General features: G+C 61.1%; 99 protein-coding genes (1 of these 99 running past the window's edge). 29 read left to right on the forward strand and 70 right to left on the reverse strand.

From position 1 onward, the window contains the following. Positions 1-194: 194 nt before the first annotated feature. The 14 genes from repB to C5750_RS16655 form a co-directional block, all read right to left on the reverse strand. Positions 195-1160: a plasmid partitioning protein RepB gene (gene repB / locus C5750_RS16590; protein WP_105735048.1), complete on the reverse strand. Its 966-nt coding sequence runs from the start codon at positions 1158-1160 to the stop codon at positions 195-197. A gap of 82 nt (positions 1161-1242) precedes the next feature. Then, complete coding sequence (gene repA, locus C5750_RS16595) at positions 1243-2442, reverse strand: plasmid partitioning protein RepA (protein ID WP_105735049.1); 1200 nt, start codon at positions 2440-2442, stop codon at positions 1243-1245. Between the two features lie 359 nt (positions 2443-2801). Then, positions 2802-4502, reverse strand: coding sequence for a GGDEF domain-containing protein (locus C5750_RS16600; protein WP_130502112.1), 1701 nt, complete (start codon positions 4500-4502; stop codon positions 2802-2804). 455 nt (positions 4503-4957) lie between these two features. Further along, positions 4958-5077, reverse strand: coding sequence for a cytochrome bd-I oxidase subunit CydX (gene cydX / locus C5750_RS16605; protein WP_105735051.1), 120 nt, complete (start codon positions 5075-5077; stop codon positions 4958-4960). Between the two features lie 20 nt (positions 5078-5097). Next, complete coding sequence (gene cydB / locus C5750_RS16610; RefSeq protein WP_105735052.1) at positions 5098-6252, reverse strand: cytochrome d ubiquinol oxidase subunit II; 1155 nt, start codon at positions 6250-6252, stop codon at positions 5098-5100. A gap of 6 nt (positions 6253-6258) precedes the next feature. Continuing rightward, entirely contained in the window at positions 6259-7836 is a 1578-nt protein-coding gene (locus C5750_RS16615; RefSeq protein WP_105735053.1) for a cytochrome ubiquinol oxidase subunit I, read from the reverse strand. Positions 7837-7916: 80 nt separating this feature from the next. Beyond that, on the reverse strand, positions 7917-9608 hold the full coding sequence (locus C5750_RS16620) for an amino acid ABC transporter ATP-binding/permease protein (RefSeq protein WP_425350475.1): 1692 nt from the start codon (positions 9606-9608) through the stop codon (positions 7917-7919). Further along, positions 9605-11377, reverse strand: coding sequence for a thiol reductant ABC exporter subunit CydD (gene cydD / locus C5750_RS16625; RefSeq protein WP_105735055.1), 1773 nt, complete (start codon positions 11375-11377; stop codon positions 9605-9607). The genes C5750_RS16620 and cydD overlap by 4 nt, the downstream gene beginning before the upstream one ends. Before the next feature lie 5 nt (positions 11378-11382). Then, on the reverse strand, positions 11383-11955 hold the full coding sequence (locus C5750_RS16630; RefSeq protein ID WP_105735056.1) for a GbsR/MarR family transcriptional regulator: 573 nt from the start codon (positions 11953-11955) through the stop codon (positions 11383-11385). Between the two features lie 206 nt (positions 11956-12161). After that, a complete protein-coding gene (gene efeO, locus C5750_RS16635; protein WP_105735057.1) occupies positions 12162-12989 on the reverse strand; it encodes an iron uptake system protein EfeO in 828 nt (275 codons plus the stop codon). 11 nt (positions 12990-13000) lie between these two features. Next, positions 13001-14314 (reverse strand): iron uptake transporter deferrochelatase/peroxidase subunit, encoded by a 1314-nt coding sequence (gene efeB / locus C5750_RS16640; protein ID WP_105735058.1) that lies wholly within the window; start codon positions 14312-14314, stop codon positions 13001-13003. 15 nt (positions 14315-14329) lie between these two features. Next, on the reverse strand, positions 14330-15520 hold the full coding sequence (gene efeO, locus C5750_RS16645) for an iron uptake system protein EfeO (RefSeq protein WP_105735059.1): 1191 nt from the start codon (positions 15518-15520) through the stop codon (positions 14330-14332). Between the two features lie 9 nt (positions 15521-15529). Then, entirely contained in the window at positions 15530-16369 is an 840-nt protein-coding gene (efeU, locus tag C5750_RS16650) for an iron uptake transporter permease EfeU (RefSeq protein ID WP_105735060.1), read from the reverse strand. A gap of 274 nt (positions 16370-16643) precedes the next feature. Next, positions 16644-20261 carry a hydantoinase B/oxoprolinase family protein gene (locus C5750_RS16655; protein WP_105735061.1) on the reverse strand — a complete coding sequence of 1206 codons (3618 nt, stop codon included), beginning with the start codon at positions 20259-20261 and terminating at the stop codon, positions 16644-16646. A gap of 120 nt (positions 20262-20381) precedes the next feature. Here C5750_RS16655 and C5750_RS16660 point away from each other — a divergent pair, with 120 nt between their 5' ends. The 6 genes from C5750_RS16660 to C5750_RS16685 are packed head-to-tail and all read left to right on the forward strand — an operon-like array spanning position 20382 to position 27976. Further along, on the forward strand, positions 20382-20969 hold the full coding sequence (locus C5750_RS16660; RefSeq protein ID WP_105735062.1) for a winged helix DNA-binding protein: 588 nt from the start codon (positions 20382-20384) through the stop codon (positions 20967-20969). 15 nt (positions 20970-20984) lie between these two features. Then, entirely contained in the window at positions 20985-22817 is a 1833-nt protein-coding gene (locus C5750_RS16665; protein WP_105735063.1) for an ABC transporter ATP-binding protein, read from the forward strand. Positions 22818-22853: 36 nt separating this feature from the next. Continuing rightward, positions 22854-24389: an ABC transporter substrate-binding protein gene (locus tag C5750_RS16670; RefSeq protein ID WP_105735064.1), complete on the forward strand. Its 1536-nt coding sequence runs from the start codon at positions 22854-22856 to the stop codon at positions 24387-24389. Positions 24390-24446: 57 nt separating this feature from the next. Continuing rightward, on the forward strand, positions 24447-25370 hold the full coding sequence (locus C5750_RS16675; RefSeq protein WP_105735065.1) for an ABC transporter permease: 924 nt from the start codon (positions 24447-24449) through the stop codon (positions 25368-25370). 4 nt (positions 25371-25374) lie between these two features. After that, complete coding sequence (locus C5750_RS16680) at positions 25375-26229, forward strand: ABC transporter permease (RefSeq protein ID WP_105735066.1); 855 nt, start codon at positions 25375-25377, stop codon at positions 26227-26229. 16 nt (positions 26230-26245) lie between these two features. Further along, complete coding sequence (locus C5750_RS16685; protein ID WP_105735067.1) at positions 26246-27976, forward strand: M14 family metallopeptidase; 1731 nt, start codon at positions 26246-26248, stop codon at positions 27974-27976. A 10-nt stretch (positions 27977-27986) separates the two neighbouring features. On the opposite strand, the gene C5750_RS16690 is transcribed toward C5750_RS16685, so the two are convergent. The 11 genes from C5750_RS16690 to pcaD form a co-directional block, all read right to left on the reverse strand. After that, a complete protein-coding gene (locus tag C5750_RS16690) occupies positions 27987-28796 on the reverse strand; it encodes an alpha/beta fold hydrolase (protein WP_105735068.1) in 810 nt (269 codons plus the stop codon). Between the two features lie 29 nt (positions 28797-28825). Continuing rightward, complete coding sequence (locus C5750_RS16695; RefSeq protein WP_105735069.1) at positions 28826-29545, reverse strand: ABC transporter ATP-binding protein; 720 nt, start codon at positions 29543-29545, stop codon at positions 28826-28828. Then, positions 29526-30290 (reverse strand): ABC transporter ATP-binding protein, encoded by a 765-nt coding sequence (locus C5750_RS16700; RefSeq protein WP_105735070.1) that lies wholly within the window; start codon positions 30288-30290, stop codon positions 29526-29528. The genes C5750_RS16695 and C5750_RS16700 overlap by 20 nt, the downstream gene beginning before the upstream one ends. Next, positions 30287-31294: a branched-chain amino acid ABC transporter permease gene (locus C5750_RS16705; RefSeq protein WP_105735071.1), complete on the reverse strand. Its 1008-nt coding sequence runs from the start codon at positions 31292-31294 to the stop codon at positions 30287-30289. Before C5750_RS16705 ends, C5750_RS16700 begins: the two co-directional genes overlap by 4 nt. Before the next feature lies 1 nt (position 31295). Next, entirely contained in the window at positions 31296-32159 is an 864-nt protein-coding gene (locus tag C5750_RS16710; RefSeq protein ID WP_105735072.1) for a branched-chain amino acid ABC transporter permease, read from the reverse strand. A 132-nt stretch (positions 32160-32291) separates the two neighbouring features. Further along, positions 32292-33464 carry an ABC transporter substrate-binding protein gene (locus tag C5750_RS16715; RefSeq protein ID WP_105735366.1) on the reverse strand — a complete coding sequence of 391 codons (1173 nt, stop codon included), beginning with the start codon at positions 33462-33464 and terminating at the stop codon, positions 32292-32294. A 130-nt stretch (positions 33465-33594) separates the two neighbouring features. Beyond that, positions 33595-34668 carry a 3-carboxy-cis,cis-muconate cycloisomerase gene (locus C5750_RS16720; RefSeq protein ID WP_105735073.1) on the reverse strand — a complete coding sequence of 358 codons (1074 nt, stop codon included), beginning with the start codon at positions 34666-34668 and terminating at the stop codon, positions 33595-33597. Between the two features lie 3 nt (positions 34669-34671). Then, the gene (gene pcaG, locus C5750_RS16725) at positions 34672-35286 is read right to left on the reverse strand and encodes a protocatechuate 3,4-dioxygenase subunit alpha (protein ID WP_105735074.1); all 615 of its coding nucleotides are present in this window, start codon (positions 35284-35286) and stop codon (positions 34672-34674) included. After that, complete coding sequence (gene pcaH, locus C5750_RS16730) at positions 35286-36026, reverse strand: protocatechuate 3,4-dioxygenase subunit beta (RefSeq protein ID WP_105735075.1); 741 nt, start codon at positions 36024-36026, stop codon at positions 35286-35288. Before pcaH ends, pcaG begins: the two co-directional genes overlap by 1 nt. 12 nt (positions 36027-36038) lie before the next feature. Beyond that, a complete protein-coding gene (gene pcaC / locus C5750_RS16735; RefSeq protein ID WP_105735076.1) occupies positions 36039-36443 on the reverse strand; it encodes a 4-carboxymuconolactone decarboxylase in 405 nt (134 codons plus the stop codon). Further along, positions 36440-37246: a 3-oxoadipate enol-lactonase gene (gene pcaD, locus C5750_RS16740; RefSeq protein ID WP_105735077.1), complete on the reverse strand. Its 807-nt coding sequence runs from the start codon at positions 37244-37246 to the stop codon at positions 36440-36442. The genes pcaC and pcaD overlap by 4 nt, the downstream gene beginning before the upstream one ends. Before the next feature lie 99 nt (positions 37247-37345). Between pcaD and pcaQ the strand changes: the two genes are divergently transcribed. Continuing rightward, on the forward strand, positions 37346-38293 hold the full coding sequence (gene pcaQ, locus C5750_RS16745) for a pca operon transcription factor PcaQ (RefSeq protein ID WP_105735078.1): 948 nt from the start codon (positions 37346-37348) through the stop codon (positions 38291-38293). Here pcaQ and C5750_RS16750 read toward each other — a convergent pair. Both C5750_RS16750 and pobA read right to left on the reverse strand, forming a co-directional pair. Continuing rightward, positions 38266-39039, reverse strand: coding sequence for an APH(3')-II family aminoglycoside O-phosphotransferase (locus C5750_RS16750; protein ID WP_105735079.1), 774 nt, complete (start codon positions 39037-39039; stop codon positions 38266-38268). The genes pcaQ and C5750_RS16750 overlap by 28 nt on opposite strands. Positions 39040-39135: 96 nt before the next feature. After that, positions 39136-40308 carry a 4-hydroxybenzoate 3-monooxygenase gene (gene pobA / locus C5750_RS16755; protein ID WP_105735367.1) on the reverse strand — a complete coding sequence of 391 codons (1173 nt, stop codon included), beginning with the start codon at positions 40306-40308 and terminating at the stop codon, positions 39136-39138. A gap of 112 nt (positions 40309-40420) precedes the next feature. On the opposite strand from pobA, the gene C5750_RS16760 reads away from it, so the two are divergent. Next, positions 40421-41299 carry a helix-turn-helix domain-containing protein gene (locus C5750_RS16760; protein WP_105735080.1) on the forward strand — a complete coding sequence of 293 codons (879 nt, stop codon included), beginning with the start codon at positions 40421-40423 and terminating at the stop codon, positions 41297-41299. Positions 41300-41311: 12 nt separating this feature from the next. On the opposite strand, the gene C5750_RS16765 is transcribed toward C5750_RS16760, so the two are convergent. Then, entirely contained in the window at positions 41312-42067 is a 756-nt protein-coding gene (locus tag C5750_RS16765; protein WP_105735081.1) for an IclR family transcriptional regulator, read from the reverse strand. Between the two features lie 177 nt (positions 42068-42244). Here C5750_RS16765 and C5750_RS16770 point away from each other — a divergent pair, with 177 nt between their 5' ends. The 3 genes from C5750_RS16770 to pcaF are packed head-to-tail and all read left to right on the forward strand — an operon-like array spanning position 42245 to position 45095. Then, positions 42245-43105: a CoA transferase subunit A gene (locus C5750_RS16770; protein ID WP_105735082.1), complete on the forward strand. Its 861-nt coding sequence runs from the start codon at positions 42245-42247 to the stop codon at positions 43103-43105. Between the two features lie 11 nt (positions 43106-43116). Further along, positions 43117-43890 (forward strand): CoA-transferase subunit beta, encoded by a 774-nt coding sequence (locus C5750_RS16775; protein WP_105735083.1) that lies wholly within the window; start codon positions 43117-43119, stop codon positions 43888-43890. Beyond that, entirely contained in the window at positions 43890-45095 is a 1206-nt protein-coding gene (pcaF, locus tag C5750_RS16780) for a 3-oxoadipyl-CoA thiolase (RefSeq protein WP_105735084.1), read from the forward strand. Before C5750_RS16775 ends, pcaF begins: the two co-directional genes overlap by 1 nt. Here the strand turns inward: pcaF and C5750_RS16785 are convergent, their stop codons facing one another. From C5750_RS16785 to C5750_RS16870, 18 genes are all read right to left on the reverse strand, one after another. Beyond that, on the reverse strand, positions 45096-46772 hold the full coding sequence (locus C5750_RS16785) for an ABC transporter ATP-binding protein (protein ID WP_245421144.1): 1677 nt from the start codon (positions 46770-46772) through the stop codon (positions 45096-45098). Then, a complete protein-coding gene (locus tag C5750_RS16790) occupies positions 46769-47713 on the reverse strand; it encodes an acetamidase/formamidase family protein (protein WP_105735086.1) in 945 nt (314 codons plus the stop codon). The genes C5750_RS16785 and C5750_RS16790 overlap by 4 nt, the downstream gene beginning before the upstream one ends. Positions 47714-47785: 72 nt before the next feature. Next, positions 47786-49405, reverse strand: coding sequence for an ABC transporter substrate-binding protein (locus C5750_RS16795; protein ID WP_105735087.1), 1620 nt, complete (start codon positions 49403-49405; stop codon positions 47786-47788). A 30-nt stretch (positions 49406-49435) separates the two neighbouring features. After that, positions 49436-50356, reverse strand: a complete 921-nt coding sequence (locus C5750_RS16800; protein WP_105735088.1) for an ABC transporter permease — start codon at positions 50354-50356, stop codon at positions 49436-49438. Position 50357: 1 nt separating this feature from the next. After that, positions 50358-51206, reverse strand: coding sequence for an ABC transporter permease (locus tag C5750_RS16805; protein ID WP_105735089.1), 849 nt, complete (start codon positions 51204-51206; stop codon positions 50358-50360). Continuing rightward, positions 51206-51787, reverse strand: coding sequence for an ANTAR domain-containing response regulator (locus C5750_RS16810; RefSeq protein WP_105735090.1), 582 nt, complete (start codon positions 51785-51787; stop codon positions 51206-51208). Before C5750_RS16810 ends, C5750_RS16805 begins: the two co-directional genes overlap by 1 nt. After that, positions 51784-52920, reverse strand: coding sequence for a transporter substrate-binding domain-containing protein (locus C5750_RS16815; RefSeq protein ID WP_105735091.1), 1137 nt, complete (start codon positions 52918-52920; stop codon positions 51784-51786). The genes C5750_RS16810 and C5750_RS16815 overlap by 4 nt, the downstream gene beginning before the upstream one ends. Positions 52921-53134: 214 nt before the next feature. After that, a complete protein-coding gene (gene galE, locus C5750_RS16820; protein WP_105735092.1) occupies positions 53135-54154 on the reverse strand; it encodes a UDP-glucose 4-epimerase GalE in 1020 nt (339 codons plus the stop codon). Between the two features lie 130 nt (positions 54155-54284). Further along, on the reverse strand, positions 54285-55472 hold the full coding sequence (locus C5750_RS16825; RefSeq protein WP_105735093.1) for a polysaccharide pyruvyl transferase family protein: 1188 nt from the start codon (positions 55470-55472) through the stop codon (positions 54285-54287). 38 nt (positions 55473-55510) lie between these two features. Beyond that, a complete protein-coding gene (locus C5750_RS16830; RefSeq protein WP_105735094.1) occupies positions 55511-56839 on the reverse strand; it encodes a glycosyltransferase family 4 protein in 1329 nt (442 codons plus the stop codon). Beyond that, a complete protein-coding gene (locus C5750_RS16835; protein WP_105735095.1) occupies positions 56836-59079 on the reverse strand; it encodes a hypothetical protein in 2244 nt (747 codons plus the stop codon). The genes C5750_RS16830 and C5750_RS16835 overlap by 4 nt, the downstream gene beginning before the upstream one ends. 11 nt (positions 59080-59090) lie before the next feature. Next, positions 59091-59879 (reverse strand): hypothetical protein, encoded by a 789-nt coding sequence (locus C5750_RS16840; protein WP_105735096.1) that lies wholly within the window; start codon positions 59877-59879, stop codon positions 59091-59093. Between the two features lie 21 nt (positions 59880-59900). After that, positions 59901-61163, reverse strand: a complete 1263-nt coding sequence (locus tag C5750_RS16845) for a glycosyltransferase family 4 protein (RefSeq protein WP_105735368.1) — start codon at positions 61161-61163, stop codon at positions 59901-59903. Then, complete coding sequence (locus C5750_RS16850; RefSeq protein WP_245421145.1) at positions 61160-62002, reverse strand: class I SAM-dependent methyltransferase; 843 nt, start codon at positions 62000-62002, stop codon at positions 61160-61162. The genes C5750_RS16845 and C5750_RS16850 overlap by 4 nt, the downstream gene beginning before the upstream one ends. Next, positions 61999-64260: a glycosyltransferase family 2 protein gene (locus C5750_RS16855; RefSeq protein WP_105735097.1), complete on the reverse strand. Its 2262-nt coding sequence runs from the start codon at positions 64258-64260 to the stop codon at positions 61999-62001. Before C5750_RS16855 ends, C5750_RS16850 begins: the two co-directional genes overlap by 4 nt. A 76-nt stretch (positions 64261-64336) precedes the next feature. Further along, entirely contained in the window at positions 64337-65050 is a 714-nt protein-coding gene (locus C5750_RS16860; RefSeq protein WP_105735098.1) for a calcium-binding protein, read from the reverse strand. 291 nt (positions 65051-65341) lie between these two features. Beyond that, positions 65342-66760 carry an HlyD family type I secretion periplasmic adaptor subunit gene (locus tag C5750_RS16865; protein WP_105735099.1) on the reverse strand — a complete coding sequence of 473 codons (1419 nt, stop codon included), beginning with the start codon at positions 66758-66760 and terminating at the stop codon, positions 65342-65344. After that, positions 66757-68526: a type I secretion system permease/ATPase gene (locus C5750_RS16870; RefSeq protein WP_105735100.1), complete on the reverse strand. Its 1770-nt coding sequence runs from the start codon at positions 68524-68526 to the stop codon at positions 66757-66759. Before C5750_RS16870 ends, C5750_RS16865 begins: the two co-directional genes overlap by 4 nt. Before the next feature lie 200 nt (positions 68527-68726). Here C5750_RS16870 and C5750_RS16875 point away from each other — a divergent pair, with 200 nt between their 5' ends. The 9 genes from C5750_RS16875 to C5750_RS16915 all read left to right on the forward strand — a co-directional run bounded on the left by C5750_RS16875 (position 68727) and on the right by C5750_RS16915 (position 81053). Next, positions 68727-69296 carry a MarR family transcriptional regulator gene (locus tag C5750_RS16875; protein WP_105735372.1) on the forward strand — a complete coding sequence of 190 codons (570 nt, stop codon included), beginning with the start codon at positions 68727-68729 and terminating at the stop codon, positions 69294-69296. Positions 69297-69337: 41 nt separating this feature from the next. Then, positions 69338-70558 (forward strand): glycosyltransferase family 4 protein, encoded by a 1221-nt coding sequence (locus C5750_RS16880; RefSeq protein ID WP_105735101.1) that lies wholly within the window; start codon positions 69338-69340, stop codon positions 70556-70558. 263 nt (positions 70559-70821) lie between these two features. Next, positions 70822-72327: a DUF6212 domain-containing protein gene (locus tag C5750_RS16885; RefSeq protein ID WP_245421147.1), complete on the forward strand. Its 1506-nt coding sequence runs from the start codon at positions 70822-70824 to the stop codon at positions 72325-72327. Further along, a complete protein-coding gene (locus C5750_RS16890; RefSeq protein ID WP_105735102.1) occupies positions 72317-75004 on the forward strand; it encodes a glycosyltransferase in 2688 nt (895 codons plus the stop codon). Before C5750_RS16885 ends, C5750_RS16890 begins: the two co-directional genes overlap by 11 nt. 28 nt (positions 75005-75032) lie before the next feature. Further along, a complete protein-coding gene (locus C5750_RS16895) occupies positions 75033-76208 on the forward strand; it encodes a polysaccharide pyruvyl transferase family protein (protein WP_105735376.1) in 1176 nt (391 codons plus the stop codon). A gap of 46 nt (positions 76209-76254) precedes the next feature. After that, positions 76255-77430, forward strand: coding sequence for a polysaccharide pyruvyl transferase family protein (locus tag C5750_RS16900; protein ID WP_105735103.1), 1176 nt, complete (start codon positions 76255-76257; stop codon positions 77428-77430). A gap of 62 nt (positions 77431-77492) precedes the next feature. After that, the gene (locus tag C5750_RS16905; protein WP_245421148.1) at positions 77493-78581 is read left to right on the forward strand and encodes a glycoside hydrolase; all 1089 of its coding nucleotides are present in this window, start codon (positions 77493-77495) and stop codon (positions 78579-78581) included. Beyond that, the gene (locus tag C5750_RS16910; protein WP_245421149.1) at positions 78578-79762 is read left to right on the forward strand and encodes an SGNH/GDSL hydrolase family protein; all 1185 of its coding nucleotides are present in this window, start codon (positions 78578-78580) and stop codon (positions 79760-79762) included. The genes C5750_RS16905 and C5750_RS16910 overlap by 4 nt, the downstream gene beginning before the upstream one ends. A 73-nt stretch (positions 79763-79835) precedes the next feature. Further along, on the forward strand, positions 79836-81053 hold the full coding sequence (locus tag C5750_RS16915) for an adenylate/guanylate cyclase domain-containing protein (protein ID WP_105735104.1): 1218 nt from the start codon (positions 79836-79838) through the stop codon (positions 81051-81053). Positions 81054-81115: 62 nt separating this feature from the next. Here the strand turns inward: C5750_RS16915 and C5750_RS26605 are convergent, their stop codons facing one another. The 5 genes from C5750_RS26605 to C5750_RS16935 all read right to left on the reverse strand — a co-directional run bounded on the left by C5750_RS26605 (position 81116) and on the right by C5750_RS16935 (position 84903). Continuing rightward, the gene (locus C5750_RS26605) at positions 81116-81259 is read right to left on the reverse strand and encodes a hypothetical protein (protein ID WP_158531308.1); all 144 of its coding nucleotides are present in this window, start codon (positions 81257-81259) and stop codon (positions 81116-81118) included. 155 nt (positions 81260-81414) lie between these two features. Further along, complete coding sequence (locus tag C5750_RS16920) at positions 81415-82251, reverse strand: oxidoreductase (protein ID WP_105735105.1); 837 nt, start codon at positions 82249-82251, stop codon at positions 81415-81417. A 176-nt stretch (positions 82252-82427) separates the two neighbouring features. Next, positions 82428-83210, reverse strand: coding sequence for an SDR family oxidoreductase (locus tag C5750_RS16925; RefSeq protein ID WP_105735106.1), 783 nt, complete (start codon positions 83208-83210; stop codon positions 82428-82430). A gap of 26 nt (positions 83211-83236) precedes the next feature. Further along, complete coding sequence (locus C5750_RS16930) at positions 83237-84430, reverse strand: aminotransferase class V-fold PLP-dependent enzyme (protein ID WP_105735107.1); 1194 nt, start codon at positions 84428-84430, stop codon at positions 83237-83239. Positions 84431-84432: 2 nt separating this feature from the next. Then, positions 84433-84903, reverse strand: coding sequence for a RidA family protein (locus C5750_RS16935; RefSeq protein WP_105735380.1), 471 nt, complete (start codon positions 84901-84903; stop codon positions 84433-84435). A 143-nt stretch (positions 84904-85046) separates the two neighbouring features. Between C5750_RS16935 and gcvA the strand changes: the two genes are divergently transcribed. Together gcvA and C5750_RS16945 are read left to right on the forward strand one after the other, a co-directional pair. Further along, the gene (gene gcvA / locus C5750_RS16940) at positions 85047-85976 is read left to right on the forward strand and encodes a transcriptional regulator GcvA (RefSeq protein WP_105735108.1); all 930 of its coding nucleotides are present in this window, start codon (positions 85047-85049) and stop codon (positions 85974-85976) included. After that, on the forward strand, positions 85966-86700 hold the full coding sequence (locus C5750_RS16945; protein WP_105735109.1) for a glutathione S-transferase: 735 nt from the start codon (positions 85966-85968) through the stop codon (positions 86698-86700). Before gcvA ends, C5750_RS16945 begins: the two co-directional genes overlap by 11 nt. Here the strand turns inward: C5750_RS16945 and C5750_RS16950 are convergent. From C5750_RS16950 to C5750_RS17005, 12 genes are all read right to left on the reverse strand, one after another. Further along, a complete protein-coding gene (locus C5750_RS16950) occupies positions 86685-87632 on the reverse strand; it encodes an NAD(P)-dependent oxidoreductase (protein WP_105735110.1) in 948 nt (315 codons plus the stop codon). The genes C5750_RS16945 and C5750_RS16950 overlap by 16 nt on opposite strands. Continuing rightward, positions 87604-90258, reverse strand: coding sequence for a nitrate reductase (locus tag C5750_RS16955; protein ID WP_105735111.1), 2655 nt, complete (start codon positions 90256-90258; stop codon positions 87604-87606). Before C5750_RS16955 ends, C5750_RS16950 begins: the two co-directional genes overlap by 29 nt. Positions 90259-90264: 6 nt before the next feature. Next, the gene (gene nirD, locus C5750_RS16960; protein ID WP_105735112.1) at positions 90265-90594 is read right to left on the reverse strand and encodes a nitrite reductase small subunit NirD; all 330 of its coding nucleotides are present in this window, start codon (positions 90592-90594) and stop codon (positions 90265-90267) included. A gap of 4 nt (positions 90595-90598) precedes the next feature. Beyond that, positions 90599-93064, reverse strand: a complete 2466-nt coding sequence (nirB, locus tag C5750_RS16965; protein ID WP_105735113.1) for a nitrite reductase large subunit NirB — start codon at positions 93062-93064, stop codon at positions 90599-90601. Between the two features lies 1 nt (position 93065). Continuing rightward, positions 93066-93863, reverse strand: a complete 798-nt coding sequence (locus C5750_RS16970) for an ABC transporter ATP-binding protein (RefSeq protein WP_105735114.1) — start codon at positions 93861-93863, stop codon at positions 93066-93068. 10 nt (positions 93864-93873) lie between these two features. Then, positions 93874-94764 (reverse strand): nitrate ABC transporter permease, encoded by an 891-nt coding sequence (gene ntrB, locus C5750_RS16975; RefSeq protein WP_105735382.1) that lies wholly within the window; start codon positions 94762-94764, stop codon positions 93874-93876. A gap of 10 nt (positions 94765-94774) precedes the next feature. Then, the gene (locus C5750_RS16980) at positions 94775-96073 is read right to left on the reverse strand and encodes a CmpA/NrtA family ABC transporter substrate-binding protein (protein WP_105735115.1); all 1299 of its coding nucleotides are present in this window, start codon (positions 96071-96073) and stop codon (positions 94775-94777) included. Positions 96074-96421: 348 nt separating this feature from the next. Beyond that, positions 96422-97657, reverse strand: a complete 1236-nt coding sequence (locus C5750_RS16985; protein WP_105735116.1) for a CmpA/NrtA family ABC transporter substrate-binding protein — start codon at positions 97655-97657, stop codon at positions 96422-96424. A gap of 30 nt (positions 97658-97687) precedes the next feature. After that, the gene (locus C5750_RS16990) at positions 97688-98275 is read right to left on the reverse strand and encodes an ANTAR domain-containing response regulator (protein WP_105735117.1); all 588 of its coding nucleotides are present in this window, start codon (positions 98273-98275) and stop codon (positions 97688-97690) included. 111 nt (positions 98276-98386) lie between these two features. Next, positions 98387-99475 (reverse strand): M24 family metallopeptidase, encoded by a 1089-nt coding sequence (locus C5750_RS16995; RefSeq protein ID WP_245421150.1) that lies wholly within the window; start codon positions 99473-99475, stop codon positions 98387-98389. Positions 99476-99549: 74 nt separating this feature from the next. Beyond that, positions 99550-101139 (reverse strand): ABC transporter substrate-binding protein, encoded by a 1590-nt coding sequence (locus tag C5750_RS17000; protein ID WP_105735119.1) that lies wholly within the window; start codon positions 101137-101139, stop codon positions 99550-99552. Between the two features lie 51 nt (positions 101140-101190). After that, positions 101191-101772, reverse strand: coding sequence for a helix-turn-helix domain-containing protein (locus C5750_RS17005; protein WP_105735120.1), 582 nt, complete (start codon positions 101770-101772; stop codon positions 101191-101193). A 183-nt stretch (positions 101773-101955) separates the two neighbouring features. Between C5750_RS17005 and C5750_RS17010 the strand changes: the two genes are divergently transcribed. The 5 genes from C5750_RS17010 to C5750_RS17030 are packed head-to-tail and all read left to right on the forward strand — an operon-like array spanning position 101956 to position 106053. Then, a complete protein-coding gene (locus C5750_RS17010) occupies positions 101956-103044 on the forward strand; it encodes an ABC transporter permease (protein ID WP_425350477.1) in 1089 nt (362 codons plus the stop codon). An 18-nt stretch (positions 103045-103062) separates the two neighbouring features. Further along, the gene (locus tag C5750_RS17015; protein WP_425350484.1) at positions 103063-103959 is read left to right on the forward strand and encodes an ABC transporter permease; all 897 of its coding nucleotides are present in this window, start codon (positions 103063-103065) and stop codon (positions 103957-103959) included. After that, the gene (locus tag C5750_RS17020) at positions 103956-104792 is read left to right on the forward strand and encodes an ABC transporter ATP-binding protein (protein ID WP_105735123.1); all 837 of its coding nucleotides are present in this window, start codon (positions 103956-103958) and stop codon (positions 104790-104792) included. Before C5750_RS17015 ends, C5750_RS17020 begins: the two co-directional genes overlap by 4 nt. Next, entirely contained in the window at positions 104789-105529 is a 741-nt protein-coding gene (locus C5750_RS17025) for an ABC transporter ATP-binding protein (protein ID WP_105735384.1), read from the forward strand. Before C5750_RS17020 ends, C5750_RS17025 begins: the two co-directional genes overlap by 4 nt. A 23-nt stretch (positions 105530-105552) precedes the next feature. Next, positions 105553-106053 carry a GAF domain-containing protein gene (locus C5750_RS17030; RefSeq protein ID WP_105735386.1) on the forward strand — a complete coding sequence of 167 codons (501 nt, stop codon included), beginning with the start codon at positions 105553-105555 and terminating at the stop codon, positions 106051-106053. 23 nt (positions 106054-106076) lie between these two features. Here the strand turns inward: C5750_RS17030 and C5750_RS17035 are convergent, their stop codons facing one another. From C5750_RS17035 to C5750_RS17065, 7 genes are read right to left on the reverse strand one after another with little or no spacing between them, the layout of a single operon-like run. Beyond that, entirely contained in the window at positions 106077-106475 is a 399-nt protein-coding gene (locus C5750_RS17035; protein ID WP_105735124.1) for a RidA family protein, read from the reverse strand. A 29-nt stretch (positions 106476-106504) separates the two neighbouring features. Further along, a complete protein-coding gene (locus C5750_RS17040; RefSeq protein ID WP_105735125.1) occupies positions 106505-108130 on the reverse strand; it encodes a benzoate-CoA ligase family protein in 1626 nt (541 codons plus the stop codon). Positions 108131-108135: 5 nt separating this feature from the next. Then, the gene (locus C5750_RS17045; protein WP_105735126.1) at positions 108136-109290 is read right to left on the reverse strand and encodes an acyl-CoA dehydrogenase family protein; all 1155 of its coding nucleotides are present in this window, start codon (positions 109288-109290) and stop codon (positions 108136-108138) included. Position 109291: 1 nt separating this feature from the next. After that, entirely contained in the window at positions 109292-110104 is an 813-nt protein-coding gene (locus C5750_RS17050) for an enoyl-CoA hydratase family protein (RefSeq protein ID WP_105735127.1), read from the reverse strand. After that, positions 110097-110600 (reverse strand): MarR family winged helix-turn-helix transcriptional regulator, encoded by a 504-nt coding sequence (locus C5750_RS17055; protein WP_105735128.1) that lies wholly within the window; start codon positions 110598-110600, stop codon positions 110097-110099. Before C5750_RS17055 ends, C5750_RS17050 begins: the two co-directional genes overlap by 8 nt. Beyond that, complete coding sequence (locus C5750_RS17060; protein WP_105735129.1) at positions 110597-111361, reverse strand: SDR family NAD(P)-dependent oxidoreductase; 765 nt, start codon at positions 111359-111361, stop codon at positions 110597-110599. Before C5750_RS17060 ends, C5750_RS17055 begins: the two co-directional genes overlap by 4 nt. Continuing rightward, complete coding sequence (locus tag C5750_RS17065; protein WP_105735130.1) at positions 111362-113659, reverse strand: bifunctional salicylyl-CoA 5-hydroxylase/oxidoreductase; 2298 nt, start codon at positions 113657-113659, stop codon at positions 111362-111364. Between the two features lie 137 nt (positions 113660-113796). On the opposite strand from C5750_RS17065, the gene C5750_RS17070 reads away from it, so the two are divergent. Both C5750_RS17070 and C5750_RS17075 read left to right on the forward strand, forming a co-directional pair. Beyond that, positions 113797-114561, forward strand: coding sequence for an enoyl-CoA hydratase-related protein (locus C5750_RS17070; protein ID WP_105735131.1), 765 nt, complete (start codon positions 113797-113799; stop codon positions 114559-114561). A gap of 1 nt (position 114562) precedes the next feature. Next, positions 114563-115343: the 5' portion of a 3-hydroxyacyl-CoA dehydrogenase NAD-binding domain-containing protein gene (locus tag C5750_RS17075; protein WP_158531307.1), read on the forward strand. The gene runs 638 nt beyond the window's last position; only the first 781 of its 1419 coding nucleotides appear in the window; the start codon lies at positions 114563-114565; its stop codon lies off the right edge, out of view.

Below are 115343 nucleotides of genomic sequence, written 5' to 3' on the forward strand. Positions count from 1 at the left end.
CCCGAAGGGCGTCGTGAATGCATTCCCCGACTGCATCGTCTTCTACCTTTCAATAGGCAAAAGAAATCCATCCGCCCAAACGACGCCAATTCTGCTTGACACTGATTCCCGGAAATGCGATTCTCGATCCTGCTAGAGATATGAGAGAAGCCTTCCAAGACAGAGATGTTTAGGTGGGCTTTTTTCTTGTGCGGTTAATCTCCTGTTTTTCCTACTGTTTCCGATTCCCTGAAGGCTCGATAGAGTTCGTCAAGGTTATCGGCAATATATGCACCGAAACGAGAAGCATTTTTGGCCTTCAATGCCAGTGTAAAGCTCTTTCCCGTATCTTTGATCTCTGCGTTGAGCGATTTATCCTTGGCCGCCCAGGTCTTTGTCCTTGAAGCGCCCGCTTTCGGCACCGGCCGCTTTGTATTGCTCAGGCAATCGAACAGGCGCGCAAACCGGTCATCGCTGTTCTCAACAGCAAAATCCGCAGAGCGAATGAACTCGGCCGCCCTCGCTTGATTGCCCGGCTGTTCCAGAAATTTGGAAAGCTGCCACCAGCGATCCCGCCCCGTTGCCTTGGCCGAACCAATGGCAAGAACGATAGTCTCTGGAATGTTAGATGAAACCGACTGCATCTTGGAGAAGGTGGTCGGATCGAGCGCCAACGCGGATTTGATGACGGCGTGGTCATAGCCAAGATCGCCAAGCCGCTTTGCAAACAGCGTCCGCTCGATAAAGGAGAGGTTTTGCCGCGCCGCGTTTTCCTGCCCCTGCGCAATGACGTGATCCTGATCCGCCATCGGCTTGACCACGGCGCGCACAAGCTTGCCGAGATGCCGTGCGGCCCTAACCCGGCGATGACCGAAGACGATCTGATAACGGCCGGATATCGAGGGATGCGGGCGAACGAGAACCGGCGAATCCTGCCCCCTCTCCGCAATGGCGGCCAGCAGTTCCTGAAAGGCCTGATCGTCGTCATCGATGCGATCGGAGACAAACGACCCGTCGATCAGTTCCGGATCAAGTTCAACCACACTGCCCTTGGCCAGCTCTTCGAACGAGCTCTTGATGGAGCGCGATGCACCTGTCACCACATAGGACAGCGCGTCATTGCGCTCCGTCTGTGCTGGCGCTGCGTTCATCACGCTGCTGAAAATATCCTTCCTGGCCATCTAATTGCGTCCATTCCCAGTCATGCGGTTGATTTCTCTTGAGAAAACCAATGTTTTTACGGCAGTAAATCGTGCGTTCATGTCACCGGCCCCACGCACGATGCACCAGCGAAGCGATCTCGGCATTAACAGCATCAAGCGACTCGATCGCCCGCTCATAGGTTGAGCGCGTGAAACTGTTCTTCTCCACCTCATAAAGCGTCTGTTTGGTCAGGCCGGCATCCGACACCGCCGTGGATTTCAGCATGGCATTGGCCAATATCTCTTCAGCCAGCATGGATTGCATGAAGCCCACCATCTGCGCCTGCGGAATATCCGTCGGTTCATAGCGGGTAATCAGATAGCGGAACCAATCAAGCTCCACCTTCGCTCCGGCCTGCTTCACGGTCTTCAGGATACCGCCCAGCATCAGCAGGAACTGCGACATGGACATCAGATCCAGCATCTGCGGATGCACGGTGATCAAAACCGCCGTGGCAGCGGACATTGCCGTCAGCGTGAGATAACCGAGCTGCGGCGGGCAATCGACGACGACCACGTCATAGCGGTCATCGACACTCTCAAGCGCGCTGGCGATACGGGTAAAGAACTGCCGGCCCTCGCGCGAAGCCTTGTCTTGCATCGCCAGCGGGGTATCGTACTCATATTCCTGCAGTTCCAGATTGGCCGGAATGATGTCGAGCCCAGGGAAATTGGTCGGCAGGATCACATCGGCAATCGGCTTGCGCTGATCGTCATAGCGGATGGATTCATACAGCGACAGATTCCGGTCCAGTTCAGGCTGGAAGCCGTGCAGGGCGGAGAGGGAAGCCTGCGGATCAAGATCGATCGCCAGAACCCGATGGCCCGTCAGCGCCAGATACTGCGCGAGATGCGCCGATGTCGTCGTCTTGCCGGAACCACCCTTGAAGTTGACGACCGCGATCACTTGCAGCTTGTCGCCGGGCTTGCGGTGCGGCACATATTTTTTAACCTCGGTCCGGCCGTTGCGGTCAAGATAATGGCGCAGCTCCAGCATCTGCTCCGCCGTATAGGAACGCCGTCCGGACGCCGCCTGCGCCGGTACGGGGCCCTTGCCTTCCAGATGCAGCCGCTTGAGATTGTTCTGCGTCACACCAAGATAGTGCGCCACTTCTGCCATGGAGAACTGCCGCAACGTCTTCTTGGCATTCGGCGGAAACTTTTCCATCCGAAGCTGATTCAGGCGGCGTGAAATCTCTGCACCCTGATCGAGGATCTTGTCATCAAACTCAAACTTGGGCAGAGGTAGAGCGAAATTCATCGGAGACAAAACCTCTAATAGCGCTTTTTCAAAGCAAATCTTCTGAGAAGCGCCATTAAGCTCCGATTCGAACGAACCATCAAGAAATTTTAGGTTAACAGAAACTTAACAACAGTTTTATCATGCAGTACATGCAGCGCCATGAATCCCGCTGCATATCCGGCAGCGCTGGGATAGCCAGCATCAGAACGCAAGTAACCCGCTGTTTTTCTTATAAAAACACCGAGAATTTACTGCAGTAAACATTCCCTGAGAGCGATAACCGAGGTGATCGGGGTAATCAGCCCTTCGGCCGGGCGCCGTTTCACCATGGAAACCCGCAGACTCATCCGCTGGTTCATCAGCAATCACGCCTGCAATCACGCATCATCAGCCTCGGCCTGATCATCGGCAGCGAATCGAACGCGATTTCTGCCTTCCGATTTGGCACGGTAGAGCGCCACATCCGCGGCCTTGATAAGTTTCGGCCATCCGGCAGAGCCCAAGGCGCCTCTGGCGACGCCAAAACTTGCGGTCATATTCAGGCAAACACCGTCGGACAGCTGAATCTCGTGCCGCTGCAAGGCGAGCCGGATCCGGCGGGCACGCATGACCACATCCGCAAGCTGGTCGCCTGTCGAGAGAATGGCAAACTCCTCGCCGCCGAACCGGGCGATGACATCCGCCGAGCGGACCATCGACCGCAACAGGGCCGACACATCCCTGAGCACATGGTCTCCGGCCTGATGACCATAGGTGTCGTTGACGAGCTTGAAATAATCGATGTCCAGGAGAATGAGACAGGCCGTCTCCGGCTGCTCGTTCTCCTTTGCTGCGCTCTGCCCGATCAGGTCGAGCGTGCGTCTGTTGAAGAGACCGGTCAAGCCGTCGGTTTCCGCCTGTTCTTTCAGTTTGTCGGTCAAAACAGCCCGCTCGTGCAGCTTGCCGCGCAAAACCTGGATCGCATCAAAAAGACGGCGCATTTCCCCCGCATAATATCGCCTGTCGCCAAGCTTGACCGGCACATCATGCGCAAGGCCGATGACCTCCTCCCGCGCCTGCAGGAGCGGCGACAGAACGGACCGGTGCACCATGTGAACCAGGCTCGCAAGAATGGCCAGTATCGCCGACGTTATGGCGATAACCAGGATCAAGGTGCTCAAGGCATGGTCGCGCGCGTGCATGAGTTCATCGATCTTGACGTTCAGGAACTCGCTGCGCAGGCTCTCGAGCGGTTGAAGCGTTTTGACAAAGCGGTCAGTGAACTGCTCCGCCGTCATGGAATATTGCCCGGAGACCCGGCCTTCCCCAACCAGGGCGTCGACCATGCCGAGGCCATCGCCGAAAAACACGCGCTCGATTTCCTCGCGCTTGCCGGCAAGGCGGGCATCGCTGCGGAAGAGGGCGTCTTGCCCGCCAATCAGGCGCCAGAGCTCGTTGAGCCGCCCGCGCGTCCGGCTGCTGTCAATCAGGTGCTTGCGTTCCAGTGGTTGATGGGTGGCGATCGGGGCCATGATCTGCGACGCGATGCGTCCGCCATATTCCCTCAGATCGCTCAACATGTGGCCCGTCATCACCGAGGCGGCAATCGCATCATCGGACCCGACAAGCTCGTTGACATTCCACGCCACGATTGCCTGGAAATTGTCGACAACGGCAAACATGCCTTCAATGGCCTGCTGGACATCGCCGGTGGTGCGCTGATCAAATGGGATCGCAGCGACCCGGTCGACATCCATCCTGGCGCGTTTCAGCTCAATGCCTGTCTGCTCGATCAAGGGGAGGGGCGTCGGGTGAGCCACGGCCTCGGGATCACGTGTCTGCGGGGTTGCAACTGCGGCCAGAGCGGCATCACTTGCCGCACGAAACTGGGCCAGCCGCTGGACGACGTCGCCTGCCGGCGCACCGTGGCTTCCCATGATCGTGTTCGATGGGCCGCGTTCCGCCGACAGGCGATTGGCCGCATCCAGCACAAGACGAAAGCGTTCCACCCGATCAAGATTAAGCCGCGCAAGCCGGTAATCCCCATAGGATGGCAATATGACACTCGCCGCGAGGATAGCGGTGCATGCCGCCGCCATGCCGATCCCGGTCCAAAGCTTCCTATACAGGCTGGCGCCCGCAAGGTCTTGCGGCGGATTCCGGGGCGGTTCGGCAGGGTTGAACACGGTGGGTACGGGACGTCTCCCAAAACGGGCCGGACGAAAAGAAGTCAATCAATATTATCCTATCGCAATAGCTCCCGCCAGTGGCTGAAGCGCCACCTGCAAGACTGTCCTTCGTCCCTTCTGAAGTCCGCGTTTTCTGACAAACGCATGGCCTTGTCGCTCAATCGTATGGCCGTTTTGAAGGAAGATATCAATAGGCAAATACACGCATAGGTTGAAGTATGACGCGCACCTTTGAGTTGTATCGATCCGTGAAGAAAAGCAATGAACCTACAAAAAAATACCGGGCGGCAAATGAGATACATTTGCCGCCCGGCGCTCCGGCGATAAAGCCATCCGGCCAATCAAGTCCTAACGGATATCCGTTGCTATTTCTTGCCGCCCGCCTTGCGGCTGGCATCGTCCTCGACCAGCTCGTACCACATGGCATTGAGAACGGCGAAAGCAGCAGCAAACGGCAATCCGAGCAGCCAGGCAAAATACCACATTCTTTTACTCCTTCTTCGTCCTAGTAAGCGTGACCGCTCTTGTTGCTGATCGTCTTGTCGTCCACTTTCCCCCACAGCACATGGTAGACCCAGCTTGTGTAGAGGACGATCAGCGGCACGAAAATAACCGTCACCACCAGCATGATGAACAGGGTGAGGTGGCTTGACGACGCATCCCAGACCGTCAGGCTCGATCGCGGATCAAGCGACGACGGCAGGATGAAGGGAAACATCGACAGGCCCACCGTCGAAATAATGCCGAAAATCGACAACGCGCTTGCCAGGATGGTGGTGATTTCCCGCTTGAGACGGAAACCCAGCATGGCAACGAGAGCGCCCAGGAAGCCGAGGAGGGGGGCAGCCAGCATCCACGCATGTGTGCTGAAATTGGCGAACCAGGCGCTCTTGTCCGATATGACGGTTTTCAGCAGCGGATTGGATGGTCCGGTCGGATCGATGACGCTGGAAATGCGATACCCGTTCATACCGGTCCAAAGGATAAGTCCCGCGACGGCAAACAGAAGCACGGTGACCGGCGCCGCGATCCCGCCAAACCTGCGGGCTCGCTCGGCGATGATCCCCGTCGTCTTCAATTGCAGCCACGCACTGCCGTGCATGACCAGCATGGCGACCGAAAGAAGCCCGCAGAGGAGCGCGAACGGATTGAGCAGCCCGAAGAAGGACCCTTCGTAGAAAACGCGCAGATCCCCGTCAAAACGGAAGGGAACACCCTGCAGCACATTGCCCAGCGCCACGCCGAAGATGAGTGACGGCACGAAGCCACCGACAAACAGGGCCCAGTCCCAGGCAGCCCGCCAGGCGGTGCTCTCACGCTTCGACCGGTATTTGAACGCGACAGGCCGGATGATCAGTGCTGCCAGGATAACGAACATGGCAAGATAGAAGCCGGAGAAGGAGACCGCGTAAAGCGGCGGCCAGGCGGCAAATATCGCACCGCCACCGACAATCAGCCAGACCTGGTTGCCTTCCCAGATCGGACCGATCGTATTGATGGCGATACGGCGCTCCATGTCGGTACGGGCCACAAAGGGCAACAACGTGCCGATGCCAAGATCAAAGCCGTCGGTAACGGCAAACCCGATCAGCAACACGCCAAGCAGCACCCACCAGATCAGCCTTAAAGTATCATAGTCGAGAAATTGATGCAGGATCATGATTGTTTACTCCGCAGGTACGATATGGGGGGAAATCAGGACGGCTTCTGGCTCATTATCCAGTTCCGGCCCCTTGCGAATGGCACGAAGCATCAGGCCCATCTCAATCATGAACAGGATTGTGTAGATCGTCACGAACCCGGCAATCGTGATCAGAAGCGACGTCGCGCCCAGATTGGAAACGGCGGCCGCCGTTGGCAGGACGCCTTCGATGATCCAGGGCTGGCGGCCGAATTCGGCGACAATCCATCCCATCTCCGCTGCGATCCAGGGGAGGGGGATCGCCAGGACTGCAATGCGCAACAGCCACGGATATGCATCGAGTTGCCGCCGGACCGACAGCACGAAGAACGTCCCGGTCAACAGGATGAAGAACATGCCGAGACCGACCATGATGCGGAATGACCAGAAAAGTGTCGGAACGTGCGGGACCGTATCCAGCGCGGCCTTTTCAATCTGGGCGTTGGTCGCCTGGCGCGGATCGTCGACATAGCGCTTGAGAAGCAGGGCATAACCGAGATCGGCGCCGTTGTTTTCAAACTTGGCCTGTGTCTCCGGTGCGATCGCACTGGTGCTGCCGGCCGCACGAATCTGTTGCAGCGCGTCATAAGCGACGATCCCCTGTTTGATCCGCACCTCCGCATGTTTGACCAGATCTTCAATTCCGGGAATTTCCGTGGTCAGCGACCGCGTGCCGATGAGCCCCATCACCCAGGGAATACGAACCGCATAATGGGTTTCGCGGCTCTGCTGGTCGGGAAACCCGAACGCCGTGAAGGCGGCAGGAGCGGGCTCGGTCTCCCACATGGCCTCAATCGAGGCGAGTTTCATTTTCTGGTGTTCCGTGGAGAGATAGCCGCTTTCATCGCCAAGCACGACGACAGAAAGCGCTGCGGCCAGTCCGAAGGATGCCGCCACCGTCATCGACCGCTTGGCCAGCGCCGTGTGACGCCCCTTCAGGATATACCAGGCGGAAACGCCGAGAACAAAGATGGAGGCCGTTACGTAACCGGCCGAAACCGTGTGAACGAATTTCGCCTGCGCGACAGGATTGAACAGAACCGCAAAGAAATCCGTAACTTCCATGCGCATCGTATGGGGATTGAAGGCTGACCCCACCGGATTTTGCATCCAGCCATTGGCGATCAATATCCACAAGGCGGAGAAGTTGGAGCCGATTGCAACCAGCCAGGTTGCCGTGAGGTGCCCGACTTTGGACAGCTTGTCCCAGCCGAAGAAGAACAACCCGACAAAGGTCGCTTCCAGAAAGAACGCCATGAGGCCTTCAATGGCCAGCGGCGCCCCAAAGATATCGCCGACATACTGGCTGTAGTAACTCCAGTTCATGCCGAACTGGAATTCCATGACAATGCCGGTGGCGACGCCGAGCGCAAAGTTGATACCGAACAATGTGCCCCAGAACTTGGTCATCTGGCGCCACACGACGCGGCCGGTCATGACGTAGACGGTCTCCATGATTGCAAGCAATACGGAGAGGCCAAGCGTCAATGGTACGAAGAGAAAGTGATAAAGCGCGGTTATCGCAAATTGCAGGCGCGAAAGCGCTACGATGTCGAGTTCCATCTGCTCATGCCGGGCTTACACCCGACCCCCTGTTGATCAGCGCCGCAAAGAGCGAGCGCCGAGTGATTGAGACTGCGTCCTCAGTCCGGCCGCAGTGCTGCAAGTGCGGCGTCGAATTCCGGTTCGCCGCGGTGTAAAGAGGCAACGATCTGCCCCTGTTTCATGATGAGGAGGCGGTCAGCCATTTCAGCTTCCCGCCGAATATGCGTGGCGATGAGGACGGCGTGGCCGGCCATCTCCTGTGTCAGCCGCTGCAGGACATCCCGGGCCGTCTCGCCGTCCAGTCCCTCGGTCGGTTCATCCAACAGCCAGAGCGTCGCGTTGCGCAGAAGCAGCCGGGCCAATGCAAGACGGCGCAACTGTCCGCCCGAAAGCCCCAATCCGCCTTCGCCAAGCCTTGTATCGAGCCCGGCCGTTAATTTTTCCACATGGCTTGCCAGCCCGGCTATCACAAGCACCTGCCAAAGGCGATCGTCCCCGGCGGCGGGGTCGGCAAGCCTGAGATTCTCGCGCAGACTATCCTGAAAGAGTTCCGTCCGCTGCGTCAGGCGTGCTGAAGGAACGTAGACGGCACAGCCGTTCACGGGCTGCAATTCACCGGCAATCAGGGCCAGCAATGTCGATTTGCCCGCACCGCTGGCGCCAACCAGCGCAACACGCTCGCCCTTTGCCAATGACAGCGAGATGTCCGTGAGGGCGGGAACCGCCGCGCCCCGGTGAACGGCGCTGACCTTTTCAAGCCTTGCCGCCACACCTGCCGGAGGAGGGGAGGGCAGGGCGGGGGAGGGCACAGCGGCAAGATTGCCGCCGATGCGCCGCGCCGCAAGAATGGTGCGGCCCAGTTCCAGTGCACCGCGCCGCAGCCCCGCAAAGGGTTCAAGCGCTGCCAGCGCCATGAGAATAGCCAGGGCCGCAACTGGCGCGCCGATCAGGCCGGCCTGTGCGAGAATGGCAACGGCCAGCAGCGTACCCGTGAGAAGCACGGCGGAGGCGATGCCGAAACCTGCAGTCACGGCCATTTCGACACGGTTGAGCCTGTCATCCGCATTCATCAGACGATCATCGGCGGATTGGACCGCAGCACATTGCGCCGCCACCCGGCTTGCCATGATGAGATCCGTCTGCCCCGCGACAAGATCGATCACACGCGAGCGCAGCGCTTCCATCGCATGGGCCCGGCGGCGCGCCGCATCCAGCGAAAAGCGCCCGGCCAGAAACGGTATCGCCAGCCCTGTTGCCAGAAGCCAGGCGGCAACGCCCAGGCCAAACAGCGGATGCATCAGCCCGAAGACCACGCTCACGGCCACCGCGGAGCACAGCGCCACGGCGCCCGGCACCATTATCCGCAGATAGAGCGAATCCAGGGCGTCAATGTCGGCCGTCAGCCGGAACAGCAGCTTTGACGGCCGGCGAAGCAGCAGATGGGCAGCCTCGGGTCTGGCCCATCCGCGAAACAAGGTCTCACGCAAACCGGCGAGAACACCGAGCGTGGCGTCATGGGTCGTCAACCGTTCGCCGTAGCGCGCAGCGGTACGGGCAAGCGCCAGAAAACGGATACCCGCCGATGGGGCAAAGACATCGAACGCAAAAGCTGTTGCCGACGACAATCCGGCAATGGCCGTGGCGGTGATGAACCAGCCCGACAGGCCAAGCAGGGCAATGCCCGCAAGCACCGTCGCCGCCGCCAAAACCGCACCGGCCAGCAGCATGAACCGCCGCTCCGCCAGGAAGAGCCGCAACACAGGCCGGAAATCGCGCCAGAATGACATCACGCATCACTCCCTGTGAAAACGGTCCGAAGATCGATGATGCGATCGGCCCGTGCGGCAAGAGCCGGATCATGCGTTGCGATGACCAATGTCCTGCCTTGCGCCAGCGCAAACAATCTGCTGGCAATATCATTTGCCGTCTCATCATCGAGATGTGCGGTCGGCTCGTCCGCGAGAATCAATTGCGCATGCGCGTTTGCGGCCGCACGCGCCAGGGCGAGACGCAGCGCCTCGCCACCGGAAAGACCCGCGCCGCCTTCGCCGATGGATGATTTTCCACGGGCATTGGCAACCGTGTCCAGGGCCGCATTGTGCAGCGCCGACGCCACCGCATCCGCATCGACTTCCGGCCGGCCCAGGGAAACATTCGCACCGACAGTCCCGGCAAAGATATGCGGTTTTTGGCCGACCCAGGCGATGCACCGGCGCTGTGCCGCAGCGCCGGTTGCCATGGATTTGCCGGCAACCATTATGTCGCCCCCGTCCAGCGGCGCCAGACCGGCAATCAGGGCCAGCAAGGTCGATTTTCCCGACCCGCTCGGTCCAAGCAGGGCCACGCTTTCACCCGGAGCGATATCGAGACTGAACTGTTCGAAAACCGGCCGCCGGTCCCCGGCATAACGGAACGTGACATCACGGATATGGACGGAGGGCGCTCCGAACTGCGCGGGGAATGCAGCCCGGTCATTATCGGGCTTGTCGCCGTCACGCGGCAGGTCCACGCCCTTGACGGCAAGTTTGCGCAGCGCTTCCAGCGATGCTTCGCCTGCCGCACGGTCATGCCAAACCACTGAAAGCTCGCGCAACGGCTCAAAGAATGCCGGGGCTAACAACAGGATGAACAGCCCTTCGCTCAAGGACAGCCTGCCGCGCCAGGTTCCAAAGTCGAGTTGCCCGAGAAGATGAAACCCGACATAGACCGCCACCATGGCAACGCCAAGCGCGGCAAAGAGCTCAAGGACCGCAGAGGACAGAAAGGCGATGCGCAGGACGGCCATCGTGCGCGACCGCAACGACTCCGCATCGGCTCTCAGGCGCTTTGCCGTCACATCCACCGCATCCAGCGCGCGAATTGTCGCCAGTCCGCGCAGCCGGTCGAGCAGAAACGCGTTCATTCCCCCGACTTCGACCAATTGCGCCTCGCTCGCCGCCTTGGCGCGCCAGCCGATCAGCGCCATGAACACAGGAATGAGCGGCGCGGCAACGAGCAGAACGATGGCAACAGCCCATGACAGGCTAAGCACGCACAGAAGAATGGCAACCGGCACCACTGTTGCCTTGAACCGGGCCGGACGGAACCGCGCGAGGTAAGGCACCACGGCTTCCGCCTGCTCGGCCAGGATGCTTGCCGCTTCCCCGGAGGCAATGCGGCCGGGATCAAGTGGCGAGCGACGGGCAAGGGCAAGAACGCCGTCCCGGCGCAGCCTGGCAAGCGTGGCGCGTGCACCGTGGAAAGCAAGCCGGTTGCCCGCAGCATCGATGAATGCGCGCAGTATACCGATTATAAGAACGCCGGACGCAAGCCAGAGGATGCCGGACAAACCGTTGCCCGCGGCGATCCGGCCGACAGCGATGCTGAGCAGGGCCGCCTGCGGCAGCCATAGGAGCGCGGCAACAGCCTGCACAAGGGCTGCCGGTCTCTGCCCGGGCAAATGGCTGGACGTTTCCACCCCCGCCTTATCCGGCTCCGCGGTTTTTGCGCGCGCCTGACCGTTTGCGGCCGGATCACCTGCCCGCAAAGCTACCGGGGAACTGAGTGCATCGACTGACATGACATCTATGCCTTGTCCGGACTGCGTTTGGAGCGGCCGAGCGAGACGATCTTGTCTTTCGCCTCGAGCAATCGCGTTACCTTGGCGCCAAGCGTCAACAGAGTTGCAAGGCGGTCAGTTTCGAGCTTCTTCACATCATCGTACCAAGTTGTGAGGCGCTCGATAAGCCCATGCATTTCCGCCATGCGTTCCTGGGCATGCCGCTCGGCATCGCTTGCCGGCTGCTGCATGAGTATTTCGCGCAAGACGGAGAGTGTCGGATCGACCTCGCGCTTCTTTCGCTCCTCCGCAAGCGTGCGCAAGATCTGCCAGACATCGTCCGGGGTTGTGAAGAAATCCCGCCGGTCATCCGGCAGGTGTTTCAGCAGGACAAGATTCCACGCCTGCAGCTCGCGCAGGCTCATCGACACATTGGATCTGGAAATGCCCAGCGATTCGACAATCTGATCGGCATTCAGCGGTTCGGGCGTGACATAGAGCAGGGCATAGATCTGTCCCACGGTGCGATTGATGCCCCACCGGCTGCCCATTTCGCCGAAATGCAACACGAAGGACTGAACGAGAGGAGGAAGATTCATCAGAGATTCCCGACACAACAGTTATTTCAGTAATTACTGAAATTACGATATTCGATAAATCAATGAGATGCAAGTGACCGCGGGCATCAACCTGGCATTGCAACGATGGCGGAAAGAATGCGCTGTCCGTTCAATGACTTGGCCAACAAAAAACCCGGCCGTTGCCGGCCGGGTTTTCCTATTTCCATCTGAACACAGTGACGCGGTCAGTTCAGTCCGAGCTTGCCGCGCAGGGTCGAAAGGTCTTCAGCCAGCGTGTTCACGGCAGCGGCAAGCACCGAGCGGTCATCGTCGGTCAGCTTGTCATAGAGTTCGTAGCCTTCCGCGGTCTTGTATTTCGACAGGGTTTTGTCGACCGTATCGAAATTGCCCGCAACCTTGGTGACGAATGCGCCGTCACTCTTTTCGATCAGCGGACGTGCCAGCTCGAAAATCTTGCGCGAACCGTCAAAGTTTGCCTTGAAATCCCACAGGTCCGTGTGGCTGTAGCGGTCTTCTTCACCGGAAATCTTGGTCGCCGCAACTTCTTCCATCAAGGCGGCAGCGCCGCCAAAGACCTTCTCGGGCGGGAAGGTCAGATCGGTGATGCGCTTGTGCAGTTCAACGACATCGGCCTGAAGCTTGTCGGCAAACTCCGCCAGGCCTTCCGTGCTGTTCTGGCTGAACAGGCCATATTCAAGACGATGGAAACCGGTGAACCCGGGATCCTTTTCCTTCTGCTCGTGGTCATCGGCACGCGAATCGATGGAACCATCGAGATCGCTGAAAAGTTCGGCCACCGGCTCGACGATTTCGTAGTTCATGCGGGTCGGGGCGTAGAGCTTCTTGGCCTTTTCAAGATCGCCGGCCTTGACGGCATCGGTAAAGGCCTTGGTCTCGCTGACCAGCTTCTCCAGGTTTTCACCGATGAAAATCTTGTACTCGGCAATGGGCCCGACGAGATCGAGAGGCGAGACCTCCGCATTGGCGGTGCGCGGCGCCGCAGCCGCGATGATCGCGACGATACTTGCGGCAAGATAGGCTCTGAATTTCATGGGTAGCTCCTTCAGGATTTGGTGTTAGTTGGCGTATGGCCGGCTGCTTCCAAGAGGGGTCGGCCGAGAAAATCGTCAGCGCCGGTGACACCCGGCAGGGTAAAGAAGAAACCGCCGCCAATGGGCTTGATGTATTCTTCCAGCGGCTCGCCATTCAGCTTGTTCTGAACGGCAATGAATCCCTTCTCCAGATCGGCCTGGTAGCAAATGAACAGCAGCCCCTGTTCGAGCTGACCGGATTTGCTCACGCCGTTGGAATAATTGAACGGGCGGCGCAGGATGAGATGCGCGTCGGCCGCCTTGCTGCGGTCATTCGCCAGCCGGATATGCGCATCGAGCGGCGTGACGGTTCCGTCCGGGTCTTTCGCATAATCGGGCACTTCCGTTTCGGTACGGCCGCCAAAGGGAGCACCGCTGGGCTTGAGCCGTCCGATGATGCGCTCCTGCTCGCCAAGCGGCGTACGATCCCACCGCTCGACGAAATTGCGGATGATCCGGACCGCCTGATAGCTGCCATTGCGCGCCCAGGCCGGTTCGTCGCCACCATCCTGAACCCAGACAATCCGCTGCATCAGACCGGCATCACCGGCGTCGGGATTGGCCGATCCGTCACGAAAGCCGAGAAAGTTGCGCGCACTCTGATGCGTCCCGTCGGGGCTGCGCGGCAGGACGGGAACCGACCCTTCCTGCTTCCAGCGCAAGACCATCAAATCCGGCAGGTTTTTCAGGATATCGCGCAAGGCGTGAATATTGGTGTCGGGTGTGTTCGACGATATCTGCAACGACAGGTCGCCGTGGCACAGCGACTGGTCCAGCGCGTCGTTCTTGAACGCCTTCATCCGTGACAGGCGGGCGGGTTTGTGGGGTGAAAGCCACTCCCGCTGCTCGAAGAACGACGCACCGAGCGAAACGGTGATTGTCAGATTGTCAGGCAGGACCACTGGGCCGAGGATGCCGCTGTCCGCGGGCGGCAGCTTGTCGTCGAGGGCAGGGGGCGTACCGCCCTTCATCAGAAACGCAATCCGCTCGGTGAGGCTTCTGAACAACCGTTCTACCTCTTCCGGCTTGCTCGCCAGCACCCGGAACGATGCCACCATGCCGGCGGCCGGGCGCGGTGTCACGATGCCGGACTGATATTGCCCGTGGAAGGGCTGCTGTTCCAGCATCTTGTCGCTCACGGGCGCGTCCGTCACCTGTTCGCCATGGCTGCTGGCAGCCTGAGATGCCGTGATGCCGGCCGCGAGCGCACTGCCTGCCGCACCCGCTCCAAGCAGGAGGCCGCGGCGGCTGGTCATGAAGGGCTTATTGTCTCTGTCCTTTGTCATGATTGCGTCCCCAGCCTATTCCAGCCCGACAGCGGCATTCAATTTGCCGATGGAATCGGCAAGGGCCTGCATCTGTGTGGCCAGCGCCGTCCTGTTGTCCGCGCTTACGCTGTCATAGGCCGGGAAACCATCCGCGCCGCGCAGTGATTTCAGTGTGCCGTCCACCGCAGCGAAGCGCGCTTCGATATCCGCAACAACCGCGGGAGAGCCCTGTGCAACCACGGGCTTCATCAGCGCGATCATGCGCGACACACCGGCAAGGTTGGCTTCAAAATCGGCAAGGTCGGTTCGCGCATAGTGATTTTCGCCTGCGGCGATCCTTGTGCTTGCAATCGTGCCGATCAGGCGGGCGGCGCTGGCGGCGATCTGGTCAGGCGGGATGCGCAATGACCGCACCCGATCCTTGAGCGCCGAAACGTCGGCCAGCAGTTTTGCCGAGACCGGCGCAAGGCCGTCGAGGCTCTTGACCGAATAAAGCCCGTACTCGATACGGTGAAAACCGGTAAAGCCGGGGTCCGCCTCACGCTTTTCCAGATAGTCGGCGACGGGGTCGATCGCATTGTGCAGATCGGCAAAGCGGTCTGCCATGGGCTCGATTTGCATGTAGGGCTGGCGGGCCTTCTGGTAGAGTTCCCGTGCCTTGTCGATATCACCGGCCTTAATGGCTTCGTCAAGCGCCTGGGCGCTCTTCACAAGCGCACTTGTCTGCGTTGCAAGAAAGACCTGGTATTCGGCCAGCGGCCCAACAAACGCCACCAGCGCCGGACGCGCTGCCGCCGCATCGGCTTCCGCCGATGGTGTTACGGTCAGCGTCCCGCGCGGATTGTTGAGAAGACCGCAGGTGATTTGATACGTGCCGGGATTGAGCTTGGCGGTCAGGGTCTGGGTAAAGCCCGGAACAATATTCTCCCGTTCCTCCACCACCATGACGCCGTCGAGAATTTCCCATTCAAGGGCCCGGTCCGACTTGTTCACGATATTGAACGTGGTCCGCCCCGCCGGAACGGTCAGGGCATTCGGATCACATTTTCCCTCACTGATCGTCACCGTAATTGCGCCCTCCGAGGCGCCGGTCTTGACCTTCGTCGAGGCATAGTAGAATGCGGCTCCGCCAGCAACGACAAGCAGGCCGGCACCCACGACGGCAAGCTTCATCAGCGCTTGTGAGGGCGGGCGGGGAGCGGACGGGTTCGTATTGTGGACCATGGGATGCTTTCAGTGGGTTGGCCGGGATGCAGCGGCAGCGCCTTGACGCTGCGCAGGCCGCAGAAAGAAGAACAGGCTGACGGCGAGGAATGCGACATAGGCGATGATTTCACCCAGCGTCGGCATATCCTGATAGCCGAACATGCCTGAAAGCAGCGTACCGAAGGCGCTGCTGACCGGCAGCACATTGCTCAAATCGAACACCACCGTCTGCAGGCTGTTCCAGACGCCCGCTTCATGCAGATGCCGCAGCGAGCCGGCAAGGATGCCCGCGGCCACCACAAGGATGAACAGGCCTGTCCAGTAGAAGAACCGCTTCAGGTTGAGACGAACACCACCGGCATAAATGCCGTAGCCAAGACCGATGGAGACCAGAATGCCCAGAAGCGCGCCGAGCGGCGCCTCGGAGTTCGCGCTCTGTTGAAAAATGGCCAGGAGGAAGAAGACGGATTCAAGCCCCTCGCGGGCCACCGCAAAGAAGACCATGGCAACCAGCGCTGCCCCTTGCCCGGACGTGTGGCCGAGCGCGTCGTCGATGGAGGTATGCAGTTCCGATTTGATGGAGCGGGCAGCCTTGCGCATCCAGAAAACCATGGATGACAGCACGATCACCGCGATGAACCCGACAAGGGCTTCGAAAAATTCCTGGGCTTTCTGTGGAAACTGCGCGCTGACCATCTGCAGGCCCGCGCCCACGAACAGGGACAGGGCAACGGCAAGCAGAATGCCCACCCACACCGCAGGCATCCAGGCGCCCCGGCCGGTCTGCTTCAAATAACTCGCAACAATACCGACAATCAGCGCGGCCTCAACGCCCTCGCGCAGCATAATCAAAAATGGAACAAGCATTAAAACCAATCCTCGGCGCCGCCAGCCCGATGTTGCGCAGCGCTGGGCAAGTCATAAACCGGGACGAAAAACGAAGCAATAACAATATATTAGAAGAATTCTAAGAAAGTGAGACGGCGAATTTCTGTAATCTTTTCCGTATGTTGAGTAGTTTAGTCCACTATTTTACGGCATGAAAATGCGCGCTTTGCAGCGCTTGCAAATACCACCGGTTGCAGAACATGAGGCCTTCAGGCAGGTTTTACCAAGAGGAAAGGCACACCTGCCGGAAAATTCATGCCTCGGGCTTGCCGTAGCCGCCGCCCGTCGGCGTGACGATGATGAAGGCTTCACCCGCCTCTAGCACGGTGTGCGCACAGCCCTGCAGCGCCTCGACAGCGCCATTGCTGCGGCGCACCGCATTGGAGCCCGTCTGCCCCGGCTCCCCGCCCTTCAGGCCGAACGGCGCGACACGGCGATGACCGGAAAGAATGGCGAAGTCGAGCTTTTCCTGTGCACGGATCGTCCGCTGCGTGCCATTTCCAGCGGACCATTTTCCCTTGCCGCCGGAACCGGCGCGGATGTGGAAATCTTCCAGAACCACCGGGAAACGCGTTTCCAGAATCTCCGGATCGGTCAGCCGGGAGTTGGTCATGTGGGTGTGGATGGCATCGGCACCGTTATATCCGGGGCCGGCCGGGGCACCGGAGCAGATCGTCTCGTAATACTGGTACTGGTCATTGCCGAAGGTCAGATTGTTCATCGTTCCCTGCGCGGTAGCCTGCGCGCCCACCGCACCGAACAGGCAGTTCGTGACGGCCTGGCTGACCTCGACATTGCCCGCAACAACCGCCGCCGGATATTCCGGCGAGAGCATCGTGCCATCGGGGACGATGATGTGGATCGGGCGCAGACACCCGGCATTCATCGGAATGTCGCTCTGCACCAGTGTGCGGAAGACATAGAGCACAGCAGCGCGTGTCACCGGACGCGGCGCGTTGAAATTGTCGGAACGCTGTTCCGATGTGCCGGTGAAATCCACCGTTACTTCGCGCGCAACCTTGTCGACCGAGATTTTGACGACGATGCTGCACCCCTGATCCATTTCATAGGTGAAGCTGCCATCCTGCAGCTGGTCGAGGACGCGGCGCACGCTCTCGGCGGCATTGTCCTGCACGTGACCCATATAGGCCTCGACGACATCCTCGCCGAAATGGCTGATCATCTTGCGCAGCTCCGCCACGCCCTTTTCATTGGCGGCAACCTGCGCCTTCAGGTCATTGACGTTCTGCAACAGCGTGCGCACGGGGTAGCGGGCACCGGTCAGCAGGGCTGCCAGCTCATCCTCGCAGAAGCGGCCGCGATCGAGCAGCTTGAAATTGTCGATGTAGACGCCTTCTTCTTCAATGTTCGTTGCCAGAGGCGACATGGAGCCCGGCGCGATGCCGCCGATATCCGCATGATGGCCACGGCTCGCCACCCAGAAACGGATCGTCGTACCGGCATCGTCGAACACAGGGGTGCAGACCGTCAGGTCCGGCAGGTGCGTACCGCCATTATAGGGAGCATTGATGAGGAAGACATCGCCGGGATGAATAACCGGATTTTCCCGGATTGCGGCGGCAACCGACGCGTCCATGGAGCCAAGATGCACCGGCATATGCGGCGCATTGGCGACAAGATTGCCTTCCGCATCGAAAACGGCGCAGGAGAAATCCAGCCGCTCCTTGATGTTGACGGAATAGGCGGTGTTCTGCAGCGTCACGCCCATCTGCTCGGCGATCGACATGAAGAGATTGTTGAAAATCTCCAGCATCACCGGATCGGCCTTGGTCCCGATGGCCGAACGGTCCGGCAGCGCCTTGATGCGCTTGAGAACAATATGGTTCTTGGCCGTCAGTTCCGCCTGCCAGCCGTCCTCGATAACGATGGTCTGGTTCGGCTCGATGATGATGGCCGGGCCGGTCAGGCGCTGGCCAGGCTGCATCGCATCGCGCAGCACCACGGCCGCCTCATGCGCGGACCCTTGCGAGTAAAAACGGTTGTGCCGCACCGCATCCGGTTCGCCGTTTGCAGTCGCATCGACAGCCGTTTCGGCTTGACCGGCACCGCCTCCGACTGTTTCCACTTCCACCGCGTCGATGACCAGCGCCTTGTTTTCGGCGACAAATCCAAAACGGCGCTTGTGCAGGATTTCAAATTCGCGCCGCAAACGGCCGATATCGTCATGCGCCGGAAAAGTCGCCTCGACGGCCAGCACGGTATCCGTACCGGCATAGCGAATATGGGCGCGCACAATGGTGGTGATCTCGCTGTCAGCGATGCCCTGCGCATTGAGCTCGGACAGGCATTCCCGCTGCAGTTCCGCAGCCAGACCGGCAAGCGGGACGGGGGCGGCCGGATCGAGCGGCACACCCAGCGCCTTCTGCCGGGTCGCCCGGATATCGGCAAGCCCCATGCCATAGGCCGACAGCAGGCCCGACATCGGATGAACGAGAATGCTCTTCATGCCCAGCGCATCGGCAACCAGACAGGCGTGCTGGCCGCCCGCGCCGCCAAAACAGCTGAGTGCATAGCGTGTCACATCATAGCCGCGCTGCACCGAGATTTTCTTGATCGCCTCGACCATATTGGCAACGGCAATGCGGATAAAGCCGTCGGCCACGTCTTCGGGGCTGCGGCCATCGCCGATCCGGCCCGCCAATTCGGCAAAGCGCGAGCGCACGGCATCGACATCCAGCGGCTGGTTCTGGTCCGGTCCGAAGATCGGCGGGAAGAATTCGGGCAGCAGCTTGCCGACCATGACGTTGGCGTCGGTCACGGCCAGCGGGCCGCCATTGCGGTAGCAGGCGGGACCGGGATTGGCACCGGCGGAATCCGGGCCGACGCGGAAACGCCCGGCATCGAAATGCAGGATGGACCCGCCACCGGCGGCCACCGTGTGGATAAGCATCATCGGCGCACGCACACGCACCCCCGCCACCTCCGTCTCGAAAGCGCGCTCATACTCGCCGTCGAAATGCGCAACGTCCGTCGATGTGCCGCCCATGTCGAAACCGATGACATTGGGAAAGCCCGCCTCTTCACCCGTCCGGGCCAGGCCGACAACGCCGCCGGCCGGGCCGGACAGGATGGCATCCTTGCCCTGGAACATATCGGCGGCAGTCAGACCGCCCGAGGACATCATGAACATGACGCGCGCGCCGGTGCGGGCAATATCCAGCTCCGCCGACACCTGCGCCACGTAGCGGCGCAGGACCGGCGAGAGATAGGCGTCGATGACAGTTGTATCGCCGCGCCCGACCAGCTTGATCAGCGGCGAAACCTCGTGGCTGACGGATACCTGGGTAAAACCCATCTCCCGGGCGATCGCGGCCATGGCAGCCTCGTGCGCCGGAAATTTGTAGGCATGCATGAACACGATGGCGAGCGCGTCATAGCCTTCATCCTTCAACGCTTTCAGGGCGGCGCGCGCCTGCACTTCGTCAAAGGCGGTTTCGACCGTGCCATCGGCGAGCACCCGCTCATTGACCTCGACAACCCGGTCGTAAAGTGCCTCCGCCTTGATGATCTCGGTGGCAAAGATGTTCTTGCGTTCCTGATAACCAATGCGCAGGGCATCGCGAAAGCCCCTGGTCGTCACGAGGGCAAGCCGTTCGCCCTTGCGCTCCAGCAGGGCATTGGTGGCAACGGTGGTGCCCATGCGCACTTCGCCGATGCGCCCGGCCGGAATGGCTTCGCCCGGCTTCAGCCCGAGATGCAGGCGGATGCCCTGTACGGCGGCGTCCTTGTAGGCCTCGGGATTCTCGGACAGTACCTTGCGGGCATGCAGCGTGCCGTGCGGATCGCGCCCGATGACATCGGTAAACGTGCCGCCCCGGTCGACCCAGAAATCCCAGCTTCCGATGCTCATCCCGCACTCCTCTTGATCGACTGCCACATTTGTAAGCATGCTCAATTAATAGACTATGGCGTCATTGACAATATGTCGATAAAATGATGATATAAATTCGTCAAGGCGGAGGCAAGCAGAATGACGACTGGTCCGAAAGACCACACCACGGCGGATCTCGAACAATTTGCAACGGCACTGCCGAAGCATCTCAAACCCGTCTCCTCCATTGGCCCCATTGTCTCGTCAGCCCATCTTGCCGAAGGCGGTTCGCCCGGCCTTTCCGAAGTCGAATACGGCATGATCCTCGCCTCCCATGCCTTTTCCCGCTGGATGGTGCGCTGCATGGCAGCCGCAGGACTGCCGGGACTTTCGGCTACGGAAATTCTCATTCTTCACTCCGTCCGGCATCGCGGCCGCGAGAAGAAACTCGCCGACATCTGCCTGGTTCTCGATATCGAAGACACGCATGTCGCCACCTATGCCATCCGCAAGCTGGAAGCGGCCGGACTTGTCACCACCGGCAAGGCTGCCAAGGAAAAGACGATCAAGATCACCAATAAGGGTGCCGATGCCTGCACGCGCTACGCCCAGATCCGCGAGCGGCTGTTTGTGGCATCGACGACCAATGCCCGGCCAGCCGAGGATACGCTGTCTGAAATCGCTGCCGTCCTGCGCTTTCTCTCCGGCGCCTATGATCAGGCAGCCCGCGCTGCCACCACACTTTAATACAAGGATTATTGCGTGACCGGTGAACCCTCTCCCCCGCTCCTGGCCGTGGACAATCTTTCCGTTGCCTTTGGTCCGTCGCGTGTTGTGGAGAATTTGAGCTTTTCGGTGCAAGCCGGGCGCACGCTCGCCATTGTCGGCGAATCCGGATCGGGCAAGTCCGTCACCTCGCTTTCCGTCATGCGGCTTGCCGACATGATGGGCGGCCAGTTCCCCACCGGCCAGGTGCTGTTCGAAAGCCGCCAGGGACGGATCGACCTGACCACCGCCACACAGAAAACCATGCGCGGCATTCGCGGCAAGGAGATCGCCATGATCTTCCAGGAGCCGATGACCTCGCTCAATCCGGTGTTCACCATCGGCGACCAGATCGCCGAAGTTCTGATCCTGCACGAGGGCATGTCCAAACAGGCGGCGCTGGCCGAGGCCAAAAGGCTTCTCGATATGGTGCGCCTGCCCGATGCTGCCAATCTGCTCGCCCGTTACCCGCACCAGCTGTCCGGCGGCATGCGTCAGCGCGTCATGATCGCTATGGCACTTGCCTGCCGTCCGAAACTGCTGATCGCCGATGAGCCGACAACTGCCCTCGATGTCACCATTCAGGCGCAGATTCTGACCATCATCCGCGAGTTGCAGACCGAACTCGGCATGGCGGTGATCTTCATCACCCACGACATGGGCGTTGTCGCCGAAATGGCCGACGACGTAGTGGTGATGTGGAAAGGCCGAAAGGTGGAAGAAGGCACGGTTGCCGACATTTTTGCCCGCCCGCAGCATCCCTATACCCAGACCCTGCTCGCCGCCGTACCGAAACTCGGCAGCATGACCGGAGAGGCTTTTCCCAAGCGCCTGCCGCTGACGGTCATGGACGGTGACACACCCCGCCTTGTCGGCGGCGAGCATGTTCAGGACACGGCCCGCTACGGCCTGCCGCCTGTCCTTTCCGTCCGCGACCTCGTCACGCGCTTCAACATCAAGAAGGGCATTTTCGGCGGCGTTACCCACCGGGTCCATGCGGTTGAGAAGGTCTCGTTCGACATCCATCCCGGCGAAACCCTTGCGCTTGTCGGTGAGTCCGGTTCCGGGAAATCCACCATCGGCCGGACGATCCAGCAGCTGCAGAAGGAAACATCAGGCACCATTCTGTTTGGCGGGCGTCCCGTTTCGTCGATGAATGGCACCGAACGGCAAAAGCTGCGGCAGGAAATCCAGTATATTTTCCAGGACCCGTTTGCCTCGCTCGATCCGCGCAAGACCGTCGGCTTCTCCATTGCCGAACCCATCCGCACCCACGCATTGATCGACGGAAGCAAGCCCATCCAGAAACGGGTCGATGAATTGCTGGAACGGGTCGGCCTGACCAGCGCCCATGCCAGCCGCTATCCGCACGAGTTTTCCGGCGGCCAGCGCCAGCGCGTCTGCATTGCCCGCGCGCTCGCGTCCAATCCGAAACTGATCATTGCCGACGAGGCACTGTCGGCGCTCGATGTTTCCATTCAGGCGCAAATCCTCAACCTGTTCATGGAATTGCAGGAACAGCAGGGCCTCTCCTATCTCTTCATCAGCCATGACATGGCTGTCGTTGAAAAGATGAGTCACCGGGTCGCCGTCCTTTATCTGGGCCAGGTCGTGGAGATCGGTACCCGCCAGCAGATTTTCGAAACACCGGCGCATCCCTATACACAGCGCCTTTTGTCGGCAGTCCCCGTGGCTGATCCGGCACGTGCCCGCAACCGCGCCATGCTGGAAGGTGAAATACCAAGCCCCATTCGCCGCGTCGGCGACGAACCGGCCATTTTCAAGCGAACCGAAATTGCACCCGGCCACTTTGTGGCGAGTGCCGCCTGAACCACAACGTCTATATATAATGAGGAGAACACCACAATGATAAGAACACGACGGGGAATACATGCAGCGTTTCTGGCGCTGGGTCTGGCAGGCACAGCCTTGCTCGCGGCGCCCGCATGGGCGGCGGGTACGCTGACCATTTCGTCACCGCAAGACCCGGGCAGCTGGGATCCGATCGATACGTTTCTCGTCAACTGGGCCTCGGTTGCCACCAATATCTATGACGGCCTGACCTATCGCGGCGCCGATTTGAAACTGGTGCCCGGCCTTGCCACCGCCTGGGAAGAACTCGACGACGGCAAGCGCATCCGCTTCACCCTGCGCGAAGGCGTGAAATTCCACGACGGCGAGCCCTTCAATGCGGAAGCGGTCAAATTCACCTTTGACCGTCTTCTCGGCGAAGAAGGCAAGAAGGGTCCGCAGCGTTCCAACTATGCTGCCATTGACAAGGTGGAAATCATCGACGCCAAGACCGTCGATTTCCACCTGAGGGCGCCGGACCCGGTGCTTCTGACCAAGCTCGCCGGCTACGGCGCCATGATCGTGCCGCCGAAATACATCCAGGAAAAGGGTGACGATTATTTCAACGCCCATCCCGTTGGCACAGGCCCGTTCAAGGTCACATCCTACGAGCCCAAGATCGGCATCAAGCTCGAAGCCTTTGCCGACCATTGGGGCGGCGCACCCAAACTCTCCAACCTCGAATACCGCTTTATCGCCGAACCCGCGACGGCCGTGGCCGAACTGCAGGCAGGCCGCGTCGATCTGGTCATTCCACCCACAATCCCGGTCGGCATGATCCCGACCATCCAGGCCGATCCGAAGCTGGAGGTGGTCAGCACCGCCGGACCGACCGTCTATGCCCTGCGCTTCAACACCAAGAGCGGCCCGACAGCCGACGAGCGGGTGCGCAAGGCGCTGATCCTTGGCGTTGATCGCGATGCGATTATCAAGACCATCCTTGGCGGCCAGGCGGCGCCCATTGCCAGCTTCCAGGGCGCTCTGTCCTTCGGCAACGATCCCGCCATGAAGCCGCTGCCCTACGATCCGGAAAAAGCCAAAGCCCTGTTGAAGGAAGCCGGCATTGCAACCGGCACCACGCTGCAGATCGACGTGCGCGGCAACGACTCCACGTTCAACGAGGTGTCGCAGGCCATCGCCAGCTATCTCCAGGTCATCGGGCTCAACGCCACGATCAAGCCCTACGAAACCAACGTCCTGCTCAACGACATCATCCCGGCGGGCAAGACCGGCGCGATGTTCGAACAGGCATGGGGCGGCTGGACGCTCGACTACGACAACACCGCCTATTCCATGTATCACTCGGGTGAAAAGTGGAACCCCTATGACAGCGATCCCAAGCTCGATGCGCTGCTGGAATCGCAGCGCTCCATTACCGACCGGGCAAAGCGCGAGGAAATCCTCCAGTCGATCGCCCACTACACGGCGGATCGGGCGCTGGAAATCCCGCTCTACAATTACAATGCGATTTTCGGCGTGAGCAAGCGCGTGAAGAATTTTACGCCTGTCCCCGACAGCCGCCTGCGGCTGACGGATGTCACGGTCGAGTAGCAAAACAGGCCCGTCGCCTTGCAAGGGGCGGCGGGCCAAGGATTGAAGGATAGAGACGTGGCTGGTTTTCTCATCAAACGCTTTCTGCAGGCGATCTTCGTCGTCATCGTCGTGACGCTCATCGTGGCATTCGCCATTCGCCTCACCGGCGATCCGGCGCTGATGCTGACGCAAGGCGCCGGCAGCGTCACCGAGGCGGACCTTGTCCGCATCCGCGAGGCGCTTGGTCTCAACCAGCCGTTTCTTGTCCAGTATTTCGGCTTCATCAAGGGGCTGTTCACGCTCGATTTCGGCCGCAGCTTCCTTGGCGGCACGAAGGTATCCACCCTGCTTGCCGCCGCCTTGCCCGCGACGCTGCTTCTTGCCTTCTCCTCCCTGATCGTCTCCATCGCCATTTCCATTCCGCTCGGCATCAAGGCAGCGACGGCGCGCGGCAAGTGGGCGGATCAGGCGATCCGCATTCTGTCGCTGGTCGGCCTGTCCTTCCCGAATTTCTGGCTGGCGCTGATGCTGGTGCTTTTGTTCGCCATCACGTTGAAATGGCTGCCGCCGAGCGGCATGAACGGTTTCGAGAGCTTCATCATGCCCGCCGTGACCATGGGCATCATCCTCACCGCCACCAATGTGCGCCTGGTGCGCACCGCCATGCTGGAAACCCTCAATTCACAATACATCATGGTTGCCCGGGCCAAGGGCCTCAGCGAGAATGTCGTGCTGTACAAGCATGCATTGCGCAATTGCGCCATTCCGCTCATCACCTATTTCGGCCTGCAGTTCGGCGGCCTGCTCGGCGGCATCGTGGTGGTCGAGCGCGTATTCAACTGGCCGGGTCTTGGCACACTCGCATTCGATGCCGTCGGCGCGCGCGACTATCCCGTGCTGCAGGCGGTCATCACGGTCCTTTCCCTGATGATCATCGGCGTCAATCTTCTCGTCGACATCGCCTATGGCCTTGTCGACCCGCGCATCCGGACGGAGTAAGCCCATGTCTGCCGTAGCCTCCACCCCTCGATTTGCGCGGTTCCGCAATCTGGAATTTATTCTCGGCGCGCTGCTCGCCGGCGGCATGTGCCTCGCCGTCATCTTCTCCAGCGCCATCTTCCCGGGCGGCGCCGAAAAGATCGACCTGATGGCGCGCTTGCTGCCGCCCTTCATGAAATGGGCACACCCCTTCGGCACCGACCCGCTCGGCCGGGACGTGCTGGCACGCGTGATCACCGGCGGCAAGATTTCGCTGCAGGTCGGCTTCATCTCCGTTGCCGGCGCCGTCATCATCGGCGTGGTGATGGGCCTGATCTCCGGTTATTACCGCGGTTTCTGGGACATGGTGGTGATGCGGTTTGCCGATGTGCAGCTCGCCATGCCGTTCATCCTCCTTGCCATCACTTTCATTGCCATTGCCGGCGGCGGCCTGACCAACATGATCATCCTGCTGATCGTCTCGCAATGGGTGCAGTATGCCCGGCTGGTGCGCGGCTCTGTGCTGTCGCTGCGGGACCGGGAATTCATCCTCTCGGCGCGCGCCATCGGCGTGAAAGACCACCGTATTCTGTTCCAGCATCTGCTGCCGAACCTGATCGGGCCGGTCATCGTGCTGATGACCCTGAACGTTGCCACCAATATCCTGCTGGAGAGCAGCCTGACCTTTCTCGGCCTTGGCGTCGACCCGTTGATCCCGAGCTGGGGCGGCATGCTTGCGGACGGGCGCACCTATCTGCAGAATGCCTGGTGGGTCAGCGTCTTTCCCGGCCTTGCCATTCTCCTGACCGTACTGGGCTTGAACCTTCTGGGCGATTGGCTGCGCGACAGCCTTGATCCCACCGGACGAACATCGCGCTAATCAACAGTGAATTGAAATGACACTTGTTTATGAAAGCGGCTTCAACCGCATCCTCGACCAGCTTCTCGCAACCTATGGCGAGGCGGCCGCCCGCGGCACGCGCTTCGAAGCCTGGCTGTTCGAAGATGCGCCAAGCCGGCGGGCCGCCGAGGAAAAGCTTGCAGCCATCGGCGTTGAGGCACGCTTGCGCAGCGCCTACAAACCGCTCCTGCATTTCTTTCTGGAAGAGGTCGATACCGGCGCCCTGAAAAGCATCACCATCGCCTATCCCGTGCACGAAAACTGCCCGCAGAACCGCTTTCTCCTGGAAACCTATCCGCTGGCAGCGCTCACCGGCACCGCCGAGCTGCGCTTTGAAACCGGCAGCAGCGCACCCTTCACCTATGACGTGACGCTCACCTACAAGGACGGCCGCAAGGCTGAGCACAAGGTTTTCGCCCCCAATCGGATCCACACGGATTTCATCGGCGAAACCCTTGTCTCGCCGACCGGCTGGTTAAGGCTGAACGGCGCCTTCGAGGGAACGCGCCTCGAAACCGATTACGAAGCCCTGTTCGCCAACGCCATGCGCGCCGTGATCGATCATGACTGGGGCAATACCGAGCCCTATTTCGGCGAGCTCAACATTCGCGCAACACTCCCCATGGCCGACCAGCCGCTGCCATCAGGCGATGAAGTCATCAGCCTGCGCGAGGCGCTGCACGAAGACTTCTATTTTTCGCTGCTGGAAGTATTCCAGAAAAAATCCGGCCGTCCGCTCGGCGACCGCGGGTTGCAGCCCGGCCAGATCATACCGGAGATCGTCCACGGCAAGGGCACCCCTGCGATCCGGATCGAAACCCGCACGCTCGATACATCCGAAGCATCCGGCGAGGCACAGCCTCTTGCGACGGCGCATGCGCCCGTCTTCGTCGCACAGATCCACACGGAACTTGCCGGCATCGGCGGTGAACCCTTCGAGGCACGCTCGCGCGCCGGGAGGGCAGTTCAGGCCCGCTACCACAGGGGCACCGATGCCGCCGTCATGATCAGTGGCGGCCAGCATCCGAATGAAACAACCGGCATCATCGGTGCGCTGCGCGCAGCGCAGGCACTGGCGGATCGTCCCGGCGCGCATTTCACCATTTCGCCGCTGGAAAATCCGGATGGCTATGCGGCGCATCATCGTTTGCGCACCGACAATCCGCGTCACATGCACCATGCCGCGCGCTATACGGCGCTGGGCGACGACCTGGAATACCGCACCGCCGCACAGCCCTATGAAAAAGCGATCCGCTTTGAGGCACAGCGCCTGAGCGGTGCGCGCCTGCATATCAACCTGCATGGCTACCCCGCCCACGAATGGACGCGGCCGCTTTCCGGTTACGTGCCGCGCGGCTTTGCCATGTGGACCTTGCCGAAGGGCTTCTTCCTCATCATGCGTTACCAGCACGGATGGGAGGAGCGGGCCGAGCGCTTCATCGATGCGGTGACCCGGCGCCTGGCCGCCGTGCCGGGGCTCGTCGCCTTCAACGGCACGCAGATCAGTCTCTATGAAACCCATGCCGGTGAAACCGGTTTCCGCATCATCAACGGTTTTCCCTGCATGATCTCGGTCGATGACAGGCATGACGTGCTGCTGACGCTGATCACGGAATACCCCGATGAAACGATATATGGCGACGCATTCATTGCCGGCCATACCGCGCAGATGGAAACGGTTCTTGCCGCCTATGATGCGTTTCAAATGATCGAATCCGTCGCCTGAAAAGGGACCGTCAGCGCCCGTCGATGCGGGTGAGGAAACCCAGCACCGCCTCGTTGAACAGCTCCGGCCTTTGCAGCGGGGCGAAATGGCTGACGCCGGGCAGGCTGATCAGTTCGGCTCCGGGAATGCTGCGGGCGAGATAGGCGGCGTGCTCGGGTTTGATGAATTCGTCATGCTCGCTTTGCACGATGGCAACGGGCACACGGATATCGCCGAGATCAGCGGCGGTATAATTGGGTTCCGTTTTCATCATCAGGCTCACCGCGCCGACAAAGGCGTCGAATTCATCCGGCGTTGCCGAAAGCGCGGCGTAATCCTTCCTGTGACGGGCAAAACACCGGTCGATCACCGGTGTCGGTACGAAGTCCCTGGTGCCGCTCGAGTCCATGTTGCAACCAAAGAAGAAAACACCCGTGACGCGATCCGGTTTCTGGCTGGCGAGCACCAGTGCAATGCAGGCGCCGTCGCTCCAGCCGGCGAAGGCAGCCTTTTCAAGCTGTAAGGTATCCATGACGGCGCGAACATCCGACGCCATGAGATGATAGGTATAGGGCCGCTCGTCCCGCGTGCTGCGGCCATGGCCGCGGCTGTCGATGAGAATGACCCGGCGGCCGGAATTGACCAGGGCCGGAAGCTGATACCCCCAGTTGCCGCTGTGGCCAAGGCCGCCATGCAGCAGGATCACCGGATGGCCGGTGCCGTAGGAGGCATACCAGATCCGGGCGCCATCATGCTCGACATAGCCTTCGCCGGTTGCCGCTGGCAAAGGCGCGGCACCATCCGCCTCGAATATCGTCAGATCGTCATCCCTGAATGTCATGGTCACCAATCCCCTCTCGGAACAAGGTTTCAATGGGCAAGGCTGGACACACCAAGCAGCTGATGAACCGTTTCATCGTCCTTGGACAATTGCTCCGACGAGCCGTCCCAGACGATGCGCCCGCGTTCGAGAATAATGACACGTTCGGCAAATTCCAAGGCGCTCTGGATGCGCTGCTCCACCAGGAGGATCGTCATTTCGCCGCTGGAAGCGAGGCGCGAAAACGCCGCCATCAGTTCCTCGCAGATAACCGGCGCCAGTCCCTCCAGCGGTTCGTCCAGAAGCAGGAGGGAAGGGCGGCCAAGGATGGTACGGGCCGTGGACAGCATCTGCTGTTCGCCGCCCGACAGTTTTGCGCCGGAATTGGTGCGGCGTTCGTACAGACGCGGAAACATGTCATAGGCTTCCTGCAGCGCACTGCGCGGCCGGCCTTTCAGGCCGACGAACAGATTTTCCTCCACCGTCAGCGATGGAAAAATCGCCCGCGACTGCGGAACGAAACCGAGCCCGCTCCAGGCGCGCGCGGCGCTGTCCATCGCCGTTACGTCACTGTTGCCGAGTTTGATGGTTCCGTCATAGCGCTTCGTCTGTCCGGCAAGCGTCGCAAACAATGTGGTTTTGCCGACACCGTTGCGCCCAAGCACGGCCACGCGTGACCCCGCCGCTGCCGTGAACGAGATGTTCTCGATCACCCGCGTCGGGCCATAGCCCGCGCACAGATTTTCCACTTCAAGCTGCGCTGCCGGCATGGGCATAGCTCCCCAGATAGGCTTCGCGCACCCGCGCATCTTTGGTCACATCGCGCGGCGAACCATCGAAGATGACCGCCCCGGCCGCCAGCACCACGACCCGTTTGGCAAAGCGGAAAACAAGATCCATGTCATGCTCGATCATCAGCACCGCAAGATCATCCGGCAATTGCGCAAGCGCATTTTCGATCAGGAATGTATCGCTGTGCGGCACGCCTGCCGCCGGCTCATCCAGCAGCAGGACTTTCGGACGCAGCGCCATCGCCAGGGCAATTTCAAGGAGGCGCTGCTGGCCATAGGCAATCGCGCCCACCGGCACCGATGCAAGCGCACCGAGACTGAGCGTATCAAGAATCCCGTTCATTTCACGCATGACTTGCGGCATGGCATGAAAATTCCCGGCCATGCGCCCGGATTTGCCCTCGCGCTGCAGGATGGCCAGCGCCACATGCTCCCCGGGCGTCATTTCCGGGAACAGCCGGGTGACCTGGAAGGATCGCACCAGCCCCGCACGCACGCGCCGCATCGGACTGAAACGGGAGATGTCCTCGCCATCCATCAGCACCCGGCCGGAACTCGCCTGCAGGTGCCCCGTCACCAGATTGACGAAGGTGGTTTTTCCCGCGCCGTTCGGACCGATCAGCGCCAGCCGGTCTCCCCGCGCCATGGACAGCGAAACATCCCGCGTGACATCCAGCCCGCCAAAGGATTTTTTCAGCCGTTCGACTGCAAAGACCGCACTCATGGGTTGCTCCTTGCAAAACGCCTGGCGAGATCGGCCGCGGTGCCATAGAGCCCCTTCGGCGCGAAGAGCACCACGGCAATCAGCAGAGCGCCGACAATGGTCAGCCAGTGGAACGGATTGGCGGCGGAGACCACATGTTCGAACCACATGAACACAACCGTGCCGGCAAGCGCGCCAAAGAGCGAGCCTGCGCCGCCCAGCACCAGCATGACCAGCGCTTCGGCCGAATTGGTGAAGCTCAGGCTGTCGAGCCCGACGACCTGCGTTGACACCGCATTGAGCGCACCGCCAATGCCGGCGACGACGCCCGATATCACATACATCCTGATCAGGCTCGCCTTGACCGAAGCGCCCATGGCGCTGACGCGCACCGGGTCCTGGCGGATGCCGCGGCACAGCATGCCGAAGGGCGAGCGCACGAGGATACGCAGGAGAACAAAGGCGGCGATGAGCAGGACGATACCGAAGATATAGGCCGTCCGCCCCCAAAGATCGAAGGCAAACAGCCCAAGCAGCGGATCGGGTGCAATGCCCGAGAGGCCATCGCTGCCGCCGGTATAGGCGGATGCCTTGTTGGCCGCTTCATGGAAAAGGTGAATGACGGCGATGGACAGGACCAGTTGGGCGAGGCCATGGCCGCGCAGGATGACAACGCCGGAGACAAGACCGGCGGCGGCCCCGGCGATGGCGCCGATGGCGATCATGCTCAGCGGTTCGGTGATGCCGAAGGTAACGGCAGCAATGCCTGCCGCATAGGCCCCCGCACCGAACAGTGCGGCATGACCGAGGGTCGCAACCCCGCAATAACCGGTGACGAGGTCAAGCGACAGCACCAGGAACATGATGGCGATGATACGGGTCAAAAGCGCCAGATTGTCCGGAAACAGGACGTAGCCGCCAATAGAAGCCAGGAGGATGACGGCAACGCCGATAAGATCACGCTGCCATGGCCTGCCCGTGCGGACAGCTGGAGCGGCAGACGTGGAGATGCCGGTGGCGCTCATGTCATTTCGCCCTTCCGAGAAGTCCGCGCGGAAATACCCAGACGATGGCGATAACCGCAAGATAGAAGAAGAACTCACCATATTCAGGCACGAGATAGCGTCCCGTCGTATCGATGGCGCCAAGCAGAAGGCAGGCTATGAGCGCGCCCGGAATGGAACCGGCACCGCCGACCGAGACGACAACGAGGAACGTCACCATGTAGCGCAGGGCATAATAGGGTTCGACGGGCAAAAGCTCCGCGCCGATCACGCCGCCGAAAGCTGCAAGCCCCACCGCGAGGGCAAAGCTTGCGGCATAGACAATCCGGGTACGCACGCCAAGCGAAGCGGCCATGGCCGTATTGTCGACGGAGGCGCGCAGCTTGACCCCGAACGACGTGCGCTCGATCAGAAACCACAGGCCGAGCGCCACGGCGACGCCGCAGCCAATGGCAAAGAGTTTGTGGGCGGCAATGGTGCGAAAACCGAGATTGACCGGTCCCTGCAGATCCGCGGGCAGGGGGATGGTCTTCAATGTCGGGCCAAAGACATAATTGGCAAGGCCGATGACGCAGAAGGTGATGCCGATGGTCATCAGCACCTGTGTCAGTTCCGGCGCGCCATAGATGCGGCGATAGAGGAAGCGCTCCAGCGGAATGGCGATGACGATCGTGCCGATGACAGCGAGAATGATGGCAAAACCGTAACCGAGGCCCAGATCGCGCGCCGCATAGGACGCGATATAGCCGCCGATCATGGCGAAGGCGCCATGGGCCAGGTTGACGACGCGCATCAGCCCCATGGTCACGGACAGGCCGATGGAGATGATGAAAAGCACCATTCCGTAGGCGAGCGCATCGACGCCTATGCTGAAGAAAACCTGCATCAGATCATCCCGGTCACGGAGGGAAGGCCATTACCCTCCTCTGTCCTGCCGGACATCTCCCCCACAAGGGGGAGATGGGCGGAAGCCCAGAGGGGGGTGCCTGAATCAGGTAAATTTCGCATTGGCTATCGCCTATTTGGCCGCAGCCAGACCGGGGTCGGGCTGCTTCTCAAACGTCTTGATTTCCTTGTTGTAATAGGCGCCGTCGCTGCCCTTGGCGACTTCGCGCAGATAGATGTTCTGCGTGATGTGCCGGGTTTCCGGATCGATCGACACCGGACCGCGCGGGCTTTCCCAGGCAAGGCCCTTCACCGCATCGACCGCCTTCTTGGCGTCCTGTTTGCCGCCGGTGGCTTCGATCATCTTGTAGATCACATGCATGCCGTCATAGGCGCCGACCGACGGGAACGAGAGTTCCGCCGGATTGCCGATGGCCTTGCGCGCCGCCTCGACAAAGGCCCTGTTCTCGGGCGAGTCATGCGCGATGGCATAGTGGAACGTGGTGAGGATACCGAGCGCCGCATCGCCAAGCGCCGGCAGATCGGATTCCTGCGTCAGGTCGCCCGGAGCGAGAAACTGCACGCCGGCTTCCTTCAGGCCATTCTCATTATAGGCTTTGACAAAACCCAGCGTCGTCGGACCCGATGGCAGGAAAGCAAAGACCGCCTGCGCCCCGGAATTGCGTACGCGCTGCATGACCGGGCTGAAATCATTGGTCGACAGCGGCATGCGGATGGATTCGACGACCTTGCCGCCCTCCTTCTCGAAGGTGGTCTTGAAGGCATTCTCCGCATCGACGCCCGGCCCGTAATCACTGACCACGGTAATGGCTTTCTCGATACCGCGCTCGCGGGCAATTTTGGCCATCGGTGCGGATGTCTGCCAGGTGGTGAACGACGTGCGCACCACATAGGGGCTCTTGGTGACAATGGCCGAGGTCGCGGCATTCATGACCACCAGCGGCACATTGGCCTGCTGCAGGAGCGGCGTGACGGCCATGGCATCGGGGGTGAAATAGAAGCCCGCGAGATACTGCACACCTTCCTTCACCACCAGCTCCTGCGCTAGCGCCTTCGATTGTGCGGGATCGGCCTGCGGCACGTCGCGGTACAGCACTTCGATCGTGTCATTGCCGATCTTGTTGCCATGGGTGGCGATATAGGCGTCAATGCCGGCCTTGAAGTTCTTGCCCTGAATGGCGAACGGACCCGAGAACGGGCCGACCACGCCGATCTTGATCACATCGGCATAGGCCGCACCGCCAAGCAGAACGGCTGCCGCTGCAGCCAGAATAAGCTTTTTCATCATTCCTCCCTTTGATCCCCTGCCGGCCAGATCATTCTCCTCATCTGGTCCGTTTGGAATGTTTCGTTCAATGTCTCATACCGGTTGGTAATGTAAAATGAAAACTATGCGCTATTGCATAATCTCCAAGTTATGATTGCGTCTGCGATCTGCCGTTTCCGAGCCCCGTTATGGAAGACAACAGGCTGCCCGCCGCCTGCAGCGATGCCGCTGAGGCCGAGACCATGGACGGCAGGATCAGCCACTCCAGTGTCCAGGCCGCGCCGGACCGCTCCTGCTCGTGCACCAGCGCCTGATGCATGCCGGAAAGCTGCACGGCGTTGTAGCGGGCAAGTGTGACAAGCAGTTCCGCCTGAACCGGATTCTGCTTGTGCGGCATGGCCGATGAACTTCCGCCGCCACTGAGGCTGATCGCACCGCCGGACTGCGCAAGCAAGGCAATATCCTGTCCGATTTTCCCCAGACTGCCGGTCACCAGCGAAAGGAAGCCGGCGAAGTCGGCAATACGGTCGCGCTGGCTATGCCATTGCGGCCCGTCATAAAGGCCTAGCGCCGCGGCAAGGCGCTGCCGAACAGCGTTCGCCTTATCGCCCAGCTTTTCCAGCGTGCCCGCTGCGCCTCCGAATTGAACGGCCGGAAAAGCCTGGGTGAGAAAGGCGAGCCTTTGCCGGTCGCGAAGCAAGGGTGCCCGCCACGCGTCGATGCGATCGCGAACAGCGATGGGAATGGCCGCCTGCATGCGCGTATGCCCCATCAGACTGTTTGAGCCAAAGGCAGCCTCAAGCCGATCCAACCCGGCGATCACATCGCCCAGTCCGCCGGCAAGATGGGCAATGGCGGGCTTCAGCCGGATCATCAGGCTGGTATCGATGACATCCTGGCTGGTGGCGCCGAAATGCAGGGCGTTCCGATGTTCCCCGGGAATTGTCGCACGCAATTGCCGCACCAGCTCCGGCACCACCACGCCATCGCGGGCGGTCGCGTCCTGCAAGGCCATCATGTCAGGCACGAAACACCGGCAGGCCGTGGCGATGGCTCGCGCGGCATCGGCGGAGATAAGCTCGTCATCCGCCTGTGCCTGCGCCAGTGCCGCCTCGAAGTCGAGCATTGCAGCGATATCGGCGCTGGCGGAAAACCAGTCCGCCGCCGCTTGCGCGCCGAGAAGGCCGGAGAGAAACGGATGATCGAAGGGCGAGATACTCATCGGTCAGATATCGAAGAAGACAGTTTCCTTCTCCCCCTGCAGATGGATATCGAAATGATAGGCCGATCCCTCCCGGCGGGCGAGAAGCGTCGGCACGCGGTTGCGGTGCTCGATGCGCTGCAGCACCGGGTCTTCGGCGTTTGCGGCCTCCTCATCAGCAAAATAGAGCCGGGTCTGCAGACCGATATTGATGCCGCGCGCCACGATCCACAGCGTCACATGCGGCGCCATCAGCCTGCCGTCCTTGTAGGGCACACGGCCGGGCCTGATCGTCTCAAACACATACTCACCGGTTTCCATATCCGTCGGGCAGCGGCCCCATCCGGTGAAATTCGCATCGGCGGTGCCGCGCATTTCCGATGGGCTGTTGTAGAGCCCCGCAGCATCCGCCTGCCAGATTTCCACCAGCGCATCGCGCAGCGGCGTTCCGGTTCCGTCAAAAATCCGGCCGCGCAGGGTGATGCGCTCGCCCAGGGTCTTGTCATTGACCATGGCAGCGCCAAGATCGGTGTCATAAACACCTGCGATTCCCGAGAAATTCGGCGTGCAGCCGATGTGCACATAGGGTCCGGCAGTCTGCGACGGCGTTTCCTTGAGAAAACCCAGAGACTGAACCATCAATTGCCCTCCATCCGGTTCTCGAACAGCGTGGAACGGCGCCCGCGCAGCACGATATCAAACTTGTAGGCGCGCGCGTCCATGGGAATGGTGTTCTGGCGGTCGAGCGCGGCGATCAATTGTTCGATGGCCGCCCTGTCGGGGATCGATTTGACGATCGGGCACTGCCAGATCATCGGATCACCCTCGAAATACATCTGCGTAATCAGCCGCTGGGCAAATCCGTGCCCGAAAACGGAAAAATGGATGTGGGCCGGCCGCCAGTCATTGACGCCGTTCGGCCAGGGATAGGCGCCGGGCTTGACCGTGCGGAAACGGTAATAGCCATCCTCGTCCGTGATGGTGCGGCCGCAGCCGCCAAAATTCGGATCGAGCGCCGCAAGATAGCCTTCGCGCTTGTGGCGGTAGCGTCCGCCGGCATTGGCCTGCCAGAATTCGAGCAGCGCACCCGCCACACCAACACCGCGCTCGTCGACCACGCGGCCATGCACGATGATGCGCTGGCCGATGGCGCTTTCACCCGGCTTGGCAAAATTGTGGATCAGATCCGCATCCAGTTTGCCGAGCAGCGCATGCCCGAACACCGGACCGGTGATTTCCGACAAAGTATTATCGAGCGACAACAGCGCCCGTTGCGGCGAGCGGACGACACTTGTCTTGTAATCCGGCGTATAGGCAGGGGGATGCCATTGCCTGTCGCGCTGGAAGAATGCTCCGGTTTCCAGTTTTCTATTGGACACTCTTGCCTCCCGTCACGCGGCCTGTTCGGCTTCCAGTTCTTTATAAACTTGTTTGGCCAGCTTGATGGCATGGTTTGCCGCCGGAACCCCCGCATAAATTGCGACATGCAGCAGGGCTTCGCAAATGTCGTCCTGTGTCGCACCCGTGTTGGCCGTCGCGCGGATATGCATGGTCAATTCATCGTCCTGGCCGAGCGCCGCCAAAAGCGCGATGGTGACAATCGAGCGTTCGCGCGTGGTCCAGCCGGGACGCGACCAGACATGCCCCCATGCCGCCTCGGTGATCAGTTCCTGAAACGGCTGATCGAAATCGGTTTTGGTCGCCTCCACCCGGTTGACATGCTCTTCGCCCAGCACGACGCGGCGCGTGGCCATGCCCTGTAGATAACGACGCGATGGGGCAGCCGTATCCGTCATGATTTCCCTCCAAGCTTGAATTCATCGACAAAGGCCCTGATCACGGCGACCAGCGCTTCCGGCTGTTCGACACAGGGAATATGGCCGGCATCCTTGATCACTTCATAGCGCGCACGCGGGATGAGCCGGGCCAGTTCGAGCACCAGATCGGGCGGTGTCGAGCCGTCCTGGTCGCCGACGACGCAGATGGCCGGCACCGCGATGCGCTTTGCCGCCTCGGTAAAATCCGCATCGCGCAGCGCTGCGCAGGTACCGCCATAGCCATCGGCGGGCTGGCGGATAAGCATGTTGCGATAGCCGGTCAGATCATTGGCCCGCTCCCGGTGGAAGGCCGGGGTAAACCAACGCTGCAGGATGGTGTCAGCAATGGATGCAATGCCATCTCTTTTCACCGCATCGATGCGCGCATTCCAGAATTCGGCCGTGCCGATCCTGTGCGCGGTATCGCACAGGATGAGGGCCTGCACCAGTTCTGGCCGCTTGGCATAAAGGCCCTGCGCCACAAGTCCGCCGACGGACAGGCCGCAAATGACGGCATCCTTGACCGAGAGATAGTCGAGCAAACCCGCGAGATCATCGACATGGTCATCGATAGTGTAGGGCGGCGTGCCCAGACCGGAAAGGCCATGTCCGCGCATGTCATAGGTGACGATGGCAAACTCTCCGGCCAGACGCACGATCACGTCCCGCCAGATGCGAAAATCCGTTCCAAGCGAATTGGCGAAAACCAGCACGGGCTTGCCTGCGGGCGCGCTGATCAACTGGTAATGCAGCGTGACGCCATTGATGTGAGCAAATTGCACCGAAATCCTCCCGGTCAGTTATGTCGATAATGGATTATGCATTTGGTTCAGTAAAATGATATCTTGCCGCATTCGCTTAACCCTGGGGTTATGAAATATATGATCGACGGCCGTATCAAGTTCCGCCACCTGCAGACTTTTCTCGAAGTTGCCCGCCAGAAAAGCGTGATGAAGGCGGCAGCGATCCTTCATATCAGCCAACCGGCCGTCACCAAAACCATTCGTGAAATGGAGGAGGTGCTCGGGGTTGCCATGTTCGAGCGCGACGGGCGCGGCATCCGCATCACCCGGTTCGGCGAGGTTTTCCTCCGCTATGCCGGAGCGGCGATCACAGCGCTGCGGCAGGGCATTGATTCCGTCAGCAACGAGCAGTCGGGCGAGGGGATTCCGGTGCGGGTGGGCGCCTTGCCGACGGTTTCCACCCGCATCATGCCGCAGGCCATCAGCCTGTTCCTGCAGGAGAAGACGCAGAGCCGGCTGAAAATCGTCACCGGAGAAAATGCGGTGCTGCTCGAACAATTGCGGCTCGGCGATCTTGACCTCGTGGTCGGGCGGCTGGCGGCGCCGGAGAAAATGACCGGCTTCTCCTTCGAACATCTCTATTCCGAACAGGTGGTGTTTGCGGTCAGTGCCCGCCATCCGCTGCTCAATGCCAGCGAGGATATTTTCAATCGCCTCGCCGAATTTCCGGTGCTGATGCCGACGCGGGCTTCCATCATCCGGCCCTTCGTCGACCGGTTTCTCATTGCCAATGGCGTGGCCAAGCTGCCGCATCAGATCGAGACGGTCTCAGACGCGTTTGGCCGGGCCTTCGTCCGCTCGCACCAGGCTGTGTGGATCATTTCGGCAGGGGTGGTTGCCGGAGATGTCGCCGACGGAACGCTGGCGCTGCTGCCCATCGACACGACCGAGACCAAGGGACCGGTTGGCCTCACCACCCGCGCGGACGTTACCCCGTCATTGCCGCTGATGATCCTGATGCAGACCATCCGCGAGGCCGCGGGGGAGATGAAACCGGATCAGAAAAACTCGTCGAGCAGCCGGTAATAGGCAAGCTTTGCCGGATCAGCCTGCACCAGACCGTAGCAATCCAAAAATGGTCGAACCCACTCTTCGCCGAAATTGTCTGCAATGCTGCGGCACGCCAGGGCAATATCCTGATAGCGGTCGGCAAGACCAAGCCGGGCGCAGTCGATATAGCCGGTAAAGATGCCATTTTCGGCCATGAAGTTCGGCAGGCAGCCATCGCCATGCGTTACGACGACATCCGCGGTGCCGGGCCTTTCCGCCACAAGCCGGCTGAAAAGTTCGGATGCCGTCTTTCCCAGCATATCGCTGTCGAAATCCGTCTCGTCCACCAGTCCGGCCTGCATGCGGGCCCGCGCCGCTTCAATGCGCATGTCGAGCCGGTGATCGAATGGACAGGTCGCGGGATCAAGCGCATGCAGCTGGCGCAGCGCCCCGGCAAGAATCCGGATGCGCGTTTCGATGGACAATGAATCGGCCGAGGCAAGATCTTTACCGGGAACCCCGCTCATCAACAGCCAGAAGCGGCTGGCATGGGCGCCCTCGAAGAGAACATCGGGGCAGAGCATATGGCGGGAGGACAGCCAGCGAAGCCGCGCCGCCTCATCGGGCAACTCACCATAGGGGCTAACGGCTTCGACCTTGATGAAGAGCTGCGGCAAACCTTCGCCTTGCAGCATGAAAACCTGCGCATCGGAACAGCCGAGCGCATCGCGGCTCCAGCTGTAGCCAGCAATGAGAGCCTGCAGTTGGGGCGGCACAGCCATTGCGTCAGGCGGATTTGGTGTCGCGGTCATGGGAATTCCGGGTTCAGGCGTGTTGTTCAGGCGCGCAGATGCGGGCGGTGGAACCGAAGCAATAACCTAAAACGGCAGTCCCACATAGTTCTCGGCAAGCGCGGTCGATGCGGCCCGGGAATGGGTGAGATAATCGAGTTCGGCCTCCTGTATTTTCTGGCCGAATGCGCCGGTATCGGGAAACCGGTGCATCAGCATCGTCATCGACCAGGAAAACCGCACGGCTTTCCACACACGCAAGAGCGCCCGGCGCGAATAGTCATCGAGGCCCGCTGTGATCCTGTCGGCATAATAGTCGCGCAGGCCTTCGAAGAGATAATGCACGTCGCTGGCTGCCAGATTGAGACCCTTTGCCCCCGTCGGCGGCACGATATGAGCGGCATCGCCAGCCAGGAACAGGCGGCCGAAGCGCATGGGTTCGGCCACGAACGAGCGAAGCGGCGCGATCGACTTCTCGAATGAAGGACCTGTTGTGACAACAGCCGCATCCTCGTCCGGCAGCCGCCGCCGCAACTCGTCCCAGAACCGGTCATCCGACCAATCCTCCACCCGGTCGTCCAGCGGGCATTGCACGTAATAGCGGCTGCGCGTCAGGGAGCGCATCGAGCACAGCGCAAAGCCGCGCGGATGATTGGCATAGATCAGTTCATGCGCCACCGGCGGCACTTCCGCCAGAACGCCCAGCCAGCCGAAGGGATAAGTGCGTTCGAACGTCCGGATCGCCTCCGCCGGGACGGACCGGCGGCTGACCCCATGGAATCCGTCGCACCCGGCAACGAAGTCGCAATCGATGCGGCCGGTTTTTCCGCCCCTTTCAAAGGTAACGAACGGCTTTTCCCCGTCGAAATCATGGAGGGCAACGTTCTGCGCCCCGTAAAATGCCGGTGCGCCGCTTGCCTCGCGCTGCTGCATCAGATCACGCGTCATTTCCGTCTGACCGTACACAGTCACCCGCTTGCCGCCCGTCAGGCCGAACAGGTCGATGCGATGATTGCGCCCGTCGAATGCCAGTGAAAAGCCGTCATGCGGCAGGCCTTCCGCATGCAGCCGGGCACTGGCGCCCGCCTCGTCGAGGAGCCGCACCGTGCCTTCTTCCAGCACTCCGGCGCGCACACGCCCCAGAATATAATCCTTGTCCGACCGGTCGAGGATGATGTTGTCAATACCGGCCCGGGTCAGAAGCTGGCCGAGCAGAAGTCCGGCAGGTCCCGACCCGATGATAGCCACGTGCGTGCGCATGATGCCTCCCAGCATGAAATAATTGCGCAAGGCTAGCGGCGCGATGCATCTGAACAATGGACTTCTCGGGCAAAAAACAGGACAATCTGAACATTGGGGACGGGAGGAACCGATGGGCGGCGCAGTACCAACCTATGATCTCTATGGCGAAAACCATCCGAAACGGCCGGATTTCTGGCTGCATTGGGAGACAATCGCTTCCAGAAGCCAATTGCACAATTGGGAGATCAAAACCCATCGCCATGCGGCGTTCTTTCAGATTTTGTACTTTCGTGGAGGAACCGGCGATGCGGTCTTCGGCGCGCACAGCCATCCCATACGCCCCCCGGTCATGATCACCGTGCCGCCGCAATGCGAGCATGGCTTCCGGTTTTCCCGGGATATGGACGGCATGGTCATCACCATGCTGGCCGCGCGCTTCGGGTCTTCCGGCCGCACCCTCTGCGACGCCGGCATGCCGCCGCGATTGATTTCACTCGTACCCGATCACGCCGATCCAGCGTTTCTGACGCATAGTCTCGAGCGCCTGTGCGCCGAACTCACATCGGGCGGCGCCTTTCACGACGACCTGGTGGAATCCTATCTCAAGTCAATCGTTCTTCTGGCCGCGCGCATGACCGCCCCGGAACTGCCACCCGGCAGCGCAGGCTCCGCCACGGAGGAGCGCCTGAAACTGCTGCACATCATGGTCAACCGGCATTTTCGCGAACATCACCCGGCGGAATTCTATGCGGGATACCTCGGTGTGTCGGCAACCCATCTCAACCGCCTCGTCAAGGCGGCGACGGGGCGCAGCACCAATGGCTTGCTGGCGCACCGCCTTGCCGATCAGGCAAAGCGCGATCTGGTATTCACCTCTGCCAGTATCAAGCAGATCGCCTATGATCTCGGCTTTGCCGACCCAGCTTATTTCACCCGGTTTTTCACCAGGCAGACCGGCACGACACCCCGGCAGTACCGCGCCGAACAGGGTGCCAGGATGGCTGTTTGAACCGGCGATCTTTCATACCAGCACCGCGGCGATGGTATCGCGGGTCGATTGCATGACGGGCAGATAGCGCTCGATCATTTCCATGATCGTCACGCGCGGCGCCTGCGCACCGACATTGATGGCAGCGATGGTCATGCCGCGCGTGTTGCGCACGGGTACCGCGATGGAGCAGAGCCCGATCTCCAGTTCCTGATCGATCACCGCATAGCCCTGCGCCCTGACGGTGCGCACTTCATCCATCAGTTCCGGCAGTGCCGTTTTCGTGCGCGGCGTGTTTGCCGGGCGGTTGCTGCCGGCAAGAATGCGCAGGGCGTCATCATCACTCATCGCCGCGAGCAGGACCCGGCCCATGGAAGAACAATAGGCGGGAAGGCGGCTGCCGGGATTGAGATTGATCGACATGACACGCTTGTGCGAAGCCCGCGCGATGTAGACGATTTCGCTGCCGTCGAGCACCGATGCCGAGGCGCTTTCGCCGGTTTTTTCCGACAGCTGGTCGAGAAAGGGCTGCATCAGCCGGGGCAAGGGCGTCGATGACAGGTAGGAATGGCCAAGACGCAGGATGCGCGGCGTCAGCGTGAAGAATTTTCCGTCATAATCCGCATAGCCGAGCTGTGTGAGCGTCAGCAGGCAGCGGCGGGCCGTGGCGCGCTCAAGGCCCGTGATCCGCGCAATATCCGTGATCGACAGGCGCGTATTGACCGCATCGAAGGCCTCGATGACGGCAAGCCCCTTGGCAAAACCGCTGATGAAATCCGTTTCACGCATGCACACACGCCCTATTCGCTGCATTTCCGCACAATTTGTGCGATATACGAACAAAAGTCAAATAACGCACAAAACCGTTGACGTATAGAATGCAGCGGGACTACGCCATGGGGACAAATGGAGGTTTGCACCGGATACCGGCCGCCGCCGTGTTCCGGGAACGACAGGGAGAGAGACATGGCAAAAATCTGTACGCTTGCCGAAGCGATCGGGGACAATGTCAGGGATGGCGATACGCTCGCCATGGAGGGGTTCACCCACCTCATTCCCTATGCCGCCGGGCACGAGATCATCCGGCAGGGCCGCAAGGATCTCTTCCTTGTGCGCATGACACCCGACCTTATCTACGACCAGTTGATCGGCGTCGGCGCGGCGCGCGGCATGAAGTTCTCCTGGGGTGGCAATCCCGGCGTCGGTTCGCTGCACCGTTTCCGCGACGCGGTGGAAAACCAGTGGCCGCGGCCGCTTGAGATCGAGGAACATTCGCACGCGGCCATGGCCAATGCCTATGAGGCGGGGGCCGCCAACCTGCCGTTCGCCGTGCTGCGCGGCTATATCGGCGCCGACCTTGCCAAGGTCAATCCGAATATCCGGTCGGTCACCTGTCCCTTCACCGGCGAAGTGCTCGCCGCCGTTCCCGCCATCCGTCCTGATGTGTCGATCATCCATGCCCAGCGCGCCGACCGGCAGGGCAATGTGCTGATCGAAGGCATTTCGGGCGTGCAGAAGGAGGCGGTGCTGGCCGCCACCCGTTCCATTGTGACGGTGGAGGAAATCGTCGACGAGTTGAATCCGCCATCACCCAATGCAGTCGTCCTGCCGCGGTGGGCCATCAGCGCCGTCGTGCATGTGCCGGGCGGCGCCTTCCCCTCCTATGCGCATGGCTATTATCCGCGCTCCAATGCCTTCTACATCGCCTGGGACAAGATCGCCCGCGACCGCGACAGCTTTACCGCGTGGATCAGGGAGAATGTCCTTGCCGGCAAGCCGGAAGATTTTGCCCGCCACGCCGTCCGGCGTGCAGCCAACGCCGCGTGAGGAGCAGGACCATGGCCCAGGATTTCACCCCCACCGAAATGATGACCATCGCCGCTGCCCGCGCACTGAGCAATGATGATGTCTGCTTTGTCGGGATCGGCGCACCGTCCGCCGCATGCAATGTGGCGCGGCTGACCCATGCGCCTGACATCACGCTGATCTACGAAAGCGGCACCATCGGCACCAAGCCCGATGTGCTCCCGCTTTCCATCGGCGACGGCGAACTCAGCGACACCGCCCTGTTCACCGTTTCGGTACCGGAAATGTTCCGCTACTGGCTGCAGGGCGGGCGCATCACCACCGGTTTTCTCGGCGGCGCGCAGATCGACCGCTTTGCCAATCTCAACACGACGGTGGTCGGGCCTTATGACGCACCGAAAGTACGCCTACCCGGCGGCGGCGGCGCGCCGGAAATATCAAGCAATTGCGGCCAGATTTTCATCACCATGGCGCTCACCAATCGCGGCTTTGTCGATCATCTCGATTTCATCACCTCGATGGGGCATGGCGAGGGCGGCGATCATCGCGCACGCCTCGGCATGAAGACCAGGGGGCCGACCCGGGTCATCACGGACCTGTGCATTTTCGAGCCCGATCCGGTCACCAAAGAGCTGACCGTGGTGTCGATCCACAGGGGTGTGACACGCGGACAGATCGAAGAGAATTGCGGCTGGCCCGTCCGGTTTGCTAAGGAGATCGTGGAAACGCCAATCCCCACCGCAACCGAACTTTCCGTGCTGCGCGATATCAATGCCCGCACGAAACGCGCTCACGAGGCCGCCTGATGTCTGAAGCCTATATCTGCGACTATATCCGCACGCCCATCGGCCGCTTCGGCGGCGCCTTAGCCTCTGTCCGCACCGACGATCTGGGCGCCATTCCGCTGAAAGCCCTGATAGAGCGCAATCCCGCCGTCGACTGGGAAGCCATCGGGGAAGTCATCTACGGGTGCGCCAATCAGGCCGGCGAGGACAACCGCAATGTGGCGCGCATGTCGCTGCTTCTGGCGGGCCTTCCAGTCACGGTGCCCGGTACAACCATGAACCGCCTGTGCGGTTCGGGCATGGATGCGGTAATCACGGCGGCCCGCGCCATCAAGGCCGGGGAAATCGAGATTGCCATTGCCGGCGGCGTCGAATCCATGTCGCGCGCGCCCTTCGTTTTGCCGAAAGCCGAAGGTGCGTTTTCGCGCCACGCGGAAATTCACGACACCACCATCGGCTGGCGCTTCGTCAACCCGCTGATGCAGCAGCAATATGGCATCGATTCCATGCCGGAGACCGGCGAGAATGTCGCCGAGGAGTTTCACGTTGCGCGCGCCGATCAGGATGCGTTTGCCGTGCGCTCCCAGCAAAGGGCAGGGGCGGCCATGGACAATGGCCGGCTTGCCTCGGAAATCACGCCCGTCACGATTCCACAGCGCAAGGGCGACCCGGTGATCGTCGACCGCGACGAGCATCCGCGTCCGCAGACAACGCTCGAGCAGCTGGCCAAACTGCCGGCACCCTTCAGGAAGGGCGGATCGGTAACGGCGGGCAATGCCTCGGGGGTCAATGACGGTGCAGCGGCGCTGATCATCGCATCGGCAGCGGCAGCGCAGAAATATGGCCTGAACCCCATCGCCCGCATCATCGGCGGTGCGACTGCCGGTGTCCCACCGCGCATCATGGGGATCGGCCCTGTCGCCGCCACGGAGAAGCTCTGCGCGCGGCTTGGCCTGACACCGCAGGATTTTGGCGTGATCGAACTCAATGAAGCTTTTGCCTCGCAGGGCCTTGCCAGCCTGCGCGCACTCGGGCTTGCGGACGATACCGACCACGTCAATGCCAATGGCGGGGCGATTGCCCTTGGCCATCCCCTGGGCATGTCCGGCGCGCGCATCACCGGAACCGCAGCGCTGGAACTCGGCGTCAGGCATGCACGCTATGCACTGGCCACCATGTGCATCGGTGTCGGCCAGGGCATCGCGATTGCTCTGGAACGGGTCTGATCAGGCGAAGTGCCGGGCCCGCGGATCGGGAATCGGCACCGCCGCCATCAGCGCCTTCGTATAGTCATCCTGCGGATTCTCGAAAACCGCGCGGCGCGTTCCCATTTCGACAATGCGCCCGCCGCGCATGACGGCCACATTGTGCGACATGCGCTCCACCACCGCCATGTCATGCGATATGAAGAGATAGGCGAGCCCCATCGTTTCCTGCAATTCCAGCATGAGATCGAGGACCCTGGCCCGCACGGAAACGTCGAGCGCCGCCACGCTTTCATCCGCCACGATCAGTTTTGGCTGCAGGGCCAGGGCACGTGCAATGCAGACGCGCTGGCGCTGACCGCCGGAAAACTCGTGCGGATAGCGCGTCGCCGCGTCCGGCTGCAGGCCGACCCTCCGCAACAGTTCCGCCACCCGGTCGTCGCGTTCGCTCCGCCCGCCCAGACCGTGAATGATCAAGGGTTCGGCGATGGCAGCCCCCACCGCCATGCGCGGATCGAGCGAGGCATAGGGGTCCTGGAAAATCATCTGCGCCGAGCGGCGAACCGGCTGCATCTGCCGGGCAGGCAAGCCGGCAATGTCCCTGCCGTCAATGACGACATTGCCGGTAAACGGGATCAACCCAAGAACCGCCTTGCCGGTGGTCGATTTACCCGAGCCGCTTTCGCCGACAAGCCCCAATGTTTCACCGGGGCGCAACGTGAACGAGACATCGTCGACGGCGGCAAGCGGGGGCTTGCCCTTGAACAGCCAGCGTGCCGGGCTGCCATAGGTCACGCTCAGATTGCGGACATGCAGGATCGGCGAAGCCGATACCGGCTGAGCAACGTCCGTTTCCGCGCTGACGCGCGGCGGCCCTTCGGTTCCCGCATGGGCGCCCAGGCGCGGCACGGCTGCCAATAATTCCTGAGTATAGGTTTGGCTGGGCTTTTCGAAAATCGACAGCGCCTCGCCCTGTTCAACAATGCGGCCATTCTGCATGATCGCAACCCGGTCCGCCATTTCGGCGACAACGCCCATGTCGTGGGTAATCAGGATGATCGAGGCGCCGAACTCCTGTTTCAATTCGCGCATCAGTTTCAGGATCTGTGCCTGAACCGTCACATCAAGCGCCGTCGTCGGTTCATCGGCGATCAGCACTTTCGGGCGGCAGGACAGGGCCATCGCGATCATCACCCGCTGGCGCATGCCCCCGGAAAGTTCGTGCGGATATTGCGACAGGCGGCGGGCAGGATCGGTGATGTGCACGGCATCGAGCATCCGCCGCGCGATGGCATCGGCCATTCCACCCTCGCTGCCCTGATGTTCACGGATGGCTTCCGTCAGCTGAGCCCCGATCGACATGACGGGGTTCAGCGACGTCATCGGTTCCTGGAACACCATCGCCACGTCGCCCCCGCGCACGCTGCGCATGGCCCGGTTCGACAGCGCGACCAGGTCCTTGTCGCCGAGCCGGATACTGCCCGATGCCACCTGCAGCGAGGCTTTCGGCAGCAGGCCCATGATCGAGAGCGATGTCACCGATTTGCCGGAGCCGGATTCCCCGGCAATGCACAGTGTTTCCCCGGCATTGAGGTCGAAGCTGATATCGTCGAGCACGCGCCGCCGTCCTTGCGGCGTACGGGCATCGACGCACAGGTCGCGGACGGTCAGGATGGGCTTTGCGGCAGGCACAATCACGCGAACACGATCCTCGGGAAGTAGAAGGAAACCACCCAGTTCGGCGCATCGACGATTTCACTGATGCGCAGATCGCCGCAGACCGAGCAGAGCAGATAGGCATCGATGGCGCTCATGCCATGTTCGGCGCCCAACAGATCGATCATGCGCATCAGGGCCTCGCGCGCGCCGGTCATCAGATCGGGACCGATGCCCGTGGTCACCTCATAGCCTGCGCCATCGAGATGCCGGGTCACCGGTTCGGTCGTGGTGAAGCGCGGGCTGTGCAGCCGGGCATCCCTGACCAGTTCGATGGTGGCTTCCACTTCCATCTGGCTTTCGATGGCGGTGCCGCAGACTTCGCCGTCACCCTGGGCCGCGTGGGTATCGCCGATGGAAAACAGCGCGCCATCCACCTCAACGGGAAGATAGAGCGTCACGCCCGAGGTCAGGTCGCGAATATCGAGATTGCCGCCAACCCGGCGCGGCGGCACGACGGAATGCAGGCCCGGTTCGGCCGGTGCAACGCCGATCGTTCCGGCGAACGGCTTCAGCGGCACCCGGCCGCCAGGACCATAAAGCGCCGGTGCCATGCTGATGGGATCATAGGTCCACATGTGCAGAGCGGGTTCCTGGAACTGGTCCGCCAGCAGGCCGAAACCGGGGATATTGGCGGTCCAGCCGATACCCGACGGGACAAAGCGGCGAATGGTGACCTTCAGGGCATCGCCCGGCTTGGCACCTTCCACATAGACAGGTCCGGTGACGGGATTGATCTTGCCGAAATCGAGCGCGCCGAGGGTTTCCAGCGTCGATCCCTTGCCCAGCTGCCCGCCGGAGGAATCGAGGCATTCGAAATGAATCGTTTCACCGGCCTTGGCGACCAATGCTGGCTCAAAGTCGCGGTTCCAGCCGAAATGATGTTTTGCACGATGAATGGTGTGGGTGCAGGCGATGCACATGTCAGATCTCCCGGAATATGATGCAGGTCCCCGGGGCGTGTTCCCCGGGGATGGGTCGAGGTCAGGACCGGCCTATTGCTTGACGTAGATCGCGTCGTAATTGATGACACGGGTCGGATCGACATAAATCTTGTCCGAACCGCCCATGCGCGGCGACTTGGCCACAACGCGGCGCTCGTTGATCACGGGAATCCACGGCGCATCGGCCATGATATCCGTGAAAATCTTGCCCCAGACCGCCGCCCGCTCGGCTGCCTTGGCCGGATCGGACATGGAGTCCGCCGCGACCGCACGCTTGTCGAGATCGGCATTGCAGTACCACGACCAGTTCCAGCCGCCGCTGACCGCCCCGGAGCAGCCGAGGATCGGCCCGTAGAAATTCGACGGATCGGGGAAATCGGCAATCCACGCCATGCCGCCCGACCAGATCATCGGGGCTTCGCCTTCCGTGCCGCCCGCCGCAATCACGTTGGACTGCGCCAGCGCGCGCACTTCCGCCTTGACGCCGATAGCGGCCAGATCCTGCTGGATGGCCTGCGCGATGCGTGGCTGCGGATCGGTGTTGGTGGAATAAAGAACCGTCTGGAAGCCGCTGGGGAAACCGGCCTCGGCCAGCAAAGCCTTGGCCTTGGCCACGTCGTAGGCATAGCCGGCATAGCTCTTGTCATAGCCCGGCATGGCCGGCGGCAGCGGCTGGCTTGCCGGCGTGGCGCGGCCGTTGAGAATGCGGGTGATGCGCTCCTTGTTGACGGCCATGTTCACCGCCTGGCGCACCTTCACATTGTCGAAGGGCTTGACCTTGGTGTTGAGCGTCACATAGCCGGTGTGGAGCTGGTCGCCATCCACGATCATCTGCGCACCGGCGGGAGAATTCTTGATCTCGAGGAATTTTGCCGGCGGAATGCCGTCACCGGCAATATCGACCTCGCCCTTTTGCAGGCGCAGAAGGGCAACGAGCGGCTCCTGGCCGACTTCCACCGTGAACTTGTCGATATGCGGCATGTCCTTGACGAAATAATCGGGATTGCGCGCGAAGACGAGACGCTGGCCGATGGTCCATTCCTTCAGGACAAACGTGCCCGAGCCAACCGGCTTCTTGCCGAAATCACCACCGGCAGCCTCGACAGCTTCCTGCGGGACAACCGAAGCGAAGTTGATGGCAAGCACATGCAGGAACGTGGCATCCGGACGCGACAGATGGAAGACCACCGTAGCCGCATCCGGCGCCTCGATGCCTTCAAGTGTCGTGGTCTTGCCGCCTGACAGGTCTTCATACCCCTTGATCGCACTGAAGAAGCCGGCACCGGGGCCCTGTGTCTTCGGATTGACCGCACGCTCGATCGAGTATTTGACGTCGGAGGCCACAAGCTCGCGGCCATTGGTGAACTTGACACCCTTGCGCAGCTTGAACGTGTAGGTCAGACCGTCAGAGGAGACATCGAACGTTTCGGCAAGGGACGGAACCAGATCAGGCGTTCCGGGCGTATAGTCCATCAGGCGCGAGTAAAGGCTCTTGATCATCGACCAGTTGACCCAGTCATAGCCGACGGCCGGATCAAGCGTGGCGATATCGTCCTTGTAGGTGATGAGCACATCGCCGCCCTGTTTCGGCGTTTCCTGTGCCCATGCGGGCAGCGGCGATAGGACAAGCACCGTTGCCATGGTGGTATTGCGAAGCCAGCGGTTTAACATTCTGTTCCCTTTTCTTGTTCTGGTTGAAATTCAGCGCGCACGGATACGCGGATCGATCAGCGGCGCGATGATATCGGCAAGCAGGTTGCCGAGAACGATCGCGAGCGCGGAAACGAGGGTCACCCCCATGATGATCGGGATGTCGACCTGTTGAATGGCCTGCCATGCCAATTGACCGATGCCCGGCCAGCCATAGACCGCTTCGACGACGACGACACCGCCCATGAACTGGCCGATATCGATGCCGATCATCGCGATGATCGGCAGGAGCGCATTGGGCAGGGCGTGGCGCAGCACGATGCGGACCGACGAGAGGCCCTTGGCCCGCGCAGTGCGCACATAATCCTGATTGAGCACATCGATCATGGCCGAGCGCACCATGCGCGCATACCAGCCGGCGCCAAGAATGCCGAGGGTGGCCGCGGGCAGCACCACATGGGCCGCCGTTCCGAAGCCGCTCATCGGGAACCAGCCAAGCGTGACGGCAAAGACGTAGAGCAACAGCAGGGCGACAACGAATTGCGGCGCGGAGACGCCGACGAACGAAGCCATCATCACGACGCGGTCGACCACGCCGCCGCGGCGCAAGGCGGCGATGATCCCAAAGATCAGGCCGAGGACGACTTCAACGGCGATGCCTGCGGCCATCAGGATCAAGGTCGCCGGAAGACGGGCAAGGATCAGTGCGCCGACATCGGTCTTCTGCGCATAGGAACGGCCGAGATTGCCCTGCAGAATACCCTGCAGATAGGTCCAGAACTGCACGAGCAGGGGCTGATCCAGGCCAAGCTCGCGGCGGATATTGGCCACCGTCTGTGCGGTAGCGCTGCGTCCGGCAATCATGCGCGCGGGATCCGCCGGCAAGGCATAGAGCAGCAGGAACGTAATCGCGGCAACGCCAAGCAGGATCAATGCAGTTTGCACGAGGCGGCGCAGAACAAGCAGAGCCATATCAACCCCTCCCGCGCTGGGTGGGATCGAGAATATCGCGCAGCGCATCCCCGACCAGATTGAAGGAAAGCGCTGTCAGAAGGATGATCGCACCGGGAAAGAACACCAGCCATGGCGCCGCCTGAAAATAACTCTGGCTCTCGAAGATGATGTTCCCCCAGGAGGGCTGCGGCGGCTGCACGCCGATACCGAGGAAGGAGAGGGTGGCTTCCAGCAGCACGGTCGTGGCGATGCCGAGCGTTCCCCAGACAATGGCCGTCGGCATCAGATGCGGCAGGATATGCACGAACAGAATGCGCAGATGCCCGGCCCCGAGCGACCGCTCGGCGAGGATGAAATCGCGCTCGACCAGTCCGCGCGTTTCCGTGTAGACGATGCGCGCCACCTGCACCCAGTTGACGAGCGCAATGACCATGGCAACGATCCACAGGCTTGGATGCAGCAGCGCCGCAAGGACAATGGCCAGCAGCAAGGCGGGGAATGCCATCATCAGATCGGTGAACCGCATGAGCAAGCCGCCGATGGGGCCACGCAGATAGCCGGACAGGATGCCGACCATGAGCCCGATGCCGACCGCAATCCCGTTGGCGACAAGGCCGATGATCAGCGATGTGCGTGCACCGAAGAGAAGCCGCGAAAACAGATCGCGTCCCAGCGTGTCGGTCCCGAGCAGAAACTGCGCGCTGGGCGGCAGCGGTGCGCCCTCAAGCGATAACCCGTCGAACATCTGGTCATCGGGACTGTAGGGCGCAATCAGCGGCGCGCCCAATGCCAGAAGCACGACGAGCGCAACGACAATCAGGCCGAACATTGCAGACGGCTGGCGCAGCATGCTTTTCAGAACGCGCATCAGCCAGCCTCCGGCAAGGGTTCAGCCCCGGCAAGAATAAGCGCCGCGACCTGTTCCATGGGGAACCGCCGCTGCATCGCGCAATTGCGCAGGATGCTGTAGGCATGCTCCTCGTCGACATTGCGTGCCGCCATGATTTTCTGAACGGCTCCATGCACCAGCGGGCGAAGCCGCACGCGTTCTTCAAGATGCTGGAGCTGCCTCAACGCCACGGTCCGTTCCGCATGAATGGCAACCGCCATCACAAGCGTGGGATAGACCGCAGAGGCTGCAACCGGCTTGGCAATGATTGCACCGGCCCCCTGTTCCATGGCCCATGCGATACGGCCCGGCGCTTCCGACCCGAGCAGGGCGACGACAGGCAGCGGCGCCTTGCTGTCATGCCAGGGCAGAAGATCATCCCAGCCCTGGTCCGCGTCGACGAGGACAATGTCGGGCAGATCCGTGGATGCCAGGGGCTCCCATTGTACCGAGACATGAAGACCAAGCAGCTTGAGCTGGCGGGTCAGACGGTCGGTCGTGGCATCGGGCCGATGCAGGATCGTGGCGCGCCAGCCGGTGAAATTGGGGGTCTCTCTCATGAAACGATCCGCAATCTGACCGGCGTTTTGGTGCGGCGGCGGGTGAGATAGGGATCGGCGGCAATCGCCGGCTGCGCATTGACGATGTCAAAACCGTTGAGGTCATTGATGCGGCCAAGCAGGAAGGGCAGCGCCATATGGTTGGTGTCGGGATCGATCCGGACAGGACCGAACACCGTCGACAGCGGCACGCCAGACAGGGCGCGGCGAACCGCCTGCGGCTCGTCGGTCCCTGCAGCGACAATGGTCTCGCCGCAGAGCTTGACCGCCGCATAGGCGCTGGCGAAAATATTGGACAGGCGCCGCTGCGGCCCGAACCGCCTCGATGCAGCAGCCTTGAAGGCGAGATTTTCCGGCGAGACGAGGCTGTCGAAATAGGCCGCGACGGAAAAATGTCCGGTCGCCACGCCAGCGCCGATCTCGTCCAGTTCGCACTCGGACAGATCGCAACTGACGACCGGGCAGTTTTCCGGCAGGAACGCAGAGTCCCTGTCACCGAGCGCCCTGAAGGCCCGCAGGAAAGCGTAGCTTGCCGGTCCGATCAGATTGTTGAGAACGAAGCTCGGCCGCCGCTGTTCGATATCGAGGATGATGCGCTCGACCGCGGTTTCCTCCAGCGGCAGGTAGCGTTCTCCCAGCACCTCTCCGCCCGCCTTGCTGATCAGCTCGCGCGCAAGCCGGTTCATCTCCCATCCCCACACATAGTTCGCACCGACCAGATAGGGCCGCCGGCCATAGCGCGGCAGGAGGTAGTCGAACAACGGCAGCAGATGCTGATTGGGGCACGCCCCGGTATAGATCACGTTTTCATTGGCCTCGAACCCCTCATAGGGGCACATGTACCAGAGCAGGCCGTCATGCTTTTCGACGAGTGGAATGACTTCCTTGCGGGCAATGGATGTGATGGTTCCGACAATGTGGCGGCAGCCATGTTCACGCAGCATGGAGCGGGCCCCTTCGAGATAGTCGGGGATATGACCCTGCGGATCGATGAAGACGGGTTCGACGGCACCGGGATAAGCCGCCCGGATCTCGTCCATGGCAAATTCGGCCCCGTCGCGGCTGTCACGGCCAATGGCGCCATACGGCCCCGTCGTCGAATAGAGAATGCCAATTTTTACCGCGTCGGCCATGTCCCCCCCAAAACCAAAAACCCCATGACGCAAGCTCCCATCGAGGATGGGGCGTCATGGGGCGAAACTGCCCGTCGACTATCGAAGTCATGTGGATGCAGACAAGCCACTGCTCAATCTGCAGGCACGATTAAAATACGTGCATACGCCCCTTGTCAAGCGGGTATCGGGCAGAATCCCACCATGGCGATCAATGCGGGCAAGCAAGCCGGGATTATACGGCGATGCGTGCCTCCGACTGTTCCTGCGCCTTCATGATGGCAAGCTGCCGCTCCCACGCCAGAGCATCGCCGACGATCAGATCGAGGTCGGCGCGTTTCGGTTCGAAACCGAACACGGTGCGGACACGTTCGTTGCCTGCCACCAGCACCGCCGGATCGCCCGCACGCCTCGGCGCAGTCCGGACCTCGAAATCCACGCCCGACACGCGCTTGACCGCATCGATGATGTCAAGGACGGAGTAACCATAGCCATAGCCGCAATTGGCGGCGGTGCTGGCTCCTCCGGCCTCCAGATAGTTCAGGGCGCAAAGGTGCGCCTGCGCAAGGTCGCTGACGTGGATGTAGTCGCGGATGCAGGTGCCGTCGGCTGTCGGATAGTCCGTTCCATACACCTCGATATGCGAGCGCTCGCCCGTCGCCGCCTGGCTGGCGATCTTGATGAGGTGCGTGGCGCGTGGAAACGACTGCCCGGAGCGCAATTGCGGGTCGGCACCCGCGACGTTGAAGTAACGCAGCGCCACATAGTTGAAGTCCGGATGGGCCACGGCCGCATCGCGCAGCATCCACTCGGTCATCAGCTTGGACGTGCCATAGGGCGAGATCGGCTGATGCGGCATGGTTTCTGTGATCGGTGTGCGCTCCGGTTCACCGTAGACCGCAGCGGTTGACGAGAAAATGAAATGCCTGATGCCTTCGGCAATGGCCGCTTCCATCAGGGAACGCGATTGCACGGTATTGTTGCGGTAATAATAAAGCGGATCGCGCACGGAATCGGGAACGACGATCGAACCGGCGAAGTGCAGGATCGCCGTCACATTGTGCCGGCGGATCAGATCGCGCACCAGCGTCTGATCGCCGATGTCTCCCTGCACAAAAGGCACATCATCCGGCACCAGCCAGGCGAAACCGCAACTCAGATCGTCAAGGACCACGACCGGCCGGCCGGCATCCTTGAGGGCAAGCACCATGTGGCTGCCGATATAGCCGGCGCCACCAGTAACAAGAACAGTCATGGGGAGGAACTCCTGAAACTTTGTTTGAGATAGTGATGGGGTGGAGCGGCGTGTGCCATGTCTATGACCTGTCTTACATCTCCTTTCCTAAGGTTTGCTTTCCTCCCGGGAAATTCCGATTGTTTGCTGTCTAAGCGACCCTTCGGGCCGCATCCGATGCGCGCCTGCCCGTTTCGGTCATCTTGTGATCGACGCCGTTTTCGGTCAGGAAGATATTCATCTCGCCATAGGTCTCGAACCAGGCGCGATTGTATTGATCGAAAAGCGATTGATCCCAATAATCCTCCAGCCTGAACGGCTTGCCGCCAAAGACATCATAACTCGGGATCTTATAGGTCTCGGCGAATTCCGCGGTGCGGCTGTCATAGGTGAAATAGATCGACGGCACGCCATTGGCCAGCGCCATGAGATTGCCGTGCAGGCGGTAGCCGAGAACCAGCTGATGCGCGCGAACCAGGGTTTCGTAATCCGCAACCACGTCGGAATAGTACATGCGCTCGCGGTAGAGCTTTTCGATCGCATCGTCGAAATACCAATCCGAGACCCAGCGGTTCGCCTTCAGCGCGGCGATGGCGTCTTCCTTCTGCTCGCCGGTGCCGAAAACCATCTTCTTTTCTTCCACTTCGCCCTGCGCCATCAGGGTGATATCGAAGCGGTTCGCCATCTCCTTGATAAGGTCGCGGTGCAGGGTCAGATAGCGCTGGATATCCTGTGCATAGGTCGGCGAGACCTCGCGGCGGACCGTCACACCCACCTTTTTCACCGTGTCCAGTGCGGGCAGTTTTATGCGCAGATGCTGGTTGTTCCGCCGGAACGCCGTGGGACAGCCGATGACGCGCACATTCTTGATGCCGATATCGTTGAGCACCTGGGCGGAATAGGCACCGCGCACACCAACGGAGGTGGCTGAATCCGCAATGAGGCGCCAAACCGCCTTGGACTCCTCCGACAATTCCAGCTGTCCCTTGACCGGGGCCTGCGCGCCAACGCCGAAGGCGATGACGGGCAGCCCCAGGCGCTTGAGAACCGGGATGGTGTCGCGCCAGTTCATCTCCCTGTTGATGTAATTGGACCCGCGCAGAATGACATAATCATACTCCTCGCGCAGCTGGTCGATCTTCTCCATCGGCGGTCCTGCGATGGGAAGTTCCGCCACCTTCTCGTAGTTCATCAGCTTCAGGGATGATTCAAAGACGAAGGCATCACCGATATTGTGGTAGTGATCGATGCTGCGCTGAATGTCGCTGTGTTTGTACCAGCGGACATTGTCGTGATCGTAAACTTCTCCGGCGGGGATCATTACGAGGACGCGTGCCATGAGGTATTCCTTCTTTTGGCGATGAAAGCTGGATAGAATCAGCTTGCTTGGGAAAGAACAACGTCAGTTCTTGCAGCTATTGTGAGTGGCTGCTGCCGGCTAGATTTAAGCAATTCACCATAGAGAGCAAGGTGTTCCTGAGCACAGTCGATATAGTTCACGGGATTCCGGATAGTCTGATGCAAACGGTCCCAGATTGAGGTGTCGCTGAGTACTTCGGTGAACCGGTCGGCCAGGTCTTCGGCACTGCGCACACGGAAGTGAAGACCATCCAGCCCATCCCGGACTTTTTCGGCCATGCCGCCAATATTGGAACAGATCACCGGACGCCGGTGGTGCAGCGCCTCCTGGATCACAATCGGCGAATTCTCCCACCAGATCGACGGCATCACCACCCAATCGACCGGCTGCATGAGACGCGGCATCTCGGCATTCTGGTAAGCGCCGTAAAAGCGCACGCGCGACCCCGCCTCTTCGATCAGTTTTCGCATGCGGTCCTGGAAGTCGCGCGGCTGCTTCTCCAGATTGCCGCCAAAAATCATCAGGCGCGAATCCTCGCCCCATGTTTCCTCAGGCACACGCGACACCGCATCGATCAGGACATCGATGCCCTTGAACGGGGTTATCTGCCCGAAATAGGCGAAGCGGTTGCGCCGCGGCCTTGGGCCCGCCAGCTCGCGCGGCGGTGTCACGCCATCGATGGCGATGCCATTCTCGATCACCCTCAGCTTGGCGGGATCAAGCCCCCACTCCTTGTATCGTCCGGCCAGGAATTCGCTGGGTGAGACAAAGGCATCGGCAAGCTCGAGCATGCCGCGGATGAAGCGTTCCCGCTTGAGGAAGCGGGCCGGGGGGACATCGGGAAAGCAGGCATGGCAATCGATGGGCGAAGCCTCGTTGCACAGCTTCGCCGAGCTTGCCTTCACCATCTGCCCGTCATTGTTGCAGATCGACAGATATTCATGAAAGGTCATGAGAATGACGGCGTCGGGCAGCGCCTCGCGGATGGCATAAAGCGTTTCCAGCCCAAGTCCGAGCACATGGTGGAAATGCACCACCTGCGGATTGAGGTCGCGGACAAAGCGCAGGAGATCGCGGCGGATTTCATCGGTGTTCTTGTTTGACAGATAGAAGTGGTCATATTCATCGGCGTGGAACAGGATTTCATCGCTGCTGCGCCGCATGCTCATCAGCGCCGTGGTGCCATGCCGCGGAATGGGATGCCCGGCGCGCGCCAGGTAGACGGACTGGACACCGGGCAGGCTGTTGAGCCCCTTGTGCAGATTATAGGATGCAATTTCGCCGCCTCCCAGGGAAATGCTGGGATGGGCGTGGGAAATCACCAGAACCCGAAGCCGTTCGGTCATGCTGTTTCCTCTGCAGAAACACTGCGCTTGTTGGAAAGATTGTTGGCCCAGCGCCCGTCGAAAACCTGCCGGTCGATGCGTTCGATGAGGGCAATGGTCGAGGCCTTGTCGGACACGGATATATCGTCGGACCCGAGCATCTGCGCCGACGGCAGCCAATAGGATTTCAGGCCCGCCTGCTTGAGCTTGAGGCCGAGGTCGAGGCCCTTTTCATGCGTGCCAAGATATCCGCGGGTAAAGCCGTTGACGGAGAACAAGGCGTTTCGCGGCAGGACGCAGCACTCGAATGTCGCCGTTGCCACTTCCGTCGTTTTCATCCCCGCCACGGCATCGATGGGATAGCCGGCATAACGGCTGATCAAGGCGCGGTCGGATTGCGCGCCCGCCACCCATGTTCCGGCCCAGCGAATGGAATCATCCTCATAGGCGAGCGTCGGAGACAGCACGCATTCCCCGCGGGCATCATAGGCCGAGAGCAGTTTCTGGAACCATCCCGTGCTGCGCGGCAGGAGTGACGCGGCAAGAAAGACCACGCTTTCCGTGGAAACCGCCCGCGCGCCGACCTCCATCGCATCATACAGATCCTCGGACCCGCTGGCGGAGACAAGGCGCACGCACAGCCCGTAGAAATCGGCCAGCCTGCGCAGTTGAACGCCAATACGGTCAATGATATCAGTGGCCGCCGCAACGACAATCGGCGCCTCGCGCGTCTCCGGATCGAGCGCCAGCAGGGCGAGAAGCGGACCGATCTCCTCGACGCGTTCGTCCACACCGATGATCAGCGCCGGTCCGGCAGCATTTTCAAACGCGCCGAGATCAACGACGCCGAAAACCTCGGGAGCCGGCCGGCTGACGCCGCGCAACAGCGGAACAAGCTGCTGGTCAACGATGTGGCGCAGCGCCCAGGCGTTCGGATCGATGGCCCGAATCTGCCGGACAACCGCGTCGCGCGATGTGATCCGGGTCGGCGTCAAAGGCATGAAGGCCCGCCGGGAATCGCTCAGCTCCAATTCGATATAGAAGGGAGCCGTGCTGTCGCCCGCAAGCTCCGGGGCAAAGGCGACGAAGCCATGCGCATGGCGATTGGGGTCCAGCCCGGCATTGAATGGCGGCTGGTTGTCGAACTCCCGCGTCACATCCGCCCGGTCCACCCGGGTCCAGTTGCCGTCCAGCTGGATTTCGCCGCGATGGCGGCGCAGCTTGACCGACTGCACGTGATTATCGGGGTCGAGCAGCCAGCCGGAGACAAGCAGACCGCTGCCTTCGACACGAAACACATTGTCGATGCCCATGCGGACCGGAAAGGGAAGACTGGATATGGTTTCCGTGCCGTCGAAGCGGTTGGCGGCCGAACGCAGGCGAAGCAGAATCTCGGTCGAACTGCGCATGTTGGGCAGAATGGCCCGGACGTGGTTCGGGGTTTCCCGCGACCCGGCAAGCAGGCGGCGGTCATAAACCTCGATAAACCGCCAGCCGCGCCGGCCGCGAAACAACAGGCGCTCGATGTCATTGGGCGAAATGGGCTCGTTCGCCAGCAGCAGCCCGGCAAAACCGGATGCCTGCTCGCTCACATCGGGGCGTGCGAAAACGCCGATGGCGCATTCGGCGAGGGATGGCGTGCGGCCGCTGATCAACAGCCGCGTGACGGAGGGTGTCAGGTCCTGTGCCCAGCCCTGCACGAAAATCTCGCCCTCGTCGCTGCCGCCGATCAACTCGATAACGCCATCGGAGCGCGCACCGGCCTGCAGCAGGATGGTAATGGCCGAAAGTTTCTTGCGGCTGATGGGACCGGAAATCAGCCCTTCAACCAGCCCGTCGATCGCACCCGGCAAATGCGCTCCGGCAAGATCGGCAATCATGGCCGCCAGATCGCCGATGGCGGCGGCACGCGCGGCAAACGAATAGCGGGATACCTTTGCCTTGTGCTGAAACATGATGGTCTTCAGCTGCACGCGGCGCAGCACGTTCGTCGGCACGATTGCGACAAATCCGTGCGTGCCGGCTGGCGACGGTGCCTTCAGCGGCCAATTGATGAAGGTCGCTTTGACACTCATGGCGGGATCGCCATTGAGAAAGACCGTGAGCTGTTCGGGCGTATGGCCGCCGATGCCCATGATGAGCACCAGCGTATCCTCGACCGGGCAGCCGACAACCATTTCGCCTTCCATGACAATGGAATTGCGCTCCGGTGCCTTGGCGGTCTTGGGGACAGGCAGCAGTTTTTTGTCGTCGCGAGTCATCTATGCCGCCCTCAACGCAGAACCCCGACGGCCATGAGCGCGCCCGCGGCAAACCCCACCAGGACGAACAGCAGCAGGAACAGCGGTCTGGCATCGCCGCCGGCGCGCTTGTGCAAAAGCTCCAGACGCTTCTCCAGTCCCGCCACGACACCGTCCATCCGCATCAGATGCACGTCGAGTTCCGTCATGCGCTGATTGAGGTCGCCGCGCAGCCCTTCGATCGAACCGGCGACACCGCCGAGATCGCCCGGCGTTGCCCCGCCCGTACCATCGATGGTGGCGGCGGGCCGCTGCAGCGAACGCTGGCTGACCTGCAACTGCCGCTGGGCTGCCATCAGCATGTCGAGCTTGTCGAGAATGCGGGTCATCGGCGCGGCGATGAGCGCTTCGGCCGCCTGCTCATCCGGCTTCGGCACGCGCAAGGACTGCTCCACGCCTGCGCCGCTGATGGCCACGACAACCAGTTCACCGGCGCGCGCCGATGCAAACTGCGGCAGCATCACGTCAAAGGCATGAATGCCGTCGCCGACGCCGTTGCGCTTGAGGTCAGGGCGTTCCTTGTCGGCCACCGCCTCGGCAATCGGCTTGCCATCCAGCAGGACCCGAATGGTCAGCCTTGCGCCCGGCGCCTGCGGATCGAAGGCCCAGCCATAGAGCCGGCCGGCATCGACGGCATCCACGCGGCCCTTCAGGAGTTCGCCGCGCACCGCCTCGGTTTTGGCAGGTCTGGCATTGTCCTGTTCCGGGATCGTGGTCGGCTTCACGGAGGCCTGCGTCGGTACTTTGGTCACTATGGACATGGAAGAGTCCTTTCTGATTGATCAGGCAGCCTCGACACGGTCAAGCCGCAGCGTCTCGATCAGATCGAGATACCGTCCGGCTGTCGTGTCGATGGTGTCGGGGTGGCGTGCCCCAAGGGAAAGATGCGCGCGCAGATCGGCATCTTCGGCGATACGCCGCATGGCAGCTGCCAGTGCCAGCGGATCGTTCGGGGGGACGGTCAGGCCATTGACGCCATTCTCGATCATTTCGGCCATACCGCCAATATTGCTGGTGATGACGGGACACTCCTGGCCCTGGGCCTCCTGAATCACCAGCGGCGCGTTCTCCCACCAGATTGACGGCATGATCGCACAATCGACGGCCGCAATGTGATTGCCGATATCCTCGCGCCGATAGGCACCGCGCCTCTGCACAAACGGTGCGGTTTCGGCAAAGAGCCTGTCAATATCGGCAACAAAGGTTTCACTCTGGAACGGCGCGGCACCATGGACACGCAGCTCGAAATCAAAGCCTTCGGCGATGAGCTGTTTCGCCGCCTCCAGAAGGACGGTCGTGCCCTTCCACGGGTTGAGATTGCCGAAATAACCGAAGACCGGCTTGCTGCGGGCCGGCGCAGCAGGCTTTGCCGCCAGCGGCCGCGCGGGCTGCCCGTTGGCGATGACATGGATCAGTTCTGCGGCAATCCCCCAATCCACATAGCGCTGCTTGAGAAATTCACTGGGGGAGACGAAGGCATCCACCACGCTCAGAAGCGATTTGAGATGACGTTCGCGCAAAACGAACTTGTCGAGTGCGATGTCCTTGAAACAGCTGTGGCAGCGGTCCGGACTGGCGCCATAGCAGAGTTCCTTGCCGCTTGTGCGCACCATCAGGCCATCGTGATGGCAGATGGGGTAATAATCGTGCAGGGTGAGGACAATGCGGCATTCCGGCAAGGTCTGGCGGACAATATGCGGGAATTCCGCGCCCAGCAGCAGCAGATGATGCAGGTGGACAACATCCGGCTTGAAATCCCTCAGCAGTTCGACAATGTCGGGGACAATGCCGTAGAGATCGACCTGACTCATGAAGAACCGGTCGAAATGGCCGGACCACAGCAGGATTTCATCGCCCTTGTCGCCGATGCTCTGAAAGCTCGTGCCAGGTCTGGCTTCCCGGTGAATGTGATTGGTCGCACCGAGAAACAGGGCTTCACATCCCGCCCTCTGATAGGCGCGGAAAAGATCGTGCGCGAAGATTTCCGTGCCGCCGGGATGCAGGGACGGATGATTGTGGGCCGCAACGAGAACACGGGCCATTATCTGTCGCCTCCGGGACCGGCAATGAAAACGTCCTGATAATGATCGGCGGCAACACCGCGCCAGTGCCCGAGCGACTTGCTGAAAACCTGCAGCCCGGCCCGCGCCAGCGCGCGATCCAGAAACCCGTCGTCGAAGCCGACCGCGGCGAGGGGCGGCAGTTCCGGCACGAACCAGCACGGCCCCTCATCATAGCGCTGGAAACCCAGGCGCCTGTCGCGCTTGCCCAGCGGATTGTCGGCAGCCGTCTTGTCGACCACGAACGCCGTCATGAACAGGCGCCCGCCGGGCGCAAGCACCCGCGCCACTTCCCGCAGGTAGACGCTGACTTCCTCGTCGGGAAGATGCGTGACCACCGAAGTCATGATGACGAAATCAAACTGCTTGTCCTCGAAGGGCAAGCGGAGCGTGAGACCGTCGATTGCCCCCTTCGGATTGTACAGGGAATGAGCAATATCCATGTAGCGGAATTCGAAATTCGGATAGACCGGCGTGATCTTCTGCTGGCACCAGTTGATGCCGCCGGACACCGGATCGATGCCGCAATAGCTGCCCTTGGCCGGATCGATATATTGCGTGAGCGGCACCGCCATGCGGCCGATGCCGCTGCCGATATCAAGCACGCGGCTGTCCGGCCGCAATCCGCCCTTGCGGATGAAATGGCCGAGAAACTCCGAGCCAACCGCCTGGAAATCGCCATCGCCGACAAACACGCTGTCCGGATCGGGACAGGGCAGGAACCGGTTGCGCCGGACGGCTTCCATCAGCCAGTCGACATACTCGTCGTGCACGGGGCTGATCGGCTCGGCCTGGGCGTTCTTGAGTGCGATAACTTCGGTCAAGCAGCGCTCCTTTCAGACTTTGCCGCGATGAAGGGCGCAACCGTGTCTTGCGCCGCTTCATCACGGTACGTCGTCATCAATTCCGTTATGTCGTCGTTCCAGCGCTGGGTGTGCAGCCATGAATTGTACTGGCTTGCCAGCCCCCGCATGTAATCGGCACTGCGGCGGATGGACCGCCGCTCGAAGTGATAGAGGGACACATCAGGCGCATAGGCGATGTGGAAGCCGATCTGACGAATTTTCAGGCACAGGTCGCTGTCTTCGTAGTCGCCGATAATGTAGTCCTCGGTAAAACCGCCGACGAGATCGTAGATGTCCTTGCGTGTCACAAGGCAGGCTCCGGTCACTCCCGGCACGGTGCGGGGGACCCGCGCCGGCGCATAGGCGCCCGGCATGCCCTTGTAGAAATGATGGTTGAGCCAGATACCTTTCTGGTCGCGGGCAAAGTAAAGCCCGGCGTGCTGCAGCGAACCATCCTCGAACAACAGGCGCGGTCCGATGGCACCCAGCTTCTTCTGGTCGAGCAGCGGCTGCGTCAGGGCCTGGAGCCAGCCATTGGCACAGGGCACCACATCGGAATTGAGCATGACCAGCATGGTCCCGTTGGCGAAGCCCGCTCCGGCATTGCAGGCACGGGCATAGCCGCTGTTGCGGTTCATCGTCACCAGCCGGAAGGGCAGGCCGTGCAAGATGTGCAGCCCGCCCAGCATGTGCTCCGTATCGTCCTGGATTTCCGGGGAATCGAGCACAAAGATCAGCTCGGCATTGGCAACGAGCCACGGATCGGTGGCCATCGCCGAAAACTGGAAGCGCAGGAAATCCAGGTTGCGATAGAGCGGAATGACAATCGACACGGCAGGCGCAGCGGGCAGGGCGCCGTATTCCTTGGTGTCGGCCACCTTCACCGTCTTGCCGAGCCTGTGTTCGACCTCCTGCAGGGCAGGGGCGAGAATATTCTCGAAGACCTGATCGCGCGCGTGCTGCGGCGGCACTGCCCGCAGAATGCGGTTGCGCTGGGCGGATGCTTCGAATGGCTGCAACGGCGGCACCAGTGCGGCCGTTGCGCCGGACGCCAGCCGCATCTGGAAGCGCGGCTGCAGCAGGGGGCCAAGGTTTTTGCTCTGGGGAAGCCAGGCGACAAAACCCGTTACATCCGCGCCGAATCCGTCTTCCCGTTCCCCTGTCTTGCCGGGAAACTTGTAGAAATTGGGCTGCAGCGGCAAAGCCCCGCTGCTGCCGGAAAGATATTCAACGCCCGACAGCATGGCGGAGGGATCGTGGCTCCAGCCGCCCACCAGCAGGCCGCCCTGAAGCGCGAGGGCAAGATCGATCTCGGCAGCCGGATGCGTTGCGGATTTTGCGATCTGGCGCACCGTCAATGGTGCGCGCGTCTGCATGTCGATGGCCGTGGCAAGCCCGGGGCCGGTCGCCTGCGCCATTTCCCGGATGAGAAACTCGCGCAGATCCATGTCCCCATGGCGCTTCGCCCACCACTTTTCAAAATCGGCGGGCTGGCCGTCCCCGTCGGAGAGCCTGCGCACCGCAACGCCGTTCCTGCCGGAAAAGACCAGATGCAAAGACTGCGGCAGCGGACGGAGAGATTCAACCAGAAGGTGACACGGTTGCCCGCCGCGTTTCGACTGGGTTCCCATGACAAGCCGCGTCGGCAGGATCGTCACCGCGCTTGGACTGATGGCATAGATCGTGGTGATTTCGCCCAGGACCGGATCAATCGCCGTTTCCAGCAGATATTGACCGTCGATGGGTTGGCCGCACAGGCGCGCCGGGCGCGGCTCGGGTGCCAGCGCCAGCATGATTTCACGCGCCGCGCTGGCAAAGATCTGGTTTTGCGAAAGCCGGAACGTACTGCGCCACGTGCTCAGCACATTGTTGAGCAGCTTGATGTGCCCGGCAGCCGACAGATTGGCGACGGCGCTGTTGACGTCAAAGGATGCCAGCTCATCGGCGGGATACAGGATGGTCTGCGCCGTTGGCCCGAGCGATCCTGCAGACAGCGTCAGGCTCACGGGTTCATCCTTGGTGCGCATGGCCCAAAGAATGCGCTGGCCGCCGGTTTCGAGCGGAATGTTGAGGCTGACAAGGGGAACCAGCTGTTCCGGTGCCTCAAGCGTGCATTTTGTCGAGGCTCGTATCGTACCGGGGATGTCCCAGATCACGACAGCGACATCACCACACAGGCGCGAGATGGAAATATTCTCCGTATCGCCCGCAATATCCGTCGAATGGTCGAGGTTCAACACGTTGCCCTTTCATTCACAGCGGAAAGAAAAACGTGCCCGGCCGGAAAGCTGGGCACGCCAATTTTTGTAAAAATCAATGAACGACGAAGTACTGGTCGGGATGTGCCTGCACATCGTCGTAGCTGGTGTTTACGAGGGTGACGCTGTCGCCATGGCCGAGATCGACCACGACATTATTGCCAACCTGCGTAACACGATCGGCCAGATCCTCGGGAGAATGGATTTGGAGACCGTTGATATCCTTGGAAATCTGAAGGATGTCTTCACCAGGGGTAAAGTCCAGGATGACGTCGTTGCCGCCGCCGCCGCTGAAGTGGAAGATATCGTTGCCGGCACCGCCTGAGAGGATGTCGTTGCCAGCACCGCCGTCGAGATAGTCATTACCGGCACCGCCCTGAAGGACGTCATTGCCGGCACCGCCGAACAGAATGTCATTGCCATTTCCGCCCTGCAGAATGTCATTGCCAGCGTCGCCGAACAGAATATCGTTTCCGTCGCCGCCGCTCAGGATGTCATTGCCTGTGCCGCCGTGAAGGATGTCATCGCCTTCACCGCCATACAGGGTGTCATTGCCTTGATCGCCGAAAAGGATGTCATTACCCGTACCGCCGAACAGGGTGTCGTTACCGTGTCCACCGAAAAGGATGTCATTGCCCTCATCGCCGAAGATTATGTCGTTTCCGTTTCCGCCAAAGACGAGATCATCACCACCATGGGCGTGGATGAAATCGTCAAAACGCGAGCCAAACAAAACGTCGTCGTAGGCGCCGCCTTCTAAAGTGGCCATCTGCTTCTCCTTCTGTCTGCTTTGAGTTTCGATCAGCCGGACACGTTCCAGCCATCGATGCTTTGACGATTGTGCGCTGCACCAAATCGAAATGCAACCTAGACTAAGAGTATAAATGTGGCATTCGCGAGTAACAAATTATTACTGAAATGTATTACTCAACATTTTGGAAAAAGACTCTAATTTATATTTACCTATACAATAATTCATCAATAGTTGTTCTTTGATTGTAATTTATTTCAAAATTTGAAATATTGGTCAAAACCCTTTGTTTAAGGGAATTTATTCCAATTAATCCTCTCTGAATGCTCGATTTAAGCTGTCCGATATTGGCGAAATAATATAGTCGATCGCCTTGCGCGCCTTGTGGACGATGATGACCTCGGCGGGCATTCCGGGATAAAGTTTGACCGACGGATTGGCCGCCAGCGACTTCGGCATGATTTCCGCGCGGGCAACGAAATAGGCGGTGTCGGTCTTTTCATCCAGCACCTGGTCAGCCGCGATATAGCTGATCTTTCCATCCAGCGGCGTCAGCGAACGCTGATTGTATGCCGTCAGGCGGATTTGCGCCTGTGATCCCATGGAAACGCTGTCCACATCGCGCGGGCTGATTTTCATTTCCACCACCAGGGGTTCGTTTTCAGGCACGATGTCCATCAGCGCCTCGCCGGCGGCCACGACGCCGCCTGGCGTCCTCAGGCGGATATTGGCGACGACGCCCGCCTGCGGCGATTTGATTTCCACGCGGCGCATGACATCCTTGGCTGCGACAATCCGCTCTTCCGTATCCGCAAGATCGGTCTGGTTGGTGGTAATCTCGCCGGCAATTTCGGATTGCAGGTCGCTTTCGATACCGATCAAGGCAAACTCCGCGCCGGCCTTGGCCTGCTCGGCCTTTGCCTTGTCTCCGGCATATTGACCGCGATTGCCCGCCAGCTCGCTCAGCTTGGTATCGATTTCGGTCAGCTTGGATTTTTGGGCAAACCCCTTGGCAACCAGCCCGGCGATGGCATTGCGCTGTTCGGTGATCAGCTCGATCTGCCGGTCCGTCGCGGCGACCTGCGCCGCGGATGATTTGGCCTGTTCGGTATATTGCTCGATGGTCTTCTTCTGCACGTCCGTGCGGCTCATTTTCTGCGCCGAGCGCTTCTGGAAGAATATGCGCTCCGCCTTGACCGCATTCTCGCCAGCCGCGTCGCCGGGCCCGCCGAAATGCTCTGGGAACGTGATTTCCGCTGCCCCTGCCTGCTCGGCACGCAGCCGGGCAAGCTTGGCGATCAGCCCCGTTCGGCGGGACTGCAGCGACTGCAATTCCGCCCGGGCTTTCGTATCGTCGAGCCGGATCAGGGGTTGGCCGACCTTGACCTCGTCGCCTTCCTGCACGAGCAGGCGATCGAGGATGCCGCCCTCCAGATGGCTGATCGTCTTGCGTTTCGAATCGACGATGACCGTGCCCAGGGCGACAGCCGCACTTCCCAGCTCGGCGGAATAGGCCCAGCCGAAAAAGCCGCCGAACGCGATGGCGATCGTCGTGATCCCGGCAATGATAAGCCGGCGCAGCGGCGACTTTGCATCCTCGTTCTCAAGATCGATCACCCATTCCGGGCGCACCGTTCCGAATTTGGTCAGGGCCTGCCTTTCACCCGATTCAGCGCGCGGCGCCAGCAGCTGGGTGAAACGTTTGGAAACAATCGATTTGCCGGTCATGATCCTGTCGCTCCCATTTTGGGACCTGTGGGTGTGATGGAAGCCACCACGTCGGTGCGCGGGCCAAACTGGGTGATTCGGCCGTTTTCCAGCACGAGCAGCTTGTCGGCCACCTGCATGATGGTCGGGCGATGTGCGATCATGACGACGATGGCGCCATCATCGCGCGCCTGCTCGATGGCGCGCATCAGGGCCCTTTCGCCGACGGCGTCGAGATTGGCATTCGGCTCATCCAGCACGATCAGGCGAGGGCGGTTGTAGAGGCAGCGCGCGAGACCGATCCGCTGGCGCTGGCCGCCGGACAGTGTCAGACGGCCATCACCGACCGGCGTGTCGTAGCCCAGGGGCAGGCGGCCAACCATCTCATGCACATCGGCAAGACGCGCTGCCTCCAGAACACGGTGCGGGTCGCTTTCGCCCATCCGGGCGATATTGTCCTTGATGGTGCCGTCGAGCAGGGCCACCGACTGGGGCAGATAGCCGGCGATTTCACCGAACGAGCTGCGCTCCCACAGATAAACGTTGTTGCCGTCGAGAAAGACCCCGCCCGAGGTTGGTTTGACGATACCGATCATCAGCCGCGCCAGCGTCGATTTGCCCGCCGCAGACGGTCCGACAATGCCAAGCACCTCCCCCGGCGAAAGGGAAAATGAAATGCCCTTGATGATCGGCATTTCGACGCCCGGAGCCGCGTAGACAAGCTTGTCGATGATCAGATCGCCATGCGGACGCGGCGTCGGCATGGTCTGGCGGACGGCGAGATTCTGCGCAAGCAGGGCCTGGATCCGCTGCCAGTTTCCGATGGCGTTGACCCATTGGCGCCATGTCTCCACCACGTGATCGAACGGTGCGAGAAGACGGCCGACGATGATGGTCGTGGCAATCATCGCACCGGCGGTGATTTCCTGCTGCATGGCCAGGTACGTCCCGGCACCCAGGGCGCCAATCTGGATCATGAACCGCAAGGTGCGGGCGATGGTCCCCATGGCCCGGCTGCGCATGCCGCCCGCATCCATCAGGTCCAGAGCGTTCATCTGCGCCGTGCGCCAGCGCCGCGCCAATGCGGGCAGCATGCCCATGGCCTCGATCACTTCCGCATGGCGCAACGTGCTGCCGATTTTCGAGACGGCCTCGATGTTCGCCTGATTCGCATCCTTCACCAGGCTGCGCGTCAAAATGTCCGTGATGACACCGCAGGCGACCAGCACGATGACCGAGACAACGCCGATAATGCCGAAAACCGGGTGGAGAAGGAAAAGCACGGTGAGAAAGATCGGGGACCAGGCAGCATCCAGCGGCGCACTGACGGCCGATGAGGTGAGGAATGTCCGCAGTTCCGTCAGATCGCGCAGCGCCTGGGTGGCTTTGGGCAGCCCCTGATCCACCGACGCCTGAACCGCGGCTGTCAGAATCGGCAGATTGAGCCGGCGCACAAGCGCGCTGCCCATGGCCTGAAACGACAAGGCGCGGATGAATTCGAGAATGCCGAAAACGATCAGGGCGCCCGCCGCCAGGATGCTCAGCATGACCAGCGTGTCCATGCTCCGGCTGTTCAAAACCCTGTCATGCACCTGAAGCATATACAGGGGTACCGTGAGCTGCAGCAGATTGATGCAGGCACTCAGCAGAACCGCATAAAGGAGGCCCGACAAGAACACCCGACGCGCACGGAGAATGAGGGCCCGAGGTGCCGGAACCGCATGCGTCGCCGCATTTTTTCCAACATTGCTCTTGCCATTTGCATGGTTTTGACGAGTATCACTCATGTGTAATCTGCCTTGGAAATGACACAGCTGCCCGTTAGCCCGATTGAACTTGGTCTATCGCAATAGACTAGTAAAGTAATACCGTGCAGAATGTGACAGAAAAAAGTTCATATGGTGGGGAAAAAAGCAAAGGAGACCTTGGAATATACTTGTAACTTACTTCAAATTTTGAAGTAAAATTGATGATGGAGACAAAGATGATACAGAAACTTCTACACGAAGGAGTGGAAGTCGAAACATCTATTGACGGTTATGATGCCGCCGATTTTCCTGAAATTACAGCGGAAAAACAGGGACATAGACATCCAGTTCATACCGTTGTGGTGACACACTTCGAGCTGGCCAGAATGATTGAGAGAGTAAATCGCCGGTTCGCGAGCCTGCTGAGGAGCGAGCTGACGAAGCTGGGGATTGAAGACGTTGGCCCGGCCCAGGCGATGGTTCTCCTGGCCATTGGCGACGTCGAACTTTCAGTTGGAGAACTCTTGGACCGGGGTCATTATATCGGCTCCAATATCTCCTACTACCTGAAGCAGCTCGCCGATGGGGGATACATCGACAGGGTTGCCTCCCAGCGCGACAAGCGGTCCGCAAGGATCCGCTTGACTGACAAGGGCGAACAGCTTTGCGCCAATCTGCGCAATGCTGGCGGCGCGTACAACCGCGTGCTCGCCCGGGATGATGACGATCTTCGCAATCTGGAAATCGCATTCCAGACATTGCACAGGCTCGAACTGGTTTGGGGCAATGCCGCTCGTTACGGCATCTGAGCCCCTGTCAATTCGTGTTCTGATGTCTGGAAAGGACTGACATGCATGTGGCTTTCGTTCACAGGCGCGGCCTGGGGCAATTCGCAGCCCTTGCCGAACATCTTGCAGCAAGCGGGCATGATGTCAGCCTTATCTGTGAAACAGTGGACCGGCGCCTCCCATCGGTCCGCGTGATCAGACACAGAATGGAACCTGGCCCTCGGGCGGACAGCCAGATGGCCAGGTATCTCGGCATTCCCGACCACCACGTACGGATCGGGCACCGGGTTGCTGAAACACTCGATTCCATGACCCGTCAGGGCGAACGCCCCGACATTGTCATCGGCCATATCGGCTGGGGCAGCATGATGTTCGTCAAGGATGTCCTGCCGCAGGTTCCCGCCCTCGGCTATTGCGAATTCTTCTATCGGGCCGAAGGCGCTGATGTCGGGTTTGCGCCGGATGACAATCCGGACGCCGAAACCCGCAAAAGATTAAGGCTGCGCAACATTGCGCAGCTGATCTCCCTTGAGGCGATGAACGGCGGCATCAGCCCGACCCTCTGGCAGAAGAGCCTCTATCCGGCTGCCGCACAGAAACGCATTGCCGTCTGCCACGAAGGCGTCGATACCCGGATTTTCCGTCCCGACGCGAATGCATCGCTGAAACTGCCTGACGGGCGCATTCTCAAGGCAGGCGATCCGCCAATCATCACCTTTGTTGCCCGTGACCTCGAGCCCTATCGCGGCTTCCCGCAGGCACTCGAAGCAGCGGCAAAGGTCATCCGGAAAAATGACGACGCCCTGTTCATCTTTGTCGGCGGCGACGGGGTAAGCTATGGCACGCCGCCGCCCGGTGGGGGCTCGTGGAAGGACGCACTGCTTTCCAAATATGATTTGCCGCCCGACAGGATCTTGTTTCCAGGAGCGATTTCCCACGATCTCCTGCGCCAGCTCTATCAGATATCGACCGCGCACATCTACCTGACCTATCCCTTTGTGCTGTCCTGGTCCGTCATCGAGGCCATGGCGTGCGGCGCGCTGGTGATCGGCTCGGACACCAAGCCGGTTCAGGAAATCATCCGCTCGGGCCAAAATGGCTTGCTTGTTCCCTTCTATGATACGGACGCGCTCGCCGGCACCATTCTGCGCGTGCTTTCCGGGCCGAATGATTTCATGCCGCTGCGTGCGGCAGCACGCCGCACAATCGAGCACCGTTTCCGGCTTTCCGATTGTCTTGCGCGGCAAAAATCTCTGATCGACGCGGTTTTGAGAGCCGCATAAGCGCACCACCCCAGCACTTCAATTCCCCCCGCACCGCGGGCCTACTCCGGCGCAATCCGCGGGAAATGCTGGGGTTTTACCTCACGATCAAAAGTATAAATAAAATAATTCGATTTTTGAAACAATTATAATCTATATCTGTATTACATTTTACTATAGATCGAGAAGATATTCTGTTGACATTACTCGGTTGATATTTTCTCATGATGGGAGACGCGGTTCCCATCCGCACAATCGACCAACTGCACTGCCAAAGACACGGGATGTCCATTTTGAACACATCACTGCCCGCAGCCGTTCATCGACAGCCTCGCCGAAGCCGCTATGCCGTCGCTTCCAGCCATGACCAGCCGCTGCTCGAATCCTCGCCACTGGCCGATTTCATTGTTTTCGTTGAACCGGACGCGGATCAGCTCCGGCTGCTCAATGCCTTTCCGCTGATCGGCGTGGCCGTATCGGATGAGGGGGCGGCGGAACTGCAGAATGCCTTGAAGCGCATCTACCGGTTCAGGACCGTTCCCGAAGTGCCGGTTGTCCGCCTGGATGCATCGACGCTTGCCACGCAGGCCGCGCTTGTCGCGCAAGTGCTCGAATGCGGGCTGGATCGCCTCACCAGCCACGTGACCAAGGTGCACAGCGAGCTTGTCATGCTGCGGCGCGAGCGGGAAACGCTCTTCGAAAACTACCGCGCCATCGAAAATGCCTTTCACGCCAGGAACTGGGATGCCGTGACCGAGGTTTTCGGGCACACACCCTGCATCGATCCGAAGGATGAGGGCTTTGCCAATCTGTTGCGGGAATCGGAAATCGAGCAGCTTTTCCCGGTATCGAGCTATGCGGTGTCCGGCTTTGCGCTGCATTTCCGCGGCCTGCCATCGGGGCGGTCCGGCCAGCTGATCGTCACGCTCGATTACGTTGAAAACGGCGAAGGCGTGGCGGAATGGCTCATCCCCTATGCCAGCGTGGTTGCGGGCTGGAACTTCTTCTCGCTGCCCAAGGCCTGCGACGGCGGCCACCGCACGCTGCGGCTTCGGGTCTCGGCAACAGGCGGCATCCCGCCGGAGCTTTCGCTTGGCAACGCCATCACCAATGAACGCTATGCGGCCAGGGCACGCATACCGCATGCCGATCTCGACATGCGCCCATTGGCGTTTCGCGTCTTTACGGGCCTGCCGGGGGTACGCCCGACCTCTCTGAGCAACGTCTTCGTGCCGACATCGCTGATCGCTGGACGGCGCGTCGAAGATTACCGCCTGCCGGTGGAAATGCTGCGCAGCGTCGCCAATGTTTCGGTCCATACCGTCGAGCCCGATTTCCCCACCGTGCGCTTTCTTGAGCATGAAGACGCCATTGTCTGCCATCCACTCAGCGAGGGCATAACGGCCGGTGCGATCCGCCGTGTCGTATCACCCGGGACGGTTCGCATCTCGGCACGCGCCATCATCGATCATCCCGAGGGCCAGCCCGGCGCGGTCGGCTTCCTGCTGACAAACCTGTCGGCGGATATCAAGGGCGAGGTCGGCGCATTGGGCCGCGCCACGGAAAAGCGGCCGGCAGCGCTGTTCAGCGGCTGGACCGACATCACCGCGGCACAGCCCGTGGACATCAATTTCATGCTCGACGCGGCAACCACCCGCGCCATGGACCTCGTCGTCCTCAGCAAGGCGACCACCGGTTCAGTCGACTTCTCCTGGCTCAAGGTGTTCAACTTCAGGCTTGTCAAGCATATCGAGGCGCGCCCGGCCCAGGAGATGGCCAATGCCCGATAAATCGCAGGACCTGATTGCCATCGCCATGCCGCTTTACGGCCATGCGGCCCTCGTTCCCGAAGCGCTGGAATCGGCACTGGCATCGATAACGAAATTCCGTGTTGCCATCATTGTCTCGGTCGATGGCGATCCGCGCCATGAGGTGTTCGATCAATTGGCGCTCTATGCGGCCGCCCATCCCGCCATACACGTCATCTTCGGCGCGAATGCCGGACCGGGCGGCGCGCGCAACCGGGCGATCGAATACATTCTCGAAGAATTACCCGAAGCAAAGGCAGTATATTTTCTGGATGCCGACAATCGTGTCCAACCCTATACTGTAGATACACTTTACCGCCGTCTTGCCGCTGGCAAGGCCGGGTGGATTTATACCAACATCGATACATTCTCGGTGAACTGGCGCGCCCATTACGGCGACAGCTATTCGCGGCTGATCCACTGCATCACGGACAATATCTGCGACACGGGATCGATGATTGCGATCGACGTCTTCAAAAGCGGCGTGCGCTTCGACGAAGACCGCCAGAATGGCTTCGAGGACTGGGAATTCTGGTTGTCGGCAATCGAGGCCGGTTTTGCCGGGCAGCCATGCCACGACACCGGCTTCGAATACCGCCTGCGCGCGGAAAGCCGCTTCAAGGAAGCCAACCGCGACCGGTCATCATCGATCAACTTCCTGCGCAAACGGCATAAGGCCCTGTTCCGGCGGCCGACCCTGGTCGGCTTCGAACATGAGGAATGCCCCCGCTACGCACTGATCCGGACAGGCGAGGGGACGCTCAGCACCTTCACCGATCCCACCCGTACACCGGGTGAGATCGGCTTTGACGACGCGATCCGCGCCTATTGGGGCAGCGTTGGCGAACCCGACAATTTCCACTTCCCGCCCTTTGTTGCCGCATGCAGCAACGAAACCTTGAAGCTGTTGAACCGGTCACGGCTGTTTCCCAATATCCTCTGCCATCTCGAGCGCCTGGCAGAAAAGTCAAACATCGTCTTCGTCGAGTTTGGCAATGTGGATTCGGAGCGGCGCATCGAGTCCGAGATCATGCCATCCGGCACGCATCAAGGACCGGCCGACCTGATCTTCGTTTCCACCAAGCTCATCCAGAACGTCATCGACAACGATGCACTCGACTGGTTTTCGTCCATCGGCAGCCAGCAGCTCTGGCCGACATCGTCGCGCCTGAAAGTCCGCTTTCCGTTCCCCAAGGCACGCCAGCGCCGCTCGCTGGCACGGCCGGAGCAGGCCCTCCTCAATCTCGTCACGGCCATTGCAACCAGCCCGCTCAAGCAGACGGCATCCACACGCTGGACATGGCGCCCGCGCCGCCTGCCTGCCCTGTCGGACATGTATCAGGTCTTGAGGAAGGAACTGGGCGGATCGCCGGTGCTTCCGCTCGCCCACAACACCGCCGGGAAGAAGACGGCGGCCGTGCTCGTTCCCAATGCTTCGTTCGGCGGCGCCGAGAAGGTTGCCTATGCGGCGGGCCGCGAATTGAAACAGGAGGGGTTTGAAACCCATCTGTTCGTGCTCGGTTCAAGCCGCATGGATGTGCTCGATGAATTCGACCAGGCCTTCGACTACATCCATTTCTGGAAGGACGGCATACCGGCCTGGGGAGACACCAACCGTTTCCTTGGCCAGGATTTTATCACCGAAGATCATCCGCTCGACTGGGAAGGGCTGCGCGGACAGCTCTCCGGCTTCGATCTGATCGTCAACAACCACGTCATGGCCGCCCATCCGCTGATGGGGAAGCTTCGCTCGGAAGGCACGCGCACCGCCTGCTACCTCCATGTCGTGGATGAAACCGTCTTCCGCCGCCGCGCCGGGCAGCCCTATGCCGCCATTGCATTCGAACATGCCTATGACGCGTTTCTCACCTGTTCCGAGCAGCTGAAAACCTACCTGCATAGCTTCGGCGTACCGTTTGAGAAAATCTTTGCCGTCCCGAACGCCGCCAGCTTTTCCATCGATGCGAAGCTGCGCGCCCAGGTCACCGGCGCCCGCAAGACGCAGCAGCCGGATGAACCGCTGCGCATCCTCTACATGGGGCGCCTGGACCGGCAGAAGGGCATTGACCGCTTGCACGATGCCATCATCAAACTGCGCGAGCGCGGCATCGCCTTCGAAGCCCAGGCCATCGGCGGCGAGATTCTCTCCGACGATCCGAGTTCCTCATGGATGGCGCGCCTCAAGGAGGCCGGTGTCCGTGTTTCGCCGCCGGTTTTCAGCGGCAGGGATATCGCAACCCAGCTCGCCTGGGCCGACGTGCTGCTGATGCCGTCACGCTGGGAAGGGGCGCCATTGATGATTGCCGAGGCGCAGCAGCTTGGTTGCGTTCCCGTGGCAACCGCCGTCGGTGCGGTCGATGAGCTGATCGTCCATGGCCAGGACGGCATCCTGATCAAGAATGGCAATGATGCGCAGATCGTGTCGGATATCGCCCGGCTGCTCACCATTCTCGCCCAGGACCGCGCGGCACTTGCCCGCACCGCGCAGGGCGCGCTTGCCACCGCTGCCGGGCGGTCCTGGACGTCCTCCTTTGCCAGCTTCATTCACTGGAGCAACACCATCGAACCGGCTGTTCCTCTCGAGCGGAATGCCGGTGCGCCGGAAATCACCCCAGAATTCGATGCCACCGCCGTGCTTCCCGGCCGTGCAGTCGCGTGACGATCACCAGAAAGGTTTTGTGACCCCCATGAGCCCCAGAATTCTCCTTACAGGCATCCCAGGCCACGTAACACGCCTCATCCAGCGCGCTGAAGACGCCCGTGTGTTTTACTCGGAGAAACAGCCGCAGCCGGAAAGCAAGGATGCTTACCTGCGCGAACTCAAGAACATCAGCAACACGGGCAATTATCTGATCGGGGAGGGCGCCTTGCGCGCATTGTCGCCGGATGCCACCCATATTCCGTTCTGGCATCTCTACAATGCCGTCAACAATGGCACCGGCCTTGATTCCATCAACAAGCAGTTTGATATCTGCGTGTTCACCTGCGCCAACCTCCTGCGCAAAAGCCTGTCGGCCGATGCGGAAGCACAGGTCCTGTCCAAGCTCGACATGCCCGTGGTCATGCTGGGTATCGGCATTCAGAACCGCCCGGACCTTGAAGAGTCCTTGCCGGAAGGCACCCAGCGCCTGCTGCAGGTGCTGAAGGAAAAGGAACATTATTTCCTCACCCGCGGCGATGAAACCGCCTCCTATCTCAAGGACCAGGGCTTTTCGTTCGTGCGGCCCGTCGGCTGCCCGTCGATGTATTTCATGCCCGCCAATGTGCGCAAGGCCATTCGCCGTCTGCCCGATGTGAAGGTGGGCGAGGGGCGAACCGTGTTCACCGGCTATATGGGCGCCGCGCTGGATACGATCGGCGACATGAATGCGCTGTCGTCGGATGACGGCCGGTCGGCCTATGTCATCCAGGACGAGCCCCTGCATTTCGACATGCAGGTCGAGCCCAACGAGGATGGCCGCGTCTACGATTCAACCTCGGGCGAGATGATCGGCGACCTCACGTTCAAGGGCTCCGGCGAACTGAAGAAAAAGATCAAGGTTCACACATTTTTCGACACCAACCAGTGGCGGGCCTGGACGTCCTCGATGGACTTCTCGTTCGGCCGGCGGTTTCACGGCAACATCATTGCGCTCCAGTCCGGGGTGCCGAGCCTGATCGTTGCCGTCGACGACCGCATGCGCGAAATGCTGAACTTTTCCGGATTGCCGAAAGTCGAGGCCAATGACCTCAATTCTGCAAATGACCGCTCGGCTTTCATCTCCGACCACCTGGCGCAGATGAACATTCCGCAGGTCATCGAAAAATACTCTGACCGTGAACGCAGCTTCCGCTCGGTCCTGACCGAGATCGGCATCGGATAACTCCCATATCCGGTGCGCCGGAAGCTCCAACCCAAGATGGACGAACATGCGAATAATGATCACAGGCATCCCATCATATCTGATGCGGACCGTCGAAAGCGTTTCCGGGGCAACGGTCAAGCACCGTCCCTATTTCGAGAACATCCGCACGAAGAAGGATGTCATCGACCAGGTCAAGCGGATTGCCAATACTGGCAATTATCTCATCGGTGAAGGCGCCGCCAACAGCGTGCGCGGCCACGACGTCACCTATATTCCATTCTGGCACCTGGCCAACAGCATCCATTCGCCCGAAACCTATGCACGGCTGAACGAGAGCTTTGATCTGTGCCTGTTCGCATCGGCCAACCTGCTCCGGCCCGGCTATGCAGCGGCGACGGAATCCCATGTGTTCGAACGCCTCAACATGCCGATCGTCATCATGGGCATTGGCATCCAGAAGAAGGAAAATTTGAAAGCCGAACTGCCGGAAGGCACGCAGCGCTTTCTCAACGTCTTGAAGAAAAAGGAAACCTTCTTCCTCACCCGCGGGCACTTCACGGCAGAATTCCTGAAAGCCGAGGGCATGAAATATGTGCGCCCGACCGGCTGTCCCTCGCTCTATTACGATCCGGCCCAGATGAAGCGCTCGCTCAGCCGCCTCGCCGATCCGGGTCTGGCTGACTCGCAGAAGATCGCCTTTGGCGGTTATCTCGGCAGCGTTCCCGACACCATCGTCGATGCCCATGCGCTCCTGCACAAGGACAGCACGGCAAGCTACGTCATCCAGGACGAGGTCATCGTCTACAACATGAACATGGTGGGCGACGAAGGCAGCGAAGCCTATGATCCGGCGGCCAGCCGCATCACCGCGGCCACCGAGTACAAGCATGCGGAGAAATGGCAGCGCAAGCGTGACTATCTCGTATTCTTTGACACGCATAAGTGGCGCAGCTGGGTCTCCGGCCAGGATTTCTGCTTTGGCCGCCGGTTCCATGGCTCCATCATCGGCATGCAGTCGGGCATTCCGGCGCTGATGATCGCCGTCGACGACCGGATGCGCGAAATGCTCGACTTTGTCGGTTTCCCCCATATCGAGGCATCGGTGTGGAACCGCGAACCGCAAAAGAAGGCTTTCTTGCAGGATTTCCTGTCGAAGATCGACGTTCCCGCCGCCATTCACCGCTATTCCGACTGCGAGGCCAATTTCAACGCCGCGTTGAAAGATATTGGAATCCGGTGACTGGTGCTTGTCCCGGCGTCCACCTTATGAGGAGGCATGAAACCATGGGTTGGAAAGTGCAAATGCGTAAGTTGGCCGCCGGCGCTGCCGGTATCGTGGCAGCAATGGCTGTCGGTGCCCTGCCAGCCCATGCGGCGGGCGATACGCGCTTTGGCGTCAACCGGGTCAATCTGGCCTGGCTTTCGCCCGCCGAACGGGAGAAGGTTCTTGATCTCATGGTCAAGAACGGCGTCGTTGCGGTGCGGCTGTCGCTGACCAAACCGATCGACCAGAGCATTGATGCGGTGCGCGTCGCCCACGCCAAGGGCCTCGCCATCCTTCTGGAAATATCGCTCAACAATCCGGCGTTCTACCCCGAGGGCACGAAACCCCGTCCCGGTCTTGGCCGGATATGGGACATGTACCGGCTTTCCGATATTTCGCCGGATCAGTTCCGTTCCGTCGTCAGCGACGCTCTGCGCAAGATCGATGCGCTCAAGATTCCGCTCGTGGCCGTTGAGGCCGGAAACGAGATCAACTGGGGCGCCTATAATGGCGATCTCGAAGTGAAGACAAAGGCCAAAAGCCGTACCGCCCGCTCACTGGCGGATCTCGACAATTTGCCGGCCGTCGAGCAGGGCGCGGCCCGCTACGTCCAGCTTGCCGCGGTGGTCCGTAAGGAATTGCAATCAACCCAATACAGCCGCACCGCCAAGGTCGTTTCGGCGGGACTGTCCGATATCCCGGTGGCCGACGCCGACCGGCGCGGCATCGACAGCATCGATCCCGCAAGCTTTACCAATCTCATGCGCAAGCATGGGCTGGACAAGGTTGTGGATGGCTACGGCATTCATATCTATCCCGGCAGCAACGGCACGGCGGCGGCCCGCGCGGCGCATGTCAGCCAGGCGCTGTCCATCTGCCGCTCGGAGCCGGACGGCAAACCCTGTTGGATCACCGAATGGGGCTTTTCCAACACCTCGACCACATGCCCGGCCAATGACGGCTCGCGCGAACAGCTGGTCGAAGCGGCGCGCAGCCGCTTCGCCGAACTGATGGGAACGGGCCGCGTGGCGGCCGCCTACTACTTCGATTGGGATGCAAAGGGATATGGGGTCTGGCGCTGCGGGGGACTTTCTCCGGCGGGCCGGGCAGCAGTGGTGACACCATGAAACTGAAAACCGTTATCATCGGCGGCTCCAACACCGTCATGCTGCCCGGCTACCTGCCGTCTCTTCTGGCGACCATGGCCCGGCGCGGCATCGACCTCGACATTGCCGCCGACCTCGCCGTGGGCGGGACGACCAGCGCCTTCGGCCTCTACCAGCTCAAGACCTATGAAGCGCTTGCCGATTGCGATCTGCTGCTGATCGAATACGCGCTCAATGATGCTTTTGTCTATGGCGACGAGCGGCGGCCTTTTCGCCACTGGGCGCGGTTTTATGAGGGGATTATCCGCTATGCTCTTGAGCAGAACCCCAACCTGCGCATCGCCACCCTTGTCTTCGGCGCCCGCAACGGCTCCTTCCTCAGCGCTGTGCCATCCATCGATGCGGGGATCAATTACATCTCGCAGTGGTACGGCACCATCTGCGTCGACGTTTCGCGCCACCTGATGCAGCGGCTGGGCCGCGATGTGGTCGGCCACCCCAGCTTCTATTCCGATCAGGGGCATTATGCCCGGCCGGTCGCAACGACCATCGTTGCCAACCTCATTGCCGATGAACTGGAACCGGCATTGCTGCGCCCGCACAAGGCGTCTGCCCTGCAGCCACCCATCGACCCCGATCATTTTGCCGGCGCACGCGCGCTCGACGGCGTGCAACTGGGCAAAAGGCTTGGACGATTGCCGGTCGAATACAGCAACCGGCGTTTCTCCGTCTCGGCCCTCGATCTTGGCCGCGACCGTTTGAAATTCGAGGTGGACAAGGGGCAGCTCCTGGCCATGGCCTATGTCTGCGAGCCGCGTATTCCGCCGCTCGATGTGCACATGGGCGAGGAGACGCACCGCGCGGCCCTGCTCAAGGGCGGCGTGCGCGACGGCACCTACAAATTTCTGGTGTCGATGCTGAGCTTCGAATTCCTCTACGGCGTGACGCTCCTGCAGACCCAGCCATCTCTCGCGCTCACGCTCGGGGGCGGTGGCGAAGGCGGCGAACACAAGCTGCATGTGCCCAAGGACAGCATCAGGCATGAAACATTCCCGGCCGAACCGGCGCTGCCGATCAGCGGCATTCTCTTCACCGGTAACCTGAAGGTCTGCGCCATCGAGAAGGCCGGAAGCGCGGTCAACGGTTCTGCCGCTGCCGCACAACCGGTGGCCACAGTGGAAGCGCCAGCGCCAAGCGCCTGACGTCCGGCTGCTGCCATCTTTGTCAAACGGCGCGGACGTGATACCCGTTCAGACGGACAAGTGAGCGGGAATCATGACCGAAGCCGACATAGTTGCGATTGAAGAATGGCTCGATGCACAAGGACTGGCCGGCGCCAGCGAAACCGAGCTGCTGAACGGTTTCTGCGTGCGGTGCTGCGGACTTGGCATGACACTTGAGCGTGCCCTGACCTTTGTCGATACGCTGCATCCCATTTACGAGGGCAGGGCATTCCACTGGCGCCAGCGCGAAGAGGTGGAAAAGCCGGTGATCGAGTATGGATCGAGCACCCAGGGCGCCGGTGCGGAAAGCTGGCAGCGGACCACGTTTTACCACCTGCTGCAGTCGGGCGAGGATTCGCTGCGCCGCCGTATCGGCGAAATGGACGAACCGGGCTTTCTGCATCTGGAAAACCTCAAGGCGGAAGGGCTCACCGATTATCTCGCGCTGGTCCACCGGTTTTCGACCCAGGGCAGCATTGGCGAAATGGACTGTTTCTATTCGCAATGGTCGACGGCGCATGCCGACGGCTTTACGGATCGCGATATCGCAACCCTGAAACGTCTGGTGCGGGGGCTGGCGCTTGCGATCAAGTGCTCCTCGCTGGCGCGGATCGTGCGCACGGTGGCCGAGGTCTATCTCGGGCATGATGCGGGCGAACGCGTGCTGGCCGGGCGCATCAATCGCGGCGCCGCCGACCGGATCGAAGCGGTTCTCTGGTATTCGGACCTGCGCGACTATACGCGTATTTCCGATGCGGCCGGACCGGATGCCATTATCCCGATGCTGAACGATTATGCCGATGCGGTCATCTCGTCGATCCAGGAAGCGGGCGGCGATGTGCTGAAGCTCATTGGCGACGGCACGCTGGCCATCTTCACCGATGGCGGGCCGCAGACGGCCTGCGCCGCGGCACTGAAGGCCGAGGCTCTCCTGCGCAAGCGGCTGGTCATGCTGAATGAACGGCGCGCCGCCGAGAGGCAGCCCATCACCAATGTCTATCTCGGCGTGCATGTGGGCGAGGTGTTCTTTGGCAATATCGGCAGCGACACGCGTCTGGATTTTACCGTGGTCGGCCCGGCAGTCAACGAAGTCAGCCGCATCGCATCCATGTGCCGTTCCGTCGATCAGGATGTCCTGATCTCGGACCGCTTCGCCGCATTCCTGCCGGAGAAGCTTCGTTCCAAGCTGGTTTGCGTCGGGCGGTTCGCCTTGCGCGGTGTCGGGCGGGCGCAGGAATTGTTCACCCTCGACCCCGCTGAGAAACACTGAAACCCGCAATGCCGGGCATTGCGGGTTTCCTCTGCTTTCACAAGCGCATCAAAAGGCGCTGATTATCCGTTTAAATATCGCTTTGCCAGTTCCGCCATATCGCGATCCTTCTTGGTCTTGATCGGATGCAGCACGCGTGAAAGAAGTTTCAGCGTTGAAAAACTCGGCTTGAGATACGGTGAAAGGGTGGGGAGTTGGATGTTCATTGCAAATATCCCTTTCTTTTAAGTGATTTGAATAGCGGGGGTTTATTCCCAGTCTGAATATCGCATGGCGGAAGGGCGAGGCGGTATACCGATCCACCGAGGTGATTGCCTATTTCTCCGGGAAGATCGTGTTGATCTCTGGGCAGAAAAGCGGCTCAAAAATTACCATCCGTGGAAATCGACAGAGATCGCCATTTGTTGATCTCCGCGTGAACCGAATCCAGCTTCGTCGCAATGCCCTGGACCGCATCGGAACCGGCGGCGTAACGCAGCGGCGGCTCCTGCGAGGCGGCCAGTTCGATCAGTGCCGATCCAAGCTTAGCCGGATCACCCGCCTGCTTGTAGCTGTACCCGTCATAGGTCGTGCGTGTTTCGCGCGAGGCTTCGGCATAGTCCTCAATGCTTTTGTTGCCATAGCGGACCGAACTCTGGTCGAGGAAATCCGTGCGGAAGAACCCCGGTTCGACGATGGTCACGTGGATGCCGAAACGGGCCACTTCCATGGCCAGCGATTCGGAGAAGCCTTCGACCGCAAACTTCGTCGAACAATAGACGGAAGCACCGGCATACCCGACCATGCCGCCTATGGAGGACAGATTGAAGATGCGGCCCGCTCTCTGCCAGCGCATCACAGGCAGGACCGCACGGGTCACATGCAACAGGCCGAATACATTGGTGGCGAACTGCCGTTCGATGTCGTCGGCACCGTTTTCCTCGAAGGGGCCCAGCTGGCCATAGCCGGCATTGTTGACGAGAACGTCGATGCCGCCGAAATGGGTGACGGCAGCGTCCACCGCCTGATCCGCCTGATCCGGCTTGGTCACGTCCAGCTCAACAATCAGCAATTGCCCCTCAACGCCCGCGAACGCCTCTTGCACCTGCTTGCGATTGCGGCCGGTCGCGACCACATTGTCACCGGCTGCCAGCGCAGCCTTGGCAACTTCCGCGCCGATACCCCGTCCGGCACCGGTGATAAACCATGTCTTGCTCATCCTGCATTTCCTTGTCGTGCTAAAACAGAGCCCCTTAGGGCCACGACGTGAAAATAGGACGGGAGCGGAAGAACACGTAGACCGGAACTCCGGATGGATTGCCTGATCCTCCAGATTTCACGATGCCGACAGTTGCATAAGTTTAATTATGGAACTGTCTGTATTGATGCATGCTTTCATCCCAGCGTCGAATTGAAGGCGCCGCCATCAAGCAGAAGGTTCTGCCCAACGATAAAGCCGGCATACTGGCTGCACAGGAATGCGGCGGCGGCGCCGAATTCCTCCTTGGTGCCGAAACGGCCGGTCGGATTGGCAGCATGGGCTTCAGCGCGCGCCTCATCGATGGAGATGCCCTTGGTTTCCGAAGTCTTTTCCAAAAATCCCTTGATCCGGTCGGTCTCGTGCGAGCCCGGCAGCAGGTTGTTGATGATCACGCCGTGGCGCGCCACCTGCCGGGCGGTTCCGGCGACAAAGCCGGTCAGGCCGCTGCGCGCGGCATTCGACAGGCCGAGCTGGGCAATGGGAGATTTCACCGAACCGGACGTGATGTTGACCACGCGGCCCCATTTGCGCTCGATCATGCCGGGCAGGATTGCGTTCATCAGATAGATCGGCGTCAGCATGTTGGCATTGACCGCCTTCAGCCATTCTTCCTCGTGCCAGTCGGACCAGAGGCCGGCAGGCGGCCCGCCGGCATTGTTGACGAGGATATCCGGCTGCGGTTCGGCGGCCAGTAGTTCTTTGCGGCCGTCCTCCGTCGTCACATCTGCCGCAACGATCTGCACCTTGACGTCGTAGGTATCGGCAATCTCCTTTGCCGTCTCGCGCAGCACTGCTTCCGTTCGGGCGTTCAACGTCAGGTCGACGCCTGCTTCCGCCAGCTTTTCCGCAACGCCGCGGCCCAGTCCCTTCGAACTCGCGCAGACGATTGCCCGCTTGCCCCTGATTCCCAGATCCATCCTGTCCTCACCTGTCCTTCATTCCGTCACGCGGCCTGCCGTGCAATCACAGCGACACTGCCGCAAAGATGGTCAATTTCGTCCGTTGTGTTCAGATAGCTCACTGACGCACGCGCAATCTCGCTGAGACCGCGCGCCGTCATGTCGAGCGGCGTGTAGGGTATCCCATTTGCCGCGATTGTAATCCGTTTTTGCGCAAGTTTGCCGCGAAGCGCCTGCGGCGCAATGCCCGCCACCGTAAACGAGACCAATCCGGATTTCTCCGTGCCGAGGTCGTGAACCGCAACACCGGGAATGGCAGCCAGCTGATCGCGCAATTGCCCGGAAAGTTCCCTGATCCGCTGGCGGATTGTATCCACGCCGAGGCTGCGCGCCTGTTTCAGCGCCGCTCCCAATCCGAGCAGCAGGGCAATGGGTTTTTCACTCGTCTCGAAGCGCTGCGCATCGGTCCGCACATGCGGACCGTCCTCACCCCATGCCGACGACAGGACATCGAGATAGGCCGGTTCCAGCGTTTCAAGAAAGGCTTTGCGCAGATAGAGGATGGCCGCGCCGCGCGGACCGCGCAGAAACTTCCGGCCCGATCCCTTCAGCATGTCGCAGCCGATGGCGGCGACATCCACGGGAAGCTGGCCGAGCGCCTGCGCCGCATCGATGAAATAGGGAATGCCCGCCGCACGCGTGACCTTGCCGATGGCGGCGGCATCGTTGATGAGCCCGCCATTGGCGGGAAGCCAGGTCAAGGCAACAAGGCGAACACGGTCGTCGATCATGGCAGCAAGCGCATTGGCATTCACGCTGCCGTCCTCATTCACGGGGATGGTCTCGATGCGCGCACCCGCCCTTTTGGCCGCCGCCTGCATCGTCGACAGATTGCCGCCCCATTCCTGACGGCCGACCAGAATGCGATCCCCTGCCGCAATCGGCGGCAGGGCAGCAAAGGCCAGTCCCCAGGCGGCCGAGCCACTGCTGGAGAAAGCGATCTCCGCAGGCATTGCACCGATGAGACCGGCGGCATCCGCCCGCGCTTCATCGACCAGGCCCGTCGCATTGGCCGCGGCTTCCATGGGGCCGTAGAGCGATTCGCGCTGCAGATGTTCGGTCACCGCCGCCAGCACCGCATTTGACGGCAGCGACGAGCCGGAGTGGTTGAAGTGGGTGCTGATGGCACAGCCCGGCGTCTGCGCGCGCAGCTGTTCAATATCAAGCGTTTGGATCACGGTCAGCCCTCCAGCTCGACCAGCGCATCCACCTCGACGGCAACACCGCGCGGTAGCGAGCTGACGCCCACGGCGGCGCGGCTGTGACGCCCGGCATCGCCGAACACCGCAACCATCAGATCCGATGCGCCATTGGCCACCTGCGGATGCTGGGTAAAATCCGGTGTCGCCGCCACAAAAACACCGAGGCGGACAATACGGCGCACGCTGGCGATCGTCCCGTCGGTGGCCGCTGCAATCTGCGACAGCACATTGAGTGCCGCGATCTCGGCGGCTCTGCGGCCTTCCTCCGGCGAAACGGATGCACCGGCGACGCCAAGGACGGCATTCGCGTCATCGATGCGGCTGATCTGGCCCGATATGCTCAACAGGGTGCCGACGCGGACGACCGATACGTAATTGGCAACGGGGACGGACGCGACCGGCAGGTCGTGACCGAGACGTGCAAGTTTCTCTGCTATGGTGGCTGACATCATCATCTCCGGCTGACTATTCCGGCATCATCGGCCGCCCTGCGCGGCAGGTCCAATTCAAAACAGCGGCGTCACTGATCGATCTGGCTAATGTCTGAAAACCCGGATAAGCTGCTCGTAGGCTATCGAAAGCATGAGGCGAAATGCGCTCCTCCACCACCTTGCCGCCGTTGCAGGCGCTGCGGGCCTTCGAGGCCGTCGCCAGGCTGATGAGTTTTCGCCGCGCAGGCGAAGAACTGCTCATCACGCAAAGTGCCGTCAGCCATCACATCCGCCAGCTGGAAGCGTTTCTCGGCCTGCCGCTGTTTGTGCGCAAGGCACGCAGCATCACCCTGACACCCGAGGGCGAAGACTATCGCGCCCGCACCGCCGATGCGTTCCGCCTCATCGCCGCCGCCACCGCGGACCTGCGCGGCAGGAGCAGGCGCAGCACCGTCCGCATCAGCCTGCTGCCCTCCTTTGCCGCCAACTGGCTCGTATCGCGCCTGCATGGGTTTCAATCGCAGCATCCCGGCATCGATCTTGAGCTCGATCCCACCCTGCGCAGCGCGGACATTGCCGCCGGGGAGGCCGATATCGCCATCCGCTATGGCGACGGAAACTGGCCTGGGGTCGATGCGCGCCTGCTCATGGCCGAAGAGCTCAGCCCCGTTATCAGCCCGGCGCTTCTGCAATCGGACAAAGCCATCACCGCGCCGGAGGATGTGCTGCGCCACACATTGCTGTTCGCCAGAAAGCCGGTCGACTGGCAGGTCTGGGCCGACGCCATGGGCCTTGATCTGGCCGGCGCCCGCACCATCCAGCTGACCGACTACAACATCACCCTGCAGGCCGCGCTGGACGGTCAGGGCATCGCCATCGGCCGTATGCTGCTGATCCGCGACCATGTGCGGACCGGACGCCTGATGCAGCCGTTTGCACGGACGATCACCTCCACCAGAACCGCCCATTGGCTGGTGACACCCCAAAAAGGCCGGATCACACCGGCCGCCCAGACGTTTATCAATTGGCTGATCACGGAAACCCAAGCCGTGTCCGCCCACCACCATGGAGAAACCGGCAATGGCCTATGAACTCTATTACTGGGACGGCATACAGGGACGCGGCGAGTTCATCCGGCTGGCGCTCGAAGAAGCCGGCGCCGCCTATATCGACATCACCCGCGAAACCGACAGCGGACGCGGCACGGCGGCGATGATGCAGAAGCTCAAGGGTATGGGCGGTCTGCACACACCATTCGCCCCGCCCTTTGTGAAAGACGGGGAACTGCTTGTTTCGCATGTCGCCAACATCCTCTTTTATCTCGGCCCCAAACTCGGCCTGGCGCCGGAGGATGAGGGATTGCGCTATGCCGCCAATGGCCTGCAACTGACCATCACCGACTTTGTCTGCGAGGTGCACGACACGCATCACCCCATCGCAACCGACCTCTATTATGAAGACCAGAAAGAAGCGGCGAAGGCGCGCTCAGTCAGCTTCATCGAGCACCGCATCCCGAAATATCTCGGATATTTCGAGCGCAACCTTGCCAATAATCCCGGCGGTGACAGGCACAGTATCGGCAACGGGCTCAGCTATGTCGACCTCTCGCTGTTTCAGGTGATCGAGGGGCTGAGATATGCCTTTCCCCGCGCCACGCGGTTATTCGATCGCCAGTATCCCCTGCTGATGGCATTGCACGACCGGGTGCGGGAGCAGCCCAACATTGCCCGCTATCTCGCCTCGCCGCGGCGTATTCCCTTCAACGAGTCAGGCATTTTCCGCCACTACCCGGAACTCGATCAGGACGCAGCGTAAGACCGCCGGAGAACGGCCACCTGTTTTCCCTCGGCGCAAAGACGTTCCGCCATGGCATCATGAAACGTTTCATCACTCAATAAAATGCGCCTGGCTTCACGCCGCGCCATCTGCAGAATCGCGGGTGGAACATCTCTGCCGTAAAATACGACATCGGCCATTTGCAGCAGGCGCATGGCCTTGAGTGTCAGAAGCTCGGGGTCATCGCTCCCGACCGGGATGACAGTCACGGTGCCCGTGCGTGTATTGCCATCATTGGCTATATCCACTGCCCGTGCCTGCAGCTTGGCCTCTTCGTCGGGCAATGGGTCCACGCCAAAGGCGCGATTGACAAAATCCTCCCAGAACAGCCTTCGCTGGCGGCCGGGCTGGAGCGTTTGCGCAATATAATAGCGCAATTGTTGCGCCAGTTGCGCCCATACTGCCAATGATACGGGCAGGATCGTCTCGATCCGCCGCCGGATTGCCTGTGCCAGAATGGGCGCGGCGCCATCGGTAGAAATGCCGATCACCACGGGCGAGCGATTGACGATGGCGCCAAATTGAAACCCGCAGAATGCCGGTTTGTCGATGACATTGCACGGCACACCGGCTTGCGTGGACGCATGCAGAAATGCTTCAGCCTCCTGTTCCGTTGCAGCATCGGCGACGGCAATGGCAGCACCGTGCAAATCCACCGCTGCCCACCGGCGCGCATGATGAATGAACGGTCCCGCCGCAATCAGCGCGGACATTTCCTCGCTCATGGCTTCGGCGTAGACATGCACCTCGGCACCCGAAGCGGCCAGCAGTTCGGCTTTCCACGCGGCGGCGGCCGTCCCACCGGCAACGACACCGCGCTTGCCCTGAAGGCTGAAAAACACCGGCAACACCGCCAGCTGCCCGATACCGTCGGGGCGCGGGCTATTCTGCGGCCTGGAGACGATTTGCATCGACAATCCCCCTGATCTCGGCGCGGCACGAACCGCAATTCGTTCCGGCCTGCAAAGCCTCGCCGATGGCGGCGACGGTCCGGCAGCCGCCGCGTGCGGCACTGGCGATCTCGTTGCGGCCGACGGAAAAGCAGGAGCAGACAATCGCGCCCTTGTCGGGCATATCTCCACCGGGTCGTCCCGCCAGAAGCTGGAAGCGGTTCTGCACCGCGGGAAAGCGCTGCGACAGCTGTTCGCTGGCCCAACTGCGCGACACGGCGACGGGCTGGCGGGCGATATAGAGCGCGCCGGTCAGGGCATCGCCTGAAAAAGCGGCCATGCGCTGCTGGCCATTCCTTGCATCGTGGTAACGCAGCAGCGGCGCATCATCGCCACAGCCAAAAAGTTCTCCGGCAAACACCGCCCAATTGTCCGGCTCCCGAAGACCGGCCAATTCGATCCGGTATCCGCCATGCGCCTTGGCGAGTGCCCAGTAATCCGTGGCAATCGCCCGGGGCTTGTTGCGCAGGACCGCGAACCCGTACCAGAGAGCTTCGAAAGGCTGGACATCCACCCTTGCCATCTTCAGTGCAGGCTGGCCGGAGACCGGATCGGTTCGCGATGTCACCAATGTGTCCACCCGGGCACTCCTGGCGAACTGATTGGTCCAGTGCATGGGCACGAACACGCTGCCGCGCGCCTGCCTGTCGGTCAGCAATGCCCGAACGACGATATCACCGTAGTCGTTGTTCAGCCGGACAAGGCTCGCATCGGCAATCCCCCGCCCGGCGGCATCGAGCGGATGCATTTCTACAAAGGGTTCGGCGAAATGCGCTGACAGGCGCGCGCTCTTTCCCGTGCGCGTCATCGTGTGCCAGTGATCGCGCACACGCCCGGTGTTCAGCGTGAATCGTTGATCGATCACGCCGGTATCGGCCGGAGGCACCGCAACGAACCGCGCACGGCGATCGGGGGTGAAGAAGCCTCCATCCGCAAAAAACCGCCCGCCACCTGTCGCCGCGTGCTGGCTCTGCGGCCATTGAAATGGGGCAAGGTTGTCATAGGCGCGCGCGGATATGCCGGCATGGGCAGCGATATCGAAATCGCGGCTGCCCTTGTTCTCCACTCCCGACAAAGCCGCGTGTTCGGCAAAGATCTGCGCGGGATTCTGATAGGTGAATGCGGCGGCAAAGCCCATGCGTCTTGCCACTTCGGTGATGATCCACCAGTCCGGTTTGGCCTTATCAGGCAGGGGCAGGAACGGCCGCTGCCGGCTGATGCGCCGTTCCGAATTGGTGACCGTTCCGTCTTTCTCGCCCCATCCGGCCGCGGGCAGAAGCACATGGGCATAAGCGGTCGTGTCGGTTTCCGCATTGATGTCGGAGACCACGACAAACGGGCAGGCTTTCAGCGCCTTCGCCACGTGATCGGCTTCCGGCATGGAATCGGCCGGGTTGGTCGCCATGATCCACAGGGCCTTGATCCGGCCATCGCCAACCGCCTTGAACAGATCGACCGCCTTCAGCCCCGGGCGCGCCGCGATAGCCGGAGAAGCCCAGAAATCCTGCACCAGCCGCCGGTGCCCGGCATTCTCGATCTGCATGTGGCTTGCCAGCATATTGGCAAGCCCGCCCACCTCGCGCCCGCCCATGGCATTGGGCTGTCCGGTGACCGAGAACGGACCCATGCCGGGGCGGCCGATGCGGCCCGTTGCCAGGTGGCAGTTGATGATGGCATTGACCTTGTCCGTGCCGGATGCCGACTGGTTGACACCCTGGCTGTAGACCGTCACGCAACGCTCCGTCCGGGCAAACAGCGTGAAAAAGGCAAGCAATTGGTCCGGCGCTATGCCGGTGTGCTGCGAAATCACATCCAGATCGCAGAAACTGGCTAGGCCCAGCGCCGCCGCAAAACCTGTTGTGTGCCGCTCGATATAGGCATGGTCCAAGGCCCCCTCTTTGGCGAGAAATCCGAGCAAGCCCACAAACAGCGCCGTGTCGCCGTCGGCACGGATCGGCAGGTGCATGTCGGCGATATCGGCGGTCATGGTGCGGCGCGGATCGATAAGGACAACACGCATCTGCGGACGCCTGACCTTGGCCGCGGCAATCCGCTGATAGAGCACCGGATGGCACCAGGCGAGATTGGACCCGGTCAGCACGATGAGATCGGCAAGCTCCAGGTCTTCATAGGTCCCCGGAACGGTATCCGACCCGAAGGCCCGCATATGCCCCGCCACCGACGACGACATGCACAGCCGCGAATTGGTATCGATGTTCGCCGAACCGATGAAACCTTTCATTAGCTTGTTAGCGACGTAATAATCCTCCGTCAGAAGCTGCCCCGAAACATAGAAAGCAACACTGTCCGGCCCATGCTCCCTGATTACAGCGTTGAAACGGCTGGCAACGAGATCCAGCGCCTCGTCCCAGCTCGCCGCCTTGCCGCCGATCTGCGGTTCGAGCAGCCGACCATCCAGATGAACCGTTTCACCGAGCGCCGACCCTTTGGAACAGAGCCGTCCGAAATTGGCGGGATGCTCCGGGTCCCCGGCAATGGCAACCGTCCCGTCATCACGGGGTGTTGCGAGCACGCCACATCCGACGCCGCAATAGGGACAGGTGGTGCGAACCGCCGGGGTGTCCATGCCGCTCTACTCCGCCGCCATGGCGGTGACCGCCAGCCGGGCCAGAATGCGGTCGCCATCCAGCCGGATCGCGATGGTTTTCACGCTGCCCTCGTCTGCGCCAAGTGCCTTGCCCGTCTCCAGCGAAATGACCCAATTGTGCAAGGGACAGGTCACCGCCGCGCCATGGACGATGCCCTGGCTGAGCGGTCCGCCCTTGTGCGGGCACTGATCGTCAATGGCAAAAATCTGGTCTTCCATGGTGCGGAAAACCGCGATCCTGCCATCGGGTGTGTTCACGCAGCGGGCACCACGGCGCGGAATGTCGTTGATTGTTCCAATCTCAACCCAGTTCATCACTCTACTCCGCTGCCTGCTGGTAACCGATTTTGGCCATGGGCTGGAATTCATGCTTGTCGACGCCGGAAACACGCTCCGACCACGGATCGACCTGCGCAAAAGTCTGGCTGAAGACAAAGCGGTCGAAATAACCGCGGCGCTTCACCGCGTCCTGCATGATCTGGCGGCGGATTTCCTCGAGACCGACGCGTTTGGCCCATTTATAGATGCGTTCGAGATAGCGGCCCTGCTCGCGGTACATCTGCGTCAACGCCACCACATGTTCGAGCGCCTCATCCTCGGTCTTGACCAGCCCCAGAACTTCCGTCCCCTTGATGTCGAGACCCGCCGCCCCGGCGAAATGAATCTCGTATCCGGAATCGACACAGATGATGCCGACATCCTTGCAGGTGGCTTCGGCGCAATTGCGCGGACAGCCCGACACCGCCATCTTGACCTTGGCGGGCGTCCACGATCCCCACATGAATTTTTCGATGCGAATGCCAAGCCCGGTCGAATCCTGCGTGCCGAAGCGGCACCAGTCGGTCCCGACACAGGTTTTTACCGTGCGCAGCCCCTTGGCATAGGCCTGCCCCGAGACAAATCCCGCCTTGCCGAGATCGGCCCAGACGGCCGGCAAGTCTTCCTTCTTGACGCCCAGCATGTCGATGCGCTGGCCGCCGGTGACTTTGACAGCCGGAATGGCGAATTTGTCGACCACATCGGCGATGGCCCGCAATTCCTTCGCATTGGTGACGCCGCCCCACATGCGCGGCACGACGGAATAGGTCCCATCCTTCTGGATATTGGCATGCACCCGTTCATTGATGAAGCGCGACTGGTAGTCGTCGGCATATTCATCCGGCCAGTCGGCAACGAGATAATAGTTCAAGGCCGGGCGGCACTTGGCGCAGCCGCACGACGTCTTCCATTCCAGTTCCTGCATCACGGCCGGAATGGATTTCAGCTTCTTCGCCTTGATCAGCCGCCTGATATCGTCATGGCCAAGATCGGTGCAACTGCACATGGGCGTCACCGCCGATGGGTTGTAGGATTCGCCCAGCGTCAGGGCCAGAAGCTGTTCGACCAGCCCGGTGCAGCTGCCGCAGGAGGCGGAGGCCTTGGTATGGGACCGCACATCATCCAGCGAGGTCAGCCCCTTGCCCGCTATGGCGCCGGTGATCTTGCCCTTGCATATGCCGTTGCAGCCGCAGATTTCCGCATCATCTGGCAAGGCTGCAACGGCCGCCATAGGGTCCAGCGGGGACCCTCCCTGGTAGGACTGGCCGAAAATCAATGTGTCGCGCATCTGCGAAATGTCGGTGCGTTTTTTGGTCAGGTCATGGAACCAGGCACCGTCGGATGTCTCGCCGTAGAGCACCGTGCCGATGATGCGGTCATCCCTGAGCACCAGCCGCTTGTAAACACCGGCGGCGGCATCGCGCAGGACGATCTCCTGCCGGTCGTCGCCCTCGCCAAGATCGCCGACCGAGAACAGGTTGATGCCCGTCACCTTCAGCTTGGTCGGCGTCTCGCTGTGTACGAATTTCGCCTCCGCATCATCGGCCAGTTGTGCCGACACCACCCGCGCCATTTCATAGAGCGGCGCGACCAGCCCGTAGCATTGCCCGCCCACCTCGGCACACTCGCCGATGGCGAAAATATCGGGATCGGAGGTCCGCATGCCGGCGTCGACAACGATGCCGCGATTGGTTTCAAGCCCGGCTTCCCTGGCAAGCAGGGCATTGGGGCGGATACCCGCCGCCATGACCACCAGATCGGCGGGAAGTGTCGTGCCATCGGCCAGCAGGACGCCTTCCACCCTGTTCTGACCGGTGATCTCCTTGGTGCTGGCTTTGGTCATCACGCGGATGCCGCGCGCTTCCACCGCCTGTTCGAGCAGATAGCCCGCAGCGGGGTCGAGCTGGCGCTCCATCAGCGTCGGCATGATGTGCAGGACCGTCACATCCATGCCGCGTGATTTCAGGCCAGCGGCGGCTTCCAGACCCAGCAACCCGCCGCCGATCACCACGGCGCGCGCGCGGGACTGGGCGGCAAGCAGCATGGCGTTCACATCGTCGAGATCGCGATAGGTCAGGACCCCCGGCAGGTCGTTGCCGGGAACAGGCAGAACGAAGGGAACCGAACCCGTTGCGATCAAAAGCTTGTCGTAGCTTTCGGTCGTCCCGGCATCGGAGGTGACCGTCTTGGCCTCCCGATCGATCCCGATGATCCTGTGGCCCTTGTAAAGCGTGATGCCGTGCTTGATGTACCAGCCATCGCCATGGATGATGATTTCCTCGAATTCCTTCTCACCTGACAGCACCGGCGACAGCATGATCCGGTCATAATTGACGCGCGGCTCGGCATTGAAAATGGTGACATCATAGGTGTCGGGCGCCATCTCGAAGAGATGTTCGAGCGCCCTGCCCGGTGCCATGCCATTGCCGATGACGACGAGTTTCTGTTTTTTCGCGGCTGTTTGCATCTCACGCGGCCTCCACAAGACGGTGCCGCTCGTAGAGGAATTTCAGCACGGACGAACGGCAGCGGATATAGGTGGCATCGGCGGCAAGTTCGATGCGGCGGCGCGGGCGATCCAGCGGCACGTCAAGAATTTCGCCGATTCTGGCGGACGGGCCATTGGTCATCATGACGATACGATCAGAGAGCAGCACGGCTTCATCCACATCATGGGTGATCATCAGAACCGTATTGGCAAGCTCCGTATGGATCTGCATGACCTGATCCTGCAGATGCGCACGGGTGAGCGCATCCAGCGCACCGAATGGCTCATCCAGCAGCAGCACCTTGGGTTCCATGGCCAGCGCCCGGGCAATGCCGACGCGCTGCTTCATGCCGCCGGAGACTTCCGAGGGGTGCTTGTCCCTCGCATGCACCATCTGCACCAGTTCCAGATTGCGCATGGTCCATTCATGCCGTTCCGCCCGGCTCTTGCTGGCGGAAAAGACCTTGTCGACCGCCAGCTTGACGTTTTCATAGACCGTCAGCCAGGGCAGCAGCGAATGGTTCTGGAACACCACGGCACGGTCGGGTCCCGGTGTGTCGACGACAGTGCCTTCGAGAAACACCACGCCGCGCGTCGCCTGTGTCAGCCCGGCAACGATGTTGAGCAGCGTGGATTTTCCGCAGCCGGAATGGCCGATGATCGAGATGAATTCGCCTTTTTCAACGCTCAGCGAGACCTGATTGAGAACCTGTGTGCTGGCACCGCCACGGCTGAACACCATGTCGATCTGTTCGAGGGAGAGATAGGGTTTCGACATGATGGCTTCCTCAAGCGCTTGCAGTGTTGCGGGTGACGGTCCGGGCGACGAAGGCGATGGCGCGGTCGAGCAGATAGCCGACGATGCCGACATAGATCAGGGCCAGGATGATGTCGCTGATGCGCGACGAGTTCCACGCGTCCCAGATGAAGAACCCGATGCCGACGCCGCCGATCAGCATCTCGGCGGCGACGATGGCCAGCCACGACAGGCCGATGCCGATGCGCAGACCGGTGAAGATGTAGGGCGCCGCGGCGGGGATCATGATCTTGGTGAAATATTCGAACTGGTTGAGACGCAGCACCCGCGCGACATTCTGGTAATCCTGCGGAATGTTCCTGATGCCCACGGCGGTGTTGATGATGATCGGCCAGATCGCCGTGATGAAAATCACGAAAATCGCAGAGGGGTTGCCGTCCTTGAAGGCAGCCAGGGAGAGCGGCAGCCAGGCCAGCGGCGGCACCGTGCGCAGCACCTGAAAGATCGGGTCAAGCCCGCGCATCGCCCATTCGCTCTGGCCGACAAGGGTGCCGAGCGCAATGCCCGCAACCGCCGCAAGACAATACCCCAGTGCCACACGCTTCAGACTGGCGAGGATATGCCAGAACAGCCCCTGATCGACACCCTGTCCGGCATAGAACGGATGGACGATCAGCTCCCATGTTTCCGAGACCACCCGTGAGGGCGGCGGCACGCTTGCCGTCGGCGAGGAACAGAGGATTTCCCACAGCACCAGCAGGAAGACGAGCGTGATGATGGGCGGTACCACATGCGCCGCCAGCGAGGTCAGCCATGGCGGCAGACGGCGGGGAGAACCTGTCTTCGGCGGGATGGAAAGGGTCATGATTTTGGCCGCCTGGGGCTTTTCGGTCGGACGGATGGGAACAGGGCTGGCTGTCATGCCGGTTTCCTCACGCAAAACGTTTGATTTCAAGACTGGCGAGATAGGTTTGCGGAGCGTCCGGATCGAACACCTTGCCATCGAAGAAAGTCTCCGGACCGCGCGACGGCGACGCCGGAATATCGGCGGCGGCAACGCCAAGCTCCCTGGCGGCGTCGCGCCAGATGTCCTCGCGGTTCACCTTGCCGACCAATGCGGCAATATCGGTGTCCGGCGCAAATTTGCCCCAGCGGATATTCTCGGTCAGGAACCATTTTTCGTGGCTCTGGAAGGGATAGGATGTGTGATCGCGCCAGAACTTCATCAGATGCGGGCTGGCTGTTTCGACCCGGCCGGAACCGTAGTCGTAGTCGCCTTTCAATCGCCCAGCGATATCGGTTGCGGGCACATTGAACCAGGCGCGCTTGCCGACCATGGCCGCCAGCTCGTCTTTGTTGGCGAGATCATCAGCCCATTGCTGCGCTTCCATCACCGCCATCAGCAGGGCCTTGGTGGCATTCGGGTTCTTCTCCACCCAGTCCGCCCGCATGGCGAAGGATTTTTCCGGGTGTTTGGCCCAGATTTCGGCGGTGTTGACGGCGGTGTAGCCGATGCCCTGATTGACGAGCTGGGCATTCCACGGCTCGCCGACACAGAAGCAGTCCATGGTGCCGACCTTCATGTTGGCCACCATCTGCGGGGGTGGAACCACGATGGTTTCCACGTCCTTGTCCGGGTCGATCCCGCCTGCGGCCAGCCAATAGCGGATCCACAGATCGTGCGTGCCGCCGGGGAAGGTCATCGCCGCCTTTGCCGCATTGCCTTGCGCCTTCTTCCGGGCAAAAGCCTCCTTGAGCACACCCGCATTGACCCCGGCTTTCAGGCCGGCATAGGCCGAACCCACCGAAATGCCCTGCGCATCGAGATTGAGGCGCGCGAGGATGACCATTGGCAGGGGCTGGTTGTTCTGGGTGACCTTGCCGGTGCTGATCAGGTACGGCATCGGTGTCAGGATATGCGCGCCATCAATGCCGTTGCCCGCCGAACCGAGCACCAGATTGTCGCGCGTCGTGCCCCACGACGCCTGCTTGACCACCTCGACATCGGGCATGCCGTGCTTGGCAAAAAGGCCCCTTTCCTTGGCAACGATCAGCGGCGCGGCGTCGGTCAGCGCAATGAACCCGAGCGTCGCCTTGGTGGTCTCGGGTCCGGCAGCGGCCGCATGGGCGCCGCCGGGAAGCGCAGCCTTTGCCGCCGCCAGCAGCGCCAGCGTGCCCCCTGCCCGCAAAAGCGTTCGTCTCGTCAAGCCTGTCGGCAAAATCACCTTCATCGCAATTCCCCTTTGCAGCGCTGCTTCTGGTGCAGCTTGAGCCATAAAAAAACGCCGCCGGATGAAGTGCATTCACCCGATCCGGTGAATGAACTCGCCCAAGCGACGTCTGTGTCTTTGAAAGCATCCGATGGCGATGCTCGCGGTTCCTGTCTTCGTTGACGGAACGGTTTTATAAAAGCAATAAGCGTGCCAACCGGGTCTTATATTTATAAGTTATTGTAATTAATGTATATTTTTATAGTCCAGATATTTTTCATTGCAGGCAATCGAAGGGCAGCGCAGGCGAAATGAGCAGAACGGCCATCAGAACCGCACATTTATTGTGCAGAGCACAAATTCTGCCCATCAGGCCTCGTCCCGGGTTGCGGCGGGATTTTCAAGATTGTGGACATCAAAGCCCTTGACATAGGCGGGAATGTCCTGGGGATCGAACACGGCGCCGTCGATGAACCCGTCCTGGCGCTGGCCACCCTCCACGCGCACATCCGCCACGGGAATACCGGCGCGAGGTCCGAGCGCATGGCGGTAGAGATCTGGACGGAAGGCGGTCGCGACCCTCGCCTGCTTGTCCGGCGAATGATCCACCTGTCCCCACCGCACCATCTGGCTGAATATCCATTGCGCCTGGCTGACCCAAGGGAAGTTTGCGCCGTCGCGGTGGAAGGTGAAATAGTCGGAGACCGTCCGCTCGTGCCCGTCGGGGTCGGTGGTGAACCTGCCCATGAGAACCCGGTGCAGGATGTCCACCGGCGCATCGATATAACGCGGCTCGGCGAGAATCTCGGCAAGCACGCGGCGATTGTCCGGCACATCGCACCACGCAGCCGCGCGATCCAGCGCAACGATCAGCCGCGCCAATGTTTCAGGATTGGCATCCGCCCATTCCGGCCGCACGCCGATGACCTTTTCCGGGCTGGACGGCCAGATGTCCTCCTTGACCGCAACGATGCGTCCGACTTCGCGGGCGACGGCCACCATGTTCCATGGCGCGCCGACGCAGAAACCGTCAATGGCGCCCGCCGACAGGGCATCGGATGTCATGGGCGGCGGCACGACCACCAGTTTGACGTCGCGGTCCGGATGGATGCCGCCTGCCGCCAGCCAATAGCGCAGCTCATAATTGTGCGAGGAAAACGGATAGGTCGTGCCAAGCACCGGCAATGGCTCGCCGCGCTCTTTCATATCGTCGATCACGCGCTTGAGAGCCTCGGCATTGGCAAGCGCGTCCTCATTACCGGCAAGACCGGTCAGCGCCTGCATGCGGCGATACAGCTTCACCGACAGGGTAATGGCATTGCCGCCGCGCCCGAGCGTGAACGGCGTGATGACAGCCGAGGGATTGGAACCGAGCCCCAAGGCGGAGGCGACCGGCATGGGCGCCAGCATGTGGGCGGCATCGAACTGCCGGAAGGCCAGCCGATCCCGGATATTGGCCCAGGACACGTCTTTCACCAGTTCAAGCTGAATGCCTTCACGCGCGGCGAAACCAAATTCGGCCGCCGCGATGAGAACGGAAGCATCGACAAGCGGAATGAAGCCCGCGCGAACGACACGGACGCCCATATCCTGGCCATTGTCCATCCGGATAAAACTCACGGCCAACCTCTCTTTCTAGCTTCCCAGCATGGCAGCCGCCATGACGACGCTCTGTGCGATATCGGCGAGCTTCTTCTTCTCGTTCATGGCCGCCTGCCGCAGCAGCGCATAGGCCTCGTCTTCCGATATTGTGCGCGATTTCATCAAAATACCCTTGGCGCGCTCGACGACCTTGCGCTCTTCCAGGGCGCTTTTTGCCTCGGCCAGTTCCTGCTGCAGCCGGCTGAAAGCCTTGAAGCGGCTGACCGCCATGTCGAGAATGGGCTTGACGCGCTCCTTCTTCAAACCATCCACCACATAGGCGGACACGCCGGCATCCACGGCCGCCTCGATCGACGCGGTATCGGAGCTGTCGACAAACATGGCGATCGGCTTGCGCACGGAGCGGCTGAGCTGGAACAGATGCTCCAGCATATCGCGATTGGGGGTTTCGATATCGATGACGATGACATCGGGCGCGATCCGCTCGATCTGCCGGGCAAGCCCGACAATGTCATGCAGAACAACGACGCGGTCATGGCCCGCCTCCCGCAAGCCTTCCTCGATAATGGAAGCGCGGATGCGGTTTTCGTCGAAGACCATGATGGTGAGCGCAGCGGACATGCCTTAATTTTGCGCATGCACCAAAATTGTGCAATGCTACATTAGGACACATCGGCAAAGGCAGGGATAGGAGGCCATTTCCCGGCGGAAACAGCCTCCCATTGCGATTGATCAGGCCTTGAAAGCAGCCCTCGGCAGTTCGGACAGCACTTCCGCCCTGTTGCCGCGCATGATGACGATCTCCTCGAGGCGGATGCCGAATTTGCCGTTGAGATAAATTCCCGGCTCGATCGAGAACACATGCCCGTCCTCGAGAATGGCCTCGGACGTTGCGGTGATATAGGGCGGCTCGTGAATGTCGATGCCCATGCCATGGCCGGTGCGATGCAGGAAATATGCGCCGTAACCCGCCTGGGTGATCACATCGCGCGCCGCCTTGTCGACCTCCTTGGCGACGACACCCGGCTTGGCCGCGGCCAGCGCCGCCTTGACGGCCGCATCGAGAACCGCATGCACCTTGTCGAAATCTTCAGGCGTTTCACCACAGACGGCAACGCGGGTCATGTCGCTGGGATAGCCGTCGCTGCGCCCGCCAATGTCAATCAGCACGGCTTCATTGGCCTTGAGCACACGCTCGCCGGTGTGATGGTGCGGAAACGCCCCATTCTCGCCGAAACAGACGCTGGTGAATTCCGGCTTTGCATTGTTTGCCTTGTAGTAGTCCCGGACAACACCGGCAATCTCAAGCTCCGTTACACCGGGCTTCAACGCGGCAAATGCCGCACGCATCGCGCCATCATTGATGAGCGCATTGGCCTTGAGCGCGGCATATTCCGCATCATCCTTGCGCGCCCGCAGATAGCCGACGGTATCGCTCAGGAAGGTGCGTTTGGCACCAGGCAGCGCATCGATCACCAGCAGGGCGAAATCCGCCCGCATCGTTTCATCCAGCGCGATCCTGATATCCTGCTTTGTCCCGACGACGTCTTTCAAAACGGCGGCGAGCGCCGCATCGGGACCCTCGCCGTCCGTCCATGGATAGAACGGAAGGTCGGTGTGCTGGCGCGAGCTGTCGGCATTGAGCGCCGGCATCAAAATCCCGGCATGATCCCTGCCGACAAACAGCATGACCGGCCGCTCGTCGCCATGCGGCGAGAGCCCGGCAAGCCAGACCATATGCGAGGAAGGACCGACAACGACCAGATCGGTTGCGGTTTCAGCCATGCGCTCCCGCAGGCGCGCCATCCGAAGTTCAGACATTTTACTATTCCCGTTGTTATGGATGCCAGATACCGGCCGCCCGGCGATCCGGGCAGCCTTTTGAGGAGTTCAGATCAGTTCTTTTTCACGAGACGGTAGAAGACGAAGTCCGAGGTCGCGCCGTTGACATAGCCCGAAACAGTCTTGGCAAGCGCAACCTGCGTTGCCGCCTGGAACATGACGATGATCGGCGATTTCGCCTGCACCTGCTTCTGCAGATCGACATACATCTGGTTGCGCTTGGACGGATCGGCTTCCGCCCGCGCCGCCTTCGTTGCGGCGTTGAGTTCGGCAGGCACCGCCCAGCCATTGCGCCACGTGGTGGTCGACTGGTAGTTGCCGTCGGAATTGTCCTCGTTGAAGGCAAATGCCTTGGCGTTCGAATCCGGATCCATGAAATCCGGGCCCCAATAGAGCAGCATGGCTTCATGCGTGCGGGCACGGTATTTGGTGATGACCTGGCTGCCCGTCCCCGGAATGATGTTGAAGTTGATCCCGGCTTCGGCAAAGCCCGCCTGCAGCGATTGCGCCATGTCGGTGAACGGCGTTGAATTGATCACGTCGAGCGTCACCTTGATCGGGGTTTTCACACCGGCATCGGCAAGGATCTTCTTCGCCTTGGCCGGATCATAGGCATAGGGCGTCTCATCGAGCGATCCGGGGAAACCCGCCGGCCAGAATGCCTGATGCACCTGCATCTGGCCCTTGAGGAACGAGTCCGTCATGCCCTTGTAGTTGACGAGATAGCGCGCAGCTTCCCAGATGGCCGGATTGGTCAGCGCCTCGTCCTTCTGGTTGAGGCTCAGGAAATGCACGGCGGCCTGCGGATAGGTTTCCACATTGACCGTACCCTTGGTCGAAAGGCTGGCGATCTGATCCGGCGTCAGGTTCTTGGCAATATCCACATCGCCGGATTCGAGCAGCAATTGCTGCGTCGCGGCTTCCGCCACATGGCGGATGATGACCGACTTCATGGCCGGAGCGCCGGCGAAATAGTTGGGATTGCCGGCAAGGTTGATGATCTCGGCCGGACGGAAAGCCTTCAGGACAAAGGGGCCTGTCCCGGCGGAATTCGACTTGAGCCAGGCATTGCCCATGTCGCCATTGGTTGCGTGGCCCTGTACCGTGACGGCATCGATGATCGAGGCCGGGCGGGCGGCGAGAACATTGAGCACAAAGGCGGACGAGAAATCGCCATCATATTTGACGACGACCGTATTGCCCGACGCCGTGACCATCTTGTCATAGTTTTCAGGGGTCCAGCCCAGCTGCGCCAGGATGAAGGCAGGCGCCTTGTTCAGCGCAATGACGCGTTTCCAGGAATAAACCACATCTTCCGCGCGCAGCGGATTGCCGGATGTGAATTTCACCCCGTCCCGCAGGGTGAAGGTGATGGTCTTGGCGGCATCATCCGCCGTCCATGCCGTTGCCAGGCCCGGTGCCAGCGTCTTCACATCGGGTGCATCATACTGCACCAGACGGTCATAGGTCTGGGTCACATATTCGCCCGAGGTGAACTCATAGGCCTCGGCCGGATCGATGCTGACGATATCGTCGATGTTCTGGGCCACGACAAGCGCATTGCCGGGCGTTGCCGCATGGGCAAACGGCGCTGCCGGTATGATCATGGAAGCGGCCAGCAGTGCCGCCTTGAACAGTTTCATTGTACATTCTCCTCTGGATTGTTCTTGTTGTTGGGTTGTTTATGGAAGGTTTTAAAGCCGGGGCCGGAATACGGGCAATGTCCCGGTCCACAGAACCCGCGCCGTCTTGCCGGTGTCGTTCCACCAGGCATGGGGCCGGTTGCCGCGAAAATGCAGGCTGTCGCCCGCGGAGATCACCACCTCCTCGTCATCGAGCCTGTGGGTGATGGCTCCTTCAAGCACGTAGAGGATTTCTTCGCCTTCGTGGCTGACCGTTTCGGAACGATAACCCGCTGGTATGTGCATGATGACGGACGAGAGGACGTTCCCGGCAAAATCCGCAGCGATCTGCTCATAGACAATGGAGGAACCATCGACCGAGAATTTCTGCCGCTCGCCCTGGCGTGTCAGCGCATCTTCCGCCGTGGGCGTGGCAATAAAATAATCCACCCCGACGTCGAGACTGCGCGCAATCTGCGCAAGCGTTCCCAGCGACGGTGTGGCATGATCGCGCTCGACCTGGCTGAGATAGCCGACCGAAATGCCCGCGGCGTCGCAGATTTCCTGCAATGTCAGCTGTAGCTGCCGCCGGCGTGCCCGGATCATGGCCCCTACCTTAAGCTGTGGCGCAGCGTTGCGAAATTCGGACGTCATGGGCGATTCCAATCCCAGTAAAATTTCTTTGATCTAAGCAAAAATTTTTGTATGGTCCAAGCAGAATCTTCGGCATGGTCAGGGAAAGTGCCATCGCACCCCCGGCGTTCAGACCGGGATCGACGGGAACAATCGACACGAACGGGCCGCCCAATGGCCCAAAATGGGGGAAGGCTGCGGCTTTTGGCATTTGAATCCGAAACAGTGGCAGATATTGCCGCCAAGCCGGCCAGGCGGCCTGGTTTTCACAGGAGCCGTGGCGCCCGCCTGCTGGTCGGGCTCGCCGGGTTCATCGTATCGGTGCTCATCACCTTTCTCGGGCTCCTGGCAATCACCTTCTTCATTGGCCGCTTGGTCCCGATCGATCCGGTTCTCGCCGTCGTGGGCGACCGGGCGCCACGCGCTGTCTATGAGGCGGCGCGGCTGCAGATGGGACTGGACCAGCCGGTGCCCATCCAGTTCATCCGCTATGTCGCCTCGGTCCTCTCGGGCGACCTCGGCACATCCGTGTCGACGGGCAAACTCGTTCTCGATGACCTGAAGCGCGTCTTTCCGGCAACGCTGGAAATGGCGACGCTCGGCATCATCATCGGCGTCCTGCTCGGCGTGCCCATGGGCGTCTATGCGGCGAGCCGCAGGGGCAGCCTTGTCGACCAGATCATCCGCGTCATCGGGCTTTTGGGCTATGCGGTGCCCGCCTTCTGGCTTGGCCTTGTCGGCCTTGCCGTCTTCTATGCGCGGCTGAAATGGGTCGCAGGGCCCGGCCGCCTCGACATCTTCTATGACGGCCTCATCGATCCCGTCACCGGCATCGTGCTGATCGACAGCCTGCTTGCCGGTGAAACCGATATCTTCTTCAATGCGCTCTGGCATCTGGCGCTGCCCGCATCGGTGCTCGGGTTCTTCAGCCTTGCCTATATCGCGCGCATGACGCGCTCCTTCATGCTCGACCAGCTGTCGCAGGAATATGTAACCACGGCGCGCGTCAAGGGCGTCTCGGAGCGGCTGGTGATCTGGCGCCATGCCTTCCGCCCCATTCTGGTTCCCCTGATCACCGTGATCGGCCTTTCCTATGCCGGTCTCTTGGAGGGCTCGGTGATGATCGAGACGATCTTCTCCTGGCCGGGCATCGGCAACTATCTCACCGTGGCGCTGCTCAATGCCGACATGTCCGCCGTTCTCGGCGCCACGCTGGTGATCGGCGCCGTCTTCATCGGCATCAACAAGATTTCCGACGTGCTCTACCGCGTCCTCGATCCCCGTGCGCGTTAGGAGACGGCGATGACAACCATGCACAGCTGGCTGATCGATGACAGCCCCGCCTCCCGCCTGCAGGCCCGGCTTGGCCGCCTCTACCGCATATGCGGCGCCCTGTCGCGCAATCCGCTTGCCGCCGTCGGCGCGATCATCATTCTGCTGCTGATCCTCACAGCGATCTTCGCGCCGCTGATCGCCACCCATGATCCGCTGAAGCAGGATCTGGCGCAGCGCCTGCTGCCGCCCGGCAGCATCTACTGGATGGGTACCGACGAGCTTGGCCGGGATATCTGGTCGCGCGTCGTCTATGGCGCGCGTATCACCCTTGTCATCGTCGTGCTGGTCGCGGTGCTGGCAGCGCCCGCCGGACTGATCATCGGCGCCATATCAGGATATTTCGGCGGATGGATCGACCGGGTTCTCATGGGCGTCACCGATATTTTCCTGTCCATGCCGAAACTCATCCTGGCGCTGGCCCTTGTCGCGGCGCTCGGGCCCGGCATCGAGAACGCCATCATCGCCATCGCCATCACCTCATGGCCCGGTTATGCGCGCATCGCCCGGGCGGAAACACTGACCTTCAAGAATGCGGAGTTCATTGCCGCCATCCGCCTGCAGGGGGCGTCGTCGCTGCGGGTCATTCTCGGCCATGTGCTGCCGCTGTGCACCTCGTCGATGATCGTGCGCGTCACGCTCGACATGGCCGGCATCATCCTGACCGCCGCGGGCCTCGGCTTTATCGGGCTCGGAGCGCAGCCACCCCTGCCCGAATGGGGCGCCATGATTGCGCGCGGCCGTTCCTTCATCCTCGACCAGTGGTGGGTTGCCACCATGCCGGGCTTCGCCATCATCATCGTCAGCCTCGGCTTCTGCTTCCTCGGCGATGGCCTGCGGGACGTCCTTGATCCCAAGAGCGGAGAACAGCATTGAGCGCGCCCCTGCTTGAGATCGAAAACCTGCGTGTCTCCTTCCCCACGCAGAAGGGTATCATCGACGTGGTGCGCGGCGTCTCCTTCACCCTTGGCCGCGAACGGCTGGGGATTGTCGGCGAAAGCGGCTCGGGCAAATCGATGACCGGGCGCGCCATCCTCAAACTCATCCGCGCGCCCGGCACCATCCGTGCGGACACGTTCCGTTTCGATGGTATCGACCTGCTCAAACAGACAGAGAAGGCGATGCGCCGCATCCGTGGCGCCCGCATTTCCATGGTCATGCAGGACCCGAAATTCTCGCTCAACCCGGTCATGACCGTGGGCGAGCAGATTGCGGAAGCATTGCAAACCCACCAGCGCCTGTCCCGCCGGGAAACCCAAAAGCGCGTACTCACAATGCTCGAAGCGGTGCGCATCGATGATCCCGAACGGGTCGCCGGCCTTTACCCGCATGAGATTTCCGGCGGCATGGGCCAGCGGGTGATGATCGCCATGATGCTCATCCCCGAGCCCGATCTGCTGATTGCCGACGAGCCGACCTCGGCGCTCGACGTTTCGGTGCAGGCGCAGGTTCTCGACATCATCGACGAACAGGTCAGACGCAAGGGTATGGGCCTGATCTTCATCAGCCACGATCTCAATCTCGTCTCCAGCTATTGCGACCGCATACTGGTGATGAACACCGGCGAGATTGTCGAGGAATGCCAGGCGGGCGAATTGCGCAACGCCGTGCATCCCTATACGCGCGGGCTGATTGCCGCCATTCCGCGGCTCGATGAAACGCGTGACGAACTGCCCGTTCTCGACCGCAGCGCATGGGTGGCCAAATGACCGCACTCTCCCTGAAGCACCTCGACATCTCCTATGGCGAGACGCAGATCACCCACGGCATCAGCCTCGACATCGCCGAAGGCGAAAGCTTCGCGCTGGTTGGCGAAAGTGGCTCCGGCAAATCGACGGTGCTGAAGGCGGTTGCCGGTCTCGCACCGCAATGGACCGGCTCGATCACCGTTTTCGGCCAGCCGCGCAGCCACGGCATCGACCAGCATTTCGCCCGGCATTGCCAGATGGTGTTCCAGGACCCCTACGGTTCGCTGCATCCGCGCAAGACCATCGATGCCATCCTCAGTGAACCGCTGGCCATTCACGGCATTGGCAACCAGAACAGCCGGGTCGAGGACATGCTGGTCGCGGTCGGTCTCGACCGCAAATTCCGCTTCCGCTATCCCCATCAATTGTCCGGCGGCCAGCGCCAGCGCGTCGCCATCGCCCGCGCCCTGATGCTTGAACCCAAGCTGCTGCTTTTGGACGAGCCGACCTCGGCGCTCGACGTCTCGGTGCAGGCTGAGATCCTCAACCTGCTGAAGCGTCTGCGGCGCCAACAGAACCTCACCTTTCTCATGGTGACCCACAATCTGCCGGTCGTGTCCTTCCTCTGCGACCGTCTGGCGGTGATGCGCCACGGACGGATCGTCGAGATCGCCGATGTGGCCGACCTCAAGCGCGGCGCGCTCCAGGAACCCTATTCGCGTGAACTGATGGATATCAGCGTCGCGCATGCCGGTTGAACAATGACACCAAGGAAATGAAAATGACACAGGATGAAGTCGCAACGGCCCTGGCCGAATTTGACGCCGGTATCGCCAATGGCACCCATGACGAAGCGCCTTGGCAGGCATTGCAGACGCTGTCGCAAAAGATCATCGGCGCCAAGCTGTTCACCATCATGACCGTCGACATGAAGAACGAGCTGGCCCGCCGTGAATACACATCCGACGCCGAAAGCTATCCAGTGTCCGGCACCAAGCCGATCCACTATGACCGCTGGTTCGACACGGTGCACAAGGACAGGCAGTCCTTCGTTGCCAATACCATCGCCGATATCGCGACGGTGTTTTCCGACCATGAAACCATCTGGGCGCTCGGCTGCGGCTCGGTCATCAATATTCCCGTGGTGATTGCGGGCGAGCTGCTCGGCACGGTCAATTGCCTCGATGTCGAGCACCACTACACGCCCGAACGGGTCGAGCGCTCAAAACTGCTGGCCATTCCGGCCAAGCTGGCATTTCTGGCGGCCAGCAAGGCCGCCTAAACAGTACTCTCCTGCCCGCGCAATCAGCGGGCAGGAATGACGGCTGTCGCTTCGATTTCAACCAAAGCGCGATCTTCCAGAAGAGCAACGACCTGCACCAGGGTCATTGCCGGGTAATGACGTCCAAATACCCGGCGATAGGCTTCGCCCAGCCGCTTCTGTTCGGCCACATAGACCTTCTTGTCGGTGATGAACCAGGTCAGCCGCACGAGATCGGTTGTCTCGGCACCCGCGCTTTCCAGCACGTCGACAATGTTGCGCATGGCCTGCTCGGCCTGCCCGACGAAATCATCGGTCTCGAATGTCTGGTCCTTGGTCCAGCCGATCTGGCCGCCGACAAAGATGACCTTCCCCTCGGCTGCCATGCCGTTGGAGTATCCCTTTGCCGCCGGCCAGCCCTGCGGATGTATGATCTCTGCCATTCGAATGTCCTGCCTGATTATTGTATGGGTTATTGCTGATATGCCTTGCGCAGTTGAAAGCGCTGTATTTTCCCGGTCGCCGTCTTGGGCAGCGCATCGAGGAATTTGATCGAACGCGGATATTTGTACGGCGCTATGACCTGTTTGACGTGGTCCTGCAAGCGCTTGACCGTTTCGCCGCTGGCGGAAACACCCGGCCGCAGCACCACATGCGCCTGGACGATCTGGCCGCGTTCCGCATCGGGCGCACCGATGACGGCGCATTCGCTGACGTCGGGATGGGCGAGCAGTGCCGCTTCCACTTCCGGCCCGGCAATGTTGTAACCGGCCGAGATGATCATGTCGTCGGAGCGGGCGGCAAAATGGAAATAGCCGTCTTCGTCCTGAAAGAAGGAATCGCCGGTCAAATTCCAGCCGTCGCGCACATAATTCTTCTGGCGCTTGTCGGCGAGATAGCGGCAGCCGATCGGCCCGCGCACCGCCAGCCTGCCAATCTCGCCGCGCGGCACTTCGCGCATCGCCTCATCGACAATAACCGCCTGGTAGCCGCTGACGGGCTTGCCCGTCTTGCCGGGCCCGGAATCCTCCAGCCGGTTGCTGATGAAGATGTGCAGCATTTCCGTGGCGCCGATACCATCGAGCAGCGGCTTGCCGGTTTTTTGCATCCAGGCCTCATAGATCGGCGCCGGCAGCGTCTCGCCCGCCGAAACCGCGATGCGCAGCGAGGAAAGGTCCGCCCCCTGGTTCATTGCCTGCAGCATGACCCGGTAGGCGGTCGGCGCGGTGAAGCTGATGGTTGCCTTGTACGTCTCGATGATGTCGATCATCTTCGGCGGCGTGGCCTGTTCCAGAAGGGTTGCCGCCGCGCCGAACCGCAGGGGAAAGATCGCCAGCCCGCCAAGACCGAAGGTGAAGGCAAGCGGCGGCGATCCTACGAAAATATCGTCGGGGCGAACGCCCAGAACTTCCTTCGCATAGCCGTCGGCGATGATGAGAAGATCCCGATGAAAATGCATCGTCGCCTTCGGCTCGCCCGTCGTGCCCGATGTGAAGCCGAGCAGCGCGACATCGTCGCGGCCGGTTTTCACCGCCTCGAAACGCACGGATTTGTCCAGCGCGATCCGGTCCAGTTCCGCCTCGTGATTGGCCGTTCCGTCAAAGCCGACAACGCGCTTCAGGAACCGGCTGGTCTTCGCGCAGGTCTCCATGTCTTCGAGCAGCCGCGTATCGCACAGCGCCAGGGATATCTGCGCCTTGTCGACGATCTGTGTGAGTTCGCCCGCCCGCAGCATCGGCATCGTATTGACGACGACGGCCCCCACCTTGGTTGCCGCCAGCCAGCAGGCGACCATGGCCGGATTGTTGGCGGAGCGGATGAGAACGCGGTTGCCCGGCTCGACGCCGTAATTTTCGACCAGCGCATGGGCGATGCGGTTGGTCCAGTCGGTCAGTTCCTTGTAGGTGCGGCGGCGGCCATTGCCGATCAGCGCCGTATTGTCGCCAAACCCCTTGGCCACCATCGCGTCGGTCAGTTCCACGGCGGCGTTCAGCCATTCCGGATACTGGAAGTTCTCCATCAGCAGTTCCGGCCATTCCTCGAACGGAGGAAGATTATCCCGCGTAAAGTGATCCGTATGCGCCGATGGTCCCAACATTCGCTTTATCCCCTTGCAAGTTCATGCCTTGCGATGATTATTTTTTGTACGTCCGACGCACCTTCATAGATGCGCAATGCCCTGATTTCGCGGTAGAGGCGCTCGACAACACTGCCTTTGCGCACGCCGTCGCCGCCGTGAATCTGAACCGCCTTGTCGATCACGCTCTGCGCGCGGTCGGTGGCATAGAGCTTGGCCATGGCGGCTTCCCGGCTGACCCGTTCGGCGCCGCTGTCCTTCAGCCACGCCGCCCGGTAGACGAGCAGCGCCGCCGCATCGATATCCAGCGCCATATCGGCGATGTGCCCCTGCACCATCTGCAGCTCGGACATGGGCGCGCCGAAGAGATGGCGGCCATTGGCACGTTTGACCGATTCCTCAAGCGCCCGGCGGGCAAAGCCCAGCGCGGCCGCCGCTACGGTCGAACGGAAGACATCAAGCACCGACATGGCAATGCGAAAACCCTGCCCGGGCGAGCCAATGAGAGCGGATGCCGGTATGCGGCAATTATCGAAGACCAGCCGCGCCAGCGGATGCGGGGCGATCACCTCAAGCCGTTCGGCGATGATCAGGCCCGGCGTATCCGCAGGCACGATGAAGGCAGAAATGCCCTTGGCCCCATCGCCCTCGCCGGTGCGGGCAAACACCGTATAGACATCGGCAATGCCGCCATTGGAAATCCAGGTCTTTTCGCCATTGAGGACAAAGCTGTCGCCATCGCGCACGGCCGACAGTTCAAGATTGGCAACGTCGGATCCCGATTGCGGTTCGCTGAGCGCGAAGGCCGAGAGCGCCTTGCCTGCCCGCGTTCGCGTCAGCCATTCCCGCTTCTGCGCATCGGTCCCGAACAGCGAGAGCGCACCGGTGCCCAGCCCCTGCATGGCAAAGGCGAAATCCGCCAGACCGTCATGCCGCGCCAGCGTCTCGCGGATGATGCAAAGGCTGCGCACGTCAAGCCTGCCGCCGGCGGCGGGATCAACTGCCGTGTGTTGGAGAAGACCGGCCGCTCCAAGCCCGGCAACCAGGTTCAGGCAGGCATCGTCGACATTTTCGTGGTCGATGTGGCCGGTGTTTTCCGTGGCCCAGCGTTCCACCTCATCGGCAAGACGGCGATGCACATCGTCGAAGAACGGCCATGACAGGAAGCTGCGGTCCATCATCTCAATCGCCCTTGAATACCGGGGTCTGATGCGCAACGAAGGCATCGTAGGCCCGCTGGAAATCCTGCGTCTGCATGCACAGGGCCTGTGCCTGCGCCTCCGCTTCGATGGCCTGGTCGATGGACATGGACCATTCCTGATTGAGCATGGTCTTGGTCATCATATGGCCGAATGTCGGCCCTTCGGCGAGACGCCTTGCCAGTTTGAGCGCCTCATCGTCCAATACATCCGGCGCGACAATGCGGTTGTAAAAGCCCCAGCGCTCGCCCTCTTCGGCGGACATGCTGCGCCCGGTATAAAGCAGTTCGGCCGCGCGGCCCTGACCGATGATCCTTGGCAGGATGGCGCAGGCGCCCATGTCGCAACCGGCAAGCCCGACCCGCGTGAACAGGAAGGCGGTTTTGGCGGCCGGTGTCGCCAGACGCAGGTCGGATGCCATGGCGATGATCGCGCCTGCACCCACGCACACGCCATCCACGGCGGCGATGACCGGCTTGCCGCAATGCATGATGGCCTTGACCAGATCGCCCGTCATGCGGGTGAATTCCAGCAGGCTTTTCATGTCCATCTTCAACAACGGTCCGATGATGTCGTGCACATCGCCGCCCGAGCAGAAATTGCCGCCATTGGAGCCGAAAACCACGGCCTTGATGTCGTCGGCATAGACGAGCGCGCGAAAACAGTCGCGCAGTTCGGCATAGCTGTCGAAGGTCAGCGGGTTCTTGCGCTCCGGCCGGTCAAGCGAGATGACCGCAATGCCATCGGTGACATGCCATTTGAAATGGGTCGCCGTGTAATGTGCCATCTCACGCATCGTGTTCCCCCTCGCTGTACAGTCCCTGCGCATGTTCAATCGTATCCAGCGTGGCAAGCAGCCCGGCTGTCACATCCACCGGCAGGCTGCCAAAAATCTCGTTGATCCACAGCTCATGCGCGGCGGCCATCCGGGCGAATTCATCCCGGCCCCGCTGGGTCAGCCGGACCAGCATGGCGCGTTTGTCACCCGCAACGGGCACACGCAGCACCGACCCGTCCGACACGAGCCGCTCGATAATGCCGGTGACATTGCCGTTGGAAACCCGCAGCGCCGAGGAGAGCTCACTCATTTTCAGCCCCTCCTCGAACCGGTAGAGCGCGGCCATGACATCGAAACGCGGCAGGGTCGTATCGAACTCGACCCGCAGGTTTTCGCGCACCACCGCCTCGACATGCTTGGTCGCCTTGAGCATTTTCAGCCAGACGCGCAGGCTCTGCTTTACCTGCTCGGGCCCGGCTTTGCGGGCGGCGGACGGGCTGGTCTTGCTGCTCATACTTCGCCTCCTGAAATGGATATGGCCTGACCGGTGACGGAGCCGGAATGCGCGCCGCACAGCCAGAGCACCGCCTGCGCGATCTCCTCCGGCTGGATCAGACGTTTCTGCGGATTGGACGCGACAAGGGCTGCAACAGCGTCCGCATGGCTCTTGCCGGTTTTCTGCATGATCGTGCTGATGGAACGCTCGAGCATCGGCGTCTCGGTGAAGCCGGGACAGACGGCATTGACGGTGACCCCGGTCTTCGCCAGTTCCAGCGCCAGCGACTGCACCAGCCCGATCACGCCGTGCTTGGCCGCGGCATAGGCGGCCACATAGGGATAGCCTTTCAGGCCCGCCGTCGAGGCAATGGCAATCAGCCGCCCGTCATTTTTCGCCAGCATGTCAGGCAATCCGTGCTGGAAGGTCAGGAACACCCCGGTCAGATTGAGGTCGATCTGGCTTTGCCATGTCGCGAGATCAAGCTTCTGGAATGGTGTGCTGACGGCCGATCCGGCATTGGCAATGGCGATATCGAGCGGGCCGACATCGCTGCGGATGCGCTCGAACAGCTGGCGCGAGGATTCCGCACTGGTGACATCAACCGCGATGGGAACAATGCGTTCCGACTGTGCAGCGATGGCGCTCAGCGCTTCCATCCGGCGCCCCGCGATCACCACCTTTGCCCCCTCGCCCGCCAGGGCAAGCGCAATGGCAGCGCCAACACCGGAACCGCCGCCGGTGACCAATGCGACCTTGCCTTGAAGGGATTGTGTCATCTACGCGCCCTCGATGGGCGCGACGATTTCGGCCCGCTCCGCCAGCCGGTACATCTGATCCCGGCCGGGATAATAGGGTTTCGGCCAGTCCACGCCCTTGTCACCCAGCCCCACGGCCGCGTGCAGGGTCCAGTAGGGATCGGCCAGATGCGGGCGTGCAAGACACACCAGATCGGCGCGCCCGGCCAACAGAATGGAATTGGCATGGTCCGGCTCGTAGATATTGCCGACGGCCATGGTCGCCATCCCGGTCTCGTTGCGGATGCGGTCGGAGAAAGGCGTCTGGAACATGCGGCCATAGACCGGCTTTGCCTCTATCGAGGTTTGGCCTGCCGACACGTCGCAGATATCGACACCCGCCTCCTGCAACAGCCGCGCGATCTCGACAGCATCCTGCGGCGTGATGCCTTTCTCGCCCACCCAGTCATTGGCGGAAATACGCATGGAGATCGGCTTTCCCGATGGCCAGACGAGCCGCACCGCACGGAATATTTCAAGCGGATAGCGCATGCGGTTTTCCAGCGAGCCGCCATAGGCGTCGGTGCGGTTGTTCATGACGGGCGTTATGAAGGACGACAGGAGATAGCCGTGCGCCGCATGGATTTCCAGCATATCGAACCCGGCCCGGTCAGCCATTTCGGCCGAGGCAACGAACTGGTCCCGCACCCGGTCCATATCGGCGCGGGTCATGGCGATGGGGGTCTGGTTGTCCGGCGACCACGGCAGATCGGAGGCGGACAGAACCGGCCAGTTGCCATCAGGCAAGGGCACATCCGTTCCCTCCCAGCCGAGGCGTGTCGAGCCCTTCGCGCCGGAATGGCCAAGCTGGCAGCTGACCTTCGCCCCCGTCTCCGCATGGATGAAACCGACAATCCGTTTCCACGCCGCTTCGTGTTCCGGCGCATACATGCCCGTGCAGCCGGGCGTGATCCGCCCCTCGGGGCTGACGCAGGTCATCTCGATGGTCACCAGACCCGCCCCGCCCTTGGCACGCTCGCCGTAGTGGACGAGATGCCAATCGGTGGGCGTTCCGTCGATAGCCTTGTACTGCGCCATCGGCGAGACCACGATGCGGTTCTTCAGGGTCATGTCGCGCAGCCTGAACGGCGCAAACATCGGCGCGCGCTGCGTTCCCTTTTTTGCACCGGCCTTTTCCTGAAACCACGCTTCGGCGCTTCCCAGCCATGTCCTGTCGCGCAGCCGCAGGTTTTCATGGCTGATGCGCTGGGAGCGGGTCAGAAGCGAATAGTTGAACTGGACGGGATCAAGATCGAAATAGCGCTCGACCTCCTCGAACCATTCGAGTGAATTGCGCGCCGCCGATTGCAGCCGCAGCACCTGCAGCCGCCGTTCATCCTCGTATTTGGCAAAGGCATCCGCGACGGACTTTTCCGAGTGGAGATAATTGGCAAGGGCAATCGCGCTTTCCAGCGCCAGCTTGGTGCCGGAACCGATGGAGAAATGCGCGGTCGCCGCCGCGTCGCCGAGCAGCACCACATTGTCGTGGGACCACTTTTCGCACAGCACACGCGGAAAACTGATCCAGGCGGAACCACGGATATGGTTGGCATTGGTCATCAGCGCATGACCACCGAGATATCTGGCGAAAATCCGCTCACAGACCGCGATCGACTCCTGCTGGCTCATGCCGCCAAAGCCGAACTTATCCCAGGTCTCCTGGCTGCATTCGACGATGAAGGTCGCCGTATCGGCATCGAACTGGTAGGCATGCGCCCAGACCCAGCCGTGCTCCGTCTCCTCGAAAATGAAGGTGAAGGCATCGTCGAATTTCTGGTGCGTGCCAAGCCAGACGAACTTGCACTTGCGCGTGTCGATTTCCGGCTTGAAATGTGCGGCAAACGTCGAACGGGCACGGGAATTCAATCCGTCGGCGGCAACGACCAGATCGTAATCCCTGGCGAGGGCGGCGATGTCTTCAACAGGTGTTTCAAACTGCAGCTTGACGCCGAGTTCACGCGCCCGCTCCTGCAGCAGCATCAGCAGCGTCTTGCGCCCGATGCCGCAAAAGCCATGGCCGGTCGATACCGTCTCGGTCTGCTTGAAATGAACGGCGATATCGTCCCAATAGGCGAAATGCGCACGGATCGCCTCCGCGCTGACGGGATCGTTGGCGGCAAGATTGGACAGGGTTTCGCTCGACAGTACCACGCCCCAGCCGAACGTGTCATCGGCCCGGTTGCGCTCGATCACCGTGATGTCGTGGCCGGGATCGCGCAGCTTCATGCTGATCGCGAAATAGAGACCGGCGGGCCCTCCTCCAAGACAAGCGATCTTCATCAGGCATACTCCCGTTTGACCTTGCGCATCGTGTCACCGCATCAAAATAATTTCAAGCATGAAATTTCAAGCTTGAATAATTTCCGATTTATAGGGATAGTCAGGTCAAGCAGAGCAAACTGCAGGGGGGATGCGATATGGAAAACTATATCCAAACCGACGTGAAGGATGGTTATGCCATCCTGACATTGACACGCCCCGAGGCGCGCAATGCGCTGAACACCAGCATGCTCAGGCAGCTGGCCGACAGCCTCGCGCGCTTTGACCGCGACCCCGAAATCCGCACCATCATCCTCACCGGCGCCGAAGGCAATTTCGCCTCGGGCGCCGATATCGGCGAGATCGCCGACAAGACATCCGTCGATGGCGTGCACGATCTGCGCCTGCATGCCTGGGACGCCATCGCCAGGGTGCGCAAACCGCTGATCGCGGCGGTCGAGGGCTATTGTCTCGGCGGCGGATTTGAACTGGCGCAGCGCTGCGACCTGATCGTTGCGGCCGGCAATGCCACTTTCGGACAGCCGGAAATCCGGCTCGGCCTCATTCCCGGTGCGGGCGGCATTCAGCGGCTGACAGCGCTTCTCGGCAAATCCCGGGCGATGCGGCTGCTGCTGACCGGTGAAACGATCAGCGGCACCGACGCGTTCGACTGGGGTATTGCCTCGCACGGCACCCCTGCCGGGGAAAGCCTTGCGGCGGCTGAAGACCTTGCCGCCAAACTCGCCAGGGGCGCACCGCTGGCCCAGCAATTCGTCAAGCAGGCGGTGCTGACCGCGCTGGACGATCAGAATGCCCTGGCGCTGGAACGCCGGTCGTTCGAGCTGCTTTTGTCCACCGACGACAAGGCCGAGGGCATCGCCGCCTTTCGCGCCAAGCGCCAGCCTGAATTCCGGGGGCGCTAGCATGGGGCAGCCGGTCGATATCGCAGGCGTCGCCGGTGCAGGCACCATGGGCCGGGGCATCGCGCATCTGCTGGCACGATCCGGAATAAGAACGATCCTCTACGATACGCAGGACGGCATGGCCGAGAGGGCGAAGGCGACAATCCTTGCCGACATCGGCCAGCGCATCGCCCGCGGCAAATCAACGGAAGCCGAGCGCGAGGCCTGCGCCAGGAATATCGTCATTGCCGGCACCGTGCAGGGTATGGCACCGGCGCACCTCGTCATCGAAGCCATCATCGAGACGCTGGAGGCCAAGGCCGAGCTGTTTCAGGCACTGGAAGCGGTCTGCGCCGCGAATTGCCTTTTTGCCACCAACACCTCTTCCCTTTCCGTCGAAGCGATTGCACGCACGATCCAACGCCCGCAGCGCTTCGCAGGACTGCATTTCTTCAACCCCGCCCCGCTGATGAAGCTGGTCGAGGTCGTCGCCGGGCCACAAACGGAAGCAGGCGTGACGGAGCGGCTGTCCGGTCTCGTCAAGACCCTGGGCAAGCAGCCCGTCGAGGTGGGCGATAGCCCCGGCTTCCTCGTCAATCGCTGTGCCCGGCCTTTTTACGGCGAAGCGCTCCAGCTGCTCGAAGACGGCGTTACCGATGCCGCAACCATCGACATGTGCCTTACATCGTCAGGCGGTTTTCCACTTGGGCCGTTCGAGCTGATCGATCTTGTCGGCGTGGACATCAACCTCGCTGCGACAACCTCCGTATGGCAGGGGTTCGACCAGTCGCCGCGCTTCAAGC

Source organism: Phyllobacterium myrsinacearum, from assembly GCF_002980555.1.
GTDB lineage: Bacteria > Pseudomonadota > Alphaproteobacteria > Rhizobiales > Rhizobiaceae > Phyllobacterium > Phyllobacterium myrsinacearum.

Coding starts and splice junctions, on each gene's coding strand:
- repB (WP_105735048.1), bottom strand. CDS start 1,160: ATGGCCAGGAAGGATATTTTCAGCAGCGTGATGAACGCAGCGCCAGCA.
- repA (WP_105735049.1), bottom strand. CDS start 2,442: ATGAATTTCGCTCTACCTCTGCCCAAGTTTGAGTTTGATGACAAGATC.
- C5750_RS16600 (WP_130502112.1), bottom strand. CDS start 4,502: ATGGCGGCGGCATGCACCGCTATCCTCGCGGCGAGTGTCATATTGCCA.
- cydX (WP_105735051.1), bottom strand. CDS start 5,077: ATGTGGTATTTTGCCTGGCTGCTCGGATTGCCGTTTGCTGCTGCTTTC.
- cydB (WP_105735052.1), bottom strand. CDS start 6,252: ATGATCCTGCATCAATTTCTCGACTATGATACTTTAAGGCTGATCTGG.
- C5750_RS16615 (WP_105735053.1), bottom strand. CDS start 7,836: ATGGAACTCGACATCGTAGCGCTTTCGCGCCTGCAATTTGCGATAACC.
- cydD (WP_105735055.1), bottom strand. CDS start 11,377: ATGTCAGTCGATGCACTCAGTTCCCCGGTAGCTTTGCGGGCAGGTGAT.
- C5750_RS16630 (WP_105735056.1), bottom strand. CDS start 11,955: ATGAATCTTCCTCCTCTCGTTCAGTCCTTCGTGTTGCATTTCGGCGAA.
- efeO (WP_105735057.1), bottom strand. CDS start 12,989: ATGAAATTCAGAGCCTATCTTGCCGCAAGTATCGTCGCGATCATCGCG.
- efeB (WP_105735058.1), bottom strand. CDS start 14,314: ATGACAAAGGACAGAGACAATAAGCCCTTCATGACCAGCCGCCGCGGC.
- efeO (WP_105735059.1), bottom strand. CDS start 15,520: ATGGTCCACAATACGAACCCGTCCGCTCCCCGCCCGCCCTCACAAGCG.
- efeU (WP_105735060.1), bottom strand. CDS start 16,369: ATGCTTGTTCCATTTTTGATTATGCTGCGCGAGGGCGTTGAGGCCGCG.
- C5750_RS16655 (WP_105735061.1), bottom strand. CDS start 20,261: ATGAGCATCGGAAGCTGGGATTTCTGGGTCGACCGGGGCGGCACGTTT.
- C5750_RS16660 (WP_105735062.1), top strand. CDS start 20,382: ATGACGACTGGTCCGAAAGACCACACCACGGCGGATCTCGAACAATTT.
- C5750_RS16670 (WP_105735064.1), top strand. CDS start 22,854: ATGATAAGAACACGACGGGGAATACATGCAGCGTTTCTGGCGCTGGGT.
- C5750_RS16680 (WP_105735066.1), top strand. CDS start 25,375: ATGTCTGCCGTAGCCTCCACCCCTCGATTTGCGCGGTTCCGCAATCTG.
- C5750_RS16685 (WP_105735067.1), top strand. CDS start 26,246: ATGACACTTGTTTATGAAAGCGGCTTCAACCGCATCCTCGACCAGCTT.
- C5750_RS16690 (WP_105735068.1), bottom strand. CDS start 28,796: ATGACATTCAGGGATGACGATCTGACGATATTCGAGGCGGATGGTGCC.
- C5750_RS16695 (WP_105735069.1), bottom strand. CDS start 29,545: ATGCCGGCAGCGCAGCTTGAAGTGGAAAATCTGTGCGCGGGCTATGGC.
- C5750_RS16700 (WP_105735070.1), bottom strand. CDS start 30,290: ATGAGTGCGGTCTTTGCAGTCGAACGGCTGAAAAAATCCTTTGGCGGG.
- C5750_RS16705 (WP_105735071.1), bottom strand. CDS start 31,294: ATGAGCGCCACCGGCATCTCCACGTCTGCCGCTCCAGCTGTCCGCACG.
- C5750_RS16710 (WP_105735072.1), bottom strand. CDS start 32,159: ATGCAGGTTTTCTTCAGCATAGGCGTCGATGCGCTCGCCTACGGAATG.
- C5750_RS16715 (WP_105735366.1), bottom strand. CDS start 33,464: ATGAAAAAGCTTATTCTGGCTGCAGCGGCAGCCGTTCTGCTTGGCGGT.
- C5750_RS16720 (WP_105735073.1), bottom strand. CDS start 34,668: ATGAGTATCTCGCCCTTCGATCATCCGTTTCTCTCCGGCCTTCTCGGC.
- pcaG (WP_105735074.1), bottom strand. CDS start 35,286: ATGGTTCAGTCTCTGGGTTTTCTCAAGGAAACGCCGTCGCAGACTGCC.
- pcaC (WP_105735076.1), bottom strand. CDS start 36,443: ATGACGGATACGGCTGCCCCATCGCGTCGTTATCTACAGGGCATGGCC.
- pcaQ (WP_105735078.1), top strand. CDS start 37,346: ATGATCGACGGCCGTATCAAGTTCCGCCACCTGCAGACTTTTCTCGAA.
- C5750_RS16750 (WP_105735079.1), bottom strand. CDS start 39,039: ATGGCTGTGCCGCCCCAACTGCAGGCTCTCATTGCTGGCTACAGCTGG.
- pobA (WP_105735367.1), bottom strand. CDS start 40,308: ATGCGCACGCACGTGGCTATCATCGGGTCGGGACCTGCCGGACTTCTG.
- C5750_RS16760 (WP_105735080.1), top strand. CDS start 40,421: ATGGGCGGCGCAGTACCAACCTATGATCTCTATGGCGAAAACCATCCG.
- C5750_RS16765 (WP_105735081.1), bottom strand. CDS start 42,067: ATGCGTGAAACGGATTTCATCAGCGGTTTTGCCAAGGGGCTTGCCGTC.
- C5750_RS16770 (WP_105735082.1), top strand. CDS start 42,245: ATGGCAAAAATCTGTACGCTTGCCGAAGCGATCGGGGACAATGTCAGG.
- C5750_RS16775 (WP_105735083.1), top strand. CDS start 43,117: ATGGCCCAGGATTTCACCCCCACCGAAATGATGACCATCGCCGCTGCC.
- pcaF (WP_105735084.1), top strand. CDS start 43,890: ATGTCTGAAGCCTATATCTGCGACTATATCCGCACGCCCATCGGCCGC.
- C5750_RS16790 (WP_105735086.1), bottom strand. CDS start 47,713: ATGTGCATCGCCTGCACCCACACCATTCATCGTGCAAAACATCATTTC.
- C5750_RS16795 (WP_105735087.1), bottom strand. CDS start 49,405: ATGTTAAACCGCTGGCTTCGCAATACCACCATGGCAACGGTGCTTGTC.
- C5750_RS16800 (WP_105735088.1), bottom strand. CDS start 50,356: ATGGCTCTGCTTGTTCTGCGCCGCCTCGTGCAAACTGCATTGATCCTG.
- C5750_RS16805 (WP_105735089.1), bottom strand. CDS start 51,206: ATGCGCGTTCTGAAAAGCATGCTGCGCCAGCCGTCTGCAATGTTCGGC.
- C5750_RS16810 (WP_105735090.1), bottom strand. CDS start 51,787: ATGAGAGAGACCCCCAATTTCACCGGCTGGCGCGCCACGATCCTGCAT.
- C5750_RS16815 (WP_105735091.1), bottom strand. CDS start 52,920: ATGGCCGACGCGGTAAAAATTGGCATTCTCTATTCGACGACGGGGCCG.
- galE (WP_105735092.1), bottom strand. CDS start 54,154: ATGACTGTTCTTGTTACTGGTGGCGCCGGCTATATCGGCAGCCACATG.
- C5750_RS16825 (WP_105735093.1), bottom strand. CDS start 55,472: ATGGCACGCGTCCTCGTAATGATCCCCGCCGGAGAAGTTTACGATCAC.
- C5750_RS16830 (WP_105735094.1), bottom strand. CDS start 56,839: ATGACCGAACGGCTTCGGGTTCTGGTGATTTCCCACGCCCATCCCAGC.
- C5750_RS16835 (WP_105735095.1), bottom strand. CDS start 59,079: ATGACTCGCGACGACAAAAAACTGCTGCCTGTCCCCAAGACCGCCAAG.
- C5750_RS16840 (WP_105735096.1), bottom strand. CDS start 59,879: ATGTCCATAGTGACCAAAGTACCGACGCAGGCCTCCGTGAAGCCGACC.
- C5750_RS16860 (WP_105735098.1), bottom strand. CDS start 65,050: ATGGCCACTTTAGAAGGCGGCGCCTACGACGACGTTTTGTTTGGCTCG.
- C5750_RS16865 (WP_105735099.1), bottom strand. CDS start 66,760: ATGACCGGCAAATCGATTGTTTCCAAACGTTTCACCCAGCTGCTGGCG.
- C5750_RS16870 (WP_105735100.1), bottom strand. CDS start 68,526: ATGAGTGATACTCGTCAAAACCATGCAAATGGCAAGAGCAATGTTGGA.
- C5750_RS16880 (WP_105735101.1), top strand. CDS start 69,338: ATGCATGTGGCTTTCGTTCACAGGCGCGGCCTGGGGCAATTCGCAGCC.
- C5750_RS16885 (WP_245421147.1), top strand. CDS start 70,822: ATGTCCATTTTGAACACATCACTGCCCGCAGCCGTTCATCGACAGCCT.
- C5750_RS16890 (WP_105735102.1), top strand. CDS start 72,317: ATGCCCGATAAATCGCAGGACCTGATTGCCATCGCCATGCCGCTTTAC.
- C5750_RS16895 (WP_105735376.1), top strand. CDS start 75,033: ATGAGCCCCAGAATTCTCCTTACAGGCATCCCAGGCCACGTAACACGC.
- C5750_RS16900 (WP_105735103.1), top strand. CDS start 76,255: ATGCGAATAATGATCACAGGCATCCCATCATATCTGATGCGGACCGTC.
- C5750_RS16905 (WP_245421148.1), top strand. CDS start 77,493: ATGCGTAAGTTGGCCGCCGGCGCTGCCGGTATCGTGGCAGCAATGGCT.
- C5750_RS16910 (WP_245421149.1), top strand. CDS start 78,578: ATGAAACTGAAAACCGTTATCATCGGCGGCTCCAACACCGTCATGCTG.
- C5750_RS16915 (WP_105735104.1), top strand. CDS start 79,836: ATGACCGAAGCCGACATAGTTGCGATTGAAGAATGGCTCGATGCACAA.
- C5750_RS26605 (WP_158531308.1), bottom strand. CDS start 81,259: ATGAACATCCAACTCCCCACCCTTTCACCGTATCTCAAGCCGAGTTTT.
- C5750_RS16920 (WP_105735105.1), bottom strand. CDS start 82,251: ATGAGCAAGACATGGTTTATCACCGGTGCCGGACGGGGTATCGGCGCG.
- C5750_RS16925 (WP_105735106.1), bottom strand. CDS start 83,210: ATGGATCTGGGAATCAGGGGCAAGCGGGCAATCGTCTGCGCGAGTTCG.
- C5750_RS16935 (WP_105735380.1), bottom strand. CDS start 84,903: ATGTCAGCCACCATAGCAGAGAAACTTGCACGTCTCGGTCACGACCTG.
- gcvA (WP_105735108.1), top strand. CDS start 85,047: ATGCGCTCCTCCACCACCTTGCCGCCGTTGCAGGCGCTGCGGGCCTTC.
- C5750_RS16945 (WP_105735109.1), top strand. CDS start 85,966: ATGGCCTATGAACTCTATTACTGGGACGGCATACAGGGACGCGGCGAG.
- C5750_RS16950 (WP_105735110.1), bottom strand. CDS start 87,632: ATGCAAATCGTCTCCAGGCCGCAGAATAGCCCGCGCCCCGACGGTATC.
- C5750_RS16955 (WP_105735111.1), bottom strand. CDS start 90,258: ATGGACACCCCGGCGGTTCGCACCACCTGTCCCTATTGCGGCGTCGGA.
- nirD (WP_105735112.1), bottom strand. CDS start 90,594: ATGAACTGGGTTGAGATTGGAACAATCAACGACATTCCGCGCCGTGGT.
- nirB (WP_105735113.1), bottom strand. CDS start 93,064: ATGCAAACAGCCGCGAAAAAACAGAAACTCGTCGTCATCGGCAATGGC.
- C5750_RS16970 (WP_105735114.1), bottom strand. CDS start 93,863: ATGTCGAAACCCTATCTCTCCCTCGAACAGATCGACATGGTGTTCAGC.
- ntrB (WP_105735382.1), bottom strand. CDS start 94,764: ATGACAGCCAGCCCTGTTCCCATCCGTCCGACCGAAAAGCCCCAGGCG.
- C5750_RS16980 (WP_105735115.1), bottom strand. CDS start 96,073: ATGAAGGTGATTTTGCCGACAGGCTTGACGAGACGAACGCTTTTGCGG.
- C5750_RS16985 (WP_105735116.1), bottom strand. CDS start 97,657: ATGGACAATGGCCAGGATATGGGCGTCCGTGTCGTTCGCGCGGGCTTC.
- C5750_RS16990 (WP_105735117.1), bottom strand. CDS start 98,275: ATGTCCGCTGCGCTCACCATCATGGTCTTCGACGAAAACCGCATCCGC.
- C5750_RS16995 (WP_245421150.1), bottom strand. CDS start 99,475: ATGTCTGAACTTCGGATGGCGCGCCTGCGGGAGCGCATGGCTGAAACC.
- C5750_RS17000 (WP_105735119.1), bottom strand. CDS start 101,139: ATGAAACTGTTCAAGGCGGCACTGCTGGCCGCTTCCATGATCATACCG.
- C5750_RS17005 (WP_105735120.1), bottom strand. CDS start 101,772: ATGACGTCCGAATTTCGCAACGCTGCGCCACAGCTTAAGGTAGGGGCC.
- C5750_RS17015 (WP_425350484.1), top strand. CDS start 103,063: ATGCACAGCTGGCTGATCGATGACAGCCCCGCCTCCCGCCTGCAGGCC.
- C5750_RS17025 (WP_105735384.1), top strand. CDS start 104,789: ATGACCGCACTCTCCCTGAAGCACCTCGACATCTCCTATGGCGAGACG.
- C5750_RS17030 (WP_105735386.1), top strand. CDS start 105,553: ATGACACAGGATGAAGTCGCAACGGCCCTGGCCGAATTTGACGCCGGT.
- C5750_RS17035 (WP_105735124.1), bottom strand. CDS start 106,475: ATGGCAGAGATCATACATCCGCAGGGCTGGCCGGCGGCAAAGGGATAC.
- C5750_RS17040 (WP_105735125.1), bottom strand. CDS start 108,130: ATGTTGGGACCATCGGCGCATACGGATCACTTTACGCGGGATAATCTT.
- C5750_RS17045 (WP_105735126.1), bottom strand. CDS start 109,290: ATGATGGACCGCAGCTTCCTGTCATGGCCGTTCTTCGACGATGTGCAT.
- C5750_RS17050 (WP_105735127.1), bottom strand. CDS start 110,104: ATGCGTGAGATGGCACATTACACGGCGACCCATTTCAAATGGCATGTC.
- C5750_RS17055 (WP_105735128.1), bottom strand. CDS start 110,600: ATGAGCAGCAAGACCAGCCCGTCCGCCGCCCGCAAAGCCGGGCCCGAG.
- C5750_RS17060 (WP_105735129.1), bottom strand. CDS start 111,361: ATGACACAATCCCTTCAAGGCAAGGTCGCATTGGTCACCGGCGGCGGT.
- C5750_RS17065 (WP_105735130.1), bottom strand. CDS start 113,659: ATGAAGATCGCTTGTCTTGGAGGAGGGCCCGCCGGTCTCTATTTCGCG.
- C5750_RS17070 (WP_105735131.1), top strand. CDS start 113,797: ATGGAAAACTATATCCAAACCGACGTGAAGGATGGTTATGCCATCCTG.